A 105,753-nucleotide genomic window follows, 5' to 3' on the forward strand; every position below is an offset into this window, starting at 1 on the left:
CCGACGACACCGGCCTCGGCGTCGCCTACCTGCGCTCGATCGCCCTCGTCCAGTCCGACAACATGCAGGCCGCCGTGGACGCCCTCCCCGCCCTCCCCGCGAAGTGGCGCGCACCCTTCGACCTCAGCGACTACGTCATCCGCCTCACCCCCGAGGGCGCCGCCGCGCTCGGCGCCGAACTCCACGCCGTCCTGCGCCGCCACGCCGCCCAGGCGCCACCCCTCCAGGACCCCGCCGAGGGGACCGCGCGCGTCACCGTCCAGCTCCAGATGTTCCCCGACCTCGGCGACGCCGACAGATGACCGTCCTGGCCGAACCGCGCACCCTGCGCGGCCTGACCGGAGTCCTCGGCGCCAACGCGGCGGCGTGGTCGGCGACGCGCCTGCTGTCGATCGCGCTGCCCTGGTTCGTCCTCTCCACGACCGGAAGCGCCACCAGTACCGGGATCGTCGCCTTCGCGCAGACCGCGCCTTACGTTGCCGCGCAACTGTTCTCGGGTCCCCTCATCGATCGTCTCGGGCCGCGCCGCGTCAGCATCGTCTGCGACCTGACCGCCACCGCCGCCCTGGCCGCCGTGCCCCTGCTTTACCTGATCACGACGCTGCCGTTCTGGGCACTGGTGGCACTCGTCGCCGTCGCCGGAGCCGCCGACGGGCCCGCCAACGCCGCGAAGTCGGTGTTCATCCCCTCGGTCGCCCGCCGTGCCGGTGTCCCGCTCGAACGCGTCGCCGGACTGACCGGTGCGATCGAAAGGACCGCCGCGACCGTCGGGCCGGCCATCGCCGGCGTGGTCATCGCCGCCGTCGGGGGAGTCCACGCGCTCTGGATCGCCGCGGGACTGCTCGCGCTCGGCGCGCTGATCGTCGGCGTGAGCTTGCCCGACCCGCCCGTCGAACGCCGGCCGGCCGAGAGCTACCTCCAGCGCTTCCGTGAAGGCGCCCGCTTCCTGCGCGGCGAGGCACTGCTGCGGTCGATCACCGGGATGACGGCCGCCACCAACCTCCTCGACCAGACCTTCATGGCCGTGCTGCTTCCCATGTGGGCCAAGGCATCGGGCCATGGACCGGAGACCATCGGCCTCGCCGTCAGCGTCTTCGCCGCGACGTCCATTGTGGCCAGTCTGGCCGCGGCGGCCATCGGCGACCGGCTTCCGCGCCGCGCGGTCTACCTGGCCGGGTACGTCGTCGGCGGGATCCCCAGGTTCGCCGCCCTGGCTCTCGGAATGCCGCTGCCGGTGGTGCTCGTCGTGTTCGCGCTGGGCGGGCTGGGTTCGGGATTCGTCAACCCCGTCATCGGCGCGGTGACCTACGAGCGCGTGCCCGCCGAACTCCTCGGCCGCGTGAAGACGCTGACCGGTTCGCTCGCCTGGTCGGGGATCCCGTTCGGCGGGCTCGTCGGCGGAGGCGCGATCGCGCTGGCGGGGCTTTCGGGGGCGCTGTGGATCGTCGGCGGGCTGTACCTGGTGGCGATCGTGGTGCCGGGTCTGCGAGGGGAGTGGGGTGGGAGCCGCGAGCGGACCGTCGCGGCTCCCCGGTCTTAGCGCGAGGTCGTCAGCACGTACACGCCTGGGCGCAGCTGGAGAAGACGCAGCACCTGTTGGTGCCGCCGCCACCGCACGTTCCGGCGTTCCAGCACCTGGGCGTGCAGGCGGCCTTGGCCTCCGCGCGCGGAACGACTCGCTCGGTGAAGGCGTCGGCGATACGACGGACGGTCGTCATGTCCACTCCTCTCGTAGGTCCGGTACGGAGACATCACGATAGGAAAACGGGATCACGCGCACTGCCCCACGAGGACATAGCCTGACGTAGCGGTCATTTCGGCGATCGATCCGGTCCGCGAAGGCGCCCGCCCGGGCCATCGCCTTCCCGCGGGAACCGGCGACGCCCTCGCCCCGGTTCCGTGCCGTCGGACCGCGTTACGATCCGGCCGACGACGCCGCCCATCACCTGACGGGCGGGTGTTGACGCAGGCGCACGGGATGTGAGGCGGTGCCTCAGTCGCTGGAGTTGTTCGCGTTGCCGTCGGCCCTGGTGTTGGCGTTGTTGTTGCTGCTGTCCGACAGCTGTGAGCCGACCAGCGCACCGAGGATGTTGCTCTGGGAGGCGGCGTGGAGGTCGTTGAGGCTGCCGTCGATCAGCCCGGCGGAGGCCGGTGCGGAGAAGGCGACGGTGGTCAGGCCGGTGGCCAGCAGTGCGGCGGCGATCGCCGACAGGATCTTCGTGACTCGCATGAGCGCATCCTCGGTCACCGCCGGCCGGATGCGCGGACGCCACACCGGGTCGACGCGGAGGAATCCCCCACGCGTGGTCGGCGGCGGGATCTGCGGCGTGCGATGGTGCGGCCATGAGTCTCGCGGGTGCGCGCATCGAGATCCATCAGGAGGAGTGGGCCGACGAGGACGCCGATCCGCCGGTTCTGGGCATCAGCGTCATCGCCTGGGGCCGCGCCGCCGACGGTGTGTGGCTGACCGCCGCCGACGCGCGCGGTGTGGTCGACGCCGAGGACGTCGACTTCCTGGTCGAGAACGACGGCACGGTCGTCGGAGTGTCCATGGACGGCCAGGAGGACCTGGCCGACCACCTCGCCGCGGTCTTTCCCGGTGCGGAGGTCCACTACTGCGAAGACCCTGACGACGGGGAACTCGACGGGACGGGGCGGGAGCCGATCTTCCGGGTCGACGCGACCGGACCGTGGCGTCCGCCGGAGGGCTGAGGCGGGCCTTCGATGCCTAGCCGTCCGGAGTGCTCGCGTCGAAGAAGCTCCGGAGCTCGGCCACGTACTCGGCGGGCTTGTCGCGGTGGACGAAGTGCCCGGTGTCCATGACGCGCAGCCGTGCGCGGGGGATGATCCCCGCCGCCTCCAGCGCCAGCATCTGAGCCGGTGTCCGCGTACCGGCCAACAGGAGCAGGGTCGGCACGTCGATGGCGGGCAGCTCGGCCCACCAGGCCGGGGGCGGATTCTCCACCTGCCGGTGGAGCGACGGCACGATCCTGTTCCAGTCGCACGTCGCATCCGCCGGGCGCGGAGCGGTCGGCGGCAACCGGACCGGATTGCGGCGGAGCATGGTGTCCTCGACGACCAGCCGGCCGAGCCAGGCAGGCCGTCGTTGCGCGGCCAGCAGCGCCGCCAGCCCGCCCAGCGAGTGACCCACCACGATGGCGTCCCGCAGCCCCAGTACCTCGCCCAGCCGGACGAGGTCGTCCGCGAAGAGTTCGTAGGAGTACTCCTCGGTCCACTGACTCCGCCCATGGCCGCGCAGCTCCGGCGCGTAGATCCGGTACTCCCCGCCGAAGGCGGCGGCGACACCGTCCCAGGTGGAGGCCTCGCTGTTGCCGCCGTGGACCAGCACCAACGGCGGCGCCCCGGACGTCCCGCCGACCGCGCACGAGATCCGCACACCGTCGAGCTCCAGCGCCATGCGATCCATCACGACGCGAAGTCTTCCTCATCACGGCACTCAGCGGAGACTGCGGCAGCCCCCCGCTCGGCGGGGGACTGCCGAACGCCGGGCCCGGGCGGCACGCGGACTCTGGGACCGGACCGGACCGGACCGGTCAGTTGACGTGGACGGTCCGGGAGAACAGGCGGATCTCGGAATGGTTGAAGTAGATGGAGCCGGTGGCGCCGTTGTTCATGTGCAGCAGCCGGTAGTTTCCGTCTCCAGAGCCAGAGCCCCGCTGGAGCCCGACGTACCCGCTCGTCGACGGGTAGTACCTGACTATGCTGCCGCCCGTGTAGGAGTGCACCGACAGCCGGTCGTCGGCGGCGCGCCAGGTCGCCGGGCCGACCCTTCCATCAACGGTGAGGTTGTAGCGACCCTGCCACTTCTTCGTGGCCATCTCCGTGCCCGAGCCGAAGTAGCCGTCGACGGCGCTCGCGACGAGGAAGCCCTCGGCGTAGAGGACCGACTGCCACATGAGCACCAGGTCGGTGTTCGACGAGTCGGCGCACCCGTTGCACAGTTCGTTCCCGAGCTCGCTGTAGTGGTCGCCCCAGTCGTCCTTGACGGTCCCGCCGCCGTCGACGATGGTGGTGCTCGCCTGAGCCGGGGTGGCGAAGGTGAGCATGGCGGCCACGACCGCGGCGGTGGAGAGAAGACGTTTCAGCATGTGCGCTCCCTTTCGGTGGAGGAAGTCCACACGGTAGAGCGGTCGGCCGCCCGGGTTCTTGCGCCGATCTTGTGTCCACCTTGACCCTCCGCGAACGCCCCCGCCGGCGCACACAGAGGACTCGGGCCATCGCCTGGGCCGGTCGCGGGCATAGAAAAGACCCCCGGATCCTGAGATCCGGGGGTCTTTTACCTGGTAGCGGGGACAGGATTTGAACCTGTGACCTCTGGGTTATGAGCCGGAATGCGGGCGTCTCGGGTGTGCCAGAGCGGCTCGGCGAGGGCAGCGCGGGGCTGCTCAGCGACGGAAGGCGTCTCACCGCTCGTGGATGATCGCTCCGGTCTCCAGCCGTCTCGGTTACCGATCTGGTTACCGGTGGGGTGACCAGATCCCCCAACTGTTTCAGCCGCCCTCCGGGTAGACGTCCGTGCGGTGTGACTCTCCGTAGGGGGACACGTCCGTGATCTTGTCCCCCTGTGTTTCCGCTGATAGCAGCCCTGTGGGGGACATGGGGGACACGGGGGACACGGGGGATAGCCCTTGCCTGGTCGGCGCCGCTGGAAGGTTGTGAGGCGTTGGGCGCCCATACTGGTCGGCTTCCGACCCAACTTCGAACCCATTCGTAGTGGTCCAAGCTCCATCGGCTATAGGTCGGCCGGTTTTAGGCCTATTGGGATGCTAGGGGTTACTCGCAAGCCGTGCTGAGAACGCGTCCACGAATCCTTTTCTGGCAGCCTCGTCAACTACTTTGCGTGCCCAGATTGATGCCGAAGCATGCCAAACTCTGTCGGCACGCACGCGTTCACCGAGTGCCGCTGCGATTCGCTTGGTCCAAACGTGGTGATCAGGAAGTCGTCTCGCGTCCTCGATTGCTTCCAGAAGATCGCCAGTGCGAACTCCGAGGCGATCGGCTACATACTCCCACACGCTTTCGTCGGTGACTCCGAACACTTCCTTTTCTGGTGCTTCGCTTCCCGGAAGGACGATGCATCCGGGGGAGCCCATTTGGTCGGCGTCGAGGACGCCTATTGTCCGATTCGGAAGCTTATTCTCGGACGCGAGCTTGCCGAGAACTTTGACGGTTGATGCAGGACCGACAGTCATTACTGTTACGCGCTTACGTATTGAAGGGTTCTCCTCTTCGGCCAGCAGCGCCTCGATCATCGCTTCCGCAGCGGTATCCTCGCAGTAGACGATAAGCTCAGGGTGCTCGATATCGTCCATTAGTGACATTGCGAACTCTGGAGTGATTCCGTAAAGGATCGTTCGGCTTCCGTCGCGCTGCTGCTGAATGAGTATCCGGGCCTCTAGTGGAAGTTGTTCCAGGATGGTCTGCGAGTGCGTTGATAGGATGAACTGAATGCTCTTCGTTCGAGCAATTTCCAACAGTTCAGTCATGAGGCGACGCTGGGCTCGTGGGTGGAGCGAAGTTTCGACTTCGTCAATAATCACGAGTGAGTTGTTCGGGGTCGATTTGATTGCTGCTACAAGGTCTGCCATGGCGTCTTCGCCTGCGCCTTGGTGGAAATTGGAATAGTCCCCTGACCCAGTGGAGAGCACTCCTACGGCCTTGTTCCCGTGGGAAGCGATTCCGCTTGAGGTGTAGGTCCGATTCATGATGCGGCAAAGCCTTAGTCGTTCGGTATCATCGAACGCAACAACTTGGCCCGGAAAGCTCAGCCCTTTGGCTAGTCGCCCATAGCCCACGAGTGTGTTGATGGGTTGAGTTCGGCTGATGTCCAAGAAGTCCACTCGTCGTTCGGGTCGCTTGACCATTCCACGCCATCTTGACGTTGGCTTCCGAAGGGTCAGCATCGAAACTAGTTCGCCTCGCTGCATTGTGTACGAGAGTGAGACTCCTTCCACTGACTCCCAAGGTGTTTTTGGGAAGAAGTCGTCAGGGTAGAAACCGGGCCCTCCCTGCTTCTTGGGTTTATAGGCCGCCGCCGCCGCTTTTAGGACGGTACTCTTGCCTGCCCCGTTTTCTCCGGCTATTGCTACGACAGGAAATTGGAACCTGACTACCTCGTCTTGCCACCCGCGCAGCCCGCTGATTTGGACGGAGTGTAGGAACTGGGGCCATCCCTTTGAGGTGTGACGGTTCGAGTTCCAGCTATCGGCTAGCGCCTTTAGCGTTGGTGGTTCTACAGTTCGAACGTATGGCTGGTTCATGTGAAGTCCTCTGCCCCGGCTACTGTGATCAATATAGGCTACAGTTGTGGGTGAACCTGTAGCTTCCCAAAAGTGCCACTGAAGGGGCAAGAGGTCGTTGCCAGGGCACGGGCGCTAGGAATAGGCTTGCCTATTTGTACACGTTGGACAGGTGAGCGGCTCAAGGGAGTAGCGAGTGACGACAGACCAAGCGGCAGTGCCTGACCCAAAGGCCGAATGGTGGACGACGTCGGACGTAGCCGCGTATCTCGGTGTCCGTGTAGGCACGGTCAGCTCTTATCGCCTGCGTGAGCAGATGCCGGCACCGGACCTCACCGTCGGTCGCACGCACATGTGGCGACCGGCTCGGGTGATCGAGTGGCACGAAGCTCGGCCGCGCCCAGGCGTAGGCGGCCGGCCAACTGGGGAGCCGAGCGAGTAGCCCTACAGCAGACAGCGCGGGCCACCTCGCTAGAGGTGGCCCGCGCGTTGCTTTCTGCTAGATAGAGAGATCGGCGAAGGCTAGTGCGGCGTCATCGTGGCGCTTCGTGCGCGGGTGGCGGTCGCCGTGGGGGTCGGCGGTCTCGATGGCACGCACGTAGCGCAGCATCTCGGCGGGACCGACCTTCGCGAGTCGATCGAGGTAGCTGGGCCAGTCATCGGAGTCCAGTTGGTCCACGGGCCGTGAGGCGCCGTCGGACATGATCGCGACGCGTCGTACGTCCGACCGTGCGACAGTGCGCACAAGGGCGTGATCGGCTGCTTCGGAAGCTGCGGCTGCGCACCACCATCCGCCTTCGCGGTTCCGGGTGGCCGTTTGCTTCGCCACGAGTTCGGCGATCGCTGCGGCATGCTCCGGTGTGCCGAAGCGCATGCCTCGCACGGCGTCGGGCTCGGTCCCGGACAGTTCCTCGATCGCGAGGTCACACGTGACGACCGGGCCTGTGTCGGTGTCAACGACCACGGAGACGTCTGACAGGGCCAGGGAGTCAACGGTGTCTTCGCCAACGCGCAGGATGCCGACGGCTGCGCAGGGCGTACCAGGGTTGGTGAGATCGCAGGTGTCCTTGTGCAGGCCGACGACGTACTCAATGCCAGCCCGGAGGATCAGGCGCAGGTCTTCGTTCGGCGCGTGCACAAGCGCCGCCATCGTGCCGATGCCCAGTTGCCGGGCGTACCAGACGACACCGTGTTCACACCCGCCGAACGGAATGCCGGCGCCGTCGACGACGACCGCAGCCTCTGGCGTGACCACGATGAAGTCCTCGTTGGGCCGACCCGGTGCCGCGTCGGTCGCGATAGAGAACAAGTTGCTACCTCCCGTTGACGTCTGGGACGGCCGCCAGCATCTCACGCAGGCGCTCGGCGGGCGCATGGCCGGACCACATCGCCGCCTGCTTGGCCGCCATGCGGCGTACCTCTCCGACGGTTCGTGTTGAGCCGGTCGCCAGCGCGATCGTCAGAGCTTCCTCACCGCGGGCGCTTGCGTCCTCCGGCTGTCCCGCGAGTAGGTGTGCATGAGCGAGCAAGGCGGTGTACTGAGCCCGATCGCGCTGCCAATCGGACGGCAGCGCAGCAATCACGGTGGTGAACGCCTCGACTGCTTCAGGTCTTCCTAGTTCGAGTTGGACTTTCGCGCGGGTGATGTCGATGTACAGGTCAAGTTCGCAGTACCGACCGTATGAAGGGTCGCCATCGAGTGGTGCGTCAAGACCGATGCCGAGGAATCCCGACGCCGTGTCTAGTGCACGGTCAGCTTCGCCGCCGTCCCCGGCGATCGCATGGCCCAGGGCTTCGGTCGTCGCGGCGATCGTGCGGACCCGTGCGGTGATCGGCGTGTTGAACCGCTGAGCGGCTCGCGCGAGCTTGGCTCCGTAGCGGACGTCGCCCTGGCCGATCGCTTGCACAGCGCGGCGAGTGAGGGAGAATGACGCGAGACGATCGTCTTCGGCGACTTCGGACCATTCGAGCGCCCGGGCGTACCAGCTTGCGGCCCCGCCGGCATCCCCTGAATCCTCGCTGAGCCATCCGGCGAACTCCGCGTATCCAGCGCCAATGCTCAGGAGGTCGTCAAGCAATCGGCCCGACGCTGCCAGTCGCATTTGGTCGATCATCTTGACGTTCGCTGCCACCATCGGGAGCAACACACGGGGGCCCAGTCGGTTGTCCGCCGTGTAGTGCTGGTGCAGGCTCTGCCGCAGGTATGTCACCAGTTCCGGCGTTGCGGTCCCGACCGGGAGCCCGGGCAGGCCGAAGTCTGGCAGGGCCGCCGATACGCCGTTCCCGTGTGTGACTCGCGGAGGTGGCGGGCGGTCGCCTTCGACCAGTACCGCGAAGCGGGCCTTGACGTCATCCCCGCCCTGGTCGAGAAACGTGTCAAGCGCGGCTTGGGTCTCAGGCTTAGGGACGATGGTCGGTTGCGCGTCCCACTTGGCGACCGAGCGGACCCCCACCCCAAGGCGGCTTGCGAACTCTTCCATGGTTAGGCGTCGAGCCTGGCGCAGGGCCTTTGCCTTGGCGCCAGTCCATTCGGCCACAACCTGCACAAGGTCCCCCGTACATGTGAAGTCGGTTCGTCCTGAGTGTACTTCCGGGGTGTGACCGTCTCGTTGCTCAAGTCGAGCGGTGCATGTTCGGTGCAGGTTGAGTGCAGGTGCAGTTCATTACCGAATCGGCCGTTCCAGGGTTGACTAGCTGCATCGGGACAGCAGGGTTCCGGTGAAAACCACGAAGGTCGCAAAATCGAAAGACCATGTTGACAAGTACTGACTGAGTCAGTACTTTGAAGGAAGAAAGAGGCCCAGCGGTTGCCGCCGCCGGACCTCAGAACCGGGTCACACCTTGGAAGGGAGACGACCCATGCCAACCATCTTTGCACCCTCTGCCAGCCCTGACGACTGGGACGACCGCGCGATGTTCGACGCGGTCGACTGGGACTCGCTGGAGCCCACAGCCGCTGAGCTGGCCGCGATCGAGGCCGACGCCGACGAGACCGCCGCGCAGGAACGGGCGTTCGCGGAGCTGGTCTCGCGACTGGTCCCGGCGGCGGTTCGCCGATCGCGTATCTCGCGTCGTCGCCCTGGCCGTCGTCGGCCGCGTCCGCTCGGTGGTTGTGTCCGCCGCGTCCGGACGGAGGCGACCCGATGACCGCCACGCCCCGCACCTACACCCACCCCGACATCCTGACGACCGGTGTCGCCGAAGGCTGGGCTGAGCCGGTCACCGACCCGACCATCATCGACTGGACCGCGAGGCAAGCCCGTGCGCTGATCCCCTTCGAGGTCATCGACGGCCGCCCGGTCAACCCGATCGAGCCCCACCACCCGATCCAGCGCGGCCGCAACGAGTGCGGCCACTGGGGCGAGTCGGTCGCCGCTGACGCGATCGTGACATCGGTCGACGCCGGCGGGTGCCGCTGGATTTTGATGATCGAGCGCGACGACGGGTACGGCTGGGCCGTCCCCGGCGGACACGTCGACGACGGCGAAGACCCCGCCGACGCCGTGGTGCGCGAACTGCGCGAGGAAACCGGCCTGGTCCTGCCTGAGGCGGTGTGGACGGTCGGCGAGGCGCGCTATGTGCCCGACCCCCGCGCCTCCCGTGAGGCATGGAAGGTCACCGTCCCGGCCGTCACCGTCCTCGACCACCTCCCCGAGGTCGAAGGCGCCGACGACGCCGCCCGCGCCGCGTGGGTCCACGCCGACGACTACGCCACCCTCACCGAGTCCCTAGCCGCCCTCTACGGCGGTCAGGTCTTCGCCGCACACCGCGCCATGCTCGCCGCCGCCCTCGACACGACGGAGGTGACCCGGTGAGCATCGACCCGGGAACCCTTCGCCTCGACATCGATCGGCCTGCGCGCTGGCCCGGTGAACAGGCGTTTGTGTGGCTGCTGGAGTTCGGCGCCGACATCGAGCGCGACTCGATCGGCACCCACGCTGACGGCACGCTCGTGATTCACGAGCTGGTCAACTACTGGGACCACAACGTGGACGCCGTCTACTGGGGCGTTCAGACGCGCAGCGGTTCCGTCTCGCGCCACATGACCCACCGGCTCACCGAGTTCTACACCCGCGATGGCGCCGACGCCGCCTACGAGGCCGCCGTGCGCCAGTCCGCCGACGACGGCGTCATCTACACCCACACCGACGTGGCCGGCGTGCCCGTCGCCGAGACCACCGGAGGTGCCGCGTGACCGCCCCGACTCTCAACCGCCCGGTCAACGGATCGGCCTACCCGCCTGCTCTTGCCGAACTCATGCCCGCCGCCCGGCTGCTGATCACCGAAGGCGGTGAGGTTCCGTCCCGCAACGCACTGATGAAGGCGCTCAAGGTCGGTGCGCCGAAGGCCGCTCAGGTCCGCGACGCCCTCACCACCGAGACCACCGGACCCGACACCCGGTCCGGTGAGTCCGCCGAGTCCGCGCCCGTCGCGGCGGTGGACTCGGCCACCCTGGAACCGGCCGCCGACACGGTCGCCGCCCGGGCGCCGATCGAGCCCACCGCCCCGATGACGGACCCGGTACCGGCCGCGCCGGTCACCGTTCCCGCCGAGCCCGCCGCAACGGTCACCGCGCCGCCGATGGCGCAGGTTACGACCGTCGCAGACCCGGGCACCAAGACCACCGCGCCACGTAAGGCGCTGCGGACGTGGCCGGTGTGGGTGCTGGCGCTCCCTGCGATGGTGGCCATCTGGTCCGGGTGGGTCGGGCTCGGTGAACTCGCCGGGTTCGGGATGGTCCGGCCCCTGCCGGGGATCTGGGACTCACTGGAGTTCAACTCCGCCATCACGCTTCCGATCGGCATGGAGGTCTACGCCGCCTACGCCATGAAGGTCTGGCTATCAGGTTCGGTTCCGGCCGCCGCGCGGAAGTTCGCGAAGGTCTCCGCACTCGGTTCCCTGGGCCTGGGCTCGCTGGGCCAGGTCGCCTACCACCTCATGTCCGCATCCGGCATGACCGCCGCCCCCTGGTGGATCACAACCCTGGTCGCCTGCCTCCCGGTCGCGGTGCTCGGCATGGCCGGATACCTCGCCCACCTCATCAAGACCCACGACTAGTCCTGACGCTCACCGGTCGCACCCGGCCGGTCCTCTCCGCCCGGGTGCGTGCCGTGGCCGCCAGGCCAGCACCGACCACTCTCGACCGTCCGGAAAGGACACCTGTCATGGCTCGCAAGTCCAAGGCCACCAACGTTGTCAGCGGCAACGCCCGCGTCGGTATCCAGGTCGGCGGCGACGTCCACGGAGACATCACCGTCCACCACGCCCGCCGCAACGACATCCCCGACATCCCCGACCCCGACATGGACGGCCTGTCGGTGTGGGAGGCCCTGCGCAAGCACGCCCGCTAACCGCCCTGTTCACGCCGGGCGCGGCCACACCGGCTACCAACCACGAGCCGCGCCCGGCACCCCTGCAAGAGAGGGTGCACACATCATGACCAGCACGAACGATCAGCCGACCGGCGGGACCCCCGCTGAAGGGTTCGACTGGGACGCTGCCGCGAAGGACCTCGCGGTCAATGTGCCGGCCGACGCGGTCGCCCTGGCCGCCGAGAGCGACCAGGCGCCGACGGAGATCCTGGAAGGCGAGGTGATCCCCGCGCAGCGCGTGGACTCCTCGGAGGCTCAGCGCGCCGAGAAATGGTCGTGGGAGTCGTTCGCCGCCGCCGAGCGCCGTGACGTCCTGCCCGGGTTCGTCAAGTCGTGGGAGGAGTTCCGCGACCGCCTTAACTGGGCGATCGCCTACGCCGCTCATACGGCCGCCTACCACGCGGTTCGGGTTCCGAAGTACGCCGCGAAGCTCGCACTGCGCGCCCCTTGCGGCCTGGCGCGGGTCATCGCCGGTGGCTTCCGGTGGGTGTTCGACATGGAAGGCGAGAACGTCCGCGCGGCGACGGTGCGCGCCGCCGACGCCGAGACCTATCTGAAGCTGTCCAAGCAGCGTGACAAGCGCGTCCGCTGGCGCGGCGGCATCGCCCTGGCGGTCGGTGCGGTGACCGCCGCCGGTGCCCTGGTCGTCGCCTACGGGCCGTTTGTTTCCAGCGCGGGTAAGTGGGGCCTGGTCGCGGTTGTCGTGGCCGCGTTGGGTCTGGCCGGGCGCCCTGCTGACGCGCCCCTGTTGGACACCGCCGTCGTTCGTCCGCAGGTCGCCAAGCTCACCTCGGATGTGGTGACGCGTGCCCTGTCGGTGCTGGGTATCGGCGGCATCAACCAGGCGATCGGCAAGTCGGGGGCGAAGGCGATCGGGTTTCCCGCGCCGATCACCCGGGATGGCCCGGGATGGCGCGCCGATGTAGATCTCCCGTTCGGTGTGACCGCCGCCGAGGTCATGGACCGGCGAGACAAGCTCGCCTCCGGTCTCGGCCGGCCGCTGGGCTGCGTGTGGCCCGAAGGCCGCCCGGACCTGTCCCCGGGGCGTCTCCAGATCTGGGTGGCTGATCAAGCCATGGCCGCCGACAAGCCCACCAAGTGGCCGCTGGCCAAGTCGGGCACCGTGGACCTGTTCAAGCCCTTTCGGTTCGGCACCGACCCGCGTGGCCGCGCGAACCCGATGTCGCTGGTCTTCACCAACGTCCTGATCGGCAGCATCCCCGGGATGGGCAAGACGTTCACCGTCAAGGTCCCGCTCGCGGCGGCGACGCTCGACCCGCGCGCCGAGCTGTGGACCTTCGAACTCAAGGGAACCGGCGACCTCGCGCCGTGGGAGGCCGTGTCGACCCGCTACGCGTCGGGGTTCGATGACCCTGAGATCGAGCAGGCCCTACAGGGCTTGCGGGACCTGCGCACGGAGCTGGCGCGCCGCGCAAAGGTCATCAAGGGCCTGCCGCGTCACGTGTGCCCGGAAAACAAGGTCACCCCGGAACTGGCCTCCCGCAAGGATCTGCGGCTTCACCCGCTGGTCGTCACGATTGACGAGGCGCAGGAGCTATTCAGCCACTCCACCTACGGGGACGAGGCCGGGGAGCTGGCCGAGAAGTGCATCAAGCTCGGCCGCGCCCTGGGCGTGATCCTCATCCTGGCCACCCAGCGCCCCGACAAGGACAGCCTGCCGACGGGTGTGAGCGCCAACGTTGGTACCCGCATCTGCCTGCGCGTGATGGGGCAGCTCGAAAACGACATGATCCTGGGGACGTCGGCCTACAAGCAGGGCATCCGGGCGACCATGTTCACCAAGAAAGACCTGGGTGTGGCCTACATGGTCGGTGTCGCCGATGAGGCGATCGTCGGTCGCGGCGACTACATCGACGGCCCGGCCGGCGAGGCGATCTGCGCCCGTGGCCGTGCCATGCGCGAGGCCGCCGGCACTCTGACCGGGCACGCCGCCGGACAGGTCACCGAGACGCCGATCACGAGGAACACGCTGCTGCCTGACCTGCTGGAGATCTGGCCCGGCACCGACAAGCGCGCGTGGAACGAGACGCTGTGCGAGCGCCTGGCCGAGCTGCACCCCGACGCCTATGACGGGTGGGAGGCCGCCGACTTGACCGCCGCGCTCAAGCGCGTGGCGCCGACGGTGACCGTCGCCGACGTCGGCCGCCGCGTCGACGGCAAGCCCGTCACCCGGCGCGGCCTGACCCGTTCCGAAGTCCACGCAGCTTATACGGAGAGTAGTCAGAAGCGGGGTGGCGCCTAGCGCGTCTGAGGGTGCTAGCGCTAGCGGCCACCCCTGCTAGCGCTAGCACCCCCGCTAGCAACCCAAACAAATCATGACCTGCGCGCTAGTAGATAGCAGGTCACGGCTTCGCACACCCAAAAACAGCCCTGGGAGGCATCGTGGACCCCCAAGCCAAACTCACTAGCTGGACTTGCCTCACCCTCATTGTCGTCACTCTCAGTTACATCGGTGCGTGCGCGTTCTGGCCCTTCGGCGCCTGCCGCCGCTGCTCCGGCGCGGGCAAGCGCCGCTCCCCATCGGGGAAGTTCTTCCGCGACTGCCCACGCTGCAACGGAACCGGTCGCCGGGTGCGCATCGGTCGCCGCGTGTGGACGTACCTGCGCCGCGAATACCGGGACGGCCAGTCATGAGCGCCGCGACGTTCTACGACCCCGACGGCGACGTCTACGGCCTGCCGACCTACCCCTACCGGATGGCGCCAGCCGGACTGGCGACCCGCCGCCAACTCGCGCGGCGTGGCCTCACCCCGGGGCGTCAGCCGATCGCCGCACAGATCCTCTGGCGCCACGGTCGCCGCCGCGCCGACCTCTACCGCGTCGACCTGGCCGCCACGAAGCGACCGGCGACCGCCCGCCAGCGCGCCGCCCTGGCCCGCGCGGAGACCGCGCTGCGCACCTGCGCCACCTGCGGCCAGGTCCGCGCCTACCGCATCCCGCCGAGCTTGGGGGAGTGCATCACCTGCTCACCACTGACGAAGGAGACGAGCCGATGACCGCCACCATCACCCGCCCGCCGCTGCTCACGGCCGCCCTGGCCGCCGCTGATCGTGGCTGGTCGGTCTTCCCGCTGGTCCCCGGTGCCAAGCGCCCGGCCGTCCGGTCGTGGGAGCAGCGCGCGACGACCAACGTCGACCGGATCACGCGATGCTGGTCGACCGGCGCTTATGGCGTCGGCATCGCTTGCGGCCCTTCGGGTCTGGTCGTGGTCGACCTTGACCAGCCCAAGCCGGGTTTCGAGTGGCCTGCGGCGTGGTTGCTGGCCGGTGTGGTTGACGGCGCCGACGTGTTCACGACCGTGTGCGAACGCGCCGGGCAGGCGGTACCGCTGGATACCTACACGACCGGCACCGCCTCCGGCGGTACTCACCTCTACTACCAGGCGCCTGACGGCGCGGACCTGCGCAACACCAGCGGCGACAAGGGGCAAGGGCTCGGGCCGCTGGTCGACACCCGCGCGAACGGCGGCTACGTCGTCGCCGCCGGAACGACCCTTGCCGACAGCAGCACCTACACGACCGTCTACGACCGGGATCCGGCGCCGCTTCCCGGATGGCTGGTCACGGCGATGACGCCTGCGCCGTTGCCGCCGCCCCCGCCGCCGGTGCGTATCGAGGGGGACCGGGTTGCCCGGTTCCTTGCCACGGCCGTGCAAGGCAGCGTCGACCACATCGCGGCGGCCGGGGAAGCCGGGGACGGCCGTAAGCACGCGGTGTTCTACGCCGCGATCACCTTGGGGCGGCTGGTCGCGGGCGGTTCGCTGGCTGAAACAGATGCGCATGACGCGCTGTGGAGCGCCGGTCTTGCCGCAGGCGTCAAGGCCTGCGATGTGCGTTCGTCGATCCGTTCGGGGTTCCGCTACGGCGCGCAGCGCCCGCGCACGATCACGACGGGAGTGCCGGCATGAGCGCCCACGACTGGAGCGACATCGAGCGCGGCGACCAGGGCGAGGCGGTTCGTCGTCTGCGCGCCGTCCCGACCGACCAGGAGTGCACCGACACCACACCGGTGAGGCGGGTGGCGTGGACCCTTGATGAGCTGATGGTCACGGAGTTCGCGCCGCCGAAGTGGGCCGTTGACGGGCTGATCTGTGAGGGCGTGACCCTGTTCACCGGGCCGCCGAAGGTCGGCAAGTCGTGGGCGTCGCTGGACATGGCGATCTGTGTTGCGGCCGGCCGTCGCGTGTTCGGGCGACTGAACGCTCAAGCCGGGCCGGTGCTGTACCTGGCGCTGGAAGACACCGCCCGCCGTCTCAAGAGCCGTGCCCGCAAGCTGCTCGGTGTCGAGTCCGCCCCGGCTGGGTTGACGCTGGTAACGCAGTGCGCGCCGCTGGGACAGGGCGGTGATGAGGCGATCGTGCGTTGGATCGAGGACAACCCGAGCGCGCGCATGGTCATCATCGACGTGTTCGCCAAGATGCGCCCGAACGCCGTCCCGGGGTCGTCGGCCTACGACGCCGATTACGCCGCGATCAACCGCGTCAAGCGGATCGCCGACCGCTACGCCATCGCGATCGTGCTCATTCACCACGTGCGCAAAGCCGCGTCGGAGGACTTCCTACAGCAGGTCTCCGGCACCAACGGCCTGGCCGGGTCGGCTGACGCGACGATCGTTCTCACCCGCGCACGCGGGCAGGCTGACGGGGTCTTGCACGTGACCGGTCGCGACGTCGACGAAGCCGAGCACGCCATGTCCTTCGACTCCGAGACCGGGCACTGGACACTCCTGGACGGCCCGGTCGCCGAGCACACCACGACCGACACCCGCGCGGCGATCCTGCGGCACCTGCGCGCGAACGGCGCCACCGGCCCGAAAGCGATCGCCGACGCGACCGGCGTCGACTACTCCAACATCAAGAAGACCTGCCGCCGCATGGTCGACGACGGCGTGTTGAGCGTCGACGCGCGCACCCGCTACAACCTGCCGACCGCACCCGGGCAGGGGGACACCACGAGGGGGACACCCCCCGTGTCCCCCGTGTCCCCCATGTCCCCCTCAGGTTCGCTACCTGCGGAAACGCAAGGGGACAAGATCACGGGCGTGTCCCCCTACGGACAGTCATCGAACGCGGACACATCCGGTCGCGGCGGGTGGCTGATCGGCGGTGACGCACGATGAAACCCGCTGATTTCAGCTCATACCCTTACTCAAATACCCAGGTGAGCACGAAAGGCGCTCTACGGGCCTCTCAGGGCGTTTCCTGTGGCCCGCTCAGTGTGCCGCCACCGCGCGCAGGCGCCGACCCTCGTCGACACGGCCCCCCACCTGTTTCAGCCAGCACTGACCAGCACACGCCCACCGCCGGTACCCGGGGAGGAACCGCCATGACCATCGCCGTAGACCTCAATGCTCTGCCGCCGCTCCTGCCCGTCCCGAAAGCGGCCGAGCTGCTCGGCTTGAGCCGGGCGTCGGCCTACCGCTACGCGGAAGCTGGTGAACTTCCCGTACAGCGCTTCGGTGGGCGGGTGTATGTGATCACCGCACAGATCCGCTACCTGTTCGATCCCACCGGAAAGGCCTCGCAGTGACCAAGCCGAAGGGCAAGCCCACGGGCGTGTTCGTGTACGCCCGTGGGCAGAAGTGGGCCTACTCCGTCGACCTGGCGCCGGACCCCCTGACCGGCAAGCGCCCGCAGGAACGCAAGAGCGGATTCGCGACCGAAGATGAAGCGTGGACGGCTGCGCTCAAGGCGAAGGCCGCCGTCGACGCCGGCCGCCGTGTCTCACCGTCCAAGATCACCGTTCAGCAGTTCTATGCCGAGTGGCTGGAAGCCGTGCGTGAGGCGATCAAGCCGTCGACGTACACGAACTACTCCGACTACCTGAAGGCGTACGTCTTCCCCGTGCTCGGTGAGCGTCGCTTGCAGGACATCGACGTTCCGACGCTCAACGCCTTCTACCGGCACCTGCTGGCCAGCGGCCGGAAGAAGACCGACACCAACAGCCTGATGTACGACTACTGGAAGACACGTCGTGTCGCAGGCGTCGACCCGAAGCCGAAGGAGATCGCCGAGCACTGCAAGGTCTCGATCTACGCCGCTCGACATGCCGTCCTGCGATACCGGCGGGGAAGACTGCCGCTGACCAAGTCGCCTGGTCTCGCACCGAAGACGGTCAAGAACGTCCACCGGATGTTTCATCGCGCCCTAGCTGACGCCGTCGCGTGGGACTACGTAGAGCGCAACGCCGCCGCGTCGGCGAGCCTCCCGCGAGAGAAGCGCAAGGGGAGGGGACAGCGACGCAAGGGCGCCACATGGACTCAAGAGCAGCTGCTCGCGTGGCTGCGCGTCGCAGTTACCGACCGGGACGCGGGGATGTGGGTGCTGGCCGCGACGACGGGTGCGCGCCGGTCCGAACTGGCAGGGGCTGAAACAGCGTTGCTTGACCTCGATGCCGGGACGCATGAGTTCGGAGACACCCGCGTCGTGGTCGACGGCAAGACGATCGACGAAGACGGCAAGAGCGAGGCCGGACGGCGGACGGTATCGCTCGATGCCTTCACCGTCGCCTACCTCCGCAAGCACGTGGCCATGCTGGCCAAAGAGAAGCGCGCGCACGGTTCGGGGTACCACCCGGCGGGCAAGCTCATGTGCCATGACGACGGCCGCCCCATCCACGCCGACACCGTGACCCGCCGGTTCAACCGACTCGTAGACCGCGCCGGCGTACCTCTAATCCGGCTGCACGACGTACGCCACACCTACGCCACCCTCGCACTGGACGAAGGTGTCGACCCGAAGATCCTCGCCGACCGAATCGGCCACGCCAACATGGCCTACACCCTCCAGATCTACACGCACCGCTCAACCGGTCGTGACAAGGACGCCGCCGCGAAAGTCGCCGGAGCGATCTTCGGCGACGGGTGGGAAACGCCCAAGGACGCCCCCGCCTAGGCTCGCCTGGTTACCGATCTGGTTACACGAGGGCATAGAAAAGACCCCCGGATCATCAGATCCGGGGGTCTTTCACTTGGTAGCGGGGACAGGATTTGAACCTGTGACCTCTGGGTTATGAGCCCAGCGAGCTACCGAACTGCTCCACCCCGCGCCGTTTTGCTACCTTCTCGCTTGGTGCTTGCAAACCATACCCCGGGCGCCGTTGATCGACAAATCGGGGGTCCGGCTGGGCGGTTTGGCCTGTTCTCTACCCCTTCGACCGCCATGATCGAGCCATGAGCGAACAGCGAAACGGGCCGGTGTCACCGGCAGACGTCACGCCGAAGAAGCGTTGGTACTGGATCGCGGCCGTCCTCGCCGTCCTCGGCGTCGTGCTGGGCTGCGGGGCGATCCTGCTCACGGGCAAGATCTTCTCCGGGGCCCTCCCCGACAGCGGGAAGACCTTCCCCTCCGGTGAGCTCTCCTCGGTCCAGTTCACCAGCACCAACGAGCAGGTCATCTACGTCCAGCTGCCCTTCGACGTCAACTCCAACACCTCGATCCCGCCCAACAACACCGTGTGCACCGGCGGCCCGGCGGTGACCTTGGAGAAGGTCACCGAGGAGATCATGCTCCCCGACCAGGGCGCCAACCGCATGTGGCGCGCCGTCTACACGGCCACGGCCTCGTCGACCGGCGACCACGCGCTGATGTGCGAGCAGAGCGACGGGGAGATCGCGACCTACGGCCTCGGCGAGATGCCCTGGGGCGGGGCGATGCTGGCCGGCGTCGGCTTCTTCATCCTCGCCATCGGCCTGCCGTGCCTGTGCATCCTCATCGCGCTGGTGATCGTCGTCGTGGTGATCGTCAAGCGCCGCTCGAACCGCAAGCGCCTGGAGGCCAACTCGACCGGCTCGACGGCCATCGACGACTATCTGCGCGACAACCCTCGCGACGACCCTCGCAACAACCCGCCGCCCCCGCCGGCGATCTAGACACTGTCCCGGGCCGGGGGACCCACCCGGCCCGGCGCGGCCGTCCCCGCGGGCTCCAGCGCTCGCGGGGACGTCTCCCGCGGCTGCTGCTCCTGCGGCTCGGCGTAGCGCGTCAGCGCCAGCACGGACCCGAGGGTGACGAGGAATCCGACGCCGGCGAGCCATTCGCGTCCCGCGGCGATCTGGTCGCCCAGCAGGAGCAGGCCGACGGCGGCGGCCGGCGCGGCGAACGCGGCGTCCATCGATGCCACGGCGGCGGTGGTGCTGCCGCGCTGCATCGCCAGGGCGAGCAGCAGCTGGCCGGTCAGCGAGTAGATGATCATCAGGTAGAGCAGCGGGTCGGTCACGAACGCCTGCACGTCGAGGATGTTCGACAGGGGCCGCGACGCCACGGCCGCGGCGCCGAAGGCCAGCCCGGCCAGTCCGCCGAGGGCCACCGACCCGGTGACGCCCTTCAGCCGCGCGGTGAAGACTCCCGCCACGGCGAGCCCGACGAGGATCACGACGAGCGCGATCACCGCCGCCGGCGTCAGCTGGTCCGAGGGCGAGGGCTCGGCCGAGATCACCAGGGCGACGATCCCGAAGGACAGCAGCACCAGCAGCGAGATCTCCGACTTCGGCAGCCGCCACTTCAAGAACACCACGCCGAGCACGGCCGTGATCCCGATCCCGGCCGCGACGCTGGCCTGCACCAGGAACAGCGGCAGGTCCCGGCGGGCCATGAAGGCCAGCACGAAGCCGAGGATCTGGCAGCCGATGCCGGCCAGGTACACCCGGTGCACCGCCAGCTCCAGAAGCAGCCGGGGGTGGAAGGACTTGTGCTCACTGACCTTGTGCGCGGCGATGGCCTGGAGGAAGTTCGCCAGCCCGTAGGTGACGATCATGGCCACCAGATACACCCATCCCGCCGACATCACCAAGCGAGAATAGTCCGCGTTGGCATCCCGCCGCCGTCCAGTCGGCGAGCATCACCCCCGGTGTGCGGGCGGCGACATTCGCGCATCGGTCAGGAGGGGACGATACGGGCGGCCAGGTCGCGGAAAGCGCGGCCGCGGTGGCTGAGCGCGTCCTTCTCCTGTGGAGTCAGCTCGGCGGTGGTCCGCTCGTGTCCTTCGGGGACGAACACCGGGTCGTACCCGAAGCCGCCGGTTCCGCGCCGCTCGCGCAGGACCGTGCCGCGCAGCTCGCCCATCGCGACGATCTCGGACCCGTCGGGGTGCGCGAAGGCCGCCGCGCACACGAAGGCCCCGCCGCGGTGCTCGTCGGGGACATCGGCGATCTGGGCGAGCATCAGGTCGAGGTTGGCGGCGTCGTCACCGTGTTTGCCCGACCAGCGCGCCGAGAACACTCCCGGCATGCCGTTGAGCGCGTCGACGGTCAGCCCGGAGTCGTCGGCCATCGTCGGCAGCCCGCTGTTGCGGACCCCGTCGCGGGCCTTGAGCAGGGCGTTCCCCGCGAAGCTGAGCTCGGTCTCGGGCGTGTCCGGGAAGGCCGGCACGTCGTCGAGGCCGACCAGTTCGACCGTCGGCGCGGTCGCGGCGAGGATCCGGCGCAGTTCGGTGAGCTTCTTGGCGTTGCGACTGGCGAGGAGCACCTTCACGACAGCAGCGCCTTCACCTGCATGCCCGTGAGGTCCTTGCAGCCCTTGGCGGCCAGGTCGAGCATGGCGTCGAGCGCGGCGCGGTCGAAGACGTTGTCCTCGCCGGTGCCCTGGACCTCGACGAACTCGCCGTCGCCGGTGCAGACGACGTTCATGTCGACCTCGGCGGTCACGTCCTCCTTGTAGCAGAGGTCGAGTCGCGCCTGTCCGGCGATGATGCCGACGCTGACGGCGGCGACGGAGCGCTTGAGGACGTTCTCGGGCCGGCGGACCTTCTTCTGGGTGCCGATCCAGGTGATCGCGTCCTGGAGGGCGACGTAGGCGCCGGTGATGGCCGCGGTGCGCGTGCCGCCGTCGGCCTGCAGGACGTCGCAGTCGAGGGTGATGGTGTGGTCGCCGAGGGCCTTGAGGTCGACGCACGCGCGCAGGCTGCGGCCGATGAGACGGCTGATCTCGTGCGTGCGGCCGCCGATCTTGCCCTTGATGCTCTCGCGGTCGCCGCGGGTGTGCGTGGCGCGGGGGAGCATCGAGTACTCGGCGGTGACCCAGCCGCCCTGGCCGGAGCCGCGGCGCCAGCGCGGAACGCCGTCGCTCACGCTCGCCGTGCAGAGCACTCGGGTCTGTCCGAACTCGACGAGCACGGATCCTTCGGGGTGCTCCGTCCAGTTGCGACGGAAAGTCACATCACGCAGAGCGTCGGGGGCGCGTCCATCGGGTCTACTCACGTCGCCAGAGTAGCTGTACGTGCCCACGGCGATATCGCCTGGTTCGCGCCTGGCGTCACCTACAAGTGCGCTCTCCGCATAATTGCGCGTGCCGAATATTTGCCTGTCGCGCAAGTCCTGTTAGGCTCGATCCATGGCAGGCCTCCGAGAACGCAAGAAGCAGGCAACCCGCCAGGCCCTCGGCATCGCCGCGATGCGCCTGGCCGTCGAACGCGGCCTGGAGAACGTCCTCGTCGACGACATCGCCGAAGCCGCCGGCGTCTCACCGCGCACCTTCAACAACTACTTCTCCAGCAAGTACGAGGCCATCTGCGCCCTCGCCGTCGACCGCGCCCTGCGCACCGGCGACGCCCTGCGCGCACGACCGCCCGCCGAACCCCTCTGGACCGCCCTGCACGCCGCCCTCCTCGCCGAGTACCGCGACGACGGAGGCGCCCCCGACCCCTCCTGGACCAACGGCGTCCGCCTCGTCACCGGCCAGCCCGCCCTGGAGGGCGAGTACCGCAAGGCGCAGGCCCTCATGCGCGACGCGCTGGCCGAGGCGATCGCCGAACGCCTCGGCACCCGCCCCGACGACATGTACCCGCTCATCGTCGCCGGCGCCGCCACCACCGCCACCGAGATCGCCACCGACCGCTGGCTCGCCGCCGACCCGCCGACCTCCATCCAGGAACACGTCGACCGCGCCCTCCTCGAACTCGCCCTCATCTGGACCCGGCCCCTTCAGGAGACACCGTGAGCACCCTCGAAGTACCCGGCGCCGACCTCCACTTCGAGGCCACCGGCAGCGGCCCGGTCCTCCTGCTCATCCCCGGCGGCAACGGCGACGCCGCCCCCTATGCCCCGCTCGCGGCGGCCTTCGCCGACCGCCACACCGTCGTCGCCTACGACCGGCGCGGCTACTCGCGCAGCCGGCTCCACGAACCTGTCGACCCCGCCACGCGCCTCGACGCCGACGTCGCCGACGTTCTCGCGCTCATCGACGCCCACGGCGACGAACCGGCCCACGTCTTCGGCAGCAGCTCCGGCGCCGTCGTCGGCCTCCACCTGCTCGCCCGCCACCCCTCCCGCGTGCGGGTCCTCGTCGCCCACGAACCGCCTCTCGTCGGCCTCCTCCCCGACGCGGAGGAACTGTTCGCGTTCCTCGACGGCGTCCGCGAGCTCTACCGCACCGAAGGTGTCGAGAAGGCCATGCGCGTGTTCAACGAGCGCATCGGGATTCCCGGCGAGGAGCGCCCGCGGCTCGATCAGCTGCCCGCGCAACTGCGGGAGATGCTCGAACGCGTCGAGGCCAACCTTCCCTTCTTCCTGGAACACGAGCTCACCGTCTACCCGCGGCTGACGCCCGAGGAGGAGCCGCTGGCGGCGGTCGCCGACAAGCTGGTCCTCGCCGGCGGCGAGGACTCCCGCGACCACTTCCCCTACCGGCCGAACATCGTCCTCGGCGCCCGGCTCGGGCTGGCGGTCAACGACCTGCCCGGCGACCACATCGGCTACATCTCCAGGCGGGAGACCTTCCCCGCGGCGCTCGCCGCGCTCTTCGCCGGGAACTAGGGCGGATCGAGGGTCCGCGCGATCCTCGCGGCACCGCCCAGCCGGACTCCACGCGGTGTCACGGCGGCGGTGATCGTCGCCGGGCTGCCGAGCGAGTCGCCCATGTCGACACCGATCGCCGCGACGCCGCTTCCGGCGAGGTGGGCGGCCAGGCACGCGGTGCTGTTGGCGTTGGCGATGTCCTCGGGAACGCCGATCGAGGGCGCGAACATGCGCGCCGCGAGGCGGCCCGTGCCGTCCGGCGGGGTGTGGACGTAGCAGCCGAGCAGACCGAAGCGGTCGCAGGCGACCCGGAGCAGCCCGAAGTCGGGTGCCAGCGCGGCGAGCGCGTGGCGGTCGGCGACGGGGACGAGCAGGCGCTCCCGGCCGATCGAGGCGACGCCGATCCCTTCGGTGAGGACACCGTCGGCCGCGCCCAGGGCGGCCGTGACGGCTTCGCGTTCGCCGGCGGCCGGCTCGCGCAGGCCGATGCGGCCGGCGTCGAAGGAGGCCTCGGCGTGGTCGCCGTTCCACGTGGCGAGGCCCCCGAACTCGCGCCCGGCCGCCGCCAGCGTGCCCTGGAAGCCCGCGCAGCCTTCGTTGTCGGCGAGCCAGGCCAGCGCGGCGACGGTCCCGTGCCCGCAGGCGGGCAACTCCCCGGCGGCGGTGAAGAAGCGCAGCGAGACCCGGTCGCCCTCGGCGGCGACGAAGACGGCGTGCGAGGTCCCCGCCAGCACCGGGACGCGGCGGCGCCGCTCGTCGGTCATCGGCGTCTCGCGCAGCACGGCGGTCGGGCTGCCGCCGCTCCCGTCGCGCGTGCAGGCATTGACGATCGTGACGGTGACGGAGGTCATGCGAGCAGACTAAATCCCTTCCGGGTGTCACAGGGAGACCGGCCGCCTTGTCGAGTAGGGGTACCGCCGACCGCGCGAAGGAGCCGACCATGTCCGCCGCAAGCCACGACCGGACCGCCCGCGAAGAACTCCTCGACGAGTTGCGGCCGGTCTCCTTCGCGATCGCCTACCGCATGCTCGGCAGCGTCTCCGAGGCCGAGGACGTCGTTCAGGAGTCGCTGCTGCGCGTCCACCGGGCACTGGAGGCGGGCGAGCGGATCGACTCACCGCCGGCCTTCGTGACGACCGTGACCACCCGCCTGGCCATCAACGAGCTGCGCTCCGCCCGCGCCCGTCGCGAGCGCTACGTCGGCGAGTGGCTCCCCGAGCCGCTCATCACCGAAGGCCGCGACGACCCCGCCCGCCACGCCGAGACGGCCGACTCGCTGTCGCTGGCCATGCTCGTGCTTCTGGAGAGCCTCTCGCCCGAGCAGCGCGCGGTGCTGCTCCTCCACGACGTCTTCGGGTACCGCTACCCCGAGATCACCGAGATCGTCGGCAAGAGCGAGGACAACGTCCGCCAGCTTGCCGCCCGCGCCCGCCGCCACGTCGAGAACCGCCGGCCGCGCTTCGAGACCACCCGTGAACAGCGCGACGAGCTCGCCCGCCGCTTCTTCGCCGCCGCCGAGCAGGGCGACCTCGCCGGGCTGGAGGCGCTGCTGGCCCACGACGTCGAGATGAGCGGCGACGGCGGCGGCAAGGTCGCGACGATCGCGGGCGTGCTGCGCGGCCGCGCGCGGGTCGCGCAGGTGCTCATCGACGGCTTCGGCTGGGGTGTGGGGCATCCGGGCGTGTCGATCGGGCACGTCGAGATCAACGGCGGTCCCGGCGCGGTGTTCCGCGACGGCGCCGGGCGGCTGCTCGCGGTGTGGGCGGTCGAGATCGCCGACGGGCGCATCACCGGCGTGCGGGCGATCGTCAACCCCGACAAGCTCGACCACCTCGGGCCCGTCGGGGACTTCGGTGGGATGCGGCGGCAAGGGTCTTAGGGCGTTCTGGGCGAACGCGGCCCGGGTGGCCGTGGCACCGCCTCCGTGTTATTAATATACGTGAACGATGGCGTTTACTAATTCGGAGGACGCATGGACACCGAAGTGGTCGTGGTGGGCGCGGGCCCCTCCGGGCTGGTGCTGGGATGCGCGCTCGCCGCGCACGGAGTCGCCGTGCGGGTCGTGGACCGGGCCGAGGCGCCCGCGCCGACATCGCGCGCCAACATTCTCCACGCCCGGGGCGTCGAGGTGCTGACCCGCCTCGGCGCGCTCGGCGACCTGCACGAGCGTGCGCTGAGCCCGGTCGGCATGACGATGTACGCCCGGGGCCGCGAGCTCGCCACCATGCGCTTCGTGCCCGACTCACGCGAGCCGGTGCAGGCGCTGTTCATCTCGCAGGCCGAGATCGAGGCGCAGCTGCGGCTGCGGTTCGAGGCCCTCGGCGGGTCCGTCGAGCGCGGTCGCGAGGTGGTCGGAGCCGTCCAGGACGCCGACGGCGTCACGGTCGAGTTCGCCGACGGCGGCTCGCTGCGCACGGCGTGGCTCGTCGGATGCGACGGATCACGAAGCGCCGTGCGGGAACTGGCCGGCATCGGATTTCCCGGCGTGCCGGTGGCCGAACGCTTCCTGCTGGCCGACGTGCACGCCGCATGGGACCGGAGGCGGACGGGCTCGGCCGGGTGGTTCCACCCGGACGGGATGCTGTTGGCCATGCCGATGCGCGGCACCGACGGCCGCGGGGACCTGTGGCGACTGATGGCCGACGTCCCCGACACCGGGGAGCACCTGAGCGCCGGGCAGATCGTCGGACGCCTGCGCGATCTGCTGCGCGAACGCGCCGGCGTCACCGACATCGAGATCGGCGAGACCGTGTGGACCTCGGTGTTCCGGATCCAGCGCCGGCTCGCCGAGAGCTACCGGAACGCGCGCGTCCTGCTGGCCGGGGACGCCGCGCACATCCACAGCCCGATCGGCGGCCAGGGCATGAACACCGGCATGGGCGACGCCGAGAACCTCGCCTGGAAGCTCGCCATGGTCGCCGGCGGCCGCGCCGACGAGGCACTGCTCGACACCTACACGCCCGAGCGGCGCCCCCTGGCCGAAGAGGTCCTGCGCACCACCACCGCCAACACGCGGCTCCTGGCCGGCGCGACGCCGCTGACCCGCCTCGTACGCGACCGGCTGCTGCTGCCGGTGCTCAACCTGGCCTCGGTGCAGCGGCAGGCGACCAGGCGAGCCTCGCAGCTGTGGGTCACCTACCGCGGCGGCCCGCTGGGCGGACGGGGACCGGGTCCCCGCCCCGGCGACCGGATCCCCGACCGGGCCTGTTTCGATGTCGACGGTGCACCGACCAGCCTGTACAGCTCGCTGGGGCCGGCCTGGGCGCTGCTCGCCGACGGGGAACGTCCCGAGCTGGCCGAGGCGGCCCGACACGGCCTGGGCGACGTCGCGGTCCTGCGGAGTCCGGACGCGACCGGCTCCCCGATGCTGGTGCGGCCCGACGGCCACCTCGCCTGGCGCGGCGAGGATCCGGCCGGTCTGCGAACCTGGCTGACCGGCACACTGCGGACCAGGGAAACGGTATGAGCAGCAAACGCGAACAGCCTTCGGGCCCGGGGAGGCCCCGCGATCCGGCCGCCGACACCGCGATCCTGCGGGCCGCGCTGGAAGTCCTCATCGAACAAGGCGTCGCGGGCGCGAGCATCGACCGGATAGCCAAGCGCGCCGACGTCGCCAAGGTCACCGTCTACCGGCGCTGGTCGTCCAAGGAGGACCTGCTCGCCGACGCGATCGAGGCGGCGCGCGAGAAGATCCCGGCGGCCGACGAGACCGACAGGCCCGCCGAGGACCTGCCGGGCATCATCGACCGGCTGCTTCCGCAGTGGAGCGAGGCGCTGACCCACCCGCGACTGCGCGTCCTGTCCGCCCGCCTGCTCGGCGCCGGGCCCGACCATCCGCGACTCCTGGCGGCCTACCGCGAACACCACCTCAAGCCACGTCGCGAGCGCGCCCTCGCGACCCTGCGCCGCGCTCGCGACGCGGGCGTCCTGCCGCCCGAGGCCGACCTCGACATGCTGATCGACATGATGAACGGCGCGATCACGCAGTTCCTGCTGCTCAGCCAGGACGCCCCCACGCCCGCCGAGGCCCGCGAGTACCTGGAACGCCTCTTTCGCCAGATCGGTTTCCGGCAGGCGCCCTAGGGGCCGGCCCGGCTGTGCCCGCCCGGCCGTCGCGACCGGGCGGGCGCGCCTTCACGCGGACCGCGCCTGCTCGAAGGGCACGCGGTCGAAGACGATCCGCATCCACGTGATCTTCCCGTCGGTGACGGTCACGCACTCGGCTCCCGGCGCGTCCTTCACCGGGACGGTGTCGGTGTCGTACATGACGACCGCCGTGGTGTCGTCGCCGAAGGCGGCGAGGAGCTCGACGCGCGTGGCGATCTGCGCGAAGGGCCCCATGAACTGGCGGAAGGCCGCGGCTCCGTCGAGGCGCCCGGATGGTGCGAGGCACACGATGTCGTCGCAGACGTGGGTCATGGCCAGCTCGAAGTCGCCGCCGGTCCAGGCGTGGTGGTAGGCCAGCGCGGTGCGCAGGGCCGGACTGTCGGTCATGGTCTTTCCTCTCTCTCAACGGTATGGACACCACCGGCGGGGTCATCGGAACGGTGCGAGACTGGCGGGGTGAGCCGAACCGTCCTCGACCTCGCGCGCGCCGGTGACCAGCGGGCCTTCGCCGACCTCGTCGAACCGCACCGGCGGGAACTGCGGGCGCACTGCTACCGCATGCTCGGGTCGCTCACCGACGCCGAGGACCTGCTCCAGGAGACCCTGACGGCGGCGTGGCGTGGGATCGCCGGGTTCGAGGGACGCTCGTCGCTGCGGACGTGGCTGTACCGGATCGCCACCAACCGCTGCCTCAACGCCATCCGCGACGGCAAGCGGCGGGTCCCGCCTCCCGAGCCCGTGCCGCCCTTCGCGCCGCCCGAACCCTCGGCGAAGGGCGACGTGACCTGGTTCCAGCCCTTCCCCGACGCGCTGCTCGACGGCACGCCCGGCCCCGCCGCACGCTACGAGCTGCGCGAGTCGGTCGAACTCGCCTTCGTCGCCGCCGTCCAGCGGCTGCCCCCGCGACAGGCGGCGGTGCTGCTCCTGTGCGACGTGCTGGGCTATTCGACCGCCGAGGCCGCCGACATGATCTCGGTCGGTGCCACCTCGGCGAAGGGCCTCCTCCAGCGCGCGCGGGCCTCCGCCGGCCCTCGCCGAGAGACCGGCCCGACACCGGGTTCCGACGCCGAACGGGACCTCGCCCGCCGCTTCGCCGAGGCATACGGCTCCGGGGACGTCGACGGGGTCGTGGCGCTGCTGTCGGACGACGCCTGGCTGGCGATGCCGCCGGCGCCGCACGAGTACCACGGGCATGAGGCGATCGCCGGGTTCCTGCGGGCGAGCTGGTCCGCGCACGCCACGGTGGAGCTGGTGCCGACGCGGGCGAACGGCGCACCGGCGTTCGCGTGTTTCCACGTGAGGGAGGGGGAGGCGAAAGTGCCGGCGGGAGTGGTGGTGCTGACGCTGGCGGGGGAGCGCGTCGGAGGGGTGACGCGGTTCCTGGTGGGGCTGGGCTTAGGGGGCATCCCGTTGCCCGCCGTATGACGCGGCTCACGGCCGGGCCCGGACGATCGGCGGTCACATTCGCACCGCTCGATTCGTCAAGGCGGCGAAACGTCGGCAACGGGAAGGAAACCCATGGACGCCCATCACGTCAACGGAACCGTCGCGGCCGGATTCGAGTCCGTCCGCGACGAGTTCGCCGCCTTCGTCGAGGAGACCGACGGACAGACCGGCTCGCAGCTCGCCGCCTGCCATCGCGGTCGCCTCGTCGTCGACCTGTGGGCCGGTGACGGGATCGACGGCGACACCCTCACCGGGCTCCACTCGGTCACCAAGGGAGCCACCGGCCTGGTGATGGCGCTGCTGCGGCAGGACGGTGTGATCGAGCTCGACCGGGCCGTCGCCGAGTCGTGGCCCGAGTTCGGGCACGCGGGGAAGTCCGCGATCACCGTCCGCGACGTCATGGCCCACCGCAGCGGCGTGATCGGCGTGCCGGGCGGTTTCACCGTCGAGGAACTCGTCGACGAGCGCCGCCTCGCCCAGCGCCTCGCGGAAGAGGCGCCGCTGTGGCGGCCCGGCACCGCCCACGGTTACGCCGGGTTCACCGTCGGCGCGATCCTGAACGAGGTGGTCCGCCGCGCGACCGGGCGCACGATCCAGGAGGTCTACGCCGAACGCGTGCGCGAGCCCTTCTCCCTCGACTTCCACCTCGGCCTGCCGCAGGAGCTGGAACCGCGCTACCGCGACATCCTGCCCTGGCTGGCCACGGACGAGCAGGAGGCTGCCTTCGCCGCGTACTCGCCCAACCCGGACGGGATCGCCGGGCTCGGATACAACCTCGGTTCGCGCGGATTCACCCCGCAGACCGTGATGACCTTCCCCAACGCGCGCATCGTCCGCGAGGCGGGACCCGCCTCCGCCGGGGCCGTCGGGTCGGCCCGGGGCATCGCGAAGCTCTACGCCGCCGCGATCGGCGAGGTCGACGGCCGTGCGCCGTTGCTGAGGCCCGAGACCCTCGACGAGTTCACCATGGTCCACTCCACCGGTCCCAACCTCGTGACCGGGGAGGGCTCGCAGTTCGCCCTCGGCTTCGAGGCCAAGGGATTGATGCACCCCTTCCTGAGCGCCCGCGCCTTCGGCCACACCGGCTCCGCCGGAGCCGACGGCATCGCCGACCCCCAGTACGGCGTCACGATCGGGTACACGCGGCGGCGGGCGGCTTTCGCCTTCGACGCACCCGAGCGGGCGCGGTTCGCGGCGGCGGTGGTGGGGGCGGCGAGGAGGGTCGAGGAGCGGCTGCTCGCGGTCGGGTGACCACCTGACCCGGTGACCTGCGACCGTTCACCCGGCCGCAGGTACGCGCAGCTCCGGCAGGCATTCGTCGGACCGGCCGAACCGGACGAGAAGACGCACCCGCAAGGACGCGGCGAGCCGCGTGAGAACGGGGAAGGGCGGCAAGGGTCCGCCGCGCGCACCGTTCCCGCCACCACCTTCGCCCCCTCCAGCCCTTGCGGCCGCGCCCGGCGAGCGACGAGCATGGGACACCGTCCACTTCGGAGGCGCCCGCATGAACCTCGAAGGCCTGCGACCCCACCAGATCCACCAGATCGGCACCCACCTCGCCGCAGCCGCCGCCATCGCCCGCGGACGGCTCACCGCCGAGATCGTCGACGGCCCGGGCGGACAACGCCGACTTCACGTCGGCGGGCCACGATCCGCGTGTTCGTCCACGCCAGCCCCAAGACGCGCCCCGGCGATTTCCTCTGGGAATGCCGCCGCGCGGTGAAGGAGGACACCGCCCACGCCGCCGTCCTGGCCGACCTGCGCGGGGACCCCGTGTTCCACGTCGTCAGCCGCGAGGCCCTGCTCGACGACGGCGGCGGCTTCACGCTGGAGGACGGGGAATGGGTCGACCGCTGGGAACTGCTCGGGGGACAAGGTGGCGCCGGCCCAGCGACCGGATGACCACGAACCCAGCGACCAAATGACCACCAACCTAGCGACCAGATGACCACCAACCTAGCGACCAGATGACCACCAACACCGGTTCACCAGGCACGATGCATCCGCCCCGCGCGTAGATCGCGGCTCCCCGAAGCACTCGTCGCCGAGGCTCTCGAAGCCGGCTGCGCCTCCGCCGTGTGAGCTCGTTGGCGATCAGTTCGCCCCTCGCGCGGGTGAGGCAGTGGCCTCATCACGAGCCGCTTTGCGCGTGCGCCTAGTGCCGGCAGGCAACCTGCTCCGGCCGGGCACCCCACCCCGCCACACCCACCCAGAGGGGGGTCTGGGGTGGAGACGAAGTCTCCCCCCAGCGCGGCGAAGCCGCACCATGGAGAGCAGTGCGCGAGGCGGGACTTGAACCCGCACGTCCGAGGACACTGGAACCTAAATCCAGCGCGTCTGCCAATTCCGCCACTCACGCGTGCGCGTGGAGCGGCGCCCCACGCGGTGGTTCATTCTAGTCGAGGCCAAGATCCCGGCGGAGTTTGGCGACGTGCCCGGTGGCGCGGACGTTGTACTGCGCCTGGCTGATGAGGCCTTCCTCGTCGATGACGAAGGTGGAGCGGATGACGCCCTGCACGACCTTGCCGTAGTTCTTCTTCTCCCCGAAGGCGCCGTAGGCGGTCAGCACGCTCTTGTCCTCGTCGGACAGGAGGGGGAAGGTGAGGCCGTCGCGTTCGACGAACTTGGCGAGCTTGTCGGGCGTGTTCGGGGAGATGCCGAGGACCTCGTATCCGGCGGCCTTGAGCGAGTCGAGGGAGTCGCGGAAGTCGCAGGCCTGCTTGGTGCAGCCGGGGGTCATGGCGTTGGGGTAGGCGTAGAGGATCACCTTGCGTCCTTTGAGGGACGACAGGCTCACGGTCTCGCCGGAGTCGGTGGGCAGGGTGAAGTCCGGGGCGGTGTCTCCCGGTTCAAGCCGTACGGTCACGAAAACGACCCTACCCGGCGGTGTTCGGCCGGGCAGGGCCGTGGTCGTGCGTTGTGCGTGTTACGCGGGCTTGGTCAGGCCGAGCGCGTAGGTGCCGGAGCCGCTGTAGGCGTGGACGCGGTACCGGTAGGTGCCGGCGGTGCCGTTGTAGCTGACGGTCTCCTGGTTACCGGGGCTGGTGGAGCTGGCCACGGTGGTCCAGGTGGAGCCGGACAGCTTCTGGAGGTACAGGTCGAAGTCGGTGCCGGAGGGGCCCGCGAGGCACGCGGAGTGGGTTCCGGAGGTCGACGACGTGTAGGAACCGCCGGTGGGCTGGTAGGCGTTGCCGTTGGAGGCGAGGCTGCCGGTGTAGTTGTTCGGGTGGCTGCCGCACTGCGGGCCGGGCCCGGGGCCGCTGGTGGTGGTCAGCGTGGTGCCGGAGGCCGAGACGGCCTCGCCGACCGGCTGGAAGTAGGTCGTGCCACCCGAGGAGCAGTTGCCGGATCCGCCGGAGGTCATGCCCTGCGCGCTGGCGCCGGAGATGAAGGAGCCGCCGGAGTCGCCGGGCTCGGCGCACACGTTGGTGCGCGTCACGCCGGAGACGGTGCCCTGCGGGTAGGTGACCGAGGTGTTGAGCTGCTGCACGGAACCGCAGTGGTAGCCGGTCGTCGAACCCGAACGGCAGATGGAGGAACCGACGGGCGCCACGTTGGCGTTGGCGACCTGCTGGCTGTGGCCCTGCACGCGCGGGGTGGCGGTCCAGCTGGAGGCGGCGTCGACGTAGGCGTAGTCGTTACCCGGGAAGGACGACACGATGAAGCTGCCGACGGCGCCGGTTCCGCTGGTGACCGAGGCGCCGGTGCTGCCGCAGTGGCCGGCGGTGACGAAGCCCGCTCCGCGGCTGGGGTGCGTCACGGAGAAACCGACCGAGCAGCGCGAGGAGCCACCGATGTAGTACGCGGTTCCGCCGACGATGTCGGCGTAGGGCCGCGGGCTGGCGGTGGTCGTCTCGACGCGCACGACGTCGGCGGGAACGCCCTTGCCGAGCGCCCAGGCGCGGGCCTTGGCGGCCGTGCCGGGCTTGGCGAGCAGCACGACGGTGTTGGTGGTGACGTCGACGTGCCAGCCGGTGACGCCCTTCGGGGCGCCCTTGGCCGCGTCGAGGGTCTTCTGGAAGCCGGTGAGCTGCTTGGCGTTGTAACCGACGAGCGTCGGGATGTAGCCGTAGGCCGTCACCTCGCCCATGCGGGCGGTGTCGGTGACCGCGACGTAGACCTCGTTGACGCCGGAGCCGATCCACAGGCCGCCGAAGGCCTTGTCGAGGGTGAGGGCGACCGACGGCTGGTCGCGCATGGCGATGCTCTCGGTGGCCAGCCGGTCGTAGACCTGCTCGGCGTTGAAGCCGAAGTGGTCGCCGAGGGCGTCCACCATTTCAGGGGAGACGGTCTCGACGAGCTCGGCGCGGATCGCGTCGCGGGTGGACGTCGCGCCGTCATCGGCCGATGCGCTCTGGGAGAACGTGGCCAGCGCGGTGGCACCGATTAAGAGGGAGGCGCCCGCGGCGATCAGCCGGTGCGCTCGTAAGTGGTGTCGCATCTGAGGAGTCCTGCTTTCTGGGGGTGGTGAGAGATCACAGGAGGGTTTCCGGGTGTGTCCGGATCGAGCAACATGCTATCGGTGGGAGTCCTTTTTGCGGCAGTTGCCACGAGACAGTGAACCCCGCCCCGCGCTGTCGCCTCGCCGACATGGACACCCGGCGACGGTGGATCAACCAGGCGCGGTCGGATGAGGCGGAACGGTGCACGCTACGCGTTGGGGAGCGGTACTGTCGGCCTTCTTGCCAAATATTTGCAACAACCGGGCATCCGTCATAGGCTCTCGTCGCCCCCGCACGGAAGGACCCCCATGGACACGCTGGCGATGCACATATCGAACGGCATCGTCGACCCCGCGACCTCCGCCGTCTTCGCCGCGATCGCCCTGGCCGGGATGATCGCGTGCGTGCTGCGGGGCCGACGGGACCTCGACGACCGCCTCGCGCCGATGGCCGGCCTCGTGGCCGCGTTCATCTTCGCCGTCCAGATGCTCAACTTCCCCGTCCTGCCGGGCGTCAGCGGCCACCTCCTCGGCGGCGCGCTCGCCGCGATGCTGGTCGGCCCGTGGGTCGGCGCTCTGTGCGTGGCGATCGTGCTGATCGTGCAGGCCCTGGTCTTCGCCGACGGCGGTGTCTCGGCCATCGGCCTCAACATCACCAACATGGCGCTGATCGGCACCTTCCTGACCTACGGCGTCCTGGCGCTGCTGCTGAAGGTCCTGCCGAAGACCGCGACGGGCGTGGCGATCACCGGCTTCGCCGCCGCCGTCGTCAGCGTCGTCGCCGGCAGCCTCGGCTTCGTCCTCCAGTACGCCATCGGCGGTGAGGTCGACGGCGTGTCGCTCGGCGCCGCCGCCGGCGCGATGGTCGGCGTGCACGCCCTGATCGGCGTCGGCGAGGGCGTCATCACCGCCGTGACGGTCCTGGCCGTGGCCAAGGTCCGCCCCGACCTGGTCTACGCGCTGCACGGCCGCCGGATCACCAGCCCCAGCGCGACCACTGTGGAGAGTGCGGCGTGACCAAGCCCCGGGTGAAACTGTTCGCGTTCCTCATCGGCGGCCTGCTGGTCGCGTTCGTACTGGCCGGCGTGGTCAGCAACTTCGCCTCCGCCGACCCCGACGGCCTCGACTCGGTCAGCCGCGAGGGCTGCACCTTCAACGCCGAGGACGAGATCACCGGCGGCGAGTGCATGGCGCAGGCCGCCGCCGAGCACGAGGTCGGCGGACCCCTGGCCGACTACGGCATCAAGGGCCTCGACAACGAGTTCGTCTCGACCGGCCTCTCCGGCGTCCTCGGCGTCGTGATCACCTTCGCGATCGGCGGCGGGCTGTTCTGGCTCGTGCGCCGGCGCGGCGCGACCAAGGCCTAGGCGGTGGGAGCCGGGCACGCCCACGTGCTGCACCTGGAACGCGACTCGCTCGTGCACCGGCTCCCGCCGCAGGTCAAGATCCTCGCCTCGGTGGCCTTCACGCTCCTGGTCGTGCTCACTCCGCGAGAGAGCATGTGGGCCTTCGCCGCCTACGCGGTGCTCCTCGCGGCCGTCGCGGCACTGGCACGGGTCGGTCCACTGTGGATCGCGCGGCGGACGCTGATCGAGGTGCCCTTCGTGGTCCTCGCGGTGCTGCTGCCCTTCCTCGGCGGCGGCGAGACCGTCACCTGGCTTGGCGTCGACCTGTCGGTCGAAGGGCTCTACGGGGCCTGGAACATCGCGGTGAAAGGCACCCTCGGGGTCGTCTCCTCGCTCCTGCTGGCCGCCACGACCCCCGTCAACGACCTCATCACCGGCCTTGAGCGGCTGCGCTGCCCGCAGATCATCACCCAGATCGCGGCCTTCATGCTCCGCTACCTCCAGGTGCTGTCCGACGAGGCCCGCCGCATGCGCGTCGCCCGCCTCTCCCGCGGCTACGAACCGCGCTTCTTCTGGCAGCTGCGAGCCTGGGCGACCGGCGCCGGTGCGCTGTTCCTGCGCGCCTTCGAACGCGGCGAGCGCGTGTACGTCGCGATGCTTTCGCGCGGCTACACCGGCACCTTCCCCCGCATCAAAGGGCGCCACGCCCGTCCCGGCGAGTGGCTGGCCGCGCTCGCTTTCGGCGCGGTGACCGGCGCGGTCACCCTCGCCGCGGTCCTGACATGATCGACTTCATGCCCGTCCTGTCGCTGCGCGATGTCCGCTACACCTATCCCGACGGCCGCCAGGCGCTGCACGGCGTCGACCTGACGGTCGGCGAGCGCGAACGGGTCGCGCTGCTGGGCCCCAACGGTGCCGGGAAGACCACGCTGGTGCTGCACCTCAACGGGATCCTCAGCGGCGAGGGGAGTGTGGAGGTCGGCGGTCTGCCGGTCGCCAAGGAGAACCTGACCGAGATCCGCCGCCGGGTCGGCGTGGTGTTCCAGGACCCCGACGACCAGCTCTTCATGCCGACGGTCGCCGAGGACGTCGCCTTCGGGCCGGCCAATCTCGGCCTGCGCGGGGCCGAACTCGACGCGCGCGTCGACGAGGCGCTGGCCGCCGTCGGGATGGCCGGTCACCGCGACCGCGCGCCCCACCACCTGTCGTTCGGGCAGCGGCGACGGGTCGCGGTGGCGACGGTGCTGGCGATGCGCCCGCAGATCCTGGTGATGGACGAGCCCTCCTCGAACCTCGACCCGGCGGCACGCCGCGAGCTCGCCGAGATCCTGCTCGGCCTCGACGTGACGCTGCTGATGGTCACCCACGACCTGCCCTACGCGCTCCAGCTGTGCGAGCGTGCGGTGATCCTCGACGAGGGCCGCATCCGCGCCGACGCGCCGACCGCCGAGCTGCTCGCCGACGAGGCGCTGCTGGCCGCGCACCGGCTGGAGCTGCCGTTCGGGTTCAGCGTCCGGGGCTGAGCTTTACCGGCCCGGCTACCCTCCATCATGGACAACAGCCCGACGCCGACGATCGCCGACGTGGTCGCCGAGATCCGCCGCCAGCTCCTGCTGGCGCAGAAGGCCGCCAAGCTCGAAGCCGACGAGAGCGGCCGGGTGCGCTTCGCGATCGCCGAGGCCGAGGCCGATCTGGGCCTGGAGGCGGTCGTGACCGACGGGAAGGTGCGCCTACGGGTGATCTCGGGCGCGGTCACCGGCGCCGAGACCGTCGAGGCCGCCCATCACCTGAAGATCCGCCTGGAGGCGCGCAGCAAGGCCGCGGGCCTGCTGGAAGTCTCCGACGACGGTGAGGACGACTACTGAAGTGACGACTCCGGGGCGCGCGTTTAGGGTGGCCTGATGGCAACCGTCAGGCAGCTCCAGATCACCTTCGACTGCGCCGAGCCCGAGCGGGTCGCCCGCTTCTGGTGCGAGGCCCTCGGGTACGTCGTCCCGCCGCCGCCGGAGGGCTTCGGCAGCTGGGAGGAGTACGACCGCTCGCTGCCGACGGAGAAGCGTGGCGCGTGGTTCGCCTGCTCGGATCCCACGGGCGCGGGTCCGCGGCTGTTCTTTCAGCGCGTTCCCGAAGGCAAGACGGCCAAGAACCGCGTGCATCTCGACGTGCGCGCCGGCACCGGCCTCGTCGGCGCGGAGCGCCTGGCGACCCTCCAGGCCGAGTGCGAGCGGCTCGTCGCGCTGGGCGCGGTCTGCGTGCGCGTACTGCTCGCCGACGAGGAGAACGAGTCGTGCATCGTGATGCAGGACGTCGAGGGCAACGAGTTCTGCCTCGATTAGCCCCTACTGCTCGCAGGCGACGCCGTTGCCGTCCTCGTCGTCGTACCAGTAGTACTCGGGGTCCTCGCCCATCCAGTAGTAGCCGTAGCCGGCCTCGTTGGCCGACGCGCAGTTGTCGAAGCGGGGGTCGGCGGGCCGGTCCTCGTGAGGGTGGGACGGGGTCCACTCGTCGGACTCGTCAGACGTCTCCGTCGGGGGCGCGGCGGCCTGGCCGCGTACGGCTCCGGCGTCGGCGAGCACGACGGCTCCCGCGACGCCCCACAGGCCGGCGATGGTGAGCAGGGCGGTCACGCCGAGCAGCGCGAGGGGACTCTTGGTTCGGTGCGTGCGCATGGCGGGGGACTCCATGTCGTGGGGGATACGACCGTCACCCAACGTAACCGAAACTCGCGCCATCGGCCGCTGACCAGGCTGTCCGTCGGATCACCCGACCCGAACGGTCAGTGCGCCTGGCCGGTCCGCCTGGCCCGGACGAGCGCGCCGACGGCGAGGCCGGCGCCCAGGCCGAGCGTGGCGACGACCATCGCGCGGGCGAGGTCGCCCGACCACGGGGTGGGGGTGACCGCGAAGCCGAACGACGTCACGCGCGAGAAGCCCGAGAACAGCGCGATGCACACCCCGGCGACGCCGAGGGCGAGGTCGGCGGCGGGCTTGCGCATGGCCGCGTAGACCGCCGCGCCCAGTCCGACGAGGGCGCCGATGAGCGGCCACAGTTCGGAGGTGACGAGCAGCGTCAGCCACGACACCTCCAGGTCCTGCGAGGTCACTGCCCGCCCGACGGCATCGGCCAGCGCGGCCGAGCCGGCGATCCCCGCAGCGCCCGCCAGGATCCAGCGCGACACCGCCGCCGGGATCTGCGCGGCGATCGCGACGGCCGCGACGGCGACCCCCGCGAGCAGCGTGAAGGCGCCCCAGGTGCCGGCCGAGGGCGGCGCGAGCCATTCGAGGGTGCCGGTGACGGTGTAGTTCGTCACGCCCACACGCAGCGGGATCGCCCAGTCGAAGATCTTCTGGTCGACGGGGTCGCTGACGACCTGCGTCGGCGGCGCCTCGTTCATCCAGTGCGCGCGGTGGTCGAACCAGCGCACGCGGGGCTCGTCGGTCGCCTTCTGCCAGTACGGGGCCTGCGCGGGCGAGGCGTAGTCGGGCGGGGCGGTCGACCCCGAGGCCGTCTCGTTGAGGTAGGCCGCGGGGGAGAACACGTTGACGTAGACGCCGTCGGGCCGCACCTGAAGGTAGGGCTCACCGTCGTAGCCGAGGACCTCCACCGACAGCGGTCCGCCGTTGTAGAGCTCAAGACGGCTGGCCGCCTCGACCGGGCGGATCTCCACGCCCGTCAGCTCCGCGGGCACGGCGTTCACCGAGACCCGGAAGTCGGAGTCGTCGACCCCGTCGGCGCCGTGCGCGTACGCCGTACCCGGAGTTACCAGGACAATGAGGACAAGGAAAAGCCCGGCGAGGGCGGCCCCCATTCCATGCCGCCGTCTCGCCGGGCTCACGTTCTACCGCTCTCCAGTTCCGCCTATGAAGCGCTCGCGCTCGGGTCGACGCCGCCCACACCGGCGGCGTTGATGGCCGCGTCGAGCGCGGTCCCGAAGTCCTTCAATTCCACCGGTTCGCCGTTGATCTTCACATACGGGGTCCCCGACAGTCCGTCCTCGGAGGCCACCTCGGTGCCCTTGTCCACCCACGCGGCGTAGGTCTGCGCGTTCACGCAGCTCGCGAAGGTGTCACCCAGCCCGACCCCCTTGCCGACGTCGACGAGCTCGCCGTTGCTCAGACCCGGGGTCTGCTCGGCGGGCTGCGCGGCGAACAGCGCGGTGGAGAACTCGCCGAACTTCCCCTCGTTGGCCGCGCACACCGACGCCGCCCCCGCCCGGGTGGAGTAGTCGGTTCCCTGCGACATCCGGTTGAGGATCGCCACCGGGTGCGTGATCAGCGTGATCTGCCCCGCCAGCGCCGCCTGCTGTAGCGGTTCGGCGTACTGCTCCTCGAAGGCCTTGCAGGAGGGGCACATGAAGTCGACGTAGAGGTCGACCGCGACCGGCCCCTCGCCGGACTCGAACCCGTAGTTGACCGTCGCCGCCGTCGGTTCGTTCACCGTGGAGCTCTTGTTCCCCTGATAGATGCCGTAGCCGATGGCGCCGCCGACGATCACGACCGCCGCGGCGACGCCCACCGCGATGAGCGTGCGCTTCTTGCGCTGCTCGGCGGCGAGTTGTGCGCGGACGACCTGCGCGGCCTGCCGCTGCCTTTGTGCTTTACCCATGAATCTTCCTGTCCTGTCGCGTGCACACCACGTTGACGACCGGTGGGGTACCGGTCATTCGCCGCGGATCCAACGGTCGACGGAGAGGGGTGTACGCGGCCGGAGCACCAGTATCGCCGAGGCCAGAAGGAGACCGACATCCCGGAGGATCTCCCAGAAATAGTTCGGGCTCTGACCGGCGGCCAGCTCCCCGCCGTTGCCGAAGCAACCGCAGTCGATGCTCATGCCGCGCGCCCACGCCGAGGCGATGCCGATGATGAAGGCCACCTGGAGCAGCCCCGAGACCGCCGCGGCGTAGCGGGTGAACAGTCCGGCCAGCAGCAGCAGGCCGACCAGGATCTCCAGCGGCGGCAGACCGTAGCCCACCGCCGAGGCCAGTCCGGCCGGCAGCAGCTTGTACGCCTGCACCGCCCGTACCGACTCGGTCAGGTCGGGCAGCTTCAGCGCACCGGCGATGATCCACACCCCCGCCAGCACCAGCCTGCACACCACGCCGACCCACGGAACGGCTCGCCGCCACGCCGGTTCTTTCCCGCGCAGCGTCGGAGCCTCGGTCTCGGTCATCACCACTTAGTCGCTCCCCCACGCATCGAAGTTCCCCTACGACGGGCGCGGATCGGCCCCCTCGTGAGCCGGGGACGCCATCAGGGTCTCCACCAGCTCGGCCCGCGCCCGCGCCACCCGGGACCGGATCGTGCCGACCGGCACCCCCTCCACGGTGGCCGCCTCAGCGTAGGGCAGACCCAGCACTTGAGTGAGGATGAAGGCGGCGCGTCGCTCGTCGGGCAACCGCGACAGCAGATCCAGCACGGTCACCGCGCCCGCCGGATCCGGCTCGCTCGCCGAACGCTCGGCCTGCCCGATGATCTGCGCGGTGAGCCTGCGGCGGCGCACCACCGAGCGGAGATGGTCGGCGCACACGCGGCGCGCGATGCCCAACAGCCATGTCCGGGCCGTGCTGCGCGCCTCGAAGGACGGCAGCGCGCGAAAGGCCCGCAGGAAGGTCTCCTGGGTCAGGTCGTCGGCGCTGCCCCGGTCGATCAGCGACGCGCACAACCGCCACACGTCGCGCTGCGTGGCGCGCACGAACGCCGCCTGCGCGACAGGGTCCCCGTCCTGCGCGGCCAGGGCCCACGACGTGGCCTCGTCGCGCTCGGCGGGGGAAGGTGGCGGGGTCACGTTCACAGAGAGTACGGGTTCGAGCCCGGGAACTAAATACGAGTGCGCCTCGACTAATGCGTACGTGGACTGTGACACCGCGCGCATCGCGCTATCGGCGATCCTGGACGGCGAGCCCCCGATCGCCTCCGGCGAAGCGCACCAGGAGGCCCTGACCGCCGTTCAGGCGCACCTGCGCTCCTGCGCGGGCTGCGCGACCTGGCACCAGGAGGCCGTGCGCCTGCGCGACCTGACCCTGGAAACGGCCGCCGACGCGCCCGACCTCACCGCGCGCGTCCTGTCGGCCGTGCGCGACGACAACGCCTCCCGCGACGTCTACGCCGAGTCGCTCCAGGCCGGGCGCCGCCGCATTCTGCGCGTCGCGGTCGCCGTCGCCGCGGTCGTCCAGCTCGCCCTGGCCGTCCCCGCGCTGCTGACCGCCGCCGGCCTCACCGACTTCGTGGCCGTGCACACCAGCCGCGAGATGGCCTCCTTCGACATCGCCGTCGCCGTCGGCTTCCTCCTCGCCGCCGTCCGCCCCGAACGCGCCAAGGCCTTCGTGCCCGTCGCGGTCGTCCTCGCCGCGTGCCTGCTGTTCAGCAGCTCGCTCGACGTCGCGCAGGGCATGACGGTCATGGCCGACGAGACCGGCCACATGGTCGCCTGCGTGCAGGCCGGACTCCTGTGGCTGCTCGGCCGCACAGGCGTTCGCTCGCCACGCCCGGTCACGGCGTGAGAACCTGCCCCATGGTTTCCGGAACATCCCGCCGCGTCCTGTTCTTCGCGCTCGTCACGGTCCTGGCCGGACTGTCCGCGGCGCTGTTCGCCGCACCCGCCTACGCCCACGCCACCGTCGTGTCCACGACGCCGCAGGCCAACGCCACCGTCGACACGCAGCCCGTCGAGGTCACCGTCGTCTTCAGCGAGCCCGTCAGCCCCGTCGACAGCCAGACGTGGATCGTCGCCCCCGACGGCTCGCGCGCCAACAGCGGCGAGGCCGTCGTCCGCGGAAGCACCCTCGCCTACCCCCTGCGCGAAGGCCTGCCCAACGGGACCTACCTGGTCGGATACCGCGTCATCTCCGCCGACGGCCACCCCATCCCCGGCGGCTTCACGTTCTCCATCGGCCAGCCCTCGGCCTCGCCCCCCTCGGCCGCGTCGCTCACCGGCCCCGCCGTCGACGGAACCGTCGAGATCCTCGTCGAGGTCAACCGCGGACTGGCCATCGCCGGACTCGCCCTCGCGCTCGGCCCGACCCTGCTGCTCATGACGCGCTGGCCCGCCCCGCGCAAAGGCGTCCTGCGCCTCACCGCCACCGGCCTGAGCACCGTCGCGCTCACCGCCGTGGTCGGCCTCTACCTCCAGGCGCCCTACACGACCGGCTCGAAACTCTTCGCCGTCAGCGGCGAGGACGTCGCCGCCGTCGTCGACAGCCGCTACGGCACCGCCATGCTCCTGCGCCTGTTCACCGTCCTGGCCGGACTGCCGCTGCTCATGCTCTCCCTGCGCCGGGGCGCCAAGAAGAGCGACCGCTGGCTCCTGGCCGTCCTCGCCCTGGCCATGGTCACCAGCTGGCCCCTCGCCGGACACGCCACCACCTCGCCCGCGCCGCCCCTGACGATCCTCACCGACACCGTCCACGTCGGCGCCGGCGCGATCTGGCTCGGCGGCCTGGTCACCCTCATCGCCTACCTCCTGCGCCCCTCACTCGCCGACGAGGCCGCCGAGTTCATGCCCCACTGGTCGAAGTGGGCGATGCGGCTGGTCATCGCGCTCGCCGTGGCCGGTGTCGCCCAAGCGCTCATCGAGATCGGCGAACCGGCCGCCCTGTTCGGCACCACCTACGGCAAACTCGTCGTCACCAAGGCCGTGCTGTTCGCGCTGCTGGTCGGCGCCGCCGCGATCGCCCGCAACGTCCTGCGCAAACGGCGGGCCGACGAGGCCCTCACCGGGCGCGAGATCGGTCTGCTGCGGCGCTCGATCGGCCTCGAAATCGTCATCGCCGTCGCCGTCATCTGCGTCACGGCCGTGCTGGTGCAGACCACTCCCGCGCGCGTCGCCTACGCCGACGAGAAGCGCACCGAGGCGCAGCCGTTCTCACAGCGGTTGTCGTCGAACTACTTCCAGCTCCAGGTCGAGGTCACCCCCGGCGAGGTGGGCGCCAACAGCGTCCACCTCTACGCCTTCGGCCCCGACGGCGCCGCGATCGACCCCCTGGAATGGAAGGCGACCGTCGCGCTTCCGTCGGCGAACCTGCCGCCGGTCGCGCTCGAACTGCTCGAACTCGGGCCCAACCACGTCACCGGCGAGATCACGCTGCCGTCGGCGGGGGACTGGCTCTTCAGCTTCACCCTGCGGGTCTCCAAGCTCGACCAGGCGACCGTCACGCAGTCCGTGCCCATCCGTTAGGCGGGGCGACACCCCAACGAGAAGAAAAGGATGACCTCGACATGAGTGAAACGCTGCGGACCAGGCGCGGCTTGCGGCGCCTGGCGGTCGTCGCCGGGATCGCCGCCTTCGGCGCCGTCGCCATGGCGGGCCCCGCCTCGGCGCACGTCACCATCAACCCCGGTGAGGCCGAGGCCGGCTCCTACGCCCGCCTCGACCTGCGCATCCCCAACGAGAGCGAGGCGGCCAGCACCGTCAAGATCGAGCTGACCCTCCCCGCCGACCACCCCTTCGCGTCGGTGCGGACCAACCCGATCGACGGCTGGAAGGTCGAGACGAAGAAGGCGACCCTCGCCACCCCCCTCGAAGTCCACGGCCGCCAGATCACCGAGGCCGTCAGCACCGTGACCTGGACCGCCGACAGCCCCGAGGACGGCGTCCAGCCCGGACAGTTCGTGGAGTTCGGGCTCTCGCTCGGACCGGTGCCCGACGTGGCCGGCACCACGTTGGTCTTCAAGGCGATCCAGACCTACTCCGACGACACCGAGGCCGCCTGGATCGAGGACCCGCCCGCCGCGGGCGGCGCCGAGCCGGAGAAGCCCGCGCCGACGCTGAAGGTCGTCGCCGCCACCGGCGGCGGTCACGGCAGCGGCACCGCCGCGACCGATGACGACGCCGACGACGCCGCCGACCACGACGACGACGCGGAGTCGGGCGCGGCCCTGTGGGTCGCCATCGGCGCCGGTGTCGTGGCCCTCGCCGGCCTCGGCGTGGCCATCGCGGCGCTCAGGAAGCGCTCGGCGTAACGCGGGGAACGGCGAACGCGGGGCCGTCGGAGACATCTCCGACGGCCCCGCGGCCGTTCGAGCGCTATTCGACGCCGAGGACGTTGCGGACCGGGCCGGACACCAGGACCAGGCAGGTGACCAGGCCGAGCAGCATCACCGGACCGCCCCACCACCACAGGCCGGCCTTGATCATGAAATAGCCGATCGGCAGCAGCATCAGCTGAAGGAAGATCGTGGCGTTGCGCGCCCACGACTGCCGCTTGGCCATCGCGGAGGCGAACACGGCGAGCATCGCCGCCAGCACGATGGCGACGACCCCCTCGGTCACGCCCGCCCCGAAGGACAGGGCCTGGCCGTCCGACGTCGCGGCGATCGCGAAGGAGCCGAGCGTCACGAGCCCGGCGGCCTCGAGAACGAGGGCGACGAGAACTACTTTGAGGGTGATGGGCAGCACGGGCCGAGGCGAACCAGTCACGACCGCAAGGCTAGCCGCAGTACAGTCCGCCCATGCGCGCCGTCCTCGTCGTGAACCCCAAAGCGACCACTACCACCGATCGTGGGCGAGATGTCCTCGTCCGCGCGCTGCGCAGTGAGGTGGATCTGGTCGTCGAGTACACCAGGCGGCGAGGGCATGCCGCTGAGATCGCCACCAGGGCGGCGGGGGAGCGCGTGGACGTCGTGGTAACCCTCGGCGGGGACGGGACCGTCAACGAGGTCGTCAACGGGTTGCTCGCGGGTGGGCGGACGGCCGACGAGGCGCCGGCGCTCGCCGTCGTGCCGGGCGGATCGACGAATGTCTTCGCCCGGGCACTGGGACTTCCGCGCGACTGGGCCGAAGGCACCGGAGTGATCCTGGAAGCCTTGCGAGACAAGCGTTACCGACGGATCGGACTAGGCACTGCGGATGGCCGTTTCTTCACTTTCTGTGCGGGACTGGGCTTGGACGCGGCGGTGATCCGCAGAGTTGAGCGGGCTCGTGTCAAGGGAAGTACGGCGACGCCCGGCTTGTATCTCAAGTCGCTGTTCGCCCAGTTCCTGGTCGGATCCGACCGGAGTCATCCGATGGTCACGCTAGAGCGCGAGGGCGAGTCGGGGAAAACGAATCTGGCGATGGCGATCGTGCAGAACACCGCGCCGTGGACATATATCGGTGGGCGCGCGGTGAACCCGAATCCGAAGGCGTCGTTCGACTCCGGACTCGATGTCATGGGGCTGCACGCTCTGACAACGCCCGCCACTGTGCGTACCGCCGGACAACTGCTTTTCGGTGGTGATGGACCTCACGGCAAGCAAGTCGTCACCCTCCATGATCTGGGGGAGTTCACATTGAAGAGTGAGCGGCCACAGCCGTTTCAGTTGGACGGTGACTACGTGGGGGAGCGCGAGTCGGTGAAGTTCCGGTCGATTCCCGGGGCGTTGAAAGTTTTGACGTGATGTTGCCGAAAAGGCCGACATTGGGTCGTCGGAAGTACTAGGTTTGTAAGAGGCCGCAGTACAGGCAAGTGGAACGGCCTTGTGAAGCTTGGGCAAAAACGGACAAAAGCCCCGTGAGGTTGCTCACGTAGCCCAAGTTTCCTGGAGTTTCCCCCTTGACATCGCGCGAGTTCGTGAAAGCATTCACAAGGTCGCTGGTACGAGGCCGCGCATGTATGCGTCGCGCAAGATAGCCACGTACGCGCATAGACGTTTGAGTTCGTTCGCAAGATCACTTATTTAGATCAAGGAGAGTTGCACTCATGGACTGGCGCCACCACGCCATCTGCCGGGACGAGGACCCGGAGCTGTTCTTCCCGATCGGCACCACGGGTCCCGCCCTGCTTCAGGTTGAGCAGGCCAAGACGGTCTGCCGGCGCTGCCCGGTCACCGAAGAGTGCCTCAAGTGGGCTCTTTCGAGTGGCCAGGACGCCGGTGTGTGGGGCGGAATGAGTGAGGACGAACGCCGCGCGCTTAAGCGTCGCGGTGGAGTTCGGACCCTTTCCGCCGAGGCTGTTTAGCGGCACAGGTTAATTTCCAGCTATCCCCCCATCCTGTTCCCCGGGATGGGGGGATAGCTGCGTTTGGGGGACGGTGGAGGGCGCGGTGGCGCGGTGGCGCGGTGGCGCGGTGGGGGCGTGGCGCGTGCGGATGGGAGGGCGCAGGCGGGCGGTGGTGACGAGAGGAGGGCTGCGGGGGGTGGCGTGGGACATGGGCTGGGACATGGCGTGGGACGTGGTGTGGGACGTGCGGGATGGTGCGGCGGGGAGCGCGGGGAGCGCGGGGAGCGCGGGGAGCGCGGGGAGCGCGGGGAGCGCGGGGAGCGCGGGGAGCGCGGGGACGGCGTGCAGGTGGGCGTCGGTGGCACCGGTAGGGCCGCTGATGGCGGACGTCGGGCTGGCACCGGCACCGGCGGCATCTGCGCGGGGATGAGTGGCGGTGCGGGGCTGACCGGCCTGGGCTGACCGGAACGGGGCTGGGTACCGGCAGGGTCGCGGGATGGCCGACGTAGGGCCGGTACTGGCACCGGCGGCGGGTACACGGGATGGCGTCGCGGCTTGGCGTCGCGGGGTGTGGGGGCGCGGGATTGGTTGGCACTGCTGACTTCGGCGGTCGCTGTGCAGGGATGGCGCCGGGCGGTGCGGCAGGTGTGTGACCAGCGCATCGTGCCGCTTCGGGCGACCGAGGGCTGCCGCCTACAGCTTCGAGGTGAGCTACTTCTGCGGCTGCTATCGCATCGTGGCGTGACCCGCGCTGCGCACGACAGCGCGATATCCACGGTTAGACGGGTCACGGGTTAGGGGTCACGGGTTAGGGGTCACGGGTTAGGGGTCACGGGTCACGGGTCACGGGTTAGGGGTCACGAGTCACGGGTCACGAGTCAGGGGTCCCTGGGTATGGGACACGGGGTGCTGCGGTGGCTCGCGGGGTGGTGAGCCGCCTTTGTGGCTGCTGGTGTGGCGCAGTGATGGAGACGAGGCGGAATGCCTTGTGCCACAAAGCCTGCATCGCCGACCGCTACCGGCCGCGCGCCCGCCTGCCGCGCCCGCGTCGCCGCTCCTGCTCGGGGCCGGTGAATGGTCGCGGGCCTGCGCCTTCACCCTCGGCGGCGCCGAGGTGATCACCAAGATCGGCGAGCACGGTGAGGACTTCGCCAAGGACGCCGAAACGGCTGCGCGGCAAGCCCCTCCTGCGTCTGGGCTGCGCTGCGTTAAGCGAGGACGCGTCCCTCACAGCGGCGATAGTGCGGCGGCAGCGGGGGCGTGAGTCCTGTCGATGCGGGTCCGGCCGCGTTCGGCTTGCCGCGTCCGCGCGCCCTCCGCGCGTTCGCGGTGCGTGGGGCGATGGTCGTGGGCCGTGCGCTCACCGGCGCCGGGTCCGATGCCGGTGAGAACCCGTGTGGGGCGCGGCGTGGCGGTGCCGAGCTGCGGTGACATTCCCCGCCGGGTCGAGTTGCCGGTGACGCGAGGGGATGTGCGGCCGGCGCCGAGGCGGGATTCCTGGACGCGGTAGTGCGGAGAGCCGCCGCGACCTCCCGCGCCCCCTCCCGCGCACCCCTCTCGCCCCCTCCACCTCCCCGCCCACGCCCCCTGCGCCTGCTCCCGCGCCCCCTCCCGCCGCCACGCCTCCCACGCACCCCTCCCGCCCCCTCCACCTCCCCGCCCACACCCCCTGCGCCCCCTCCCGCGCCCCCGCCGCCACGCCCCCCGCCCATACCCCCTGCGCCCCCTCCCGCGCACCCTCCCCTCCCGCACCCTCCTCCCCTCCCGCACGACGGCCGTCGCGGCGTCGATGGGACCTCAGCTGCTGCTCGCGAGGCCTGCGTGCGGCCAGCGGCGTGCGGCCCGCGAGCGCGAACTCACCTGCGCCTGAACCGAGGGCCTCGCGGTGCGCCGCCCGCGTCCGACGCCGAATCGGGATCCTTGGCGCGGCAGAAATACCGCGAACCAGCAGCCCTGGCGGCGCGCACTGCTCAGTAAAGCCGCAGGTGGCAGGGGTCGCACAGTGCGGCTGAACTCCCCGGAACGGGTGAGGTCCGAAGACGAGTCGCCGTGAATCGGTCAGTGCGGCGGCCGGTGTGCGACACCGAGCGGGCGGTTCCAGCGCCCTCCTCCGCACGGGGCACCCCGGCCGCATCACCGGAACGCTGAGGCCCCGGGCGGGATTCTTGGCCGTTTCGGTCCCCGGAGGCGGCACCGGCAACGCGCGGTCTGCGGGGGTTCCCGGGACTGTCCGCCGATACCCACCGGGCCGGCTTCACTGGAACGCTGAGATCCGGTGCGGGGATTCTGGCCGCTCAACCCCTCCGGAAGCGGAACCGCCCGCGCGAACCACAGGGTCTCGCGGAGCTGTCGGCCGGTCCATGTCGCGCTGGTTTCACCCGAACGCTGAGACGCCGCCCGGGTTTTGTAGCCGCTCAGGTCCTCCGAGGTCGGCACCGGTCGCGGGTCGCGAGGTCTCGCGGGACCTGCCGGCGGGCGCCTCTCGTGCCGATCTCATCGAAACGCTGAGACCGAGTGTGGGGTTGAGGCCCTCCGGGCGTGGCTCCGGCAACGCTGCTCGCGGGTTCCCGCGAGGCTGTCGGCTGCCGCCTGTTCGGCCGGGTTCCCCTGAATGCCGAGGTCGAGCTACGAGCCCCGAACGCCGCCCTCAAAACCGCCCTAGTCCATCCCCCCGCTGCGGTTCTTCACCAGCGTGATCGTGGTCGACGTCTCCGACTCCTGCGCCGAGACCGTCCCCGTCAGTGCGTTCAGCACTCGCCACGGAATCGTGTCGCCCCCCAGGAGGCGTCCGATCCCCGGCACGGAGACCGACACGGTCACGTCGTCGTCGGTCACGTCGAAGCGGCAGGTCATCTCGTCGCCCGCCGTCGACTTGCCTCCGCTGCCCGCGATGAGCATGGCGGCGGCCTCGTCGACGGCGATGCGCAGGTCCTCGATCTCCCCGAGGGTGAAGCGGAGGCGGGTGGCCAGGCCGGCGGCGGCGGTCCGCAGGACGGCGAGATAGGCGGGGTCGACGGGCACTTGCACCTCGATGACCTCTGCGTCGTCCATGTTCCTCCCCGTGTCGTCCCCGTCATGGTACGAAATCGCCCGCAGTCGCGGCGTGGCAAGCCGACGGCTGCGGGCGAGGGATGACTTCGGGGCCGGCGATCAGGCCTGCTTGGTCTCCCAGAAGATCTTGGCGATCTCATCGATCTTCGCCAGCAGCTTGTCGGCGACCTCGGGGTCGGCGGAGCCCTTGGCACCGGAGGCGCCGGCGAGCTTGGTCGCCTCGTTCACGAGCGCGTGCAGCTGCGGGTACTTCTCGAAGTGCGGCGGCTTGAAGTAGTCCGTCCACAGTACCCACAGGTGGTGCTTGACGAGCTCGGAGCGCTGCTCCTTGATGATGAGCGCCCGGGTACGGAACTCCGGGTCCTCATTGGCCTGGTACTTCTCGCAGATGGCCTTGACCGACTCGGCCTCGATACGGGCCTGGGCCGGGTCGTACACGCCGCACGGGAGGTCACAGTGTGCCTCGGCGACGATGTGCGGCGTGATCTTACTGATCAGGCTGCTTAGACGCATCAGATCCTCCAGCTGTAGATGATCGTCCAGGCCGACCTTACCGGCGGTCCTTACAGTCATCGCCAGCACCCAGGAAATGGGACGCACCCGGCCGCCTATGGGCTCGGCGCGCCGGTTGGGGTTAGTGTCGTCGGGTGGCAAATCCGCAGCATGACGCTATCTTCGCGGCCCATCGTGGCGGCAAACTCGAGATGTCCTCCCGTGTGCCACTGTCCACAAAGGAGGATCTTTCCATCGCGTACACACCCGGCGTCGCCGAGGTGTGCCGCGCGATCGCGGCCGACGAGGCGCTGGCCGCCGAGTACACCTGGACCTCGAACCTCGTCGCCGTGGTCACCGACGGGACGGCCGTGCTGGGCCTCGGTGACATCGGCCCGAAGGCATCCCTCCCCGTGATGGAGGGCAAGGCCGCCCTCTTCCGCGCCTTCGCCGGCGTGAACTCCGTGCCGATCTGTCTCGACACCACCGACCCCGACGAGATCGTCGAGACGGTCACCCGCCTCGCGCCCTCCTTCGGCGGCATCAACCTCGAGGACATCTCGGCCCCCCGCTGCTTCGAGATCGAGCGGCGGCTCGAATCCACTCTCGACATCCCCGTCTTCCACGACGACCAGCACGGCACCGCCATCGTGACCCTGGCCGCGCTGCGCAACGCCGCCCGCGTCACCGACCGCAAGCTCGGCGACCTGCGCGTGGTCGTCATGGGCGCCGGCGCCGCCGGTGTGGCGATCTCCCGCGCGCTGCGCGCGGCCGGGGTCGGCGACATCGTGGTCTGCGACTCGCGCGGCATCATCCACAGTGGACGCCAGGGTCTCAACTCCGTCAAGGAGGAGCTGGCGACCTTCACCAACCCGTCGGGCCTGCGCGGCGACATCGCCACGGCCCTGCGCGGCGCCCAGGTGCTCATCGGAGTCTCCGGCGGCAGCATCGAGGAGTCGGCCCTGTCGGGCATGGCCGCCGACGCGATCATCTTCGCCCTGGCCAACCCGACCCCCGAGGTCGCGCCCGAGGTGGCCCACAAGTACGCCTCGATCGTCGCGACCGGCCGCAGCGACCACCCCAACCAGATCAACAACGTCCTGGCCTTCCCCGGCATCTTCCGGGGCGCCCTCGACGCGCGCGCCACGCACATCACCGAGGCGATGAAGCTCGCCGCGGCCGACGCCATCGCCGACGCCGTCGGCGATGACCTGGCGCCCGGCAAGATCGTGCCGAGCCCGCTCGACCCGAAGGTCGCCACGGCCGTCGCCCACGCGGTCAAGACCGCCTGGGAGCAGCGGAAGTAGAGCCGGGTGGCGGGGGCGCGCGAGCGCCCCCGCCTCAGGCCCGGCGTATCGCCGCGGCGTACTCGTCGAGGGTGTCGGCGCCGCCCCATGGTTCGGGCAGCTCCCACGGTTCGGCGTAGGGGCCGTGCATCACGGTGTCCCTGCTGCCCTGGAACCACAGCCCGTCGATCTGCGCCGACCAGCGGTCGCCGCGGGCGTTGAGCGCGGCGATGACGCGCAGGCCGGTGGCCAGCGGCAGGAGCTCGGCGACGTCCACGCCCGGACCGGTCGGCAGCACGATCGTCACCGCCGCGGAGGCCTCGCCGTCGAGGGTGTCGGCGACGTTGACGGTCATCACCACCGTGTCGTCGTACCCGCTCTCTCTGGCGGTGCTGCGTTCGGCGTCCGAGGGGGCGCGCACGTCGGTGACCGCCCCCTCGACGATCAGGTCGCCGCTCTCGCGGGCGGCCGACGGCGAGGCGGTCGGTTCGTAGTCGAAGGCGATGCCCCTGCCGACCTTGGCGGTGAAGGCCGCCGCCGACTCCGCCTCGATGGCGAGGGGCAGCGGGGTGGGCTCGGCGGCCGCCGAGTCTCCGATGGGCTGCCTGGCGCAGCCGCTCAAGACCACCGCCGCCACCAGTGCACCGGCGAACACTCTGCGCATCGGACCTCCCCTTTCGTCATTGACGCCACTTGGACCCCGGCGGGGCCGGTTCGGTTCCCCTCGGCCCACAGTGGACCGGATGGGTCCCGGTGCGAAGATGAGCGCGTGATCGTACGCATGTGGGAGGTCCAGGCCCACCCCGAAAGCCTGGCCGACGTCCTGTCCTGGGTGTGCGAGCGCGCCGTGCCCGCCGTCGCCGACGACCCGAACCTGGTCGGCACCGAGGTCTTCAGCTCCCTCGACAACCGGATCGTGGTCATCACCCGCTGGCGCCGCGACCCGCGCGAACTGGAGGAGCCGCCCGGCTACCTGGTCACCCGCAAACCGCACTCGTGGGATTTCTCTCCCGTCGAGCTCTGAAATCGCTTTCGACCGGTATGGTCCGGGCATGTTCGCCGCCTACGCCGCCACCGTGAACGCCGAGGATCCGCTGTCCGCGCTGCGGGTGGGCGAGCTGCCCGACCCGGCCGTGCCCGAGGACTGGGCGACGGTGCGGGTCACCGCGAGTTCCCTCAACCACCACGACCTCTGGTCGCTCAAGGGGGTCGGCCTGCCGCGTGAGCGGACGCCGATGGTGCTCGGCTGCGACGGTGTGGGCGTCGACGAGAACGGCGACGAGGTCGTCGTGCACGCCGTCATCGCCGACTCCGACCTGCCCGACGAGACCCTCGACCCCAAGCGCACCCTGCTCTCCGAGCTGCATCCGGGGACCTTCGCCGACAAGGTCTCGGTGCCCCGGCGCAACCTCCTGCCGGTGCCGCAGGGGTGGACGGCCGCCCACGCGGCGTGCCTGCCTACGGCCTGGCTGACCGCCTTCCGCATGCTCACCACCCGCGGGCGCCTGCCCGACGGGGGTTCGGTGCTGGTGCAGGGCGCCGGCGGCGGCGTGTCGACGGCGGCGGTGCTGCTGGCCAAGGCCATGGGCGCTCGCGTGCACGTGACCAGCCGCGACGGTGCCAAGCGCGAGCGCGTCACCGAACTCGGCGCCGAGGCCTACGAGCCTGGTGCGCGCCTTCCCGAGCGGGTCGACGTGGTCATCGAGACCGTCGGCGCGGCGACCTTCGAGCACTCCGTCAAGTGCGCCAAGCCCGGCGGGCGGATCGTGGTCTCCGGCGCGACGGCCGGGCACGAGGCGGTCGTGGACCTGCGGCGGGTGTTCTTCCTCCAGCTGGAGGTCGTCGGCTCGACGATGGGCACGCGCCAGGAGCTGGCCGCGCTGCTCGACCTGTGCGGCCGGATCGACGTGCGACCGGTCGTGGACAGCACCTTCGCGCTGGCCGACGCCGCCGAGGCCTTCGCGCGGCTGGCCGAGGGCGACGTGTTCGGCAAGATCGTCCTCGAACACGGCTGAACCTCCCTGCGAACGGAAACAAGCGAACCCGGACCCACCCTCAGGTCGTGTCCGGGTGATCACTGCGGGGCTGCGGCGGACTCGCCTCGCACCCACAAGACCACCAGGACACCCCCTAGGCCACGCAGAACTCCCTGCTCTCGGGGTCCTGCGACAGCACGGCGCAGTACCCCGCCTTGACCGATCTCTCCACCGTCATGTCCACAGCGTGACGGACAGGTCTGACAATTCCGGCGGCCCGCCGCCCTAGGACCCCAGCGCCTCGGCGTTCCACGCGCGGATCGTGGCGTGCTCGTCCTCCCAGGTGGCCCACACCGCGCGGCCCCATTCCCACACCAGTCGCGTGTGCTCGGCGGCGTCGCGGGCCGCCGCCACGTCGGCGACCGTCGGCAGGCCGGTCAGATCGGGCGCGGCGAGCGCGTGGAAGTCCGGCCGGCGGGCGACCATCCGCTTGTGCAGGGCCGCGCCGTCGCGCGGGTCGGCGCCGTCCTCGACGAACAGGCACAGCGTCATCAGGCACAGCGCGACCGAGGCGATCTCGCGGCGGTTCGACGACAGCGGGTGCTGGGCGATGTGGGCGTCGACGACGATCTGGTGGACCGGCCGGTGGTCGGGCAGCCCGTACGAGCGCGCGAGGACCGTTCCGTAGACCTCCCAGCAGCCCGCCGAGGCGTTGCGTCCGGGCGCGGGAGGGCCGCTCGACTCGGCGGTGACCAGGCCGCATCCGGGGCAGATCACCGGATCGCCGCCGAGGCCGAATCGCGCGCCGGCAGGAGCCGCAGGGGCGGCAGCCCGCCCACGCGGCCGAAGCACAACGCTGTGACGCTCATCACGCTCGCCCTCCATGTCGTCCCCGTTTCCGGGCGAATCCGCTGGCCGCCGCACCGGCACACCGAACGTAGTCCCTCCAGTCGCCGGAAGGTCAACGACCGACTCGGCGCGTCCACCGTCGGGCGGGCATCGTGGACCCATGCTGCGGTTTCGATTCTCGATGGCCGACCTCGGCCGCGTGGTCGTCTCGGACGCGCCGGCCATCGAGGTCGCCGCCTCCCTCGACGCGCTCGGCGACGCACCCCGCTCGGTGTTCATGGAGCGGTGGCGAACCCACGCGCTGCCGCGCATCCCGCCCTCGGCCCGCCGCGTCGTGTCCGTCCTGCGCGCCCTCCCGCGCACACCGCCCGAGATCCTCACCGACGGCTGCGCCCTGCCCACCGAGGGACCCCTCTGGACGGCGCTCCACGCCTACCGCGACGCCTGCCTCGGCGACGTCTGGCAACGCGTCCAGGCCGAGAAGACGCGGGCCGTCGCCACCGTCACCGGCGCACTCATCGCCCACGGTGTCCTGGCCGCCCTCGGCTCGCTCGGCCCGAGCGTCCGCTGGCGCGGCGACCACCTCGAAGCCGACCACCCCAAGGACGCCGACATCGACCTCGCCGGACGCGGCCTGCGACTGGTCCCCTCGGTGTTCTGGCAGACCCCGCAGTACACCGAGCACGGCATCGACCGCCCCACCCTCACCTTCCCCGTCGGCGCCGCACCCGGCCGCGCGGACACCGTCGCCGACCCGCTGGTCACGCTCCTCGGCCGCACCCGCGCCGACGTCCTGCGCGCCACCGTCACCGGCGCCGGAACCGGCGAGATCGCCCGCCGCATCGGCGTCAGCGCCGCCTCGGTCTCCGAACACGCCACCGCCCTGCGCCAGGCCGGCCTCCTGCACACCGCCCGCACCGGACGCGAGGTCAGGCACTCCCCGACACCCCTCGGCCGCCGCCTGATCACCCCCGGCTCGATCGCCCCCGTTTCGGCCCTGGCCGAAAAGCTCGCCACGGAGGCGGCCGGAACCGCATGATCGAGCCGGTTGCCGGAGTCGACGGGCGGGTCGGCTCCGGCATTCGAATCGGGGGACGGCGCCCGCGACAACGTGCGCCGTACGATTCTTGAGCCATGAGCGACCACGCCGACGGCCCCGCCCCGCTGTCCCCGCGCGTGCCCGACCTGCCCAGCCTCGAACTCCTGGTCAGCGTCGCGCGACTCGGCAGCATCGGCCGCGCCGCCGCCGCGCACGGCATCAGCCAGCCATCGGCCAGCCACCGCGTACGGACCATGGAGCGCCTCGCCGGCGTCGCCCTCGTCACCCGCTCACCGCGCGGCTCACGCCTCACCCCCGCCGGGACACTCCTCGTCGAGTGGGCCGGAGCGGTCGTCGACGCCGCCCGCGTCCTCGACGCCGGCATCGACGCCCTGCGCGAACGCCGCGACGAGCGCCTGCGCATCGCCGCCAGCCTCACCATCGCCGAATACCTCCTGCCCGGCTGGCTCGTCGCCCTGCGCCGCGACCGTCCCGGCACCGCCGTCTCCCTGCGCGTGGAGAACTCCACCCAGGTCGAACGCGCCATCCTCGACGGCGACGCCGACCTCGGCTTCGTCGAAGGACCCGGCCCCGTGCGCGGCCTGCGCTCGGCGGGCGTCGGCGGCGACGAACTCGTCCTCGTCGTCGCGCCCGGCCACCGCTGGACCCGGCGCAGGACACCCCTGGCGCCCGCCGAGCTGGCCGCCACGCCCCTCATCTGCCGCGAAGAAGGGTCGGGAACCAGAGCCGCGCTCGCCGACGCCCTGCGCGACCAGGGCGACCCCGCGCCGCCACTGCTGGAGCTGGCCTCGACGACCGCGGTGAAGGCCGCCGTCGCCGCCGGTGACGGCGCCGCCGTGCTCAGCTCGCTCGCGGTCGCCGAGGACGTGACGGCGGGGAGGCTGGCGCGGGTGCCGGTCGACGGGGCCGACCTGCGCCGCTCCCTGCGCGCGGTGTGGCGCTCCGGTCCACGGCCGACGGGCCCGGCCGGTGACCTGCTGACCCTCGCGGCGCGTGCGGCGGCGGCTCGTCGGTGAGCCCCGAGCCGACCGCCCGCAGGCGCAGGATCCACCGCGCGGTCCGCGCCGCGACGAGCAGCCACGCACCGGCCAGCGCCACGTACAGGCCCACCGCGAGCCACCCGTAGACGACCGCGCCGGTGTGCGCGGCGAGCACCGAAGCGCCCGTCACGCACGTGCCCAGCGGGAAGGTGAAACTCCACCAGGTCAGCGTGAAAGGCATCCCGAGCCGCGCGGTGCGGACGGTGACGGCCGTGGCGAGCGCGATCCACAGCAGCGCGAACCCGAACACGCAGATGCCGTAGACGGTGCCGAAGAGTTCGAGGGCGGGGGCGAGCCGGGTGCCGGTGGTCTCGGCGGCCGCGCCGAGGTTTCCCGCCGCCGTCACCGACTGCCCCAGGGGGCCTAGGACGATCCACAGGGTGGGGACCATCGCCGCGCCGGTCTTGTGGCTCGCCAGTTGCCCCCACACCTGGGGGAGGACGACGACGGTCGCGATGAGACTCAGCCCGAACATGGCGTAGCAGGCCAGCAGCAGCGTCAGGCGCGGTTGCCCGGCGGGCGTGTGCGAAAGGAGCGCCGCGCCGGTCGCGGCCGACACCATCGGCGGCACCAGCGGCATCAGCCACCCCGCGAAAGGTCGCTCGCACGGGAGTCGGGTGAACATCGCGTACGGGACGCTGACCGCGCTCACCAGACCGCCGAGGGTTCCCGCGGCCCACAGTGCGACCGCGACGGGCAGCGCCGCCCCGCCCAGCAGCGGCGGCCCGAACACCAGGGTTCCCGCGCCGACGGTCAGCAGAGCCATCGGCGGTGCCCCGTAGAACTGCACGGCGACGGAGTCGGTGTGGTGCCCGCGCGCCCGCGTCGGGTGTCGCAGCCACTGGACGGCGAAGATCATCGACAGCACCACCAGCCACACGGCCGCCGTCGCCCACACCAGTCCCGCCGCCCCCATCAGCCACGATGGCTTGTGCGGGAGGGTCGCCGCGGCGTTGGCGACGATGCCGGTCCCCATGACGGAGGCGAACCAGTTCGGTCCGATGTGGTGTGCGAGGGCCCTCGGGCGGGTATCGGCGATGAGAGAGGTCACCGGTCCAGCCTGGTTCGCCCGGGCGCCGACCGGCAGGCCTCGCCTTGCTGGCGGGTCATAGTCCACGGCTATGACCCGGCCCGGATCATTTCCCGGACAAAACCCGGCAAGGCGACAGGAGACGGGCACATAATTCAAGTCAGGACACAGGTCCTCGCGGGCGAGGGGAGCGGCGATGAGAATCGGCGCGGTGAAAGCGGACGTCCTGGTCATCGGCGCCGGGCCCACCGGACTCGTCGCGGCGGCCGAACTCCGGCGCCACGGAGCAAGCGTCCTGATAGCCGACGCGGCCGAGCCCGACGAGCGAAGCGGCGGCGGATCCCGCGCGGTCGTCCTGCACGCCCGCTCGCTGGAAGTCCTCGAACCGCTCGGCGTCGGCACCGAACTCGCGCGCCTGGGCCAGCGGGCCCACGCCGTGCACCTGGTCGCCGGCCCCCGGCGGACCGCCGCGATCGAGCTGCACCGCCTCGACACCGTCCACCCTTACGTGCTCGTCCTCCCGCAACCGCAGCTGGAGGCGGCCCTCCTCGACCGGCTCAAGGACTTCGAGGTCGGGGTGCTCTGGGGACACCACGTCGAGGAGCTCACCGAGGAGGCGGCCGGCATCAGCGCCGTCCTCAACGGCTCAGGGGGACCCGTCCGCGTCGAGGCCCGCTACGCCATCGACTGCGGCGGTGCGGGAAGCGAGCTCGCGGCCGGGTTCGGTGTCACCGAACGCAACGGCATGCCCGCCGCCTCGGCCGTCCTGGCCGACGTCCGCGTCGACGGCGACTTCGCACCCGGTGTCGTCACGGGCTACTCCGCCCCCGACGGCGCCGTCCTGCTGCTCCCGTACCGCGACGGGCACATGCGGGTCAGCGCTCTCGATTTCACCGGCACGCCCCCCGACCCGTCGGCGCCGCCGACCCTCGACGACCTACAGCGCACCGTCGACGCCATCGCCCCCGTCCAGCTGCGGCTGAGCGAGCCCCGCTGGATCGGCCGCTACGACACCACCCCGCGACTGCTCGACCACTACCGCGCCGGGCGCGTGTTCTTCGCCGGTGACGCCGCCCACCGCTTCGCGCCCACCGCCGGGCTCGGCCTCAACGTCGGCGTCCAGGACGCGGTCAACCTCGCCTGGAAGCTCGCCTACGTCTCGCGCGGACTGGCCTCCGACAGCCTCCTGCACACCTACCACGCCGAACGGCACCAGGCGGGGGAGCAGACACTGCGGGCCACCGAGCACCTGCACCGGCTCCTGCGGCGCCAGTCGTCCTCCGGCTTCTTCCGGGGGCTGAGCGGCCCCATCATGCGAGGGCTGCTGTCCACCGCGACCGCACAGGACCGCTTCGGGACGCTGTTCTCGCAGCTCGGCGTGAACTACCGGCACACGCCCTTCTCTCGTTCGCACCGCGAGCACGGCGCCCGCGCCGCGGGCGATCGCGTGCCGGACCTGTCGATGGCCTCCATGTCCGACCCCGACCTGCGCCTCTACGACCTGCTCCGCAGGCCCGGGTACCTGCTCATCGGCTGCGTCTCCCGCGTACAGCCCCGCGCCGAACGCGAGGCGATGGCCGACCTGTTCGCGCAGGTCCGCACCGCCTACGACGGGCTCGTCCACCCGTACCTGCTGCTGTCCGAAGGACTCCCCGCCGACGGGGAGGTGCCCGTCCTGGTCGACACCAGGCGCCAGTTCCGCACGCGCATGCGCGCACATGTCGGCGACCTGCTGCTGATCCGCCCAGACGGGCACCTCGCGTTCCAGCTGCCGCGAACAGGCGCCTCACTGCTGCCGAACCTGCTCGGCGCGTGGGTCGTCACGCACGCGACGACGCCGGCGCTGACGCCCACGCACTCGGTGCTGGGCTGACCCGGCCGGGCAGGCGCTTCCGTCAGCCGCTGGACAGGCAGAACACGTGCCCCGACGGGTCGACGAGCACCGTCCAGTCGTCCCCGCCGGGCTGCTCGGCGGGGACGGTCGCGCCCAGCCCGGTCAGCTCCTTCACCGCGACGGCGACGTCGGCGACGCTGAAATCGACGTGCGCGCCCGCCGGATCCTGCGGCCACACGGGAGCGGTGTACCCGGCGACGCGCTGGAAGCCGAGCTGCACGCCACCGTCGCCGAGGTAGACGGTGTCGTCGTCGCTGTAGGTCACCCCCCAGCCGGTGACCTGGCGGTAGAAGTCGGCCAGCGCGGCCGGGTCGGCGCAGTCGAGCGTGATCGTGGCGGGTTTGGCGATGGCGTTCATCGTGTGCTCCTCAGTGAATGGTCGATCGACTTCGAGCCTGCGCGCGGACACCGCCGACGGCTTGAACATCCTTGCGGTCTCGTCGTACCCGGCGGCTAACCTGCGCGCATGCTGTCGGCCAGGACCATCGCGAGCCGGCCGGCCTTCGAGGTCAGCGCCGTCACCTGCAGCGCCGACCACACGGGCTGGTCGCCGCCCGACGCGCACGCCGACCACCGTGTCGTACTGGTCCGCTCGGGCCGCTTCAGGCGACGCACGCCAGGCGGGATCACCGACCTGGACCGCACCACGGCCTACCTCGGCACCCCGGGGGAGGAGGACTCCTTCGCTCACCCCGCAGGCGGTGACGTGTGCACGGCACTGCGCCTGTCACCGCAGCTGTGGCACGACATCGCCGGCGAGACCCCGGTGCGGCCATGGGCCTACGTCGACGCCCGCGTCGACCTCGCCCACCGCAGGCTCCTCGCCGCCCGCGACGACCTCGACTACGCCCTCACCGAAAGCCTCCTCATTCTCCTCGCCGAAGCGATCGGCAACGCAGCCGAAGGAACCCTGCCGTCCGGCCGCGCACGGGACCCCGCCGCCGAACACCTCGCCGGCGCCGCGCGCGAGGCCGTGCTCGCCGACGACCCCGCCGCCACGGGCCTGCTGCCGCTCGCCACGCTGCTCGGCGTGTCCCCCTACCGGCTCAGCCGTGCCTTCACCGCCGCCACGGGCACGTCCCTCACCCGCTACCGCAACCGCGTCCGCGTCGGCCGCGCCCTCGACCGCATCGAGGCCGGCGACACCGAACTCGGCGCGCTCGCCGCACGCCTGGGTTTCGCCGACCAGGCGCACCTGTCGCGCACGGTCCGGCAGCATCTGGGATGTACGCCGACGGCCGTCAAGGAGCTGCTGCGCCCTCGCCACTGACCCGGGGGACCAGGTACCGGAGGCCGCCGGCCACCTGCGGCGGCCACCGAAGTCAGGCGACTCCCACACCGGGGACCCAGCACCGGAGGCGGGGCCGAGCCCGATCCCATGCCTGCAAGGAGCCTTCGTTCGCCGCCGACCAGAGACTCGGCAGACTGGCGACCCGACCGGCCGCAGAATATTCTGATCATGCCGTTTCCTCGACAGACTGGACCGACATGACCGACAGCATCCGGTGGGGCATTCTCGCCACGGGCGGGATCGCCGCCTCTTTCACGAAGGACCTGCGGCACGCGCCCGACGCGGAGGTCGTCGCGGTGGGTTCGCGTACGGAGGAGTCGGCGCGCGTGTTCGCCGAGGCGCACGGCATTCCGCGCGCGCACGGGTCGTGGGCGGAGCTGGCGGCGGATCCGGACGTGGACATCGTCTACATCGCCAATACGCACAACGCGCACTTCGCGGCCGCCGAGACGTGCTTGAAGGCGGGCAAGGCGGTGCTGTGCGAGAAGCCGCTGACGCTGAACCGGGCGCAGGCGCAGGGCCTGGTCGATCTCGCCGGTGAGCGGGGCCTCTTCTTCATGGAGGCCATGTGGATGCGCACGATTCCGGCGATCCTGAAGCTCAACGAGCTGGTCGCCGAGGGCGCGATCGGCCCGGTCCGGTCGGTGCGCGCCGATTTCTCCCTCGGGGGACCCTTCGAGCCCGAGCACCGGCTGCGCGATCCCGAGCTGGCCGGCGGGGGCCTGCTCGACCTGGGCGTCTACCCGGTGTCCTTCGCGCACATGATCCTCGGCGCCCCGGACACGATCGCGGTGTCGGGCTGGAAGACGCCGGAGGGCGTCGACGCGATGGCGGGCATGGTCCTCGGCTACGAGCGGGCCGTCGCGGTGCTGTCGTGCGGCATCGAGGCCAGTTCGGCGACGGTCGCGTCGGTCGGCGGGCCTCTCGGCCACATCGAGGTGCCGAACCCGTTCTTCCGGCCCGGTTCGCTGCGGTTGACACGCGGCGGTGAGGTCGAGGAGATCGAGGTCCCCTACCTCGGCGGCGGCATGGTCCACGAGGCGATCGAGGCGATGCGTTGCCTGCGTGCGGGCCTGACCCAGAGCCCGCTGATCCCGTGGCAGTCGACGCTGGAGGTCATGGGGATCCTCGACGAGGCCCGCCGGCAGCTCGGCGTCGTCTACGCCGGCGAGTGACCTGCTCGGCACATCTGGCCCGGATTGGTTAATCTGCACCATATGCAGCCCTGGTACGGGCCGGCCCGCCCCGAATCCGGCGAGCCGGTCATCGACCTGGGACCGGTCGACGACCCCGCGTCCTGGGAATCGCCGGCCGACGCCCAGCCCACTCCGCCCACCGCCGGGACGCCCACGGCGACCCGGTGGCTCCTGGTCTCGGTGACGGTCGTCGTCTCCGTGCTCGCGACCGTCGCCGGGATGGTCCTCTTCCAGCGCGCGACGGCCGACTCCGAGGCGACCCCGCCGCCCACACCGTCCAACATGGACGAACTGCGGGCGTGGGTCGGCGCCGGCGGTCCCGCCGACGCCGTCGCCGGACCGCACGTGCTCGAACCCGACGGCAACGGCTACCTCACCGACGGCGTCACCGTCGCGCCCGGCCACTACCGCGTCCATCTCCGCTGTGGTCGGCTCGGCACTCATGAGGCGCCGACCCAGATCAGCCTGGAGGTGCGCAGCACCGACGGCAACTTCGGTGTCGAACTGCCGTGCCCGTCGGCGACGATGCGGATGGAGCACCGCTTCGACTTCGCCGGACTCGGCGCGATGTGGTTCGAGGGGTACATGAACACCGAGATGGAGGGCCCGCCCTACATCCTCGCCCTGTGGCTGGTTCCGGAGGCCGTGTCGTGAGCCGCCTGCACGCGCTTCTCGACCCGATCCGGCGGCCATGGTCGAAGCCCACCCTCGTCCTGGTGACCGCGCTGATCGCCGGTGCGGCCGGATACTCCGTCTCGGCGACCCGGCCGCCGGAGAAGCCGCCCGTCGTGGAGCACCCGATGGTCGTGGAGAGCTGGATCGGCGAGCTGGAGCGGGAACCGGAGGCCGAGGCCCTCGGCGAGATCGCCGAGGAGGCCCTCGCCGCGCGTCCGCCGGGCGTCGACGTCATCCGCGAGCTGGTGGTCGCGCAGAACCCGTACTCGTCGAGCAGCGGCGGTCTGGTGGCGCTGCCTGCGGGCGAGTGGGAGATCTACGTGTCGTGCCGCTTCGGTGAACAGGCCGAGGACACCGAGGGCCTGCGTGCCGGGGTGAGCCTCTACGGCAACGGCGGGGGCACCGACCGCTACGCCGAGGTCGACTGCCCGGTCGACGGCGGGAAGGTGCTCATGGTGCTCAAGACCACCGCCGACACCGCCTACGTCGTCACGGCCATGGCGGTCTCGCCCGGCGACATGACCGAGGACGACTTCTGGCAGACCGAGATGGCCGTCGGGGTCTTCGTCGTCGCGGCCTGAACGCGAAGAAACGCGCCGCCGGTGTCGAACCGGCGGCGCGTTTCGTTCTTACCTAGTCCTCGTCCAGATCGTCGAGGCGGGCCAGCCAGGTCGCCAGCCGCTCGATCGGGATCTCGAACTCGGGGTTGTCGTCGACGAACTCCTGCAGGCGCGCGGCCACCCAGCTCAGGCTGACCTCTTCCTCACCGCGGCGCTGCTCCAGCTCCTCGATCCCTCGATCCGTGTAGTACACCGCTATCCGGCCTTCGGCATCGCCACGTCGACCAGCGCCTGCTGCTCGATGTCGTGGATCTTCGCCGAACCGACCGACGGAGCGGCGGCCGCCGGACGCGACAGCCGCTGGAGACGCACCCCGTCGAGGTGCTCCAGCAGGTTGAGCGCGATGTGCGACCAGGCGCCCTGGTTGGCCGGCTCCTCCTGGACCCAGGCGTGCTCGGTCGCGTTCGGGTAGGCGTCCAGCGCGGCCCGGACCTCCTCGACGGGCAGCGGGTAGAGCTGCTCGACGCGGATGAGGGCGGTGTCGGTGATCCCGCGCTGCTCGCGCGCCGCGGCCAGGTCGTAGTAGACCTTGCCGGAGCACATGAGCACCCGGGTGACCTTGCTCGGGTCGACGGTCGAGTCGCCCAGCACCGGCTGGAAACCACCGGTGGTGAAGTCCTCGACGGCCGACACGGCGGCCTTGTGACGCAGCAGCGACTTCGGCGTGAAGACCACCAGGGGCTTCTTCTTCGGCGACAGCGCCTGGCGGCGCAGCAGGTGGAAGTAGTTGGCCGGAGTCGTGCAGTTGGCGATGCGCATGTTGTCCTCGGCGCACAGCTGGAGGTAGCGCTCAAGGCGGCCCGACGTGTGGTCGGGGCCCTGGCCCTCGTGGCCGTGCGGCAGCAGGAGCGTCACGCCGGAGCGCTGCCCCCACTTCGCCTCACCCGAGGAGATGAACTCGTCGACGACCGTCTGGGCGCCGTTGGCGAAGTCGCCGAACTGGGCCTCCCACAGCACGAGCGCGTCGGGGTTCTCCACCGAGTAGCCGTACTCGAAGCCCATCGCCGCGTACTCGCTGAGCAGCGAGTCGTAGACGAAGAACCGCGTGTTGTCGGCCGCGAGCGACCCGACCGGCACGTACTCGGCCTCGGACTTGTTGTCCACGACCACCGAGTGGCGCTGCACGAAGGTTCCGCGACGGGAGTCCTGCCCGGCGAGCCGGACCTGGACGCCCTGCGCCACCAGGGATCCGAAGGCGATGATCTCGCCGAAGGCCCAGTCGATGCCGCCCTCGGCCGAGGCCTTCGCGCGACGCTGGAGGACCTGCATGACCCGCTTGTGCGGGACGAAGCCCTCGGGGAGCGCCACGTGCGCCTCACCGATCTGCTTGACCAGGTCGGCGCTGATCGCGGTCTCGACCTCGGGGTCGGGCTCCACGCTGTAGCGGCGCTGGGTCGGCTGGACGTTCCCGTTGGCCTGCTTGGTGAGGCGGAAGACCTCCTCCAGCTTCGACGAGTAGTCCTTGAGCGCCTCCTCGGCCTCCTCGACGGTGATGTCGCCGCGGCCGATCAGGGACTCGGTGTAGAGCTTGCGGACCGAGCGCTTCCCGTCGATGATCTGGTACATCAGCGGGTTGGTCATCGACGGGTCGTCGCCCTCGTTGTGACCGCGACGGCGGTAGCAGAGCATGTCGATGACGACGTCCTTGTTGAACGCCTGCCGGTACTCGAACGCCAGCCGCGCCACGCGCACGACGGCCTCGGGGTCGTCGCCGTTGACGTGGAAGATCGGCGCCTGGATCATCCGCGCGACGTCGGTGGAGTACAGCGAGGAACGCGAGTACTCCGGCGCGGTGGTGAAGCCGACCTGGTTGTTGACGACGATGTGCACGCTGCCGCCGGTGCGGTACCCGCGAAGCTGCGACAGGTTCAGGGTCTCGGCGACCACGCCCTGCCCGGCGAAGGCCGCGTCGCCGTGCACCAGCACGGGAAGCACGGTGTAGCCGGCCAGGCCCAGGTTGAGCCGGTCCTGCTTGGCGCGGACGATGCCCTCCAGGACCGGGTCGACGGCCTCAAGGTGCGAGGGGTTCGCCACGATCGACGTCGTGGTGAGGTACTCGCCGTCGGCGGTGGTGAACTTGCCGGTCATCCCCAGGTGGTACTTGACGTCCCCGGACCCCTGCGTGCTCTTGGGGTCCATGGTCCCCTCGAACTCGTTGAAGATCTTCTCGACCGGCTTGCCCACGATGTTGGCCAGCACGTTCAGGCGGCCGCGGTGGGCCATCCCGATGACGACCTCGTCGAGGGAGTTGCGCGCGGCGTTCGACAGGACCTCGTCGAGCAGCGGGATCAGCGACTCGCCGCCTTCGAGGGAGAAGCGCTTCTGGCCCACGTACTTGGTGGCCAGGAAGGTCTCGAAGGCCTCGGAGGCGTTGAGGCGCCCGAGGATGTGCTTCTGCTCCTCGGTGCTCGGCTTCTCGTAGGGGCGCTCGACGCGCTCCTGGATCCAGGCCCGCTCCTCGGGGTCCTGGATGTGCATGTACTCGATGCCGACGCGACGGCAGTACGACTCGCGCAGCACGCCGAGGATGTCGCGGAGCTTCATCTTGCTCTTGCCCGCGAAACCACCGACGGGGAACACCCGGTCGAGGTCCCACAGGGTCAGGCCGTGCTCAAGGATGTCGAGGTCGGGGTGCCTGCGGATCTCGAACTCGAGCGGGTCGGTGTCGGCCATGAGGTGGCCGCGGACCCGGTAGGAGCGGATCAGCTCGATCACGCGGGCGGTCTTGTCGACCGTGCCCTCGGCGGTGCCGGCCACGTCGCGGACCCAGCGGACCGGCTCGTAGGGCAGGCGCAGCGAGGTGAAGATCTCGTCGTAGAACCCGTCGCCGCCCAGCAGAAGCTCGTGCAGGCGCTTGAGGAACTCGCCCGACTGCGCGCCCTGGATGATGCGGTGGTCGTAGGTGGAGGTCACCGTGACCGTCTTGGAGACGCCCAGCTCGGTGATGGTCTCCTCCGACGCGCCGGCGAACTGCGCCGGGTACTCCATCGCGCCGACACCGATGATCGTGCCCTGCCCCTGCATCAGGCGCGGGACGGAGTGCACCGTCCCGATCCCGCCGGGGTTGGTCAGCGAGATCGTGGTGCCGCCGTAGTCCTCCATGGTCAGCTTGTTGTTGCGGGCCTTGCGGACGATGTCCTCATAGGCCTGCCAGAACTGCCGGAAGTCCATCTTCTCGCAGCCCTTGATGCTGGGCACGACCAGCGTCCGGCTGCCGTCGGGCTTCTGCAGGTCGATCGCCAGGCCCAGGTTGACATGGGCGGGGGCGACCATCTGCGGCTTGCCGTCGACGACCTTGTACGAGTGGTTCATCTCGGGGTGCGCCGCGAGCGCCTTGATCAGCGCGAAGCCGATCAGGTGCGTGAAGGAGACCTTCCCGCCGCGCCCGCGCTTGAGATGGTTGTTGATGACGATCCGGTTGTCGCTGAGCAGCTTCGCGGGGACCGCGCGCACACTCGTCGCCGTCGGGACCTCCAGCGAGGCGTCCATGTTCTGCGCGACCTTCGAGGCCACACCTCGCAGCGGGGTGACCTTGTCACCTTGCGCGGCGGGCTTGTCCTCGGCCTTGGGCTTCGGCTCCGCTTTGGCCGGCGCGGGGGCGGGCTTGGCGGGAGCGGCCTTGGCGGCCGGTGCCGGTGAGGCGGGCTTGGCGGCGGGCGCCGGGTTCGCCGGCGCCTTCTCCGCCGGTGCGCTCGCCGGCTTGTCGGTCTTCTGCGACGACTGCTTGTAGTCGCCGAAGAACTCGTGCCAGGTCGGTTCGACACTCGACGGATCGGCGAGGTACCGCTGGTACATCTCCTCGACGATCCACTCGTTGGGCCCGAACTCGGCAAGCGTGTTGTCTTTGTTTGTCGAACTGCTTTCGGTCGACACGGCCGTCATCGCCTCTTCTGCAGCATGTTGAGTGGCTTGGGTACTCCGGGCTACAGGCTACGTCGGAGGGCACGGCGGGGCACACCCGACCAGGGTCTTCGACGCCCCTAGCTGGACATATCCCGGCGGGGGTGCACTAACTCATAGTGGGTGTGGTTCAGGTCGCCCTGGTGGGAGCGACGGCGAAGGCGTCGGTGGTCTCCTCAAGGAGCTCCTGGGCGCCGACCACCGTGAACAGCCGCGTGATGAAGCGGCTGGGGTTGGTCACCGTCACGGCGACGCCGACATCGCGTGCGATGCGGTATCCGACCACGAGCGTGCCGATGCCGGTCGAGTCGAGGACGGTGACGCCCGCGACGTCCACGTGGATCGACTTCGCCTTGTCGGTGGCGAGGATCTCGGTGATGGACTCCCGGATCCTCGGAGCGGTCGCGTAATCGACCTCGCCTCGTAGTGCCAGAGTCACTCGGCCGTCGGGGGCCGTGTGGGTCTCGATTGACAGCGTCATCGCACCCTCATGTCGTCGACTCGTCTCTTGGTGACGTCTATCCGGCCCCGATGGCAGTGCATCGGTGGCGGGGAACGCCTCGGCGGGAGTGTCCAGCGTAACCGATTCGTTAGCCGATTGGGACCAGGCACCGGCTTGCCCTGAGCAGGCAACAGTACTAGGACCTGGGCCTTCTGTCGACGTCAGTGGGGGCGGTCTTCGGGCCCGCAACACTTGGGTTTCTTTCCATATTGGACGGTAGGCGCGCAGGTCAGCGGGCTATCGAGATCCACACCGCGGAGGCTTGCGCGAGGACGGTCCGGGCGGCTCCGTAGAGGGTCGTGGTGACCTTGGCCTTACGTCCCTCGGAGTGGTCGAGACGCCCCATGACCAGGCACTTCTCTCCCGCTTGTGGCATTTGCCTCACTTGCCCCGTGATGCGGCCCAGCAGGCGCGGAGTGACCTCCAGCTCGTTGGTCCAGCCGCCCGGGCAGTCGAGCGCGGCCCACACCATCGGCGGCGTCACATCCTCGGGCACTTGCCACACCGCGGCGGTGCGACCGTCGGGTATCCGACCCGGAAAAATTCGCAGTCCGTCGCCGCCGGGGCGCTCGGGGCCGCACGTGAAGCACGTCGGGAAGGGATGGTGGGCGAAGCCGGGGTAGGCGTCGCGGACGGCCATGGCCTCGTCGAGGGTGACCGGCGGCACGGGTTCGGTGTCGAGGGCGCCTTCGACGGCCTCGGCGATCAGAACCTCGCCGTGGTGCACCTGGACCGGATCCTGCCCCGAGAGGGTCAGCGGCGCCGACAGCGGCGGGGGAGTGCGAAGGGTCACGGTGACGGCCGGCCAGGCGCAGCGGGCGGCGATCAAACCGGAGGTATACCCGCCGTTGCCCGAATCGGGCGGGCCGTTGAAGCGCGGATCGAGCGTGATCGACTCGTTCACAGCAATTTCCCAGTCCATGTTAAGTGTGGATCCAGTGACTCTGGATGAAGATAGAGGTATGCCGGTAGGGGACAAGAAGGAGACCGAGGCGACGCTTCTGGTCGTCGAGGACGACCCGAACATCTGCGAGCTGTTGGCCACGAGCCTGCGCTACGCGGGCTTCGCCGTGCACACGGCGACCGGCGGCGAGGAGGCCGTCCGCGCCGTCTCGCGCCACCGCCCGGACCTGATCGTGCTCGACGTGATGCTCCCCGACTTCGACGGTTTCGAGGTCGCCCGGCGCGTCCGCTCGGGCTCCGACCGCACCCCGATCGTGTACCTGACCGCGCGCGACGCCACCGAGGACAAGGTCCGCGGGCTCACGCTCGGCGGCGACGACTACGTCACCAAGCCCTTCAGCCTCGAAGAGGTCATCGCGCGCCTGCGCGCGGTCCTGCGCCGCACCCAGGGCGACATCACGCCGCCGCCGAGGCTGAAGTACGCCGACCTCGAACTCGACGAGGAGACCCACGAGGTGTGGCGGGCCGGCCGCTCGGTGCAGCTGTCGCCGACCGAGTTCAAGCTGCTGCGCTACTTCATGGTCAACGCCGGCCGCGTCCTGTCGAAGTCGCAGATCCTCGACCACGTGTGGCGCTACGACTTCCGCGGCGACGACGGCATCGTCGAGTCCTACGTGTCGTACCTGCGCAGAAAGATCGACAACACCGAACCCCGGCTGATCCAGACGCTGCGGGGCATCGGCTACGTATTGAGGTCACCCCAGTAGATGAAGGACACCGTTCTCGGCAGGCCCGTCAGCTCCGTTCGCGGTGGCTGGCAGCGCACCCCCCTGCGGGTGAAGCTGATGGCCGCCGTCCTGCTGCTCGTCGCGATCGCGCTGGTCCTCATCAGCGTGGTGAGCGTGACGAGGCTCAACTCCTACCTGCAGGACCGGGTCGACGGTGAACTCACCGGGCGGGTCAAGACGGGCCTCATCAAGGTCAACTTCGACACCGGGCAGTTCCAGGGACTGCCGTCGGACTACTCGCTCATCGTGATGCGCGGGGCGGTGGCCTACCGCTTCAAGGACGACGTCAAGTACCAGGTCGAGCAGCTTCCCTACACGACCGACAACCCCGACCCGCAGGTCATCGAGGGCAGCCTCGAAGCGCACCTCAACCAAGAGCCCTACACGGTCGTCGCCGCCGACGGAAAGACCCGCTGGCGCGTGGTCTCCCGGCTGGTGACCGACCAGAGCACCAACGAGATGTTCCTCGCCGCGATCGCCGTCGACCTCACCGAGGCCGACACCATCGTCGCGCAGCTGACCACCATCAACCTCCTCGTCGGCGGCGCCGTGCTCGCCGCGGTCGCCGCGATCGGCATCGCCATGGTCCGCGCGAGCCTCCAGCCGTTGCGGCAGATGGAGGCAACGGCCGCCGCGATCGCCGCCGGGGACCTGTCGAAGCGCGTGCCGCAGCACGACGTGCGCACCGAGGTCGGGCAGCTTGGCGCGGCCTTGAACACGATGCTCAGCCAGATCGAGACGGCCTTCGCCGCCAGCGCGGCCTCCGAGGCGCAGGCGCTGAGTTCGGAGGAGCGGATGCGGCGTTTCGTCGCCGACGCCAGCCACGAGCTGCGCACACCGCTGACGACCGTGCGCGGATTCGCCGAGTTGTACCGGCAGCGCGGGGGAAGCGCCGAGCCCGAGGAGGTCGCCACCTCCATGCGGCGCATCGAGGAGGAGGCCAAGCGCATGGGCCTGCTCGTCGAGGACCTGCTGCTGCTGGCGCGCCTCGACCGGGAGCGCCCCGTCCAGTCGGAGCCGGTCGACATGCTCGGCCTGGCCGTCGACGCGGTGTCGGGCGCGAAGGTCACCGTCCCCGGCCGGCCGCTGGAACTGCGCGTCGGCAAGGGCCCGCTGATGGTCCTGGGCGACGAGCTGCGGCTGCGCCAGGTGCTGTCGAACCTGCTCGACAATGCCATCGCGCACACGCCGCCGGACACGCCCGTCGAGGTGCGCGTGTACGCCGAGGCGCCCTACGTCTTCCTCGAAGTCTCCGACGACGGTCCGGGCATGACGCCCGAGCAGGCCGAGCGGGTCTTCGAGCGCTTCTACCGCGCCGATCCCGCGCGCGGCCGCAAGGCCGGCGGGTCGGGGCTCGGGCTGGCGATCGTCGCCGCGCTCGTGGCCGCCCACAATGGACAGGTCACAGTGGACACCCAGCTGGGGGTCGGCACGGTCTTCCGGGTCCGGCTCGACATCGACCCCGCCGCCCTCGAAGGCGACGACGAGCCCGATGAGCAGGGCGAAGACGGTGACGACGGCGACACCGTGAGCCCCGGCGAGCGGGTTTCAGGCGTGTCGGTGGTCCCTCTCCCAGGCAACTCGCAGGACGGCTCCAGCGACACCTGAGCTTGCCGCCCCATAGTTCAACTCATGAACGAGCCGCAAGCACCAGCCACTCCGGAGCCCTCGCAGCGCCCGGAAGAAACGCAGCCACCCGTGGCTCCGGCCGAGGCCGCGGCATCGACCGAGGCCCTGCCCGAGACCGCGGCGACGCCGAGCTCCCCCGACCCTTCCCCGGAGATCATCCACCCGCCGTCGCCTCCCGTGCCCGCTTCTTACGGACCTGCGGTTGCTTCCGGCGCGGCGGCCAACACCCCGCCGCCGGTCACCGGTCCCGCCTCCCATCCGCTCGCCGCGCAGGCGCCGATGTGGGCGAGACCCGCGCAGGCCCCTGTTCCGCAGGCCCCCCAGCGTCCGGCGTTCCCGCCCGCGCAGGGCTCCGGTTACTCAGGCCCGCCGCCGATGCAGCACCACGCGCCGCAGGGCTTCACCCCCTACGGCGGGCCGTCGGCCGCCTACCCGCCGACCGCGCAGTTCCCGGCGCAGCCGCCGCGGCAGCAGACGTCGGTGTGGCGCAAGCCCCTGGCGATCGGCGCGATGGTCGCCGCGCTGGTCGTGGGCTCCGCGAGCGTCGGCGGTGTGGCCGGTTACCTCGCCGCCGAGGGCAACGAGGGCACCACGGCCTCCTCGCCGTCGACGGCCGTCGCCGACGGCGTGACCATCGCCGACGTCGCCGCGAAGGTTCAGCCGAGCGTCGTGGTCATCTCCACGCAGCAGGCCGAGGGATCCGGTGTCGTGCTCGACACCTCCGGCAACATCCTCACCAACAACCACGTCGTGTCGACCGCCGCCAACGGCACCGTGCAGGTGAAGTTCGCCGACGGCTCGACCGCCGACGCCAAGGTCGTGGGCACCTCGCCGGACAACGACCTCGCCGTCATCAACGTCGGCGCGAGCCCGCAGCTGACACCGATCAGCTGGGGTGATTCCGAGGGCCTGCGCGTCGGGGACACCGTTCTCGCGCTCGGTTCGCCCCTCGGTCTCGAAGGGTCGGTGAGCGCCGGAATCGTCAGCGCCCTCGACCGCGCCATCAGCGTCGGGGCCGAGAACGAGAACCCCTTCCAGCGCGGCGGCAGCACACCCACCACATTGGACGGACTGATCCAGACCGACGCCGCCATCAACTCCGGCAACTCCGGCGGCGCCCTCGTCAACGGCCGCGGCGAACTCGTGGGCGTCAACACCGCCATCGCCACCGACGGCTCCGGCTCCGGCTCCATCGGCGTCGGCTTCGCGATCCCGTCGAACACCGCCAAGTCGGTCGCGGAGCAGCTGATCGCGCAGGGTTCTTAGGTTCCTGGGTTCTTAGGTTCCTGGCCGTGGGGCGCGAGCCGCGCGGCGGCGGGCGCCGGGCATCCGGCGTGGGGCGCCTGGTGCCGCGGGAACCACACAGACCACATTCCCTCCCCGATACGGGCGGTGGAAGGCCTTGGGCAGCCTTCCACCGCCCGGCTTTTTGGTATCGAGGGCAGAAGGGCAGAAGGCACGAGGCCAGACGGCCAGACGGACAGAAGGGCGGGGAGGGCGGCGGGGGAGGCGGCTGCCGTTCGTCAACGCGTCCTTGGTGTTGCGGGGAGGCCTGCGGGTGGGCGGAGCGGATGTTGTGGCAGAGGTGGAGGGACGGCTTGCCAGTGGCGGAGCGGGTCGGCTCAGCCGTGCTGAGGTCGCCGGACGACGCCGAACGAGATCGTCTGAAGGAGCGGGGATCAGCGCCAAGCCGCCTTGGCCGGCGGCGAAGCTTCGGCCGCGAGCCGCGAGCCGCGAGCCGCGAGCCGCGAACCTGCGTTGCTTCCTGCGGCAAAGCCACCAATGCCCGCCCACCGGGCGCTGCCGGAGGGCGCCCGGCCCGCGCTGTCGCTCGGCGGCTGCGGTTCTACGGTTTTCCGGCCTCGTTCGCGGGTGGGCGTTGGCCCCACTCCCACAGCATCCGGCGTGCCGGTTTGGTGTCCAGCAGCCGAAGGCCCTCGACCGCCCAGAACTCGAGTCGGTCGTCTCCGCTGCGCAGTTGGGCGGCGAGGAACTCGAACGCGTCGGGCGACTTGGCCTTCTCGACCAGTTCCAGCAGCCAGCAGCGCAGACCGCGGTCCTTCTCGACGGCGAACTCCTCCATCAGCTCCGCGACATGCTCGCCGGCGACCGGCGCCAACGCCCAGAAGCCGTCCTCGGCGAGCTGGGGATCGTGCTTGCGCATCAGGCGCATGGCATCCCGAAATCGCCGGCTCATCGGTCAAGGCTAGCCAGGACGCCCGGAACTGCTCTGTCGGCGGTGAACGAGGGTGCTCCCATGCCGAGCGAAAATCGCCTCGCCCTTGCCGCTCGGCACTCGCCGCCGGCTCGCCAAGCGCGCACCGGCCGGCCCTGCCGCCCGCGCAGCTCCTCGGCGAGCGCTGCTCCCCACCGAAAGCGTGGGCCGGCCGTGCCTTCAACCCCTCCGCCGTGGGCCGCCACTCAGCCCGGCGATGCAGCAATCCACCCGCCTGCCCTCACTCCGTCCAACGCAGAGTCCGCAGCAGCTGCCGGAACTCCGTCGCCTTCCCGGCCTGCGCCCTCCCCGCGCCACCTCCGCGCTTCCCCGCCTTCGCCTTCCCCGCAGCGCCGTCGGCCCCCGCACCGCCGCCCGCGTCCCCGCCCCCATCCCGCTCCCCCGTCACCAGGACGCGCTGGCCGGCGGCGTCGACCGAGAACACCGTCACCGGCGCGTCGACGGCGGCGAGGGCCTCGGCGATGTACACCGGGTTGAACGCCAGCCGCAGCGGTTCCCCCTCGTACTCGCACGCGATCGTCTCGGTGCCGTCGGCGGTGCCCTCGGGGCTCCCCGACTCCACGGTGAGGCGACCGTCCTGGGCGATGAGGCGGAGGCGGGCGTCGCGGTCGGCGACCAGCGACACGCGTCTGGCGGCCAGGGCGAGGGCGGCGGTGTCGACGCGCAGCCGCGTCGGGTATTCCAGCGCGATGAGGGCCCGCAGGTCGGGGAGGTGGCCGTCGAGGACGCGGCTGACGCTCGACCGTTCCCCCGCGGTGAAGCCGATCAGCCCGACCGTGCCCTCCTCGTCGACGTTGGCGCCGATCGTCACCTCCCCGCCGACGGCGCCCAGCGACTTCGCGAGGGCGGCGAGGGTTCTGGCCGGCACGAGGGCCTTGGCGGGGGCGGTGTGCTTCGGCCGCCAGTCGAGGTCGGCGACGGCCATCCGGTAGCGGTCGGTGGCGGCCAGCCCGATCCGTTCGGCGAGCGCGAGTTCGATGCCCGTGAGCACCGGCAGGGTGTCGTCGCGGCCGGCGGCGACGGCGGTCTGCGCCACGGCGTGCGAGAACGCGGCCGCGTCGGCGACCCCGGCGACCGCGGGCATCGGGGGCGGCGTGGGGTAGTCCTCGACGGGCATGGTCGGCAGGTGGAAGCGGACCTCGCCGCACACCAGCCTGGCCCGGCCCATCTCGACGCTGAACTCGACCCGCTCGGCGGGCAGCGCGCGGGCGATGTCGGCCAGCACACGCCCGGGCACCAGGGCCCGTCCGGGCTCGGCGACGGTCGCGGGAACGGAGATGCGGCTCGACGTCTCGTAGTCGAAGCAGGAGATGTCGAGCCGCTCGCCCTCGGCCTCGATCAGCGCGCACGACAGCGACGGGACGGTGGGCCGGATGGGGACGTTGCGGGTTCCCCAGCGGACCGCCTCGGTGAACGCTTCGTGTTCGATCCGTGCCTTCACCGTCGTCTCCTTTGGCTTCGTGTCATCTCTCCGACACGGTGCCACCGGGGTGCGACAGCTACGCGGCCCAGCCCATCGAGCGCTTGACGGCCTTGAGCCAGCGCGCGTAGTCGCGGTCGCGGTCGCGTTCGGGCCGCCAGGTCACGTCGGCGCGCCACTGCGCCCGCAGCGTGTCCAGGTCGGGCCACAGCCCCACGGCGAGCCCGGCGGCGTAGGCGGCGCCCAGCGCGGTCGTCTCGGGTACGGCCGGCCGCACGACGGGGACGCCGAGGATGTCGGCCTGGGTCTGCATGAGCAGCGAGTTGACGGTCATGCCCCCGTCGACGCGCAGTTCGCTCAGCTCGACACCGGAGTCGGCGCGCATCGCGTCGGCGACCTCACGGGTCTGCCAGCACGTCGCCTCCAGGACGGCCCGGGCGATGTGCGCCTTGGTGATGTAGCGGGTCAGGCCGCAGATCACCCCGCGCGCGTCGGAACGCCAGTGCGGCGCGTAGAGCCCGGAGAACGCCGGCACGATGTAGCAGTCGCCGGTGTCGTCCACAGAGGACGCCAGCGCCTCGATCTCGTCGGCGCTGTCGATGATGCCGAGGTTGTCGCGCAACCACTGCACGAGCGCGCCGGTGATCGCGATCGACCCTTCCAGGGCGTACACCGGGGCCTCGTCGCCGATCCGGTAGGCCAGCGTCGTCACCAGCCCCGCCTTGGACGCCACCGGCGTCTCACCGGTGTTGAGCAGCAGGAAACTGCCCGTCCCGTAGGTGTTCTTGCCCTCGCCGGGCGCGAAGCAGGTCTGCCCGAACAGCGCCGCCTGCTGGTCGCCGAGCGCGCCGGCCACCGGGATCCCGGCGAGCTCGCCGCCGGCCTGGCCGTAGATCTCCACCGAGGAACGGATCTCGGGCAGCATCTCGCGCGGCACACCGACCGCGTCGAGCAGCTCGTCGTCCCAGTCCAGTGTGGACAGGTTCATCAGCATCGTGCGCGAGGCGTTCGTCACGTCGGTGATGTGCCGCCCGGTCAGCTTGAAGATGAGCCACGAGTCGACCGTCCCCGCGCAGATCTCACCCGCCTCGGCGCGCTCGCGCAGCCCGTCGACGTTGTCGAGCAGCCACCGGATCTTCGGCCCTGCGAAGTAGGTCGCCAGCGGCAGCCCCGTCACCGCACGGAACCGGTCCTGCCCGCCGTCCTCGGCCAGCTCGCCGATCAGCGCGTCGGTGCGCGTGTCCTGCCACACGATCGCGTTGTGCACCGGCTCACCGGTCCGGCGGTCCCACAGCACCACCGTCTCGCGCTGGTTGGTGATGCCGATGGCCGCGACGTCGGCCGCCGACAGCCCCGCCTTCGCGATCGCGCCCGTGGTCACCTCCAGCGCGTCGCGCCAGATCTCGTTCGCGTCGTGCTCCACCCACCCCGGACGCGGGAAGTGCTGGGTCAGTTCACGCTGCTCGACGGCCACCACCGCCCCGTGCTCGTCGAACACGATGCACCTGGTCGACGTGGTCCCCTGATCGATGGCGGCGACATGCTGGGTCATGGGGGAGAGTGTGCCGGATCACGCGGCGTGGCGGGGATGCACCCACGGTCGCCGGGCCGCCCCCGCCAACTGTCACGGCCCGCTCCGTGACAGTCCGCCCAGGCCCGCCCGACGCGAACGTCACCCCCGAACCCATCCCGTAGGGTGCCCCCCATGAGTGTCTCCATCAGGGCCACCGACGTGCGCAAAAGCTACGGTGACGTGGTGGCCGTCGACGGGGTCTCCTTCGAGGTCAACGACGGCGAGTTCTTCGGCATCCTCGGGCCGAACGGCGCGGGCAAGACCACGACCCTCGAGATCGTCGAGGGCCTGCGCGAAGCCGACTCCGGCAGCATCGAACTCCTCGGCCAGTCACCGTGGCCGCGCAACAAGGCCCTCCTTCCCCGCATGGGCGTCCAGCTCCAGGGCACCGCGTTCTTCGAGCGCCTGACCGCCCGCGAGCAGCTCGTCACCTTCGGCAGCCTCTACGGCGCCGGCCCCAAGCGCGCCGACGAGATGCTGGAGATCGTCGGACTCACCGACAAGGCCGGCACGCGCGTCGAGAAGCTGTCCGGCGGACAGGCCCAGCGCCTGTCCATCGCCTGCGCGCTCGTCCACGACCCCGAGGTCGTCTTCCTCGACGAGCCCACCGCCGCCCTCGACCCCCAGGCCCGCCGCAACCTCTGGGACCTGCTGCGCACCATCAACGGCCAAGGCCGCACCGTCGTCCTCACCACCCACTACATGGACGAGGCCGAACTCCTCTGCGACCGCGTCGCCATCATGGACCGCGGCAAGATCCTCAACATCGACGCGCCCGCCTCGCTCGTCCGCGGCCTCGACGCACCCACCCGCATCTCCGTCGACAGCGGCGAACTCGCCGCCGAGAAGGTCGCCGCCATCGCCGACGGCGTCGCCGAGGTCGAAGACGACGGCGTGGCCCTCACCTTCACCACCCGCGACCCGGCGACCGTGCTCACCGCGCTCGCCGAACAGCGCGTCCTCAACGGCCTGCGCGTGCGCGGCGCGACGCTCGAGGACGTCTTCCTGGAACTGACCGGACGGGAGTACCGGGCGTGACCTCCTACCTCAGCCTCACCAAGGCGATGCTCATCGGGCTGTCGCGCGACAAGAGCACCCTCTTCTTCACCCTGCTGTTCCCGCTGTTCTTCCTCATCATCTTCGGCGCCCTGTTCAGCGGCGGCCAGAGCAGCCCGAGCAAGGTCGTCCAGATCGGCGACGTCCCGGTCCTCGACCAGGTCCTCGCCGCCGACCCCGACGCCTTCGACGAGGTCCTCGAACTGTCCTCCACCGACGACGAGGCCGCGGCCGTCAAGATGGTCGAAGACGGCGACGTCGCCGCCGCCGTGAAGCAGAACGGCGACCAGGTCCAGATCTTCTACTCCGCCGCCGACCAGACCACCGCCGGCATCGTCACCGGTGTCCTTTCGGGCATCGTCAACGAGACCAACCTGCAAGAACTCCAGGTCGCCGCGCCCGAGGTGACCATCACGCAGGTCACCGCCAGCCAGGTCGAGGACGAGTCCCTCGGCGCCATCCAGTACCTCATGCCGGGCCTGCTCGGCTGGGCCATCTCCATGTCGGGCGTCTTCGGCGCCGCCATGACCCTGGTCACCTGGCGCCAGAAGAAGACCCTGCGGCGCATCCGGCTCTCGCCGGTCAGCGTCGGCGCCGTCGTCGGCGCCCGGGTCGGCAACACGCTCCTGCTCGCCCTCATCCAGCTCGTCGTGTTCGTCGGCGTCGCCTCGCTGCCGTTCTTCGGGCTGAAGCTCACCGACTACTGGTGGATGGCGGTTCCGACGGTGATGATCGGCGCGCTGGCCTTCCTGTCGATCGGGCTGCTGGTCGGCGCGGTGTCCAAGACCAGCGAGGGCGCCTCGGGCCTGGCGAACCTGATCATCCTGCCGCTGGCCTTCTCCTCGGGGTCGTTCTACCCGCTGGAGGCGGCGCCGCAGTGGCTCCAGGCCATCTCGTACGTGTCGCCGCTGCGGTACCTCAACGAGGCGATGCTCGACGTGATGGTCCGCGGTGAAGGGCCGGCGAGCGTGCTGCCGGAGTGGGGCATCCTGATCGCGTTCGGGCTGGTCTTCGGCTTCATCGCCACCCGCCTGTTCCGCTGGGACGACATTTAGGGCGTGTCCGGTGGATCACTGCGGGGCTGCGACGGGCTCAGCGTTCTTTGGAGCACAGGTCCCCTGGCGGCGCCGTTTCACGGCCCGAGTACAACACCGGTACCAGGGCCGCAAAACGTCTGGCCAGAAGAAAAATGATCTCCGCCTCGCACCCACAAGACCCACAGGACAAGCCCTAGAATCGTCTGTCCACAAGGGGCGGTTGACTTCGGTCGACCGCCCCTATATGTTGCCGTCAACGGACTGTGGGAGCGCTCCCAGACAGTCGCGCGGCTGGTCCGCGCGCGGAATTGGAGCGAGCCATGAGGGCACGACGCACCATCGTCTTACTCACCACGGCCGCGGCGGCGACCGTCGCGCTGATCGCCGTACCGCAGGCGGCCTCGGCGCACGGCGGCATGACGTCCCCGCAGACGCGCACCTACACCTGCTACCTCGAAGGTCCCGAGGACCCCGACTCGCCCGCGTGCGTGGCCGCCGTGGCTCAGGGCGGCACGCAGCCGCTCTACGACTGGTTCGAGGTGAACATCCGCGACAACGCCGGGCGCCACCGCGAGATCATCCCCGACGGGCAGCTGTGCGGCGCCGGACGCGAGAAGTACGCCGCCTACAACGCCGCGCGCACCGATTGGCCGGCCACCGCGATCCCGGTCGGTACCTCCTCGTACACCTTCAAGTACGGCGCCTGGGTGCCGCACCCGGGCTGGTTCGAGCTGTACATCACCCGGGCGGGCTACGACCCGACGCAGCCGCTGAAGTGGTCGGACCTGGAAGGGCCGTTCTCCACCTCCTATGACACGCCGATCATCGACGGCGCCTACCAGTGGGACGCCAACCTGCCCGCACGCGAGGGCCGGCACATCATCTACTCGGTCTGGCAGCGCACGGACAGTCCGGAGGCGTTCTTCAACTGCTCCGACGTGGTCTTCGGTGACGACAACGGCGGACCGACCGATCCGCCGCCGCCGACCTGTACGGGTTCGGTCGTGATCAGCAACTCCTGGACGGGCGGTTTCCAGGCGAACGTGACGGTGAAGAACACCGGTACGACGACGGTCAACCCGTGGACGCTGACGTGGTACATGCCGGGCGGGACGCTCAACAGCGGGTGGAACGCGACGGTGACGCAGTCCGGGGACATCGTGACGGCCAAGGCGCCGTCGTGGAACCTGGCGTTGTCGCCGGGGGAGACGTGGACGGTGGGCTTCACGGCGAACGGGAGCGCCAGTCCGCCGCCCAGTGCGACGGCGGTGAACGGGACCGCTTGTGCGTAGGAATTGAGAGGAAAGTACCTGGATGGTGGGATGGCAACGTCAGTCGCTATCCCACCGCAACCGCCCCGCCGCAGGGCGTTCCCACAGGCCGGGAACCCGGCACCGGAGGCGGGGGCGAGCCCGATCCCATGCCTGGCAGGCGTTTTCGTTCGCCGCCGACCAAACAACACAGCAAGCGCTTACTATCGTTGCTCCACGGTGATCATCCGCCGGTACAGTCCCTCGGATGGATGATCTGCGACTCGGCGTGGCTGGGCTCGGCCTGCGCGCCTCCGTGGCCCTTGAGGCCCACCGTCCCGGCGCGGGCGCCCGCGTCACCGCCATCTGCGACACCGATCCGGCCCGGCATGACTGGGCGCGCGAGAAGTTCGGCCCGGGGGTCGCGGTGACGGCCGACTTCGGCGAGCTGCTGGCCTCGGGCATCGACGCGGTGCTGATCCTGACTCCCGACGACACGCACCGCGAGCTGGGCGAGCGCGCGCTGGCGGCGGGCGTGGCGACGTTCATGGAGAAGCCGCTGGCGATCACCGTCGAGGACACCGACGCGCTGCTGTCGCTGGCCCGGGAGCATTCCACGCGCCTGTACGTGGGCCACAACATGCGGCACATGCCGGTGGTGCGGGCGATGCGCGAGATCATCCTCAACGGCGAGATCGGCGAGGTCCAGGCGGTGTGGTGCCGCCACTTCGTCGGGCACGGCGGGGACTTCTACTACAAGGACTGGCACGCCGACCGGCGCCGCACGACGGGGCTGCTCCTTCAGAAGGGCGCCCACGACATCGACGTGATCCACTGGCTGGCGGGCGCCTCCACCCGCGAGGTGACGGCGATGGGCGACCTGAAGGTCTACGGGCAGGTGACCGACCGCCAGGAGGTCGAGGGCACCAAGCGCGAGGACTGGTACCGGCCGGCCACGAACTGGCCGCCGCTGGCGCAGAAGGGGCTGCACCCGACCGTCGACGTCGAGGACATCTCGATGATGCTGATGCGTCTCGACAACGGTGTGCAGGCCAGCTACCAGCAGTGCCACTTCACGCCCGACTACTGGCGCAACTACACCGTGATCGGCACCGAGGGGCGGCTGGAGAACTTCGGCGACACCGGTGGCGACGCGGTCGTGCGGGTGTGGAACAAGAGCCGCCGCAACTACGACGCGGCCGGTGACAAGTCCGTGGAGATCCCGAAGGCGACCGGTGGTCACGGCGGCGCCGACACCAAGCTCGTCGACGAGTTCCTGCGCTTCGCGCGCGAGGGCGGCGCGACCGACACCTCGCCGGTCGCCGCGCGCGACTCGGTCGCGGCGGGCGTGTGCGCGACGCTGTCGCTGCGGGACGGTTCGCGGCCGCGGACGGTGCCCACCGTCGACGCCGACCTGGTCGAATACTTCGCCAAGGGGCAGCCGGGCACATAAGCCGCGCGGTGCCCTTTGGGGCACTTGTGTTGCACGGGCTACTGGCACGAAGAGGGGATCGCGGCGCGTCCGCGGTCCCCTACCTTTGTGGAAGCAAGGGGGAACGCCAAGGGGGCGGGACCGAACCGAGAGAGGGACCTGTTGTGAGCGACTTCGACGAGCCGGCGACCACCGACACCGACAGCACCGAGTACGACGCCACCTTCAACGAGGCGATCGACCTCGACGGAAACGGCGTCGCCGACGACACGATCACCGTCGAGTACGCCGACCACACCGAGACCCTGATCGACACCGACGGTGACGGCGACGCCGAGGGCGTGGCGGTCGACGCCGACGGCGACGGCACCTACGACAACCTCTACGTCGACGCCGACGGCAACGGGAGCATCGACTCCGAGGCCCTCGACACCGACGGTGACGGCCTCATCGACACCATCGTCTCCGACTTCGACGGTGACGGCGTGGTCGACCAGGTCGCCGCCGACACCGACGGCGACGGGTACGTCGACGCGGTCGCCACCGACGCCGACGGTGACGGGGCCCTGGACACCTTCGCCGTCGACAGCAACGCCGACGGCCTCGTCGACGAGGTCGTCCTCGACTCCGACGAGGACGGGATCGCCGACGCGACCCTGACCGACACGAACCTCGACGGTTCGGTCGACCAGGTGACCTACGGAGACGCCTCGGTGACCGACCCGGCCGCGCCCTCGGTCCCCCCGGTGACCCCGCCCGCCAGCTAAGGGCTTAGGCCGTGTCCTGGTGATCACTGCGGGGCTGCGGCGGACTTGTTCTCCCCCTGGCGGCACCGTTCTTTCGCCCAGGTACAACACCGGTACCAGGGCGAAAGAACGGCTTGCCAGTAGAAAAACGAGCCTCGCCTCGCACCCACAAGACCACCAGGACACGCCCTAGAACGTAGAGCCGCGCCCGCCATGCCGTGCAAGCCACCGTGGCGGGCGCCCGGCGTCCAGATCCGGTCCCGCCCTCCCCGCGACCTTCGCGGCCTCGCTTCGTTGAATAACCGTGAGCTCACGCAGAGTCGACAGTGCGCTCCGGTCACCGACGCGTCCAAGGGGGAGTGATGCTGCGAACCGGTGATGTCCTCGGGGACCGTTACCGGCTGACCGGAAGGATCGGCGGGGGCGGGATGGGCGACGTCTGGTCCGGTGACGACCTCACCCTCGGCCGGAAGGTCGCGGTGAAGGTCCTGCTCGCCCGCTACGCCGACGCGGTGGACTTCCGGGAGCGCTTCCGCCGCGAGGCGCGGGCCGTGGCGTCGCTGGAGTCGCCGGCCATCGTCGACGTCTACGACTACGACGAGTGCGTCCTCCCCGGCGGCGACGCCGTCTCCTACCTGGTCATGCAGCTCATCGACGGCGACCCGCTGTCGCGGCGGCTGGGCAGCTGGGGCCGCCTGAACATCGCCGACGCGATGCGCCTGATCGCGCAGGCCGCCGAGGCGCTCCAGGTCGCCCACGACGCCGGGATCATCCACCGCGACATCAAACCCGGCAACATGCTCGTGCGCCCCGACGGGCGCCTCGTCCTCGTCGACTTCGGCATCGCGCGCGACCCGTCGGCGGCCACGCTCACCGCGACCGGCGCGGTCTTGGGCACCGCCACCTACATGTCGCCCGAGCAGGCCTCGGGCCAGCGGGCCACGGCCTCCTCCGACATCTACTCCCTGGGCGTCGTGGCGCACCAGGCCCTCTCGGGCGAGCCGCCCTTCACCGCCGACACGCCCTTCGCGGTCGCCTCGATGCATGTGCGGCAGCCGCCCCCGCAGCTGCCGGCCGACATTCCCGACGGCGTGCGCGACTTCGTCGCGACCAGCCTCGCCAAGGATCCCGCGCACCGCTGGGCCAGCGCCGGGCACATGGCCCGCGCCGCGCGCCGGCTCGCCGAGGCGCCCCACCTGACCGGGACGATGCCGTTCACCACGGGACCCGCGGTGGAGCAGCGGACGGCCCGTCCGCTGCGCTCGCCGGCTCCCGAGCGCGACCCGAGTCCCGGCGTCCACCGTCGCGAGCGCAGACGCAGAATGCGGATCCTGGCCATGACCGTGGGGGTGATGATCCTGCTGGCCTCGGTCGCCGCGATCGCCGCCGAACCGTGGTTCGCGGGTTCGGCCGACAACGACATCGGCGGCGGCACCGGCCGCCAACTCGACGAGCAGCAACCGCTCGACCCGCAGGCCCCCGACGGCGTCGAGCCCGGTGTCGCCGAGGCGCCGCAGGACTCCGCCGAGCCGAGCACCTCCGCGTCCCCCTCGGCCCTCCCGTCGAGCGGTGCGCCGACGGAGAGTTCGGCGAGCCCGTCGGTGAGCCCGAGCGACCCGTCGAAGCCGGTCCCGTCGGTGGTCGGGATGACCGAGGAGCAGGCCAAGCGGGCCCTCGGCGACGAGGGTTTCGTGCCCGAGGTCGCCTACAGCGGCGAGGGCACGCCCTGCAAGGTCTCCGAGCAGGACCCGGGGTCGCAGGCCTCGATGCCCCCGGGGGCGACCGTGCGGATCACCGTCCTGAAGAGCGCCGAGGCCTGCGCGGTCTTACGGGTCAGGGCGCGGTCTCCAGGTAGCCGCAGTCGGCGGCGATGATGATGGGCAGCGCGTTGGCGAACTCACCGGCCACGTCGTCGACGTCGACCTCGGGCAGGTCGCGGGTGAACTCGGCGCAGCTGGCCCACATCGACGCGTCGCGGTAGGACGTCGCCCACAGGAAGTAGCCGGTGGCGCCGAGGTTGATGTCGACGTCTTCGTTGCGGCCGATGCCGTACCAGTCGGGCGTCTCGGCGGTGTTGCCGAAGGCGTGCCCGGTGGGGATGAGGCGGTGGCGGCCCAGCAGCGGCTGGAGTTCGTCGAGTTCGAGGTCGACGCGCACGAGCGCGCCCAGCTTGAACAGGCCCTCGATGGCGGTGTCGGCGTCCTCGACGGTGCCCGCGGCGAGTTCGCGCAGGTGGTCGAGGGTGAAGCGGTGTTCGTTGTGGGCGTCGGCGTCGCTGTGCGCCAGTTCCCACACCGCGATCTGGCCGGCGTCGAGTTCCTCGGTGGTGTTGCCGAGGTGCAGTTCGGTGTACTCGAGGACGCCCTCGTCGTTGTAGGTGGGGCCGAGTGACTTCCCGACGGGGAGGATGATGCTGCCCAACGTGCTCGCTCCTTCGGGCGGACCGGGCGCGGCGCGGACGCGCCGGCGCACCGCCATTCTCCCCGCCGGGTGAGTGCCGCTAGTCCACGGGCTCCAGGTAGCCGCAGTCGGTGGCGATGATGACGGGCAGCGCCTCGGCGAACTCGCGGGCGACGTCGGCCGCCTCGACGTCGGGGAGGTCCTCGGCGAAGGCGGCGCAGGCGGCCTGGACGGAGCCTTCGAGGTAGGAGCGGGCCCATAGGGAGTAGACCCAGCCGCCCATGGTGATGGTGGGCTCGTCGCCGGTCCCGACCCCGCATTCGTCGGGGGCTTCGGGGCGGTTGCCGAAGGCGTGGCCGTTGGGGATGAAGCGGTGGGCGCTCAGGGCGCCGGTGAGGTCGTCGGCGTCGAAGTCGATCTCCAGGAGCGCGCCGCGTTCGATGAGCAGCTCGGTGAGCTTGCCGACGTCGCCGTCGTCGAGGGGCACCTGGGCCTCGCGGCAGGCGGCGAGCAGTTCGGTGCGGCCGAAGGTGAGCTCGCCGTGGGCCTCGGGATTGTCGTGGGCGCAGGACCACACGTACATCTCGGCGGAGTCGAGGGCGTCCATCCGGTGGCCGAGGTGCAGTTCGTAGCTCTCCAGTTCGCCCTCGTCGTCGAAGAACGGCCCCAGCGACCGTCCCACCGGAATGATGATCTTCCCCATTGATGCTCCTCCTCGTGAGTGAGCACCCATCTTCGCAGGCCGCCCCGGCGGGCCCGGCGGGATCGCCGGTATCGGGTCAGGTCCGCAGGGTGAGCAGGATGAAGGCGACGATGTCGACGACGGCGAGCGCGACGCCGAGGCGGGGGCTCTTGTACACGCGGAACTCGATGACCTTGCCGTGTTTGTCCACTGTGGGCACGCGGGGCCGTGCGACGGCGCCGATGGTGATGTATCCGGCGAGGACTCCGGCGACCGGTGGGAGGAAGGCAAGCCACATCGACAGTTCCCCGGCGTCGAGGCTGAGGGACACCACGACCTGGAGGAGGAACACCCCGGCGAGGATGCCGCCGTAGACGACTCCGTTGCGCAGGAGGTGGTGGGTCTTGGGCATCAGCGAGGGGAGGCGGCCGGCCTGGACGGCGGCCTTGCGCGCCGACTGGGCGGTGCCGAGGGCGGCGTGCCCGGCGCGCAGTTCGGTGTCGAGGTCGGCGGGCCCGGCGAGCGGGTCGACGGGCGCGCGCAGGTCGAGGACGGGCGCCGACAGGAGGCTGGTGGCCTCGGCGAGGTCGTCGGCCTCGGTTTCGAGGGCGGTGCGCAGGGCGTTGACCTTGCCTTTGTCGCGGCGCAGGCGGGCGGCGGCGTCGGCGACTTCCTCAGCGTCGACGGAGCGGACGCGGGAGAGCTTGTGCAGCAGCTGGGCGTACTCGTTCACAGCGAGCCCTCCTCGTCGAGGCGTCCCGGCGCGACGAAGGGGACGCACAGCCGCACCGTTCCCTCATGGCGGTCGACGGCGAGGGCGCGGTTGGTGCGGGGGCGCCATTCGAGGGTGTGGTCGCCGAGGAAGCCGCCGATCTCGCTGCCGGGGACGTTGAGGACGACCAGGCAGGCGACGTCCTCCCGGTTGTGGGCGCCGCCGAGGTCGTCGGTGAAGCGGCGCAGGCCGCGCCACCAGCCGAGGACGTGGACGCCCTTGGCGGGGCCCTGTTTGAACAGGGTCCGCAGTTCGGCGAGGCCGGGGTTGCCCAGCAGCGGCGCGGCCGAGTCGGCGCCGAAGAGGACGAGGTAGCGGGGCCGGCCGGGGTCGGCGTCGGTGAGCAGGGTCCCGAGGGCCGCGGCGAGCTCGGCGGGCCGCAGGAGCCGGTGGTCGTGTCCGGAGGAGGCGAGTTCGGCGACGGTCTCGTCGACGGTGGTGTCGGCCGCCGGGGTCAGGGCGGCGACGACGAACTCGGCGTGGCCGGGCTTGTGCTGCCGGATCAGGCCCCGCACGGCCGACTGGAGGACGTCGGCGCCGACGGCGCTGGTGCCCAGGACGGCCAGGTGGCGGCCGGGGATGGCGTCGAGGCTGAACGAGACGGTGGACTGGTCGACGTCGACGGCCCGGCCGATGAGCGCCGCGGGGCGCCGCCCGGTCGTGGTGAGGGCGTTGTAGGCGGGGTCGTCGTCGAGGTGCTGTTCGGCGTAGCCGGCGAAGATGCGCGGGGGCGGGGAGTCGGGTTCGCGCTGCTCCCACAGCTCCTGGCGCAGCCCGGTGAAGACCTCGGCTCCGGCGGTGGCGTCGGGGAAGCGGATGAGCCGGTCGGCGCCGTTGACGCCGCCGGAGTGGTTGACGACCGCGCTGCCGAGGGTGATGGTCTCGGCCGAGGCGTTGAGGACGTCGAGGATCCCTTTCGCGCCGGGAAGGGCGACGCGCAGCGGGAACTGCCCGAAGATGGAGTCGGTCTTGTCGTAGAGCGCCTCGACGCCCGAGGTCGTCTGGCTGGCCAGGATCAGGTGCACGCCGTAGGAGCGGCCCTTGCGGGCCAGTTCCTCCAGGTGGGCCACGGCCTGCCGGGCGAGGCGGTCGTTGCCGGCGAACAGGACGTGGAACTCGTCGATCACCGCCAGCACCCGGGGAGTGTCGGTCTCCGGACGGCGGCGACGCAGCTCCGACAGCCGAGTGACACCCGCCCGCTTCATCGCCGTCGCCCGCCGCGACATCTCCCGCCGCAGCTCGGCCAGGACCGCGACGCCGTACTCGCGGTCGGACTCCACACCGACGGCCCGCACCTGCGGGATCCAGGTCGGGTCGAGCTCACTGGGCGTGAACTCCGTGAAGGACACGCCCTCCTTGAAGTCGAGGAGGTACAGCGCCAGCTCACGCGGACCATAGCGAGCGGCGAGTCCATAAAGGACGTCGAGGAGGAAGACCGTCTTGCCGCCGCCGGTTCGCCCGCCGACCAGCCAGTGCGGCGTGGCGTCGTCGAAGGACAGCGTCACCTCCCCGCGCTGATCACGGCCGACCACCGTCGACAGACCGTCCACACTCGACGCCCACCACCGCTGCTTCGGGATCAGCGCGGCGACGTCCAGAGTGGACTCCTTGCGCATCGTCTCGGCCAGCCCGGCGTACACCGCCCGCGTCAACGCCGGCGGCGGAGCGGGATCGAAGGTCACCGGCGCGGCGATGTCGGCGATCGGATGGCGCTCGCCGACACGGATGTAGGTCGCGTGCTCGATGGCCGGCGCCCGGGTCTGCTCCGAAGGGTCGCGCCAGCCGGCGATGACCAGATGCAGCCGGTAGCGGGGACCGGCGTGCGCCAGGGCCGCGATGCGCGTGCGCACACTGCCGCCGAGCTGCGGAGGCAGCCCCGCGATGACCATGAGCCGGTAGGGCGCCTCACCGGCGGTCGCCTCGTTCTGCTGCGCCTCCCGGATGTGCGCCTCGGCCTCGTCGAGCAGCGCGTCGAGTCCAATGTGATCGGTCGCGGTCCGGCCCGCGATCCCGCCCTGCACAAGGGGAGCGCACACCGTGAACGCCTGCCCGAGAGTCACGCCATCTACAAGGGACAGTTGGGTGTGAGGCGTGGCGGCCAGCACGCGCAACAGGAGACTCTGCAACAGCGCCGCCACCCGCGGATCGGTCGCGTCCCCGTCGAGGACCAGATGCCCATGCCCGATCAGCGGCACGATCGCCGGGAAAGTCGCGTCCGGCAACGGCCTCGCCGTACCCACCCGCACATACTGGGCCCCGACCTGCGCCTCCCGGCGGGCGGGCGTCGCGACGTCGGCCGACTCCAAGTCGAGGGTTAACCAGCCCGGCGCCGTGATCTCCGCCGCCCGCGTCAACTCGACCGCCAGCTCCCGCTGCCGCGCCGCGCTGGAATCCGCCGACGGCAAGGCCTCCGCCGCCCTCGCCAGCCACGACTCCGCCCGATCGAGATGCGCCGCGGCATCCCGGAAAGCCCGCGCCGCGCGGTCCAGCTCAGTGCGCCAACTCATGCTCCCCCTCCCGTCGAGCGGATTCGTACTCCGAAATACCCTAACGGACCGACGGCACGAGTCGCCCCGGCAGCGGGCGCCCCCGACTACTCCTTGTGGACTGATGCGCTACGCCGAATTCGAACCCGACCCCCTCACCCGGCCCCACCGACGGCACGTCGCACTACGCGAAGCGATCACCGAGGCGGACTACCTCGCCTGCGCTCGCCTCATAGCCGCACGCGAGAGCGGTGGGGTCGGTGAGTGGACCCAGCGCACCCGAAAACACGCCCAAGGCCCCCGCAACGCCCTGCTGATAGCCGAGTCCGACCGCGACGGCGTCGTCGCCTACGGACGGGTCACCTGGGTGCCGCAGGCCCGATACCCCGCCCCCAACTCCGCCCCCGAGGGGTACTACCTCGGCGGCCTGATCGTGGCGGACACCCACCGAAGGATGGGGATCGGGCAACGGCTCACGCTGGCGAGGCTGCGGTTCATCCAACGGCGGGCAGGAGAGGCCTGGTACCTGGTGAACGTGGGGAACGAGGCGTCGGTGAGGCTGCACGAACGGCTGGGATTCCACGAGGCGACGCGGGAGTTCTCGTTCCCGGGGGTCATGTTCGAGGGCGAGGGCGGCGGGATGATCGGGCACAAGCGCTTCGACGCGAGGGGATCGCGCTGCGGGGGGTGTGCGGAGGAGGGGTAGGGCGGGGCTTGGGTCTGCGTCTGCGGCCTGGCTTGCGACGTGGGCTGCGATGTGGGCGGTTGCTTTCGTGGTTGTGCTCGTTCCGTTCTTCCGGGTGGGCGCTTGCTTCCATCACGTGCGGCTGCTGTGGTTCCTTGCGTGAGTTCCTGGGGCGCTGCCCCAGACCCCGGGCCTTACTCTGGAAACGTTGGGGTGCCTCTCGCTTTTGGTCGGCGCCCCAGTTGCGCTTCACCCTGCAGGAGGTTGCGGGTTGGGTGTGTGGGGTGTTTCCGTCTTTCGGCCTGTTCAAGGGCACCTGGGGGACCTGTCGGGGTCAAGGGAAAGTGCGCCCTTGACCCCGACAGAACCCCCAGGTAGGTCCAATCACCGGCCGACCGACGGAAACGCACCTCCAGGCGAGGTTTCTGCCGTGCTTCGCACGGCTCGCGGACGCTGAAGGCGGGAGCGGGAGCCGCGCACGGGGTGGTTTGAGCGGCAGCGGCACACGGGATGGTTCCGGCTCTCAGCCGTGCACGAGTCGGTTCGAGTGGCAGCCGTGCACGAGTTGGTTTGAGCAGCAGCCGTCCACGAGTCGGTTCGAGTGCCAGCCGCACACTAGACACCGCCCGCCGTCGCTGTCCGTCGCTGTGCGAGTCCGCCCCCACCCGCCCTCCTGCGTCCCCGAGTGTCCGGAACCGGCTCTTCCCTGCCCGCCACTGTCCGACGCCGCCCGGCGAGTTGGTCTCGGGCGCTCGCCTTCGGGTCCGTCGCCCGCACATCCCCGTTCCCGCGTGACCTGGCCCGTGGGTGGCCGGTGGCCGAAGCACTCCGTGGGCGGCGTGTGCCAGAACCACCTTGTGTGCCGCTGCGGCTCAGACCACCCCGTGGGCGGCTGATGGCTGAACCATCTCGTGTGCGGCTGATGGGCGAACCGTCTCGTGCGCGGCTGCCGCTCAAACCAACTCGTGCACGGCTGCTGGCCGAACCGACTCGTGTGCTGCTCCCGCCCCCGCCTTCAGCGCACCAACCGCCGTGCGAAGCACGGCAGAAAGCTCACCTGGAGGTGTGTTTCCGTCGGTCGGCCGGTGATTGGACCTACCTGGGGGTTCTGTCGGGGTCATGGGCGCTCTTCCCCTTGACCCCGGCAGGTTCGCCAGGTGCCCTTGAACAGGCCGTGAGACGGAAACACCCCACGTCCCAACCTCCAGCAGCCCTAACCGCCACTGGGGCGCTAGAGCCGAAACCCGAAGCACCCCAACGTTTCCAGAGTAAGGCCCGGGGTCTGGGGCAGCGCCCCAGGAACTTACGCGAAGACAACACCCCGCCCACACACAATGGAAGCAACCCCCACAAGGCGAGCGCCGTACCGAGTCGACGGCATCGAGCGCACGACGATGGAAGCGGGCGAGCGCACGAGCAAGAAGGCAACACGCCCCCGCCTCACCCCTCCCGCAGCGCCGCGATGTCCCCGTCCGGCAGCGCCAGCACGTCCAGCGCCGCGTGCGTCTCCGCATCGACCGCCAGCCGCCAGGCGCCGAAGAACCCCCGCAAGTCCCGCCCCGCGATCCGACTGGTGTACACCATCAAGTACCTCAACCTCGTCACCGCGTCGTCCCAGTCGGTCTGCGGGTTCTCCTCGCGGGCCAGGCGGTGGAGCCTCGGCCAGAAGTCCTCGCCGAAGGCGAGCTCGAACTGGCGCATCATCACCAGGCGTTCCATCACCGAATAGCTCGCTGGGAACACCGTCGCGGGCTCGTCCATCTTGGTGAAGGCCGTGTCGTACAGCGTCCTGCCCTCGGCGTCCGGCTTCACCAGGTTGGACTGGAGGTTCCAGCGTCGCTGAACGGCCAGCGAGTAGATGTTGACCGTCACCTCGTTGAAGTCGACGGGCCGGTAGCACAGCTGCTGGTGCTGGTGCCCCAGCTCGTGCCAGACCCCCCAGCCGCGGTCGTGCAGCCCTTCGGTGGTGAGCAACCTGTCCATGTAGCCGGCGGGGTAGGCCGTGAACCCGTGGGCGGCGTAGGCCCCGGCGCCGGTCGGCATCCGCGGCGACTCCACAAGGTGGAACGGCACCGGCCCGCGACCGTGAAGTCCACTGTGGCCGGAAAGGCCGCTGATGTCGGCGTGCGACGTGATGATCTGTTCGAGCAGGTCGAGGAGTTGCCCGTGGTCCTGCTCCCGGTGGGCGAGCAGGGACTGCCTGGTCACGGTGACGAAGGCGTAGGGGGAGACGAGTTCGACCTGGGGCGAGTCGGTGCGGGTGTCGAGCTGGGTCTGGAACTCCTCCTCGGTGGTGCGGCCGAGGAGGAACTGGGGTGCCAGGACCGTAGAGGGCCCGAAGTGGACGACCGCCTTCCGGCCGTCGCCGACCGCCTTGAGGTAGAGCATTCCCCCACCCGGGTCGGTGACGACGTTCTCTCCCGGCGTCAGCGGGTATTCGCGCGGGGTGGCGTAGGCGGCGTCCGGGTGGGTGGCGGGTGCGCCGACGACGAGGGCGACGTCCTTGCCGACGACCAGTCGCGCGGTCACCGCGACCCCGGCGGGCAGGTACTGGCCGGTGGGCTGGAGATCGGTGGAGCTGAGGAACTTGTGCAGCCGCAGGCGCTCGTCCTGGGCGGTGGGGCGGGCGACCGACACCGCGATCCGCGACTGGTTGGGCGGGCGGAGGCGGTGTACGAGTCGGGGATCGGTGGAGGTGAGGGGATTCGCGGCGGCGGGGGCGGCGGTTCCGACGGCCACGGCCGCGGCGCCCGCACCGGCGGCGGCGAGCAGGTGTCTGCGGGACAGGGTCACGGTGGCTCCTAGCTCGTGCGGCGGGGTTCGCGGAGGGTGGCGGGGGCGACGGTGGGCGCGGGCAGCGCCAGCGCGTCGAGTGCGGTGTCGGTGCGGGGATCGACCGTCATGCCCCAGGTCCGGTAGAAGTCGCGCAGGTCGTGCCCGGCGGCGCGGCTGGTGTACGTCATGAGGTGGTGGAAGCGCAGCGCGTTGTCGTCGTAGGCACCGCCGTCGGGCTTCTCCTCGCGCACCAGGCGATGCACCCGGCCCCAGAAGTCCTCGCCGTAGGCGAGCGTCAGCTGCTGGTACTGCACCAGTTTCTGCATGATGCCGAAGGCCGCCAGGAAGTCCAGGCCGGGCGTGCCGAATTTGGCGAAGGCCTGGTCGTAGAGGTCGAGGCCGGCCGTGTCCTGCACGGTGAGGTTGGAGGGCAGGCCGAAGCGGCGCTGGATCGCCAGGGCGTAGACGTTGCAGGTGACCTCGGTCGTCGCGCCCGGCTTGTAGGGGAACTGCTGGTGCTGGTGGCCCAGTTCGTGCCACACACCCCAGCCGCGGTCGTGGAGGCCCTCGACGGAGATGAGCCGATCCATGTAGCCGGCGGGGTATGCGGTGAAGCCGTGGGTGGCGTAGGCGCCGGCGCCGGTCGGCATGCGCGGCGACTCGACGAGGTGGAAGGGCACCGGGCCGCGACCGTGCAGGGCGCCGGTGGCGGTCATGCCGCTGGTGGTGGCGTGCGACGCGATGATCGCCTCGAAGGTCTCCATGAGCCGGGCGTGGTCCTCGGACCGAAAGCGCAGCAGGGATTCCCGGGTCACCGTCACCACCGCGTAGGGCGAGACGAGTTCGACCAGCGGCGACTCGGTGCGGGTGTCGAGCTGCGACTGGAAGTCGCTCTCCGCGGTCTGTCCGAGCAGGAAGTACGGCGCGAGCACAGTGGACAGTCCGAAGTGGACAACGGCGAGCTCGCCCGCGCCGGCCAGTTTCAGGTAGAGCATCCCGCCGCCGGGGTCGGTGACGGTGGTGGTCCCCGACGTCAGGGCGTAGGTCCGGGGAGTGGAGTAGGCCGCGTCGGGGTGCGTGGCCGGCGCGCCGACGACGAGGGTGGGCGCGGGACCGGAGGCGAGCCGGACCTCGACGGCCGTGCCCGGCGGCAGGTAGAGGCCGGTGGGCTGGAGATCGGTGGAGCCCAGCGCCTTCTGGAGGCGGGGGCGCTCGGCCTCGGCGGCCGGCCGGCCGACGGCGAGCGCGGTGCGCGTCTGGTTGGGCAGGCGCAGGCGGTGGGTCAGGCGGGGGTCGGTGGGGATCGCGCGGACGGGCGGGTCGGCCTGCGCGGGGCTACCGAGGGCGAGCGTCGCGGCGGTCGCGGCGGTGAGGGTGAGGCCGGTGCGCAGTAATGCGCGGCGGTCGAGGGTCATGGCGGGCTCCAAGGGTCGTCGGATGCCCGGAAGTATGTAAGCGCTTGCTACGCGAGCACAAGAACTCGGCGGGATTACTACGTGTTTCCATGCACCTTTGTCACGGAGATGCCGGAAAAGCCCCGATCCTAGCGACGCTTGCGGCGAGCCGGCCCGACCGAGTCGCGCAACACCAGGTGCGTCCCGAGGCGGACGTTGTGCGAGGCGACCGAGTAGGCGTCGGCGTACTCGTTGCCGTGCGCCACGGCCAGCCGCACCGCCCGGCGGCCCATCTCCTCAAGGGGGATGTTCACCGTCGTCAGCGCCGGCCGCAGTAGGGAGGCCGCGGGAAGATCGTCATAACCGACCACCGAGATGTCCTCGGGAATCCGCAGTCCCGCCTCCTCCAGTGCCTGGTAGGCGCCGATGGCGGTGTTGTCGTTGGCGGCGAAGACCGCCGTGAACGACGGCGCTCCCTGTGCCAGGACGGTCTTGAGCCGTTCGTAGCCGAAGCGCTGCCCGAAGCCGCCGAGCTGGATCAGGTCGGGGTCGACCTCGACGCCCCGGCTGGCCAGTGCGCGCTTGTGGCCTTCCAGGCGGTCCTCGCTCGTCGAGAGGCGCTTGGGCCCGCCGAGGTAGAGGATCCGCCGGTGCCCGTTGGTGAGCAGGTGGTCGGTGGCCGCGAAGGCCCCGCCGCCGTTGTCGTACTCGACGGCGGCGATGTCCTCGCTCGGCGTCGCGCGTCCACAGTGGATGAGCAGGCTTCCGGTGTCGCGCAAGGACTTCCCGCGCGCGATGATCTCCCCGGCGTGCCGCTTGTCGCTGATCGAGCCGCCGACCAGGATCACCGCGTCGGCACGCTGCTCGTGCAGCAGGTCGAGGAAGGCCAGCTCCTGGCGCGGATCGCCGTGCGTGCAGCAGACCAGGCACAACCGCCCCGAGGCGGCCGCCTCCTGCTCCACACCCCGTGCCACATAGGCGTAGAAGGAGTCGACGATCTCGTTGATGATGATCCCGACCGTCCGCGTCGGCAGCCCCGCCAGCGCGCGGGCCTGGGCGTTGACGACGTACCCGAGCTCGCTGACCGCCGCCTCGATGCGCGCCCGGGTGGCCTGGGCGACGGGGTAGTTCCCCGAGAGCGCGCGCGACACCGTCGCGCTGGAGACGTTCGCCAGGGCGGCGACGTCTGCGATGGTGGCGCGTCGGGGCATCGTGGGGCTCCTATCGGTGTGGACGTCTCATGCTAGGTGGCGCAGGCGCTCGGCGAGCACTTCGCCGGGCATGGGCCGGCCGTCGAGGTAGGCGGCCAGTTCGTCGACGGCGGCGCGGCCGAGCCGGGCGACCTCGTTGCCGAGCGCGCCGGCGATGTGCGGGGTGAGCAGCACGTTCGGGAGGTCGTAGAGCGGCGAGTCGGGCGCGGGCGGTTCGGGCGAGGCGACGTCGAGGACGGCGTCGAGCCGGCCGCTGACGAGGTGGGGCAGCAGCGCCTCGTGGTCGATGAGCGAACCGCGCGCGGTGTTGACCAGGACCGTGCCGTCGCGCATGAGGCCGATGCGGCGCGCGTCGAGCATGTGCCGCGTCTCGGGCGTGGCGGGAGCGTTGACGGTGACGACGTCGCTGGTGGCCAGCAGCTCGTCGAGACCGACGAGCGTGACGCCGAGTTCGGTTGCCTCGGCGGGTGTGCAGTAGGGGTCGTGGAGCTGGACGGCCGCGTCGAGCGAGCGCAGTAGCGAGATGACCCGGCGGCCCGTGCGGGAGGCGCCGATGACGCCGATGGTGATCCCGTAGGTGCCCAGCCAGTGGACACCGGTGACATCGCGCGAGGTGCGGTTGAGGCGGTACCACTCGGCGAGCGGTTTGGCCCGTTTGGCGCCGAAGAGGATCGCGGCGAAGGTGTACTCGGCGACCGGTACGGCGTTGGCGTCGGCGACGGAGGTGACGCGCAGGCCGCGGGCGAAGACCTCGTCGGTGACGAAGGTCTTGACGGTCCCGGCGGCGTGCACGACCGCGCGCAGTTTCGGCATCCGGTCGAGCGTCTCGGGGTCGAGGCGGGGCGCGTTCCAGCCGGTCACCAGGATCTCGACCTCGCCGATGTCGCCCGCCGAGTCGTCGAGTGCGGCCACCGCGTCGGGCCGGACGAGGTCGACCAAGTGCTCCAGACGCTCGCGCTGCCGCTCGTCGAACAGCTGCGCGGGCAGCTTCGGACTCATCGCCAGCAGGGCACGTGGACGTGGCATCGGCTCCCCAGATTTGAAGTAAGCGCTTGCTATCGATGACTACCGTAAGTGCTTCAGCGGGCATGGTCAACGGCTGATCAAGTGTCTCAACAGGAAAAAATATCGATCCGGGTCTTGACGAACAGGGTAAGCGCTTACCAGACTGCCAGTCATCCGAGCGTGGTCGCGACACCCGCGCGCCGCCGAGAGCCGAAGGAGGAACCGTGGACTGGACAGTCACCGGATTCACCGCGTCCGCGGTCCGGCCGCGGACCGCCGCCGGACGCCGCGGCGCCCGCGACCCGGGCACGCCGTCCCCGGCGGCGTCGGCCCCGAGCCGCACGGGAGGCTGTCGGTGACGGTCGAGGCTCCGGAGAAGAGCGCCAAGGCCGAGCGGCCGGTCGTGCGCCGCAAGAAGGCCACGCTCTGGGAGCGCCTCAAGCGCGACAAGGTCATGCTCCTGCTGGCCGGCCCCGGCCTGCTGTACTTCCTGGTCTTCCACTACCTGCCGATGCTCGGCAACATCGTGGCCTTCCAGGACTACCAGCCCTACCTGGGCTTCTTCAACAGCGAGTGGATCGGCTTCGAGAACTTCACCGACGCCTTCGCCGACCCGCGCTTCTGGAGCGCGGTGACCAACACCCTGGTCATCGCCCTCGTGCAGCTGGTGTTCTTCTTCCCCGCGCCGATCGCGCTGGCCCTGCTGCTCAACAGCATCCTCAGCAGCAAGATCCGCCGTTTCGTGCAGAGCGTGGTGTACCTGCCGCACTTCATCGGCTGGGTCATCATCGTGTCGATCTTCCAGCAGATCCTCGGCGCCGCCGGGCTGCTGCCCAACGTGCTCGAATCGCTGGGCATGCCCCGCTACGACATGATGACCGACCCCGACGCCTTCCCGTGGCTGGTCACCCTCCAGCTCGTCTGGAAGGACATGGGCTGGGGAACGATCATCTTCCTCGCCGCGCTGCTGTCGATCGACCCGCAGCTCTACGAGGCCGCGGCCGTCGACGGTGCCTCGAAGTGGCGCCGGCTATGGCACGTGACGCTGCCGGGCATCACGCCGATCATCATCCTGCTGCTCATCCTCAACCTCGGCAGCATCCTGTCGGTGGGCTTCGAGCAGCTGATCCTCCAGCGCGACAACGTCGGCGCCGAGGCCGGAGAGGTGCTCGACACCTACGTCTACTTCAACGGCATCCAGAACGGCGAGTGGGGACCCTCGGCGGCGATCGGGATCGTCAAGGCGATCTTCGGCACCGCCCTGATCCTCGGCGCGAACAAGCTCGCCCACTTCTTCGGCCATGAAGGGATCTACCGTGGCGCTGACAAGTAAGCGGCCCGCCTGGATGGAACGCCCGACCTGGTACGGGCTGGCCCTCAAAGGGCTCGCCCTGGCCTTCATCGTGGTGGCCGTCGCCTACCCCTTTGTCTCGGTGGTGGCCACGAGCCTGTCCACCGACCGCGAGATCGTCGCCAACGGCGGCCTGGTCATCTGGCCGACCGACCCGACCCTGGACGCCTACCGTGTCATCTTCGCCGGCGGCGACGTCACCAACGCGCTGGTCAACAGCATCTTCGTGGCCACGATCGGCACGGCCGCCAGCGTCTGCGCGACGATCATGATGGCCTACGGGCTGTCCCGGCGGGGCGTCACCGGCGGCCGCTTCATCCTCATGATCGCGCTGTTCAGCATGCTCTTCGGCGCCGGGATCATCCCGAACTTCCTGCTGGTCAAGGAGCTCGGGCTCTACAACACCTTCGCCGCGCTCATCCTCCCCGGACTGATCAGCGCCTTCAACTTCATCGTGCTGCGGTCGTTCTTCATGGGCCTGCCCGCCGAGCTGATCGACTCGGCGAAGGTCGACGGCGCCGGCGACTTCCGCATCCTGCTGCGGATCGTGCTCCCGCTGTCGAAGGCGCCCATCGCGGTGGTGTCGCTGTTCTACGCCGTCGGCTACTGGAACGCGTTCTTCAACGCGCTGCTCTACCTCGACGACACCGACAAGTGGACGCTCCCGCTGATCCTGCGCCTCTACGTCCTGCAGGGCCAGCCGATGGCGCAGGGCGAGGCCTTCTCCGGCGAGGTTCCACCGCCGCAGCTGGCGATCCAGATGGCCGTCGTGGTCGTCGCGCTCGTCCCGATCCTGCTCGTCTACCCCTTCCTCCAGCGCTTCTTCACCAAAGGCGTCCTCTCCGGCGCCATCAAAGGCTGACCCCCGCCCCAGCACCGTCCTAAGGAGACACCCCAGATGCCAACCAGTAGACGCGACGTCCTGCGCACCGGCCTCGGCCTGGCCGCCGTCGGCGCGCTCGGGACCCCGCTGCTCGCCGCCTGCGGCGGTGGCGACGACGCCGGCGGCGGCTCGTCGAACGCCGGCGTTGCCCTGCCCGACCACATCCCCTTCGCCGGCCCGACCCCGGACCTGCCCGCCGAGGGCGACGTGCGCCCCGGCTACTACACCTACCCGAAGGAACTGGTCCGCAGCGTCTCCGGCACGCCCCTGGCAGGCGGCGCGGTCACCGGCATGACCATGACCTTCCTGACGATCCCGCCGCCGCGCGGCGAGAACACCGCCTGGGCGGAGGTCGAGAAGCGCCTCGGCGGCGCCCTGGAGATCAGCATCGTCCCGGCCAGCGACTACGACGCGAAGTTCAACACCACCGTGGCCAGCGGCGACCTGCCCGACATGATCCTGTACTCGGCCGGGCTCAACAACGTCCCGCAGTTCGCCGAGGCGACCTGCGCCGACCTCGGCGAGTACCTCGCCGGCAGCAAGGTCGCCGAGTACAAGAACCTCGCGGCGATCCCGACGGTGGCCTGGCAGAACTGCGTGATCGGCGGCAAGCTGCGCGCGCTGCCCATCACCCGCGAGCTGACCGGTGGCAGCGGCTTCGTCAACATGCGCTTCTTCAAAGAACTCGGCATCACCGACCACACCCAGCTGGCCGGGAGCGCCGACGAGTTCCTGGAGATCGCCAAGCAGCTGACCAACCCGAGCAAGGACCGCTACGCGCTGGTCAAGTACGCCAGCACGACGCCTTTCGCGCACATCTTCCGCGCCCCCAACGGATGGCGGCTCGACGAGGCGACCGGCAAGCTCACCGCCGCGCGCGAGACCGAGGAGTACAAGGCGGCCATCGCCTTCCTCCGCAAGCTCCACGACGCCGGCGTGTTCTACCCCGGCTCGGAGGGCTTCACCGGCGTCCAGCGCGGCAACGCGTTCACCGCCGGGCAGGTCGCGATGATCTACGACGGTTTCCCCGCCTACGCCGGTCACTGGACGAACCTGCGGGCGCAGAACCCCGAGAACGACCCGCGCCCCTTCGTGCCCTTCGGCCACGACGGCGGGCCGGGCGTGTGCTGGCAGGACAACGTCATGCTCGCCTACACCTTCGTCAAGAAGGCCGACCCCGACAAGGTCCGCGAGGTCCTGCGGGTCGCCGACTTCCTCGCCGCGCCCTTCGGCACCGAGGAGTACCAGCTGCTCAAGTACGGCATCGAGGGCACGCACTTCACCAAGGACGAGAACGGCAACCCGGTCGCCAACGACCTCGGCACCCGCGAGATGACCGTGCCGTGGGACAAGTTCGCCGCGAACCAGCCGGTCGTCTACAACGCCACCGGCGGCAAGGGCTACACCGACTACGCGCACGACGCGCTGTCGAAGCTGCTCCCGATGGCGCTGCCCGACCCGACGGCCGGCTACCGCTCGGAGACCTCCGACCGCGACGGCACGAAGCTCGCGCAGCCGTTCAACGACCTGGTGAAGGACATCGTCAACGGCCGGGCCGAGGTCTCCGAGATGGACGCGGCCCTGGACACCTGGCGCAAGAACGGCGGCGACAAGATCCGCGGTGAGTTCGAAGAGGCCATCGCCGGCAAGTAGTCCGCATGAGCACCGGCGGCGGCGGGCTCCCCCCGCCCGCCGCCGTCGGGCAAGATCACGACGGGGCCGTACGGAGTCGAGGAGAGGCTGACATGACCGAGATCGCGCCGCTGGCCGAGAGGGCCGCGTGGTTCACCGCCGACCGTTTCGGGCTGTTCGTGCACTGGGGCGTGTACGCGGCCGCCGCCAGGCACGAGTGGGTGCGTTCGCGCGAGCGGATCACCGAGGAGGCCTACCAGCCGTACTTCGACCACTTCGACCCCGACCTGTACGACCCGCAGCGGTGGGCCGAGGACGCCTGGAACGCCGGGATGCGGTACTTCGTCATCACGACCAAGCACCACGACGGTTTCTGCCTCTTCGACAGCGAGCTCACCGACTACAACGCCCCCAACACCCCCTACGGCAAGGATCTGCTGCGGCCGATGGTCGAGGCGTTTCGGGCGCGGGGCTTCAAGGTCGGCTTCTACTACTCGCTCATCGACTGGCACCACCCCGAGTTCCCGGTGGACCTGTACCACCCGCAGCGCGACGACGCCGGCTACATCGCCGCCACCGAGGGCCGCGACGTCACCAAGTACGCCGACTACCTGCACGGGCAGGTCCGCGAGCTGCTGACCAACTACGGCAGGGTCGACCTGATCTGGTTCGACTTCTCCTACTCCGGGCGCGGCTTCAACGCCAAAGGCGCACCCGAGTGGCGTTCGGCGGAGCTGATCGCGCTGTGCCGTGAGCTCCAGCCGCACATCCTGGTCAACAACCGCCTCGAACTCGGGGTCGGGCCCGACCCCGAGACCGGCGACTTCACCACGCCCGAGCAGGTGCAGCCGCCGGGGCACGAGAACGAGTTCGCCGGCAGCGCGGTCCCGTGGGAGGCCTGCCAGACCCTCAACGGGTCCTGGGGCTACGACCGCGACAACCTCGACTGGAAGTCGCCGGGCATGCTCGTGCGGATGCTGCTCGACACCGTCTCCAAGGGCGGCAACATGCTCCTCAACGTCGGGCCGACCGGTCGCGGCGAGTTCGATCCCCGTGCCCGCGAGTCGCTGGCGGGTGTAGGGGAGTGGATGCGGCTGCACGAGCCGGCCATCCGCGGCGCCGGGCGCAGCGCGCACGTGCCGCCCGCCGACTGCCGCTACACGCAGCGCGGCAACCGCCTCTACCTGCACATCCTGTCGTGGCCGATGAAGCACCTGCACCTGTCGGGGCTCGCCGGGAAGGTCGCCTACGCGCGCTTCCTGTACGACCACTCCGAGGTCAAGCGGGTGGAGTACGACCCGAAGAACCCGTTCCACAACCACCTCAAAGGCCTGCCCGAGGGCACCCTGACCCTGTCGCTGCCGATGGCGGCGCCGGCGGTCGAGGTGCCGGTCGTCGAGCTCATCCTCAAGGACTGAGCCGGCACCGATCGGCGAGTCTGCGCCGCGAAAGGCCCGGAGCACGCTCCGGGCCTTTTCGTGATTGAATCGGTCGGTGCGTCGAAATCGAGAAGATACTCTGGGCAACGACGTGGGCACGTAACGACCGACAATGTGTTGGACGGTGACCGAATGATCACTCGACCGACGCTCCGGTGCGATCTGACCATTTCCCGACAACTCGAACCGGTGAATGTCCGTCGAAAATCCGACGCGCACGGCCTAACCTGATCTGCACGCAACAGCAAAGCTGGCAGAAGGCCTGTCCGAAGACCGGCCGGGACCGTCGACGGACGGCCGCGGACGCCTCCGGAACAGGTTGAATCCGCAGGCGTGGCCGTCTAACCGTCGGCGGCGACGTCGCACACGGTGTCCGTCATGCACTCCGGTATTTGCGGGACGATCGCGTTTGCGGAAACTCCGACAGAAACCCGTGGAACACCGTCCCCGGCCCTGTCGCCTGTCTGACAGTGACAGATATCCGCAATTCCATTACATCGCTGATCGCTAGCGTTCGGCGCAGCGATCAGCACCTGGCCCAAGGTTCTAGAAAGGTGGGAGCAATGCTGACCAGGCAATGGCATAAGAGCTCTTACTCCGGACATGAAGGTGCTTGCGTCGAGGCCCGTCTCGACGTGACCTCTGTCGAGGTGCGCGATACGAAGGACCGGAGCGGCCCGACGCTCAACATCGGTTTCGGCGAGTGGCACCGCCTCATCGCCGACCTTCGTACCGACCGCATGTGACGAGTGACGTGGGGCCCCGGTCGCCGATTCGGCGACCGGGGCCCCACGTCGTGTCCCACCCGAAGTCCTACAGGTCCGGCACGCCGTCCTTGACGTCCCGCAACCGCTGCTTCAGCCGCTCCAGCGTGTCCACCGGGCTCAGCGCCGCCGCGCGCAGACTGTCGAAGATCTGCCAATAGGGCCGCACCTGCTCCTCGGTCTCCTCATAGACGTCGCCGGTCTTGCCCTCGACGTAGACCACGTCGGGATCGGCGCCGGCGAAGCGCAGGATCGTGAAGGTGCCCAGCATGCCCGGGTAGGCGCCGCCGTCGAAGGGCAGCACCTGGAGCGTCACGCCGTCGTACTGCGCGATCTCGATCAGATGCGACAACTGCTCCTCCATGACCGCCTTGCCGCCGATCATCCGGCGCAGCGCAGCCTCGTCGATCACCGCCCACAGCTGGAGCGGACGCGCCTGCCCCGTCGGCTCGTCGTCCGACTGGTCGCGCAGCTCGGCGCCCTCCTTGAGCAGCCGCAACCGCTCCTGGCGGTCCATCCGCAACTGGATGCGCGTGCCGATCTGCTTGGGATCGCCCGCGGGCGCGAACTTGAAGGAGGCCTCCGCGTACGCGCGCGTCTGCAACAAGCCGTTGATGATGATCGCGTCGTATATATAGAGGTAGTTCGCCTCGGACTCAAGACCGATGTATGTCGCGTACGGCGGCGAGATCGTGTCGGAGTACTTCGCCCACCAACCCCGCTGCCGGCCCTCCCGGGCAAGACCCTCCAGCTCGCCGAGCTGATCGTCGTCATCGATGCCGTACCTGGCCAGCAGAGTCTTCACGTCGCGCGGCTTGATCCCCACCTTGCCGCGTTCGATCCGGTAGATCGTCGACGAGTGCACGTCGAGCGCCGTGGCGGCCTCGTCGGCGGTGACGCCCGCCTTCTCCCGGATGTCGCGCAAGCGGGCGCCCAGACTGCGTCTGCGCACCGTCGGATTCGCTCCGCGCGACTTAGCGCCTGTTCCCACCTCATCGCCTCCTGGCGCGTTTCCAACATCGACTGAGAGCTTAGGCGGCTCCCGGTCCTTAGATTCTCCTGCCATCTCACACCTCCCTGGGTCGGTCATCTGAGTGACCCGCTGGCTTTGCGAGTAAAAAATCTTGTCCCCGAATTGCTGATCCCTGTTGCAGAGACAATCTGCATCTGCAATTCTCCACTCTAGAACATCACAACGGTGGGAACCCCAAAGTGCGACCCGCGGCATCGCGGATCGTGATCATCACGAAGGGTGGGGAACGTGAGGAGCCCGTTCGACTTGAACAATCCGCCGCAGGAGGATGCCCCGGTGGGGGTCATCTGCCCCGGGCTGTGGACCGTTCAGGTCCGCTGGTGGAAGCGGCACACGCCGCGCCTGGGAGAAAAGACTTGCACCGAGTGCGGCCAGGCGTGGCCGTGCCACTCCTGGCTTTGCTGGGACGGACAGATCGGCGACGCGTGGGAGGCGTCGAAGAGGTTCCAGCGCACAGAAGCCGAAGCCGCGACCGTCGCGGCGCCGGTCACGACGCGCACGCGCGCCGCTACCCGGACAGGTACGCGAACGCCGCGCCCGCGCAGCGAAGACCCGGCCCGCACCCTCTCGGCCGCCTGACGGCTCCGGCACTCGGTCGCGATCCACACTCCCCCAGGCCGCGACCCGGAGCCGGAGCCCTCGGAAACGTCCATCCCGCGCGTGGGGCGCGGGGCCCCGGACGAGAGACATGAGTAAGGGGATGCCGCGACCTTCCGGACGCGGCATCCCCTTTTCGCTGAAGTGCTCCGGTCAGGAGACCTCGGCCCGTTCACCGGTGTGCGAGCACGCCGACTTCGCCATCCGGCGGGCCCACGGGCGGCCCTGCGAACGCGAGGTCACCGGACGCGTCCGCGACACCGGGCGCAGGTTCAGCACGGCCTGCTCGCCGTCGCTCTCCACGCAGCAGGTCGAGCCGATCCCGTGGGTGCCGACGAACTGCGCCTCGGGCACCGTCCGCGACGGCTGCGGCAGCGGGATCACGTAGGCGGCCACGGCGACGGCGGCCGGCAGCGCCGCTGAGATCAGCAGCGGCAGCGAGTAGGAGCCGCCGACGTCGTGCAGGAGCGTGAAGACCAGCGGACCGAAGGCGCTGCTGGCGACGCTGATCGCGGCCATGGTGCCGCGGATGGCGCCGATGTGCCGCACCCCGAACAGGCGCGGCGCGAGGCCGTCGCCGACGGGGGAGATCAGGTAGCCGGCCGAGCCGAGGACCAGGCCGAAACCGATCGCCGACAGGCCCGGCGTGATGACCACGGCCCACAGCATGCCCACCGCGAGCAGCCCGACGGTGACCGCGACGAGCAGGCGCGGGCTGGCCTTGTCGAGGACCATCCCGGCGCCCAGCGCGACGAGGGTGCCGGCGATCGTCTGCGGCAGGAAGTTCGCCGCGGCGTCGGTGGCCGACAGGCCGCGCGCGACGAGCATGTCGATCTGGTGGAACGCGATCGCGGTGGTGAGCAGGGCGGTGACGCCCACGGCGCCGCACAGCACCCAGAAGTAGGGCGTGCGCATCGCCTCGGCGCGGGTCATGCCGCCCTGGTCGCGCAGCGTGTCCACGGTCGGCGCCTCGCCGTCGACGAACTGGCCGACGTCGGCGGGACGGTTGCGCAGCCCGAAGACCGCGATCGGGATCGCCACGGCCCACACCAGCAGGCCCTGCACGAGCCACGCCGTCTGCCAGCTCGTGGCCGCGATGATGCGTTCGAGGCCGATGGGAGCGAGGCAGATGCCGGCGAGGCCGAAGGCGGACACGACGCCGGTGGCGATGCCGCGGCGGCGGTCGAACCAGTGCGCGGCGATGGTCGTGGCGGCAAGGCCCAGCGCGCCCTGCCCGAGCATGCGGATGCCGATGAACCCGGCGGTGAGGCCGTAGAGCCCGCTCACGGTGGCCATGGCGACCAGCACGGCGCCGAGCAGCGCGCCGATCACGACGATCGCCCGGCGGGAGCCATGGCGGTCGACGAGGCGCCCGATCAACGGCATCGCGACGGCACCGCTGAGAGTGCCGATGAGATAGGCGATCGAGACCGTCGACCGGGAGATGCCGAGCTCGGAGATCATCGGGTCGATGAAGACCGAGACGGCCGCGGTCTGGCCGGGAGCGGTGAGCGCGAGCAGCACGGCGGCGAAACCGACCATGCGCCACCCGTGGAAGGTGCCGGAGGCGGAGTCAGAGCGTGCGGAAGCGGCCGCGAAAGCGGGCATGGGGATGCTCAACGAGTGTTCCTATAAAGGTAGTGCCGGTGGGAGAAATGGACGGCCGCATCGCCGTTCACCCATCATCACGCGGTGTCCGGCCATTTGGTGACACCCCGGGATTGTGACCTCGCCGACACAAGATCGCCCAGGCGCGCGGCTTGTCGACAACCGACTGTTCGGAGGACCCGTCGGTCCCCTGATTGTGGGTGGCGACCTGGGGAAACACCCGACCCGCCGAGGATGCGAACGATGTTCGCGAAACCACTACATCTCCCCGAGTGTGACGGGGACGTCCATGCTCGATTCGGCCCGCGTAATGGTCACCGTGACCTGATCCCCCGGCTTTTTCGAGGCGAGGAAGACATTGAGCTCGGTGACGGTCGGAATGGCGGTGCCGTCAATGGCGGTGATGATGTCGCCGGGCTGGATTCCGGCCTGTTGCGAAGGGCCTCCGGCGGTGACGGCGACCACCCCGACGCCGAGCGGCTTCGCCGACTCGTCGATGACGCCCCGGACGGTCAGGCCGAGCGCGGCGCGGTCGGAGTCGACGACCTTCCCGTCGGCGATCAACTGGTCGGCGATGCGGGTGGCGGTGCTCGACGAGATCGCGAAGCCGATGCCGACGGCCGCGTCGCCCGAACCGGTGCTCGTCGCGGCGAGCGTCGGGATGCCGACGACGTTGCCGTCGAGGTCGACCAGCGCGCCGCCGCTGTTGCCCGGGTTGATGGCGGCCGTCGTCTGGATCATGTCGGCCAGGACCGTGCCGGGGGAGTCGGCGGTGCGCGGCTCGGTCTCGGTGCGCCCGACGGCCGAGACGATGCCCTGGCTGACGCTTCCGGTCAGGCCGAGCGGGTTTCCCATCGCCAGGACGATCTGGCCGACCTTGAGCTGCGTGGAGTCGGCGAAGGTGGCGGGGTTGCCGGGGAGGGTGCCCTCGACCTTGATGACGGCGATGTCCTCGGTGGGGTAGCTCGCGACCAGCGTCGCGGGGAGCGTGTCGCCGCCGGCGGCGGGAGTGACCTGGAAGGTCGTCGCCGACCCGACGACGTGCGCGTTGGTGACGATGTGGCCGGCGTCGTCGTAGATCACGCCCGACCCGAGACCGTTGGCGGTGGTGATCTCGACGACCGAGGGCAGCACGGTCTCGACGACCTGCTGGTAGTTGGCCTCAAGGGAATCGGTCTCGGCGGTGCGTTCGGCCTGCTCGCCGTCGAATACGCCGCCGGTGCAGGCGGTCAGCGCCGGCGCGGCCAGGACGCAGACGGCGGCCGCGGACAGAATGCGGGTGATCCTGATCATCTGACCATCTTTCCGGCAAAACCCATCTAGCGGGATGACATGCGTGAATTACGCGTATGGGGCAGTATGAGCCTCGGTTGCAACCGAACTCGAGAAGGGGAAGACCTGTGAGCTATCTCGTTGCGGTGACGTACCCGGACCCGCAGACCGCGCAGACGGTGCTCGGCAAGCTCTTCGAACTGCAGAAGGGCAAACTGATCACACTTGAGGACGCCGTCGTCGTCGAACGCAAAGCCGACGGCAAGGTCAAACTTCGCCAGAGCGGCTCCAACACGGCCATCGGCGCGACCGGCGGCGTCCTGTGGGGCGGCCTGATCGGACTCCTCTTCTTCGCCCCGCTCCTCGGCATGGCCGTCGGCGCGGCGGCCGGCGCCGCCAGCGGCGCCCTGACCGACACCGGCGTCGACGACAAGTTCATGAAACAACTCGGCACCGAACTCCAGCCCGGCGGCGCGGCCCTCGTCGTGCTCGTCCGAGACGCCACACAGGACAAGATCCTCGACCGGCTCGGCCAGTACGGCGGCAAGCTCGTACACACGTCACTGGACAACGAGGCCGAGGAGAACCTGCGCAACGCCATCGAATCCCGCCAGAACGAGGTCAACGCACAAGCCGGCGGTCAGGCCAGCGGACAACCCGCCTGAGTCCGACGGCACACGACGGCGCAGGGCGGCGCGCGGCGGTGCGCGGCGGTGCGCGGCGGTGCAGGGCAGACACACGACCCCCGGCAAATGGGCCGGGGGTTTGTGTTTGCCGGGTTTGCGGGTCGGAGGCAAACGAGACGCCTGCGGGGTAGGGGATCGGGTTGTGGCACCTCCTACGGTGCTGGGTCCCGGGGTGGGGTTACGCCTGAAGTCACGGGTGCTCGGCGCGAAGCTGCCGGCACTGGGTGGGGGTTGGGTGCGCTGGGGGTGGTGGGTGCTCGGCGCGAAGCGGCCGGCTCCGGTGTGGGGTGACGCCTGAAGTGGCGGGTGCCCGGCGGAGGTTTGGCGGGCAGGTGGGCTGTGATCGGCGATCTGTTGCTTGCGGCCGTGGCGAAGCCGGCCGCACATAGTCCGAGACCGAACGGCCGTAGTCGAGGCGAGAGGTCCGGGTCCAGGGACGGAGTTCCTGGTGGGGGTCTGGGGGCGAAGCCTCCCAGCGGGGTCCAGGGGCGGAGCCCTTGGCGGGGTC

The 105,753-nt window shown here is 70.3% G+C and carries 104 protein-coding genes, 2 tRNA genes and 1 pseudogene (1 of these 107 cut by a window edge); 61 read left to right on the forward strand and 46 right to left on the reverse strand.

The genetic code is table 11. From position 1 onward, the window contains the following. A protein-coding gene (locus tag AB0I28_RS31400) for a winged helix-turn-helix domain-containing protein (RefSeq protein WP_357499311.1) crosses the window boundary here: on the forward strand, positions 1–302 show its 3' portion. 283 nt of this gene lie to the left of the window's left edge; the window shows 302 of its 585 coding nt (coding positions 284–585); its start codon lies off the left edge, out of view; the stop codon is at positions 300–302. Then, a complete protein-coding gene (locus AB0I28_RS31405) occupies positions 299–1,540 on the forward strand; it encodes an MFS transporter (protein WP_357499312.1) in 1,242 nt (413 codons plus the stop codon). The genes AB0I28_RS31400 and AB0I28_RS31405 overlap by 4 nt, the downstream gene beginning before the upstream one ends. 10 nt (positions 1,541–1,550) lie before the next feature. Here AB0I28_RS31405 and AB0I28_RS31410 read toward each other — a convergent pair whose 3' ends face one another. Continuing rightward, positions 1,551–1,718, reverse strand: coding sequence for a hypothetical protein (locus AB0I28_RS31410; RefSeq protein ID WP_357499313.1), 168 nt, complete (start codon positions 1,716–1,718; stop codon positions 1,551–1,553). A 275-nt stretch (positions 1,719–1,993) separates the two neighbouring features. After that, positions 1,994–2,230 (reverse strand): hypothetical protein, encoded by a 237-nt coding sequence (locus AB0I28_RS31415; protein WP_357499314.1) that lies wholly within the window; start codon positions 2,228–2,230, stop codon positions 1,994–1,996. Positions 2,231–2,343: 113 nt separating this feature from the next. Here AB0I28_RS31415 and AB0I28_RS31420 point away from each other — a divergent pair, with 113 nt between their 5' ends. Next, positions 2,344–2,712, forward strand: coding sequence for a hypothetical protein (locus AB0I28_RS31420; protein ID WP_357499315.1), 369 nt, complete (start codon positions 2,344–2,346; stop codon positions 2,710–2,712). Positions 2,713–2,728: 16 nt separating this feature from the next. On the opposite strand, the gene AB0I28_RS31425 is transcribed toward AB0I28_RS31420, so the two are convergent. The 5 genes from AB0I28_RS31425 to AB0I28_RS31445 form a co-directional block, all read right to left on the reverse strand. Then, positions 2,729–3,427 carry an alpha/beta hydrolase gene (locus AB0I28_RS31425; RefSeq protein ID WP_357499420.1) on the reverse strand — a complete coding sequence of 233 codons (699 nt, stop codon included), beginning with the start codon at positions 3,425–3,427 and terminating at the stop codon, positions 2,729–2,731. Between the two features lie 127 nt (positions 3,428–3,554). Continuing rightward, positions 3,555–4,109 carry a peptidoglycan-binding domain-containing protein gene (locus tag AB0I28_RS31430; protein WP_357499316.1) on the reverse strand — a complete coding sequence of 185 codons (555 nt, stop codon included), beginning with the start codon at positions 4,107–4,109 and terminating at the stop codon, positions 3,555–3,557. Between the two features lie 678 nt (positions 4,110–4,787). Then, positions 4,788–6,281 carry an AAA family ATPase gene (locus AB0I28_RS31435; protein ID WP_357499317.1) on the reverse strand — a complete coding sequence of 498 codons (1,494 nt, stop codon included), beginning with the start codon at positions 6,279–6,281 and terminating at the stop codon, positions 4,788–4,790. Positions 6,282–6,759: 478 nt separating this feature from the next. Continuing rightward, positions 6,760–7,569: a hypothetical protein gene (locus AB0I28_RS31440; protein WP_357499318.1), complete on the reverse strand. Its 810-nt coding sequence runs from the start codon at positions 7,567–7,569 to the stop codon at positions 6,760–6,762. Between the two features lie 4 nt (positions 7,570–7,573). After that, positions 7,574–8,806 carry a helix-turn-helix domain-containing protein gene (locus AB0I28_RS31445; RefSeq protein ID WP_357499319.1) on the reverse strand — a complete coding sequence of 411 codons (1,233 nt, stop codon included), beginning with the start codon at positions 8,804–8,806 and terminating at the stop codon, positions 7,574–7,576. A 313-nt stretch (positions 8,807–9,119) separates the two neighbouring features. On the opposite strand from AB0I28_RS31445, the gene AB0I28_RS31450 reads away from it, so the two are divergent. From AB0I28_RS31450 to AB0I28_RS31500, 11 genes are all read left to right on the forward strand, one after another. Continuing rightward, complete coding sequence (locus tag AB0I28_RS31450; protein ID WP_357499320.1) at positions 9,120–9,407, forward strand: hypothetical protein; 288 nt, start codon at positions 9,120–9,122, stop codon at positions 9,405–9,407. Beyond that, complete coding sequence (locus tag AB0I28_RS31455) at positions 9,404–10,075, forward strand: NUDIX hydrolase (RefSeq protein ID WP_357499321.1); 672 nt, start codon at positions 9,404–9,406, stop codon at positions 10,073–10,075. Before AB0I28_RS31450 ends, AB0I28_RS31455 begins: the two co-directional genes overlap by 4 nt. Next, positions 10,072–10,455: a hypothetical protein gene (locus AB0I28_RS31460; RefSeq protein ID WP_357499322.1), complete on the forward strand. Its 384-nt coding sequence runs from the start codon at positions 10,072–10,074 to the stop codon at positions 10,453–10,455. The genes AB0I28_RS31455 and AB0I28_RS31460 overlap by 4 nt, the downstream gene beginning before the upstream one ends. Next, positions 10,452–11,318: an ABC transporter permease gene (locus AB0I28_RS31465; RefSeq protein WP_357499323.1), complete on the forward strand. Its 867-nt coding sequence runs from the start codon at positions 10,452–10,454 to the stop codon at positions 11,316–11,318. Before AB0I28_RS31460 ends, AB0I28_RS31465 begins: the two co-directional genes overlap by 4 nt. Before the next feature lie 107 nt (positions 11,319–11,425). Further along, entirely contained in the window at positions 11,426–11,611 is a 186-nt protein-coding gene (locus AB0I28_RS31470) for a hypothetical protein (RefSeq protein WP_357499324.1), read from the forward strand. 85 nt (positions 11,612–11,696) lie between these two features. Continuing rightward, positions 11,697–13,895 (forward strand): cell division protein FtsK, encoded by a 2,199-nt coding sequence (locus AB0I28_RS31475; RefSeq protein WP_357499325.1) that lies wholly within the window; start codon positions 11,697–11,699, stop codon positions 13,893–13,895. A 388-nt stretch (positions 13,896–14,283) separates the two neighbouring features. After that, entirely contained in the window at positions 14,284–14,649 is a 366-nt protein-coding gene (locus AB0I28_RS31480) for an RRQRL motif-containing zinc-binding protein (RefSeq protein WP_357499326.1), read from the forward strand. Next, positions 14,646–15,560 carry a bifunctional DNA primase/polymerase gene (locus tag AB0I28_RS31485; protein WP_357499327.1) on the forward strand — a complete coding sequence of 305 codons (915 nt, stop codon included), beginning with the start codon at positions 14,646–14,648 and terminating at the stop codon, positions 15,558–15,560. Before AB0I28_RS31480 ends, AB0I28_RS31485 begins: the two co-directional genes overlap by 4 nt. After that, a complete protein-coding gene (locus tag AB0I28_RS31490) occupies positions 15,557–16,771 on the forward strand; it encodes an AAA family ATPase (protein ID WP_357499328.1) in 1,215 nt (404 codons plus the stop codon). The genes AB0I28_RS31485 and AB0I28_RS31490 overlap by 4 nt, the downstream gene beginning before the upstream one ends. A 206-nt stretch (positions 16,772–16,977) precedes the next feature. Beyond that, a complete protein-coding gene (locus AB0I28_RS31495) occupies positions 16,978–17,181 on the forward strand; it encodes a helix-turn-helix domain-containing protein (protein WP_357499329.1) in 204 nt (67 codons plus the stop codon). Further along, positions 17,178–18,545: a tyrosine-type recombinase/integrase gene (locus AB0I28_RS31500; RefSeq protein WP_357499330.1), complete on the forward strand. Its 1,368-nt coding sequence runs from the start codon at positions 17,178–17,180 to the stop codon at positions 18,543–18,545. Before AB0I28_RS31495 ends, AB0I28_RS31500 begins: the two co-directional genes overlap by 4 nt. Positions 18,546–18,622: 77 nt before the next feature. Here AB0I28_RS31500 and AB0I28_RS31505 read toward each other — a convergent pair. Continuing rightward, positions 18,623–18,699 (reverse strand) — tRNA-Met (locus AB0I28_RS31505). A 124-nt stretch (positions 18,700–18,823) separates the two neighbouring features. On the opposite strand from AB0I28_RS31505, the gene AB0I28_RS31510 reads away from it, so the two are divergent. After that, on the forward strand, positions 18,824–19,522 hold the full coding sequence (locus AB0I28_RS31510; protein WP_357499331.1) for a hypothetical protein: 699 nt from the start codon (positions 18,824–18,826) through the stop codon (positions 19,520–19,522). On the opposite strand, the gene AB0I28_RS31515 is transcribed toward AB0I28_RS31510, so the two are convergent. From AB0I28_RS31515 to rph, 3 genes are all read right to left on the reverse strand, one after another. Then, on the reverse strand, positions 19,519–20,406 hold the full coding sequence (locus AB0I28_RS31515) for a hypothetical protein (protein ID WP_357499421.1): 888 nt from the start codon (positions 20,404–20,406) through the stop codon (positions 19,519–19,521). The genes AB0I28_RS31510 and AB0I28_RS31515 overlap by 4 nt on opposite strands. Before the next feature lie 122 nt (positions 20,407–20,528). Continuing rightward, on the reverse strand, positions 20,529–21,122 hold the full coding sequence (gene rdgB / locus AB0I28_RS31520; RefSeq protein ID WP_357499332.1) for an RdgB/HAM1 family non-canonical purine NTP pyrophosphatase: 594 nt from the start codon (positions 21,120–21,122) through the stop codon (positions 20,529–20,531). Further along, entirely contained in the window at positions 21,119–21,847 is a 729-nt protein-coding gene (gene rph, locus AB0I28_RS31525) for a ribonuclease PH (protein WP_357499333.1), read from the reverse strand. The genes rdgB and rph overlap by 4 nt, the downstream gene beginning before the upstream one ends. A 133-nt stretch (positions 21,848–21,980) precedes the next feature. Between rph and AB0I28_RS31530 the strand changes: the two genes are divergently transcribed. Beyond that, complete coding sequence (locus tag AB0I28_RS31530) at positions 21,981–22,586, forward strand: TetR/AcrR family transcriptional regulator (RefSeq protein WP_357499334.1); 606 nt, start codon at positions 21,981–21,983, stop codon at positions 22,584–22,586. Then, a complete protein-coding gene (locus AB0I28_RS31535; protein WP_357499335.1) occupies positions 22,583–23,401 on the forward strand; it encodes an alpha/beta hydrolase in 819 nt (272 codons plus the stop codon). The genes AB0I28_RS31530 and AB0I28_RS31535 overlap by 4 nt, the downstream gene beginning before the upstream one ends. Here AB0I28_RS31535 and AB0I28_RS31540 read toward each other — a convergent pair. Next, positions 23,398–24,234 (reverse strand): PhzF family phenazine biosynthesis isomerase, encoded by an 837-nt coding sequence (locus AB0I28_RS31540; RefSeq protein ID WP_357499336.1) that lies wholly within the window; start codon positions 24,232–24,234, stop codon positions 23,398–23,400. The two genes, AB0I28_RS31535 and AB0I28_RS31540, sit on opposite strands and share 4 nt — an antisense overlap. 89 nt (positions 24,235–24,323) lie before the next feature. Here AB0I28_RS31540 and sigJ point away from each other — a divergent pair, with 89 nt between their 5' ends. From sigJ to AB0I28_RS31555, 3 genes are all read left to right on the forward strand, one after another. Continuing rightward, a complete protein-coding gene (sigJ, locus tag AB0I28_RS31545) occupies positions 24,324–25,262 on the forward strand; it encodes an RNA polymerase sigma factor SigJ (RefSeq protein WP_357499337.1) in 939 nt (312 codons plus the stop codon). Between the two features lie 93 nt (positions 25,263–25,355). Then, on the forward strand, positions 25,356–26,849 hold the full coding sequence (locus tag AB0I28_RS31550) for an FAD-dependent monooxygenase (protein ID WP_357499338.1): 1,494 nt from the start codon (positions 25,356–25,358) through the stop codon (positions 26,847–26,849). Next, positions 26,846–27,466, forward strand: coding sequence for a TetR/AcrR family transcriptional regulator (locus AB0I28_RS31555; protein WP_357499339.1), 621 nt, complete (start codon positions 26,846–26,848; stop codon positions 27,464–27,466). The genes AB0I28_RS31550 and AB0I28_RS31555 overlap by 4 nt, the downstream gene beginning before the upstream one ends. A gap of 51 nt (positions 27,467–27,517) precedes the next feature. Here the strand turns inward: AB0I28_RS31555 and AB0I28_RS31560 are convergent, their stop codons facing one another. Continuing rightward, complete coding sequence (locus tag AB0I28_RS31560; RefSeq protein ID WP_357499340.1) at positions 27,518–27,877, reverse strand: nuclear transport factor 2 family protein; 360 nt, start codon at positions 27,875–27,877, stop codon at positions 27,518–27,520. A gap of 69 nt (positions 27,878–27,946) precedes the next feature. Between AB0I28_RS31560 and AB0I28_RS31565 the strand changes: the two genes are divergently transcribed. The 3 genes from AB0I28_RS31565 to AB0I28_RS31575 all read left to right on the forward strand — a co-directional run bounded on the left by AB0I28_RS31565 (position 27,947) and on the right by AB0I28_RS31575 (position 30,838). Beyond that, positions 27,947–28,915, forward strand: coding sequence for an RNA polymerase subunit sigma-70 (locus tag AB0I28_RS31565; RefSeq protein WP_357499341.1), 969 nt, complete (start codon positions 27,947–27,949; stop codon positions 28,913–28,915). 93 nt (positions 28,916–29,008) lie between these two features. Next, the gene (locus AB0I28_RS31570) at positions 29,009–30,187 is read left to right on the forward strand and encodes a serine hydrolase domain-containing protein (RefSeq protein WP_357499342.1); all 1,179 of its coding nucleotides are present in this window, start codon (positions 29,009–29,011) and stop codon (positions 30,185–30,187) included. 405 nt (positions 30,188–30,592) lie between these two features. Continuing rightward, complete coding sequence (locus tag AB0I28_RS31575; protein WP_357499343.1) at positions 30,593–30,838, forward strand: hypothetical protein; 246 nt, start codon at positions 30,593–30,595, stop codon at positions 30,836–30,838. Positions 30,839–31,213: 375 nt separating this feature from the next. On the opposite strand, the gene AB0I28_RS31580 is transcribed toward AB0I28_RS31575, so the two are convergent. From AB0I28_RS31580 to AB0I28_RS31590, 3 genes are all read right to left on the reverse strand, one after another. Further along, positions 31,214–31,295 (reverse strand) — tRNA-Leu (locus AB0I28_RS31580). Between the two features lie 36 nt (positions 31,296–31,331). Further along, positions 31,332–31,802 (reverse strand): thioredoxin-dependent thiol peroxidase, encoded by a 471-nt coding sequence (bcp, locus tag AB0I28_RS31585; RefSeq protein WP_357499344.1) that lies wholly within the window; start codon positions 31,800–31,802, stop codon positions 31,332–31,334. A 60-nt stretch (positions 31,803–31,862) separates the two neighbouring features. Further along, positions 31,863–33,377, reverse strand: a complete 1,515-nt coding sequence (locus AB0I28_RS31590; RefSeq protein WP_357499345.1) for a S1 family peptidase — start codon at positions 33,375–33,377, stop codon at positions 31,863–31,865. Between the two features lie 309 nt (positions 33,378–33,686). On the opposite strand from AB0I28_RS31590, the gene AB0I28_RS31595 reads away from it, so the two are divergent. From AB0I28_RS31595 to AB0I28_RS31620, 6 genes are read left to right on the forward strand one after another with little or no spacing between them, the layout of a single operon-like run. Further along, positions 33,687–34,394 carry an energy-coupling factor ABC transporter permease gene (locus tag AB0I28_RS31595; RefSeq protein ID WP_357499346.1) on the forward strand — a complete coding sequence of 236 codons (708 nt, stop codon included), beginning with the start codon at positions 33,687–33,689 and terminating at the stop codon, positions 34,392–34,394. Next, positions 34,391–34,744 carry a PDGLE domain-containing protein gene (locus tag AB0I28_RS31600; RefSeq protein ID WP_357499347.1) on the forward strand — a complete coding sequence of 118 codons (354 nt, stop codon included), beginning with the start codon at positions 34,391–34,393 and terminating at the stop codon, positions 34,742–34,744. The genes AB0I28_RS31595 and AB0I28_RS31600 overlap by 4 nt, the downstream gene beginning before the upstream one ends. Positions 34,745–34,747: 3 nt before the next feature. Next, on the forward strand, positions 34,748–35,509 hold the full coding sequence (gene cbiQ, locus AB0I28_RS31605) for a cobalt ECF transporter T component CbiQ (protein ID WP_357499348.1): 762 nt from the start codon (positions 34,748–34,750) through the stop codon (positions 35,507–35,509). Then, positions 35,506–36,246, forward strand: a complete 741-nt coding sequence (locus AB0I28_RS31610; protein WP_357499349.1) for an ABC transporter ATP-binding protein — start codon at positions 35,506–35,508, stop codon at positions 36,244–36,246. Before cbiQ ends, AB0I28_RS31610 begins: the two co-directional genes overlap by 4 nt. 27 nt (positions 36,247–36,273) lie before the next feature. Further along, positions 36,274–36,588 carry a trypco2 family protein gene (locus tag AB0I28_RS31615; RefSeq protein ID WP_357499350.1) on the forward strand — a complete coding sequence of 105 codons (315 nt, stop codon included), beginning with the start codon at positions 36,274–36,276 and terminating at the stop codon, positions 36,586–36,588. 36 nt (positions 36,589–36,624) lie between these two features. Then, the gene (locus AB0I28_RS31620) at positions 36,625–37,059 is read left to right on the forward strand and encodes a VOC family protein (protein ID WP_357499351.1); all 435 of its coding nucleotides are present in this window, start codon (positions 36,625–36,627) and stop codon (positions 37,057–37,059) included. 3 nt (positions 37,060–37,062) lie between these two features. Here AB0I28_RS31620 and AB0I28_RS31625 read toward each other — a convergent pair whose 3' ends face one another. The 5 genes from AB0I28_RS31625 to AB0I28_RS31645 all read right to left on the reverse strand — a co-directional run bounded on the left by AB0I28_RS31625 (position 37,063) and on the right by AB0I28_RS31645 (position 40,507). Beyond that, the gene (locus tag AB0I28_RS31625; RefSeq protein ID WP_357499352.1) at positions 37,063–37,392 is read right to left on the reverse strand and encodes an excalibur calcium-binding domain-containing protein; all 330 of its coding nucleotides are present in this window, start codon (positions 37,390–37,392) and stop codon (positions 37,063–37,065) included. A gap of 107 nt (positions 37,393–37,499) precedes the next feature. Next, complete coding sequence (locus AB0I28_RS31630) at positions 37,500–38,531, reverse strand: hypothetical protein (protein ID WP_357499353.1); 1,032 nt, start codon at positions 38,529–38,531, stop codon at positions 37,500–37,502. Positions 38,532–38,581: 50 nt separating this feature from the next. Further along, positions 38,582–39,328, reverse strand: a complete 747-nt coding sequence (locus tag AB0I28_RS31635; protein WP_357499354.1) for a thioredoxin domain-containing protein — start codon at positions 39,326–39,328, stop codon at positions 38,582–38,584. Between the two features lie 54 nt (positions 39,329–39,382). Further along, the gene (locus AB0I28_RS31640) at positions 39,383–39,892 is read right to left on the reverse strand and encodes a MauE/DoxX family redox-associated membrane protein (protein ID WP_357499355.1); all 510 of its coding nucleotides are present in this window, start codon (positions 39,890–39,892) and stop codon (positions 39,383–39,385) included. Between the two features lie 36 nt (positions 39,893–39,928). Next, entirely contained in the window at positions 39,929–40,507 is a 579-nt protein-coding gene (locus AB0I28_RS31645) for a sigma-70 family RNA polymerase sigma factor (RefSeq protein WP_357499356.1), read from the reverse strand. A 64-nt stretch (positions 40,508–40,571) separates the two neighbouring features. On the opposite strand from AB0I28_RS31645, the gene AB0I28_RS31650 reads away from it, so the two are divergent. Genes AB0I28_RS31650 through AB0I28_RS31660 form a run of 3 tightly spaced genes read left to right on the forward strand, consistent with a single transcriptional unit; the run spans position 40,572 to position 43,680 of the window. Continuing rightward, positions 40,572–41,222 (forward strand): hypothetical protein, encoded by a 651-nt coding sequence (locus AB0I28_RS31650; RefSeq protein WP_357499357.1) that lies wholly within the window; start codon positions 40,572–40,574, stop codon positions 41,220–41,222. Between the two features lie 11 nt (positions 41,223–41,233). Continuing rightward, entirely contained in the window at positions 41,234–42,895 is a 1,662-nt protein-coding gene (locus AB0I28_RS31655) for a copper resistance protein CopC (RefSeq protein ID WP_357499358.1), read from the forward strand. A gap of 41 nt (positions 42,896–42,936) precedes the next feature. Then, positions 42,937–43,680, forward strand: a complete 744-nt coding sequence (locus AB0I28_RS31660) for a YcnI family protein (protein ID WP_357499359.1) — start codon at positions 42,937–42,939, stop codon at positions 43,678–43,680. Between the two features lie 64 nt (positions 43,681–43,744). Here the strand turns inward: AB0I28_RS31660 and AB0I28_RS31665 are convergent, their stop codons facing one another. Further along, positions 43,745–44,137 (reverse strand): hypothetical protein, encoded by a 393-nt coding sequence (locus AB0I28_RS31665; RefSeq protein ID WP_357499360.1) that lies wholly within the window; start codon positions 44,135–44,137, stop codon positions 43,745–43,747. 32 nt (positions 44,138–44,169) lie between these two features. Between AB0I28_RS31665 and AB0I28_RS31670 the strand changes: the two genes are divergently transcribed. Both AB0I28_RS31670 and AB0I28_RS31675 read left to right on the forward strand, forming a co-directional pair. Then, positions 44,170–45,096 (forward strand): diacylglycerol kinase family protein, encoded by a 927-nt coding sequence (locus AB0I28_RS31670; protein WP_357499361.1) that lies wholly within the window; start codon positions 44,170–44,172, stop codon positions 45,094–45,096. A 302-nt stretch (positions 45,097–45,398) separates the two neighbouring features. After that, positions 45,399–45,656, forward strand: coding sequence for a WhiB family transcriptional regulator (locus tag AB0I28_RS31675; RefSeq protein WP_357499362.1), 258 nt, complete (start codon positions 45,399–45,401; stop codon positions 45,654–45,656). Positions 45,657–48,296: 2,640 nt separating this feature from the next. On the opposite strand, the gene AB0I28_RS31680 is transcribed toward AB0I28_RS31675, so the two are convergent. Then, positions 48,297–48,689: an anti-sigma regulatory factor gene (locus AB0I28_RS31680; protein WP_357499363.1), complete on the reverse strand. Its 393-nt coding sequence runs from the start codon at positions 48,687–48,689 to the stop codon at positions 48,297–48,299. Positions 48,690–48,788: 99 nt separating this feature from the next. Further along, positions 48,789–49,202, reverse strand: coding sequence for a superoxide dismutase, Ni (gene sodN / locus AB0I28_RS31685; protein ID WP_357499422.1), 414 nt, complete (start codon positions 49,200–49,202; stop codon positions 48,789–48,791). 191 nt (positions 49,203–49,393) lie between these two features. On the opposite strand from sodN, the gene AB0I28_RS31690 reads away from it, so the two are divergent. Beyond that, positions 49,394–50,488 (forward strand): NADP-dependent malic enzyme, encoded by a 1,095-nt coding sequence (locus AB0I28_RS31690; RefSeq protein ID WP_357499364.1) that lies wholly within the window; start codon positions 49,394–49,396, stop codon positions 50,486–50,488. A gap of 34 nt (positions 50,489–50,522) precedes the next feature. Here the strand turns inward: AB0I28_RS31690 and AB0I28_RS31695 are convergent, their stop codons facing one another. After that, positions 50,523–51,131, reverse strand: coding sequence for a hypothetical protein (locus tag AB0I28_RS31695; RefSeq protein ID WP_357499365.1), 609 nt, complete (start codon positions 51,129–51,131; stop codon positions 50,523–50,525). 105 nt (positions 51,132–51,236) lie between these two features. Here AB0I28_RS31695 and AB0I28_RS31700 point away from each other — a divergent pair, with 105 nt between their 5' ends. Both AB0I28_RS31700 and AB0I28_RS31705 read left to right on the forward strand, forming a co-directional pair. Further along, positions 51,237–51,491: a hypothetical protein gene (locus AB0I28_RS31700; protein ID WP_357499366.1), complete on the forward strand. Its 255-nt coding sequence runs from the start codon at positions 51,237–51,239 to the stop codon at positions 51,489–51,491. A 28-nt stretch (positions 51,492–51,519) separates the two neighbouring features. Next, a complete protein-coding gene (locus AB0I28_RS31705; RefSeq protein ID WP_357499367.1) occupies positions 51,520–52,482 on the forward strand; it encodes a zinc-binding dehydrogenase in 963 nt (320 codons plus the stop codon). A gap of 246 nt (positions 52,483–52,728) precedes the next feature. Here the strand turns inward: AB0I28_RS31705 and AB0I28_RS31710 are convergent, their stop codons facing one another. Further along, positions 52,729–53,220 carry a DUF5946 family protein gene (locus tag AB0I28_RS31710; protein WP_357499368.1) on the reverse strand — a complete coding sequence of 164 codons (492 nt, stop codon included), beginning with the start codon at positions 53,218–53,220 and terminating at the stop codon, positions 52,729–52,731. Between the two features lie 232 nt (positions 53,221–53,452). Between AB0I28_RS31710 and AB0I28_RS31715 the strand changes: the two genes are divergently transcribed. Together AB0I28_RS31715 and AB0I28_RS31720 are read left to right on the forward strand one after the other, a co-directional pair. Then, the gene (locus tag AB0I28_RS31715; RefSeq protein WP_357499369.1) at positions 53,453–54,331 is read left to right on the forward strand and encodes a helix-turn-helix domain-containing protein; all 879 of its coding nucleotides are present in this window, start codon (positions 53,453–53,455) and stop codon (positions 54,329–54,331) included. 95 nt (positions 54,332–54,426) lie between these two features. Further along, entirely contained in the window at positions 54,427–55,368 is a 942-nt protein-coding gene (locus AB0I28_RS31720; RefSeq protein WP_357499370.1) for a LysR family transcriptional regulator, read from the forward strand. A 52-nt stretch (positions 55,369–55,420) separates the two neighbouring features. Here AB0I28_RS31720 and AB0I28_RS31725 read toward each other — a convergent pair. Next, positions 55,421–56,656: pseudogene (locus tag AB0I28_RS31725) on the reverse strand (TDT family transporter); the annotation flags it as partial. Here AB0I28_RS31725 and AB0I28_RS31730 point away from each other — a divergent pair. Beyond that, positions 56,634–58,295, forward strand: coding sequence for an FAD-dependent monooxygenase (locus AB0I28_RS31730; RefSeq protein ID WP_357499371.1), 1,662 nt, complete (start codon positions 56,634–56,636; stop codon positions 58,293–58,295). The pseudogene AB0I28_RS31725 and the gene AB0I28_RS31730 overlap by 23 nt on opposite strands. 22 nt (positions 58,296–58,317) lie before the next feature. Here the strand turns inward: AB0I28_RS31730 and AB0I28_RS31735 are convergent, their stop codons facing one another. Next, the gene (locus AB0I28_RS31735; protein WP_357499372.1) at positions 58,318–58,674 is read right to left on the reverse strand and encodes a VOC family protein; all 357 of its coding nucleotides are present in this window, start codon (positions 58,672–58,674) and stop codon (positions 58,318–58,320) included. 108 nt (positions 58,675–58,782) lie between these two features. Here AB0I28_RS31735 and AB0I28_RS31740 point away from each other — a divergent pair, with 108 nt between their 5' ends. The 4 genes from AB0I28_RS31740 to AB0I28_RS31755 all read left to right on the forward strand — a co-directional run bounded on the left by AB0I28_RS31740 (position 58,783) and on the right by AB0I28_RS31755 (position 62,059). Beyond that, entirely contained in the window at positions 58,783–59,586 is an 804-nt protein-coding gene (locus AB0I28_RS31740) for a helix-turn-helix transcriptional regulator (protein ID WP_357499373.1), read from the forward strand. A gap of 218 nt (positions 59,587–59,804) precedes the next feature. Continuing rightward, positions 59,805–60,782, forward strand: a complete 978-nt coding sequence (locus tag AB0I28_RS31745) for a Gfo/Idh/MocA family oxidoreductase (protein WP_357499374.1) — start codon at positions 59,805–59,807, stop codon at positions 60,780–60,782. A gap of 42 nt (positions 60,783–60,824) precedes the next feature. Beyond that, a complete protein-coding gene (locus AB0I28_RS31750; protein WP_357499375.1) occupies positions 60,825–61,457 on the forward strand; it encodes a hypothetical protein in 633 nt (210 codons plus the stop codon). Beyond that, on the forward strand, positions 61,454–62,059 hold the full coding sequence (locus AB0I28_RS31755) for a hypothetical protein (RefSeq protein ID WP_357499376.1): 606 nt from the start codon (positions 61,454–61,456) through the stop codon (positions 62,057–62,059). Before AB0I28_RS31750 ends, AB0I28_RS31755 begins: the two co-directional genes overlap by 4 nt. 52 nt (positions 62,060–62,111) lie before the next feature. Here AB0I28_RS31755 and AB0I28_RS31760 read toward each other — a convergent pair whose 3' ends face one another. From AB0I28_RS31760 to AB0I28_RS31775, 4 genes are all read right to left on the reverse strand, one after another. Then, complete coding sequence (locus AB0I28_RS31760) at positions 62,112–62,291, reverse strand: DUF6104 family protein (protein WP_357499377.1); 180 nt, start codon at positions 62,289–62,291, stop codon at positions 62,112–62,114. A 2-nt stretch (positions 62,292–62,293) separates the two neighbouring features. Next, positions 62,294–65,980 carry a multifunctional oxoglutarate decarboxylase/oxoglutarate dehydrogenase thiamine pyrophosphate-binding subunit/dihydrolipoyllysine-residue succinyltransferase subunit gene (locus AB0I28_RS31765; protein WP_357499378.1) on the reverse strand — a complete coding sequence of 1,229 codons (3,687 nt, stop codon included), beginning with the start codon at positions 65,978–65,980 and terminating at the stop codon, positions 62,294–62,296. A 148-nt stretch (positions 65,981–66,128) separates the two neighbouring features. Then, entirely contained in the window at positions 66,129–66,479 is a 351-nt protein-coding gene (locus tag AB0I28_RS31770; protein WP_357499379.1) for an STAS domain-containing protein, read from the reverse strand. 250 nt (positions 66,480–66,729) lie between these two features. After that, complete coding sequence (locus tag AB0I28_RS31775) at positions 66,730–67,404, reverse strand: hypothetical protein (protein WP_357499380.1); 675 nt, start codon at positions 67,402–67,404, stop codon at positions 66,730–66,732. A 58-nt stretch (positions 67,405–67,462) separates the two neighbouring features. On the opposite strand from AB0I28_RS31775, the gene AB0I28_RS31780 reads away from it, so the two are divergent. The 3 genes from AB0I28_RS31780 (at position 67,463) to AB0I28_RS31790 (ending at position 71,086) form a co-directional block, all read left to right on the forward strand. Beyond that, complete coding sequence (locus AB0I28_RS31780; RefSeq protein WP_357499381.1) at positions 67,463–68,170, forward strand: response regulator transcription factor; 708 nt, start codon at positions 67,463–67,465, stop codon at positions 68,168–68,170. Next, the gene (locus tag AB0I28_RS31785; protein ID WP_357499382.1) at positions 68,171–69,799 is read left to right on the forward strand and encodes a HAMP domain-containing sensor histidine kinase; all 1,629 of its coding nucleotides are present in this window, start codon (positions 68,171–68,173) and stop codon (positions 69,797–69,799) included. Positions 69,800–69,889: 90 nt separating this feature from the next. Continuing rightward, entirely contained in the window at positions 69,890–71,086 is a 1,197-nt protein-coding gene (locus AB0I28_RS31790; RefSeq protein WP_357499383.1) for a trypsin-like peptidase domain-containing protein, read from the forward strand. Between the two features lie 580 nt (positions 71,087–71,666). Here the strand turns inward: AB0I28_RS31790 and AB0I28_RS31795 are convergent. The 3 genes from AB0I28_RS31795 to glpK form a co-directional block, all read right to left on the reverse strand. After that, a complete protein-coding gene (locus AB0I28_RS31795) occupies positions 71,667–72,017 on the reverse strand; it encodes a HEAT repeat domain-containing protein (protein WP_357499384.1) in 351 nt (116 codons plus the stop codon). Between the two features lie 259 nt (positions 72,018–72,276). Next, on the reverse strand, positions 72,277–73,497 hold the full coding sequence (dnaN, locus tag AB0I28_RS31800) for a DNA polymerase III subunit beta (RefSeq protein WP_357499385.1): 1,221 nt from the start codon (positions 73,495–73,497) through the stop codon (positions 72,277–72,279). 58 nt (positions 73,498–73,555) lie between these two features. Continuing rightward, positions 73,556–75,028, reverse strand: coding sequence for a glycerol kinase GlpK (gene glpK, locus AB0I28_RS31805; RefSeq protein ID WP_357499386.1), 1,473 nt, complete (start codon positions 75,026–75,028; stop codon positions 73,556–73,558). Positions 75,029–75,181: 153 nt separating this feature from the next. Between glpK and AB0I28_RS31810 the strand changes: the two genes are divergently transcribed. From AB0I28_RS31810 to AB0I28_RS31835, 6 genes are all read left to right on the forward strand, one after another. Then, positions 75,182–76,087, forward strand: a complete 906-nt coding sequence (locus AB0I28_RS31810; protein WP_357499387.1) for an ABC transporter ATP-binding protein — start codon at positions 75,182–75,184, stop codon at positions 76,085–76,087. Next, on the forward strand, positions 76,084–77,160 hold the full coding sequence (locus AB0I28_RS31815; protein WP_357499388.1) for an ABC transporter permease: 1,077 nt from the start codon (positions 76,084–76,086) through the stop codon (positions 77,158–77,160). The genes AB0I28_RS31810 and AB0I28_RS31815 overlap by 4 nt, the downstream gene beginning before the upstream one ends. Before the next feature lie 302 nt (positions 77,161–77,462). Then, complete coding sequence (locus tag AB0I28_RS31820; protein WP_357499389.1) at positions 77,463–78,434, forward strand: lytic polysaccharide monooxygenase; 972 nt, start codon at positions 77,463–77,465, stop codon at positions 78,432–78,434. 226 nt (positions 78,435–78,660) lie between these two features. Continuing rightward, entirely contained in the window at positions 78,661–79,845 is a 1,185-nt protein-coding gene (locus AB0I28_RS31825; RefSeq protein ID WP_357499390.1) for a Gfo/Idh/MocA family oxidoreductase, read from the forward strand. A 143-nt stretch (positions 79,846–79,988) separates the two neighbouring features. Further along, positions 79,989–80,591 carry a hypothetical protein gene (locus AB0I28_RS31830; RefSeq protein WP_357499391.1) on the forward strand — a complete coding sequence of 201 codons (603 nt, stop codon included), beginning with the start codon at positions 79,989–79,991 and terminating at the stop codon, positions 80,589–80,591. 341 nt (positions 80,592–80,932) lie between these two features. Further along, positions 80,933–82,444, forward strand: a complete 1,512-nt coding sequence (locus AB0I28_RS31835) for a protein kinase (protein ID WP_357499392.1) — start codon at positions 80,933–80,935, stop codon at positions 82,442–82,444. Here AB0I28_RS31835 and AB0I28_RS31840 read toward each other — a convergent pair. The 4 genes from AB0I28_RS31840 to AB0I28_RS31855 form a co-directional block, all read right to left on the reverse strand. After that, positions 82,404–82,991: a hypothetical protein gene (locus AB0I28_RS31840; protein WP_357499393.1), complete on the reverse strand. Its 588-nt coding sequence runs from the start codon at positions 82,989–82,991 to the stop codon at positions 82,404–82,406. The genes AB0I28_RS31835 and AB0I28_RS31840 overlap by 41 nt on opposite strands. A gap of 79 nt (positions 82,992–83,070) precedes the next feature. After that, the gene (locus AB0I28_RS31845; RefSeq protein WP_357499394.1) at positions 83,071–83,673 is read right to left on the reverse strand and encodes a hypothetical protein; all 603 of its coding nucleotides are present in this window, start codon (positions 83,671–83,673) and stop codon (positions 83,071–83,073) included. Positions 83,674–83,749: 76 nt separating this feature from the next. Beyond that, positions 83,750–84,385 carry a hypothetical protein gene (locus tag AB0I28_RS31850; RefSeq protein ID WP_357499395.1) on the reverse strand — a complete coding sequence of 212 codons (636 nt, stop codon included), beginning with the start codon at positions 84,383–84,385 and terminating at the stop codon, positions 83,750–83,752. Next, entirely contained in the window at positions 84,382–86,931 is a 2,550-nt protein-coding gene (locus AB0I28_RS31855) for an FtsK/SpoIIIE domain-containing protein (RefSeq protein ID WP_357499396.1), read from the reverse strand. Before AB0I28_RS31855 ends, AB0I28_RS31850 begins: the two co-directional genes overlap by 4 nt. 103 nt (positions 86,932–87,034) lie before the next feature. On the opposite strand from AB0I28_RS31855, the gene AB0I28_RS31860 reads away from it, so the two are divergent. Continuing rightward, on the forward strand, positions 87,035–87,616 hold the full coding sequence (locus AB0I28_RS31860) for a GNAT family N-acetyltransferase (protein ID WP_357499397.1): 582 nt from the start codon (positions 87,035–87,037) through the stop codon (positions 87,614–87,616). Positions 87,617–89,035: 1,419 nt separating this feature from the next. Here AB0I28_RS31860 and AB0I28_RS31865 read toward each other — a convergent pair. From AB0I28_RS31865 to AB0I28_RS31880, 4 genes are all read right to left on the reverse strand, one after another. Continuing rightward, positions 89,036–90,388: a M60 family metallopeptidase gene (locus AB0I28_RS31865; protein ID WP_357499398.1), complete on the reverse strand. Its 1,353-nt coding sequence runs from the start codon at positions 90,386–90,388 to the stop codon at positions 89,036–89,038. 8 nt (positions 90,389–90,396) lie between these two features. Beyond that, a complete protein-coding gene (locus AB0I28_RS31870; protein ID WP_357499399.1) occupies positions 90,397–91,785 on the reverse strand; it encodes a M60 family metallopeptidase in 1,389 nt (462 codons plus the stop codon). Between the two features lie 128 nt (positions 91,786–91,913). Next, entirely contained in the window at positions 91,914–92,975 is a 1,062-nt protein-coding gene (locus AB0I28_RS31875) for a LacI family DNA-binding transcriptional regulator (protein WP_357499400.1), read from the reverse strand. Between the two features lie 27 nt (positions 92,976–93,002). Continuing rightward, a complete protein-coding gene (locus AB0I28_RS31880) occupies positions 93,003–94,001 on the reverse strand; it encodes a hydroxyacid dehydrogenase (protein ID WP_357499401.1) in 999 nt (332 codons plus the stop codon). Between the two features lie 334 nt (positions 94,002–94,335). On the opposite strand from AB0I28_RS31880, the gene AB0I28_RS31885 reads away from it, so the two are divergent. The 5 genes from AB0I28_RS31885 to AB0I28_RS31905 all read left to right on the forward strand — a co-directional run bounded on the left by AB0I28_RS31885 (position 94,336) and on the right by AB0I28_RS31905 (position 100,031). Beyond that, positions 94,336–95,313 (forward strand): ABC transporter permease subunit, encoded by a 978-nt coding sequence (locus tag AB0I28_RS31885; RefSeq protein WP_357499402.1) that lies wholly within the window; start codon positions 94,336–94,338, stop codon positions 95,311–95,313. Next, positions 95,297–96,193, forward strand: coding sequence for a carbohydrate ABC transporter permease (locus AB0I28_RS31890; protein WP_357499403.1), 897 nt, complete (start codon positions 95,297–95,299; stop codon positions 96,191–96,193). Before AB0I28_RS31885 ends, AB0I28_RS31890 begins: the two co-directional genes overlap by 17 nt. A gap of 36 nt (positions 96,194–96,229) precedes the next feature. After that, entirely contained in the window at positions 96,230–97,867 is a 1,638-nt protein-coding gene (locus AB0I28_RS31895; RefSeq protein WP_357499404.1) for an extracellular solute-binding protein, read from the forward strand. Positions 97,868–97,959: 92 nt separating this feature from the next. Next, positions 97,960–99,264 carry an alpha-L-fucosidase gene (locus AB0I28_RS31900; RefSeq protein WP_357499405.1) on the forward strand — a complete coding sequence of 435 codons (1,305 nt, stop codon included), beginning with the start codon at positions 97,960–97,962 and terminating at the stop codon, positions 99,262–99,264. Between the two features lie 584 nt (positions 99,265–99,848). Continuing rightward, positions 99,849–100,031, forward strand: coding sequence for a DUF397 domain-containing protein (locus tag AB0I28_RS31905; RefSeq protein ID WP_357499406.1), 183 nt, complete (start codon positions 99,849–99,851; stop codon positions 100,029–100,031). 67 nt (positions 100,032–100,098) lie between these two features. Here AB0I28_RS31905 and AB0I28_RS31910 read toward each other — a convergent pair whose 3' ends face one another. Then, positions 100,099–101,001 (reverse strand): helix-turn-helix transcriptional regulator, encoded by a 903-nt coding sequence (locus AB0I28_RS31910; RefSeq protein WP_357499407.1) that lies wholly within the window; start codon positions 100,999–101,001, stop codon positions 100,099–100,101. A gap of 327 nt (positions 101,002–101,328) precedes the next feature. Here AB0I28_RS31910 and AB0I28_RS31915 point away from each other — a divergent pair, with 327 nt between their 5' ends. Continuing rightward, positions 101,329–101,661: a hypothetical protein gene (locus AB0I28_RS31915; RefSeq protein WP_357499408.1), complete on the forward strand. Its 333-nt coding sequence runs from the start codon at positions 101,329–101,331 to the stop codon at positions 101,659–101,661. Positions 101,662–101,832: 171 nt separating this feature from the next. On the opposite strand, the gene AB0I28_RS31920 is transcribed toward AB0I28_RS31915, so the two are convergent. Both AB0I28_RS31920 and AB0I28_RS31925 read right to left on the reverse strand, forming a co-directional pair. Beyond that, complete coding sequence (locus tag AB0I28_RS31920) at positions 101,833–103,299, reverse strand: MFS transporter (protein WP_357499409.1); 1,467 nt, start codon at positions 103,297–103,299, stop codon at positions 101,833–101,835. 246 nt (positions 103,300–103,545) lie between these two features. Further along, on the reverse strand, positions 103,546–104,580 hold the full coding sequence (locus AB0I28_RS31925; protein WP_357499410.1) for a trypsin-like peptidase domain-containing protein: 1,035 nt from the start codon (positions 104,578–104,580) through the stop codon (positions 103,546–103,548). A gap of 107 nt (positions 104,581–104,687) precedes the next feature. Between AB0I28_RS31925 and AB0I28_RS31930 the strand changes: the two genes are divergently transcribed. Beyond that, positions 104,688–105,224, forward strand: coding sequence for a DUF1269 domain-containing protein (locus AB0I28_RS31930; protein ID WP_357499411.1), 537 nt, complete (start codon positions 104,688–104,690; stop codon positions 105,222–105,224). Positions 105,225–105,753 lie beyond the last annotated feature (529 nt).

The organism is Phytomonospora sp. NPDC050363 (assembly GCF_040655735.1).
Lineage (GTDB): Bacteria > Actinomycetota > Actinomycetes > Mycobacteriales > Micromonosporaceae > Phytomonospora.

What these genes read in the sequence shown, in the direction of transcription:
- AB0I28_RS31405 (WP_357499312.1), top strand. Translation starts at nt 299, where the DNA reads ATGACCGTCCTGGCCGAACCGCGCACCCTGCGCGGCCTGACCGGAGTC.
- AB0I28_RS31410 (WP_357499313.1), bottom strand. Translation starts at nt 1,718, where the DNA reads ATGACGACCGTCCGTCGTATCGCCGACGCCTTCACCGAGCGAGTCGTT.
- AB0I28_RS31415 (WP_357499314.1), bottom strand. Translation starts at nt 2,230, where the DNA reads ATGCGAGTCACGAAGATCCTGTCGGCGATCGCCGCCGCACTGCTGGCC.
- AB0I28_RS31420 (WP_357499315.1), top strand. Translation starts at nt 2,344, where the DNA reads ATGAGTCTCGCGGGTGCGCGCATCGAGATCCATCAGGAGGAGTGGGCC.
- AB0I28_RS31425 (WP_357499420.1), bottom strand. Translation starts at nt 3,427, where the DNA reads ATGGATCGCATGGCGCTGGAGCTCGACGGTGTGCGGATCTCGTGCGCG.
- AB0I28_RS31430 (WP_357499316.1), bottom strand. Translation starts at nt 4,109, where the DNA reads ATGCTGAAACGTCTTCTCTCCACCGCCGCGGTCGTGGCCGCCATGCTC.
- AB0I28_RS31435 (WP_357499317.1), bottom strand. Translation starts at nt 6,281, where the DNA reads ATGAACCAGCCATACGTTCGAACTGTAGAACCACCAACGCTAAAGGCG.
- AB0I28_RS31450 (WP_357499320.1), top strand. Translation starts at nt 9,120, where the DNA reads ATGCCAACCATCTTTGCACCCTCTGCCAGCCCTGACGACTGGGACGAC.
- AB0I28_RS31455 (WP_357499321.1), top strand. Translation starts at nt 9,404, where the DNA reads ATGACCGCCACGCCCCGCACCTACACCCACCCCGACATCCTGACGACC.
- AB0I28_RS31470 (WP_357499324.1), top strand. Translation starts at nt 11,426, where the DNA reads ATGGCTCGCAAGTCCAAGGCCACCAACGTTGTCAGCGGCAACGCCCGC.
- AB0I28_RS31475 (WP_357499325.1), top strand. Translation starts at nt 11,697, where the DNA reads ATGACCAGCACGAACGATCAGCCGACCGGCGGGACCCCCGCTGAAGGG.
- AB0I28_RS31480 (WP_357499326.1), top strand. Translation starts at nt 14,284, where the DNA reads ATGAGCGCCGCGACGTTCTACGACCCCGACGGCGACGTCTACGGCCTG.
- AB0I28_RS31485 (WP_357499327.1), top strand. Translation starts at nt 14,646, where the DNA reads ATGACCGCCACCATCACCCGCCCGCCGCTGCTCACGGCCGCCCTGGCC.
- AB0I28_RS31490 (WP_357499328.1), top strand. Translation starts at nt 15,557, where the DNA reads ATGAGCGCCCACGACTGGAGCGACATCGAGCGCGGCGACCAGGGCGAG.
- AB0I28_RS31495 (WP_357499329.1), top strand. Translation starts at nt 16,978, where the DNA reads ATGACCATCGCCGTAGACCTCAATGCTCTGCCGCCGCTCCTGCCCGTC.
- AB0I28_RS31510 (WP_357499331.1), top strand. Translation starts at nt 18,824, where the DNA reads ATGAGCGAACAGCGAAACGGGCCGGTGTCACCGGCAGACGTCACGCCG.
- AB0I28_RS31515 (WP_357499421.1), bottom strand. Translation starts at nt 20,406, where the DNA reads ATGATCGTCACCTACGGGCTGGCGAACTTCCTCCAGGCCATCGCCGCG.
- AB0I28_RS31530 (WP_357499334.1), top strand. Translation starts at nt 21,981, where the DNA reads ATGGCAGGCCTCCGAGAACGCAAGAAGCAGGCAACCCGCCAGGCCCTC.
- AB0I28_RS31540 (WP_357499336.1), bottom strand. Translation starts at nt 24,234, where the DNA reads ATGACCTCCGTCACCGTCACGATCGTCAATGCCTGCACGCGCGACGGG.
- sigJ (WP_357499337.1), top strand. Translation starts at nt 24,324, where the DNA reads ATGTCCGCCGCAAGCCACGACCGGACCGCCCGCGAAGAACTCCTCGAC.
- AB0I28_RS31550 (WP_357499338.1), top strand. Translation starts at nt 25,356, where the DNA reads ATGGACACCGAAGTGGTCGTGGTGGGCGCGGGCCCCTCCGGGCTGGTG.
- AB0I28_RS31555 (WP_357499339.1), top strand. Translation starts at nt 26,846, where the DNA reads ATGAGCAGCAAACGCGAACAGCCTTCGGGCCCGGGGAGGCCCCGCGAT.
- AB0I28_RS31560 (WP_357499340.1), bottom strand. Translation starts at nt 27,877, where the DNA reads ATGACCGACAGTCCGGCCCTGCGCACCGCGCTGGCCTACCACCACGCC.
- AB0I28_RS31570 (WP_357499342.1), top strand. Translation starts at nt 29,009, where the DNA reads ATGGACGCCCATCACGTCAACGGAACCGTCGCGGCCGGATTCGAGTCC.
- AB0I28_RS31590 (WP_357499345.1), bottom strand. Translation starts at nt 33,377, where the DNA reads ATGCGACACCACTTACGAGCGCACCGGCTGATCGCCGCGGGCGCCTCC.
- AB0I28_RS31595 (WP_357499346.1), top strand. Translation starts at nt 33,687, where the DNA reads ATGGACACGCTGGCGATGCACATATCGAACGGCATCGTCGACCCCGCG.
- AB0I28_RS31610 (WP_357499349.1), top strand. Translation starts at nt 35,506, where the DNA reads ATGATCGACTTCATGCCCGTCCTGTCGCTGCGCGATGTCCGCTACACC.
- AB0I28_RS31615 (WP_357499350.1), top strand. Translation starts at nt 36,274, where the DNA reads ATGGACAACAGCCCGACGCCGACGATCGCCGACGTGGTCGCCGAGATC.
- AB0I28_RS31620 (WP_357499351.1), top strand. Translation starts at nt 36,625, where the DNA reads ATGGCAACCGTCAGGCAGCTCCAGATCACCTTCGACTGCGCCGAGCCC.
- AB0I28_RS31625 (WP_357499352.1), bottom strand. Translation starts at nt 37,392, where the DNA reads ATGCGCACGCACCGAACCAAGAGTCCCCTCGCGCTGCTCGGCGTGACC.
- AB0I28_RS31630 (WP_357499353.1), bottom strand. Translation starts at nt 38,531, where the DNA reads ATGGGGGCCGCCCTCGCCGGGCTTTTCCTTGTCCTCATTGTCCTGGTA.
- AB0I28_RS31635 (WP_357499354.1), bottom strand. Translation starts at nt 39,328, where the DNA reads ATGGGTAAAGCACAAAGGCAGCGGCAGGCCGCGCAGGTCGTCCGCGCA.
- AB0I28_RS31640 (WP_357499355.1), bottom strand. Translation starts at nt 39,892, where the DNA reads ATGACCGAGACCGAGGCTCCGACGCTGCGCGGGAAAGAACCGGCGTGG.
- AB0I28_RS31655 (WP_357499358.1), top strand. Translation starts at nt 41,234, where the DNA reads ATGGTTTCCGGAACATCCCGCCGCGTCCTGTTCTTCGCGCTCGTCACG.
- AB0I28_RS31660 (WP_357499359.1), top strand. Translation starts at nt 42,937, where the DNA reads ATGAGTGAAACGCTGCGGACCAGGCGCGGCTTGCGGCGCCTGGCGGTC.
- AB0I28_RS31670 (WP_357499361.1), top strand. Translation starts at nt 44,170, where the DNA reads ATGCGCGCCGTCCTCGTCGTGAACCCCAAAGCGACCACTACCACCGAT.
- AB0I28_RS31675 (WP_357499362.1), top strand. Translation starts at nt 45,399, where the DNA reads ATGGACTGGCGCCACCACGCCATCTGCCGGGACGAGGACCCGGAGCTG.
- AB0I28_RS31680 (WP_357499363.1), bottom strand. Translation starts at nt 48,689, where the DNA reads ATGGACGACGCAGAGGTCATCGAGGTGCAAGTGCCCGTCGACCCCGCC.
- sodN (WP_357499422.1), bottom strand. Translation starts at nt 49,202, where the DNA reads ATGCGTCTAAGCAGCCTGATCAGTAAGATCACGCCGCACATCGTCGCC.
- AB0I28_RS31690 (WP_357499364.1), top strand. Translation starts at nt 49,394, where the DNA reads ATGTCCTCCCGTGTGCCACTGTCCACAAAGGAGGATCTTTCCATCGCG.
- AB0I28_RS31695 (WP_357499365.1), bottom strand. Translation starts at nt 51,131, where the DNA reads ATGCGCAGAGTGTTCGCCGGTGCACTGGTGGCGGCGGTGGTCTTGAGC.
- AB0I28_RS31705 (WP_357499367.1), top strand. Translation starts at nt 51,520, where the DNA reads ATGTTCGCCGCCTACGCCGCCACCGTGAACGCCGAGGATCCGCTGTCC.
- AB0I28_RS31715 (WP_357499369.1), top strand. Translation starts at nt 53,453, where the DNA reads ATGCTGCGGTTTCGATTCTCGATGGCCGACCTCGGCCGCGTGGTCGTC.
- AB0I28_RS31720 (WP_357499370.1), top strand. Translation starts at nt 54,427, where the DNA reads ATGAGCGACCACGCCGACGGCCCCGCCCCGCTGTCCCCGCGCGTGCCC.
- AB0I28_RS31735 (WP_357499372.1), bottom strand. Translation starts at nt 58,674, where the DNA reads ATGAACGCCATCGCCAAACCCGCCACGATCACGCTCGACTGCGCCGAC.
- AB0I28_RS31740 (WP_357499373.1), top strand. Translation starts at nt 58,783, where the DNA reads ATGCTGTCGGCCAGGACCATCGCGAGCCGGCCGGCCTTCGAGGTCAGC.
- AB0I28_RS31745 (WP_357499374.1), top strand. Translation starts at nt 59,805, where the DNA reads ATGACCGACAGCATCCGGTGGGGCATTCTCGCCACGGGCGGGATCGCC.
- AB0I28_RS31750 (WP_357499375.1), top strand. Translation starts at nt 60,825, where the DNA reads ATGCAGCCCTGGTACGGGCCGGCCCGCCCCGAATCCGGCGAGCCGGTC.
- AB0I28_RS31765 (WP_357499378.1), bottom strand. Translation starts at nt 65,980, where the DNA reads ATGACGGCCGTGTCGACCGAAAGCAGTTCGACAAACAAAGACAACACG.
- AB0I28_RS31770 (WP_357499379.1), bottom strand. Translation starts at nt 66,479, where the DNA reads ATGACGCTGTCAATCGAGACCCACACGGCCCCCGACGGCCGAGTGACT.
- AB0I28_RS31780 (WP_357499381.1), top strand. Translation starts at nt 67,463, where the DNA reads ATGCCGGTAGGGGACAAGAAGGAGACCGAGGCGACGCTTCTGGTCGTC.
- AB0I28_RS31785 (WP_357499382.1), top strand. Translation starts at nt 68,171, where the DNA reads ATGAAGGACACCGTTCTCGGCAGGCCCGTCAGCTCCGTTCGCGGTGGC.
- AB0I28_RS31795 (WP_357499384.1), bottom strand. Translation starts at nt 72,017, where the DNA reads ATGAGCCGGCGATTTCGGGATGCCATGCGCCTGATGCGCAAGCACGAT.
- glpK (WP_357499386.1), bottom strand. Translation starts at nt 75,028, where the DNA reads ATGACCCAGCATGTCGCCGCCATCGATCAGGGGACCACGTCGACCAGG.
- AB0I28_RS31810 (WP_357499387.1), top strand. Translation starts at nt 75,182, where the DNA reads ATGAGTGTCTCCATCAGGGCCACCGACGTGCGCAAAAGCTACGGTGAC.
- AB0I28_RS31820 (WP_357499389.1), top strand. Translation starts at nt 77,463, where the DNA reads ATGAGGGCACGACGCACCATCGTCTTACTCACCACGGCCGCGGCGGCG.
- AB0I28_RS31825 (WP_357499390.1), top strand. Translation starts at nt 78,661, where the DNA reads ATGGATGATCTGCGACTCGGCGTGGCTGGGCTCGGCCTGCGCGCCTCC.
- AB0I28_RS31835 (WP_357499392.1), top strand. Translation starts at nt 80,933, where the DNA reads ATGCTGCGAACCGGTGATGTCCTCGGGGACCGTTACCGGCTGACCGGA.
- AB0I28_RS31845 (WP_357499394.1), bottom strand. Translation starts at nt 83,673, where the DNA reads ATGGGGAAGATCATCATTCCGGTGGGACGGTCGCTGGGGCCGTTCTTC.
- AB0I28_RS31855 (WP_357499396.1), bottom strand. Translation starts at nt 86,931, where the DNA reads ATGAGTTGGCGCACTGAGCTGGACCGCGCGGCGCGGGCTTTCCGGGAT.
- AB0I28_RS31860 (WP_357499397.1), top strand. Translation starts at nt 87,035, where the DNA reads ATGCGCTACGCCGAATTCGAACCCGACCCCCTCACCCGGCCCCACCGA.
- AB0I28_RS31870 (WP_357499399.1), bottom strand. Translation starts at nt 91,785, where the DNA reads ATGACCCTCGACCGCCGCGCATTACTGCGCACCGGCCTCACCCTCACC.
- AB0I28_RS31875 (WP_357499400.1), bottom strand. Translation starts at nt 92,975, where the DNA reads ATGCCCCGACGCGCCACCATCGCAGACGTCGCCGCCCTGGCGAACGTC.
- AB0I28_RS31880 (WP_357499401.1), bottom strand. Translation starts at nt 94,001, where the DNA reads ATGCCACGTCCACGTGCCCTGCTGGCGATGAGTCCGAAGCTGCCCGCG.
- AB0I28_RS31895 (WP_357499404.1), top strand. Translation starts at nt 96,230, where the DNA reads ATGCCAACCAGTAGACGCGACGTCCTGCGCACCGGCCTCGGCCTGGCC.
- AB0I28_RS31900 (WP_357499405.1), top strand. Translation starts at nt 97,960, where the DNA reads ATGACCGAGATCGCGCCGCTGGCCGAGAGGGCCGCGTGGTTCACCGCC.
- AB0I28_RS31905 (WP_357499406.1), top strand. Translation starts at nt 99,849, where the DNA reads ATGCTGACCAGGCAATGGCATAAGAGCTCTTACTCCGGACATGAAGGT.
- AB0I28_RS31925 (WP_357499410.1), bottom strand. Translation starts at nt 104,580, where the DNA reads ATGATCAGGATCACCCGCATTCTGTCCGCGGCCGCCGTCTGCGTCCTG.